This window comes from Thioalkalivibrio sp. ALE16 (assembly GCF_000381305.1).
In the GTDB taxonomy this organism is placed as follows: Bacteria; Pseudomonadota; Gammaproteobacteria; order Ectothiorhodospirales; family Ectothiorhodospiraceae; genus Thioalkalivibrio.
In genome coordinates this window covers 246,141-358,967 of the sequence record NZ_KB906354.1, presented here as the reverse complement: position 1 = coordinate 358,967, position 112,827 = coordinate 246,141, and the positions used below count along the sequence as shown (strand labels likewise).

At 66.7% G+C, this 112,827-nt stretch carries 107 protein-coding genes, 1 tRNA gene and 1 pseudogene (2 of these 109 running past the window's edge); 43 read left to right on the top strand and 66 right to left on the bottom strand.

Annotation, left to right across the window (positions count from 1 at the left end; genetic code table 11):
- The 5 genes from F627_RS0101735 to gatC all read right to left on the bottom strand — a co-directional run.
- A protein-coding gene (locus F627_RS0101735) for a hypothetical protein (protein ID WP_018865856.1) crosses the window boundary here: on the bottom strand, positions 1–104 show its 5' end (the start). The gene continues 313 nt to the left of window position 1, outside the view; 104 of the gene's 417 nt are visible here — the first part of the coding sequence; the start codon lies at positions 102–104; its stop codon lies off the left edge, out of view.
- A gap of 147 nt (positions 105–251) precedes the next feature.
- Positions 252–1,148: an Hsp33 family molecular chaperone HslO gene (hslO, locus tag F627_RS0101730; protein ID WP_019583088.1), complete on the bottom strand. Its 897-nt coding sequence runs from the start codon at positions 1,146–1,148 to the stop codon at positions 252–254.
- A gap of 18 nt (positions 1,149–1,166) precedes the next feature.
- Positions 1,167–2,600 carry an Asp-tRNA(Asn)/Glu-tRNA(Gln) amidotransferase subunit GatB gene (gatB, locus tag F627_RS0101725; RefSeq protein ID WP_019583087.1) on the bottom strand — a complete coding sequence of 478 codons (1,434 nt, stop codon included), beginning with the start codon at positions 2,598–2,600 and terminating at the stop codon, positions 1,167–1,169.
- 11 nt (positions 2,601–2,611) lie between these two features.
- Positions 2,612–4,066, bottom strand: a complete 1,455-nt coding sequence (gene gatA / locus F627_RS0101720) for an Asp-tRNA(Asn)/Glu-tRNA(Gln) amidotransferase subunit GatA (RefSeq protein ID WP_019583086.1) — start codon at positions 4,064–4,066, stop codon at positions 2,612–2,614.
- An 81-nt stretch (positions 4,067–4,147) separates the two neighbouring features.
- Positions 4,148–4,435, bottom strand: a complete 288-nt coding sequence (gatC, locus tag F627_RS0101715) for an Asp-tRNA(Asn)/Glu-tRNA(Gln) amidotransferase subunit GatC (RefSeq protein ID WP_018865860.1) — start codon at positions 4,433–4,435, stop codon at positions 4,148–4,150.
- 410 nt (positions 4,436–4,845) lie between these two features.
- Here gatC and F627_RS0101710 point away from each other — a divergent pair, with 410 nt between their 5' ends.
- The 5 genes from F627_RS0101710 (at position 4,846) to rnd (ending at position 8,996) form a co-directional block, all read left to right on the top strand.
- Positions 4,846–5,892: a rod shape-determining protein gene (locus F627_RS0101710; protein WP_018865861.1), complete on the top strand. Its 1,047-nt coding sequence runs from the start codon at positions 4,846–4,848 to the stop codon at positions 5,890–5,892.
- A 222-nt stretch (positions 5,893–6,114) separates the two neighbouring features.
- Entirely contained in the window at positions 6,115–6,966 is an 852-nt protein-coding gene (gene mreC, locus F627_RS0101705) for a rod shape-determining protein MreC (RefSeq protein WP_018865862.1), read from the top strand.
- On the top strand, positions 6,963–7,454 hold the full coding sequence (gene mreD / locus F627_RS0101700) for a rod shape-determining protein MreD (RefSeq protein WP_018865863.1): 492 nt from the start codon (positions 6,963–6,965) through the stop codon (positions 7,452–7,454). The genes mreC and mreD overlap by 4 nt, the downstream gene beginning before the upstream one ends.
- A gap of 98 nt (positions 7,455–7,552) precedes the next feature.
- On the top strand, positions 7,553–7,855 hold the full coding sequence (locus F627_RS0101695; protein ID WP_018865864.1) for a DUF1244 domain-containing protein: 303 nt from the start codon (positions 7,553–7,555) through the stop codon (positions 7,853–7,855).
- Positions 7,848–8,996 (top strand): ribonuclease D, encoded by a 1,149-nt coding sequence (gene rnd / locus F627_RS0101690; RefSeq protein WP_019583085.1) that lies wholly within the window; start codon positions 7,848–7,850, stop codon positions 8,994–8,996. Before F627_RS0101695 ends, rnd begins: the two co-directional genes overlap by 8 nt.
- A 28-nt stretch (positions 8,997–9,024) precedes the next feature.
- Here rnd and F627_RS0101685 read toward each other — a convergent pair whose 3' ends face one another.
- The gene (locus tag F627_RS0101685; protein ID WP_019583084.1) at positions 9,025–9,471 is read right to left on the bottom strand and encodes a hypothetical protein; all 447 of its coding nucleotides are present in this window, start codon (positions 9,469–9,471) and stop codon (positions 9,025–9,027) included.
- A 380-nt stretch (positions 9,472–9,851) separates the two neighbouring features.
- On the opposite strand from F627_RS0101685, the gene F627_RS16130 reads away from it, so the two are divergent.
- Entirely contained in the window at positions 9,852–10,415 is a 564-nt protein-coding gene (locus tag F627_RS16130) for a SprT-like domain-containing protein (protein WP_231370125.1), read from the top strand.
- Between the two features lie 76 nt (positions 10,416–10,491).
- On the opposite strand, the gene F627_RS0101675 is transcribed toward F627_RS16130, so the two are convergent.
- Positions 10,492–11,751, bottom strand: a complete 1,260-nt coding sequence (locus F627_RS0101675) for a 3-deoxy-D-manno-octulosonic acid transferase (RefSeq protein ID WP_019583082.1) — start codon at positions 11,749–11,751, stop codon at positions 10,492–10,494.
- A gap of 20 nt (positions 11,752–11,771) precedes the next feature.
- Between F627_RS0101675 and lpxL the strand changes: the two genes are divergently transcribed.
- Complete coding sequence (lpxL, locus tag F627_RS0101670) at positions 11,772–12,701, top strand: LpxL/LpxP family Kdo(2)-lipid IV(A) lauroyl/palmitoleoyl acyltransferase (RefSeq protein WP_255349507.1); 930 nt, start codon at positions 11,772–11,774, stop codon at positions 12,699–12,701.
- A 13-nt stretch (positions 12,702–12,714) separates the two neighbouring features.
- On the opposite strand, the gene F627_RS0101665 is transcribed toward lpxL, so the two are convergent.
- From F627_RS0101665 to F627_RS0101655, 3 genes are all read right to left on the bottom strand, one after another.
- Positions 12,715–13,677 carry a mitochondrial fission ELM1 family protein gene (locus tag F627_RS0101665; protein ID WP_026331995.1) on the bottom strand — a complete coding sequence of 321 codons (963 nt, stop codon included), beginning with the start codon at positions 13,675–13,677 and terminating at the stop codon, positions 12,715–12,717.
- Between the two features lie 144 nt (positions 13,678–13,821).
- Positions 13,822–14,904: a glycosyltransferase gene (locus tag F627_RS0101660; RefSeq protein ID WP_231370124.1), complete on the bottom strand. Its 1,083-nt coding sequence runs from the start codon at positions 14,902–14,904 to the stop codon at positions 13,822–13,824.
- Positions 14,905–14,976: 72 nt separating this feature from the next.
- Positions 14,977–15,648 carry a 2OG-Fe(II) oxygenase gene (locus F627_RS0101655; protein WP_019583079.1) on the bottom strand — a complete coding sequence of 224 codons (672 nt, stop codon included), beginning with the start codon at positions 15,646–15,648 and terminating at the stop codon, positions 14,977–14,979.
- A gap of 115 nt (positions 15,649–15,763) precedes the next feature.
- Here F627_RS0101655 and F627_RS0101650 point away from each other — a divergent pair, with 115 nt between their 5' ends.
- Complete coding sequence (locus F627_RS0101650; RefSeq protein ID WP_019583078.1) at positions 15,764–16,873, top strand: glycosyltransferase family 4 protein; 1,110 nt, start codon at positions 15,764–15,766, stop codon at positions 16,871–16,873.
- Here the strand turns inward: F627_RS0101650 and F627_RS0101645 are convergent.
- A complete protein-coding gene (locus tag F627_RS0101645) occupies positions 16,849–18,141 on the bottom strand; it encodes an O-antigen ligase (RefSeq protein ID WP_026331994.1) in 1,293 nt (430 codons plus the stop codon). The genes F627_RS0101650 and F627_RS0101645 overlap by 25 nt on opposite strands.
- 198 nt (positions 18,142–18,339) lie before the next feature.
- Here F627_RS0101645 and F627_RS0101640 point away from each other — a divergent pair, with 198 nt between their 5' ends.
- Positions 18,340–19,164 carry a hypothetical protein gene (locus tag F627_RS0101640; protein WP_231370123.1) on the top strand — a complete coding sequence of 275 codons (825 nt, stop codon included), beginning with the start codon at positions 18,340–18,342 and terminating at the stop codon, positions 19,162–19,164.
- A 48-nt stretch (positions 19,165–19,212) separates the two neighbouring features.
- Here the strand turns inward: F627_RS0101640 and F627_RS0101635 are convergent, their stop codons facing one another.
- Genes F627_RS0101635 through glnE form a run of 3 tightly spaced genes read right to left on the bottom strand, consistent with a single transcriptional unit; the run spans position 19,213 to position 23,334 of the window.
- A complete protein-coding gene (locus tag F627_RS0101635; RefSeq protein ID WP_019583075.1) occupies positions 19,213–19,434 on the bottom strand; it encodes a zinc-finger domain-containing protein in 222 nt (73 codons plus the stop codon).
- A 39-nt stretch (positions 19,435–19,473) separates the two neighbouring features.
- Complete coding sequence (locus F627_RS0101630; protein WP_018881686.1) at positions 19,474–20,394, bottom strand: branched-chain amino acid transaminase; 921 nt, start codon at positions 20,392–20,394, stop codon at positions 19,474–19,476.
- A 12-nt stretch (positions 20,395–20,406) separates the two neighbouring features.
- Entirely contained in the window at positions 20,407–23,334 is a 2,928-nt protein-coding gene (glnE, locus tag F627_RS0101625) for a bifunctional [glutamate--ammonia ligase]-adenylyl-L-tyrosine phosphorylase/[glutamate--ammonia-ligase] adenylyltransferase (RefSeq protein ID WP_019583074.1), read from the bottom strand.
- A gap of 152 nt (positions 23,335–23,486) precedes the next feature.
- On the opposite strand from glnE, the gene F627_RS0101620 reads away from it, so the two are divergent.
- The 5 genes from F627_RS0101620 to F627_RS0101595 all read left to right on the top strand — a co-directional run bounded on the left by F627_RS0101620 (position 23,487) and on the right by F627_RS0101595 (position 33,630).
- A complete protein-coding gene (locus tag F627_RS0101620) occupies positions 23,487–24,524 on the top strand; it encodes a Fe(3+) ABC transporter substrate-binding protein (RefSeq protein ID WP_019583073.1) in 1,038 nt (345 codons plus the stop codon).
- A 184-nt stretch (positions 24,525–24,708) separates the two neighbouring features.
- The gene (locus F627_RS0101610) at positions 24,709–26,475 is read left to right on the top strand and encodes an iron ABC transporter permease (protein ID WP_038032636.1); all 1,767 of its coding nucleotides are present in this window, start codon (positions 24,709–24,711) and stop codon (positions 26,473–26,475) included.
- Positions 26,476–26,486: 11 nt separating this feature from the next.
- A complete protein-coding gene (locus F627_RS0101605) occupies positions 26,487–27,596 on the top strand; it encodes an ABC transporter ATP-binding protein (RefSeq protein ID WP_042835143.1) in 1,110 nt (369 codons plus the stop codon).
- Positions 27,597–27,658: 62 nt separating this feature from the next.
- Complete coding sequence (locus tag F627_RS0101600) at positions 27,659–29,482, top strand: autotransporter assembly complex family protein (RefSeq protein ID WP_042835142.1); 1,824 nt, start codon at positions 27,659–27,661, stop codon at positions 29,480–29,482.
- An 8-nt stretch (positions 29,483–29,490) separates the two neighbouring features.
- The gene (locus F627_RS0101595) at positions 29,491–33,630 is read left to right on the top strand and encodes a translocation/assembly module TamB domain-containing protein (protein WP_026331993.1); all 4,140 of its coding nucleotides are present in this window, start codon (positions 29,491–29,493) and stop codon (positions 33,628–33,630) included.
- Positions 33,631–34,256: 626 nt separating this feature from the next.
- Here F627_RS0101595 and F627_RS0101590 read toward each other — a convergent pair.
- The 5 genes from F627_RS0101590 to F627_RS0101570 all read right to left on the bottom strand — a co-directional run bounded on the left by F627_RS0101590 (position 34,257) and on the right by F627_RS0101570 (position 38,674).
- On the bottom strand, positions 34,257–34,757 hold the full coding sequence (locus F627_RS0101590) for a thioredoxin fold domain-containing protein (protein ID WP_018876009.1): 501 nt from the start codon (positions 34,755–34,757) through the stop codon (positions 34,257–34,259).
- Between the two features lie 209 nt (positions 34,758–34,966).
- The gene (locus F627_RS0101585; protein WP_018865885.1) at positions 34,967–35,608 is read right to left on the bottom strand and encodes an OmpA family protein; all 642 of its coding nucleotides are present in this window, start codon (positions 35,606–35,608) and stop codon (positions 34,967–34,969) included.
- Positions 35,609–36,035: 427 nt separating this feature from the next.
- Positions 36,036–37,700 (bottom strand): chaperonin GroEL, encoded by a 1,665-nt coding sequence (gene groL / locus F627_RS0101580; RefSeq protein WP_018865886.1) that lies wholly within the window; start codon positions 37,698–37,700, stop codon positions 36,036–36,038.
- 50 nt (positions 37,701–37,750) lie between these two features.
- The gene (groES, locus tag F627_RS0101575; RefSeq protein ID WP_017942807.1) at positions 37,751–38,041 is read right to left on the bottom strand and encodes a co-chaperone GroES; all 291 of its coding nucleotides are present in this window, start codon (positions 38,039–38,041) and stop codon (positions 37,751–37,753) included.
- A 150-nt stretch (positions 38,042–38,191) separates the two neighbouring features.
- Positions 38,192–38,674 (bottom strand): FxsA family protein, encoded by a 483-nt coding sequence (locus tag F627_RS0101570; protein WP_018865887.1) that lies wholly within the window; start codon positions 38,672–38,674, stop codon positions 38,192–38,194.
- Positions 38,675–38,891: 217 nt separating this feature from the next.
- Here F627_RS0101570 and F627_RS0101565 point away from each other — a divergent pair, with 217 nt between their 5' ends.
- The 7 genes from F627_RS0101565 to ubiA all read left to right on the top strand — a co-directional run bounded on the left by F627_RS0101565 (position 38,892) and on the right by ubiA (position 46,134).
- Complete coding sequence (locus F627_RS0101565; protein WP_018865888.1) at positions 38,892–39,431, top strand: thioredoxin family protein; 540 nt, start codon at positions 38,892–38,894, stop codon at positions 39,429–39,431.
- Between the two features lie 35 nt (positions 39,432–39,466).
- On the top strand, positions 39,467–40,843 hold the full coding sequence (locus F627_RS0101560) for a TolC family protein (protein WP_019558432.1): 1,377 nt from the start codon (positions 39,467–39,469) through the stop codon (positions 40,841–40,843).
- A 38-nt stretch (positions 40,844–40,881) separates the two neighbouring features.
- The gene (locus F627_RS0101555; protein WP_018876007.1) at positions 40,882–41,679 is read left to right on the top strand and encodes an efflux RND transporter periplasmic adaptor subunit; all 798 of its coding nucleotides are present in this window, start codon (positions 40,882–40,884) and stop codon (positions 41,677–41,679) included.
- A 3-nt stretch (positions 41,680–41,682) separates the two neighbouring features.
- Positions 41,683–42,024 carry a divalent-cation tolerance protein CutA gene (cutA, locus tag F627_RS0101550; protein WP_018876006.1) on the top strand — a complete coding sequence of 114 codons (342 nt, stop codon included), beginning with the start codon at positions 41,683–41,685 and terminating at the stop codon, positions 42,022–42,024.
- Positions 42,012–44,345, top strand: coding sequence for a protein-disulfide reductase DsbD (gene dsbD, locus F627_RS0101545; RefSeq protein WP_019583069.1), 2,334 nt, complete (start codon positions 42,012–42,014; stop codon positions 44,343–44,345). Before cutA ends, dsbD begins: the two co-directional genes overlap by 13 nt.
- On the top strand, positions 44,342–44,908 hold the full coding sequence (locus F627_RS0101540) for a peroxiredoxin (protein WP_026331992.1): 567 nt from the start codon (positions 44,342–44,344) through the stop codon (positions 44,906–44,908). Before dsbD ends, F627_RS0101540 begins: the two co-directional genes overlap by 4 nt.
- 356 nt (positions 44,909–45,264) lie before the next feature.
- Positions 45,265–46,134, top strand: a complete 870-nt coding sequence (gene ubiA / locus F627_RS0101535) for a 4-hydroxybenzoate octaprenyltransferase (protein WP_018865894.1) — start codon at positions 45,265–45,267, stop codon at positions 46,132–46,134.
- Positions 46,135–46,161: 27 nt separating this feature from the next.
- Here the strand turns inward: ubiA and F627_RS0101530 are convergent, their stop codons facing one another.
- A complete protein-coding gene (locus F627_RS0101530) occupies positions 46,162–46,722 on the bottom strand; it encodes a ComF family protein (RefSeq protein WP_019583067.1) in 561 nt (186 codons plus the stop codon).
- A gap of 246 nt (positions 46,723–46,968) precedes the next feature.
- On the opposite strand from F627_RS0101530, the gene F627_RS0101525 reads away from it, so the two are divergent.
- The 5 genes from F627_RS0101525 (at position 46,969) to F627_RS0101505 (ending at position 51,088) form a co-directional block, all read left to right on the top strand.
- Positions 46,969–47,427 (top strand): hypothetical protein, encoded by a 459-nt coding sequence (locus tag F627_RS0101525; RefSeq protein WP_026279170.1) that lies wholly within the window; start codon positions 46,969–46,971, stop codon positions 47,425–47,427.
- A complete protein-coding gene (gene bioB, locus F627_RS0101520; protein ID WP_018865897.1) occupies positions 47,424–48,419 on the top strand; it encodes a biotin synthase BioB in 996 nt (331 codons plus the stop codon). The genes F627_RS0101525 and bioB overlap by 4 nt, the downstream gene beginning before the upstream one ends.
- A gap of 24 nt (positions 48,420–48,443) precedes the next feature.
- The gene (locus F627_RS0101515; protein ID WP_018877245.1) at positions 48,444–49,196 is read left to right on the top strand and encodes a methyltransferase domain-containing protein; all 753 of its coding nucleotides are present in this window, start codon (positions 48,444–48,446) and stop codon (positions 49,194–49,196) included.
- A 10-nt stretch (positions 49,197–49,206) separates the two neighbouring features.
- Entirely contained in the window at positions 49,207–50,388 is a 1,182-nt protein-coding gene (bioF, locus tag F627_RS0101510) for an 8-amino-7-oxononanoate synthase (protein WP_019583066.1), read from the top strand.
- A 121-nt stretch (positions 50,389–50,509) separates the two neighbouring features.
- The gene (locus F627_RS0101505; protein ID WP_018865900.1) at positions 50,510–51,088 is read left to right on the top strand and encodes a glycine zipper domain-containing protein; all 579 of its coding nucleotides are present in this window, start codon (positions 50,510–50,512) and stop codon (positions 51,086–51,088) included.
- Positions 51,089–51,115: 27 nt separating this feature from the next.
- On the opposite strand, the gene radC is transcribed toward F627_RS0101505, so the two are convergent.
- Together radC and ilvD are read right to left on the bottom strand one after the other, a co-directional pair.
- On the bottom strand, positions 51,116–51,787 hold the full coding sequence (gene radC, locus F627_RS0101500) for a DNA repair protein RadC (protein ID WP_018865901.1): 672 nt from the start codon (positions 51,785–51,787) through the stop codon (positions 51,116–51,118).
- Positions 51,788–51,872: 85 nt separating this feature from the next.
- Positions 51,873–53,726, bottom strand: a complete 1,854-nt coding sequence (ilvD, locus tag F627_RS0101495) for a dihydroxy-acid dehydratase (RefSeq protein WP_018865902.1) — start codon at positions 53,724–53,726, stop codon at positions 51,873–51,875.
- Between the two features lie 82 nt (positions 53,727–53,808).
- Between ilvD and F627_RS0101490 the strand changes: the two genes are divergently transcribed.
- The 3 genes from F627_RS0101490 to argA all read left to right on the top strand — a co-directional run bounded on the left by F627_RS0101490 (position 53,809) and on the right by argA (position 56,026).
- Positions 53,809–54,081, top strand: coding sequence for a heavy-metal-associated domain-containing protein (locus tag F627_RS0101490; RefSeq protein WP_018865903.1), 273 nt, complete (start codon positions 53,809–53,811; stop codon positions 54,079–54,081).
- 3 nt (positions 54,082–54,084) lie between these two features.
- Positions 54,085–54,558 (top strand): DUF192 domain-containing protein, encoded by a 474-nt coding sequence (locus F627_RS0101485; protein WP_018865904.1) that lies wholly within the window; start codon positions 54,085–54,087, stop codon positions 54,556–54,558.
- Positions 54,559–54,658: 100 nt separating this feature from the next.
- Positions 54,659–56,026: an amino-acid N-acetyltransferase gene (argA, locus tag F627_RS0101480; RefSeq protein WP_081630699.1), complete on the top strand. Its 1,368-nt coding sequence runs from the start codon at positions 54,659–54,661 to the stop codon at positions 56,024–56,026.
- A gap of 7 nt (positions 56,027–56,033) precedes the next feature.
- Here argA and dksA read toward each other — a convergent pair whose 3' ends face one another.
- Complete coding sequence (gene dksA / locus F627_RS0101475) at positions 56,034–56,459, bottom strand: RNA polymerase-binding protein DksA (protein ID WP_018865906.1); 426 nt, start codon at positions 56,457–56,459, stop codon at positions 56,034–56,036.
- Positions 56,460–56,620: 161 nt separating this feature from the next.
- Between dksA and F627_RS0101470 the strand changes: the two genes are divergently transcribed.
- From F627_RS0101470 to murU, 3 genes are read left to right on the top strand one after another with little or no spacing between them, the layout of a single operon-like run.
- Positions 56,621–57,391: a phosphodiesterase gene (locus tag F627_RS0101470; RefSeq protein ID WP_019583064.1), complete on the top strand. Its 771-nt coding sequence runs from the start codon at positions 56,621–56,623 to the stop codon at positions 57,389–57,391.
- Positions 57,388–58,383: an aminoglycoside phosphotransferase family protein gene (locus F627_RS0101465; RefSeq protein ID WP_019583063.1), complete on the top strand. Its 996-nt coding sequence runs from the start codon at positions 57,388–57,390 to the stop codon at positions 58,381–58,383. The genes F627_RS0101470 and F627_RS0101465 overlap by 4 nt, the downstream gene beginning before the upstream one ends.
- Before the next feature lie 21 nt (positions 58,384–58,404).
- Positions 58,405–59,079 carry an N-acetylmuramate alpha-1-phosphate uridylyltransferase MurU gene (gene murU, locus F627_RS0101460; RefSeq protein ID WP_019583062.1) on the top strand — a complete coding sequence of 225 codons (675 nt, stop codon included), beginning with the start codon at positions 58,405–58,407 and terminating at the stop codon, positions 59,077–59,079.
- A 45-nt stretch (positions 59,080–59,124) separates the two neighbouring features.
- Here murU and F627_RS0101455 read toward each other — a convergent pair whose 3' ends face one another.
- From F627_RS0101455 to F627_RS0101445, 3 genes are read right to left on the bottom strand one after another with little or no spacing between them, the layout of a single operon-like run.
- The gene (locus tag F627_RS0101455; protein ID WP_019583061.1) at positions 59,125–59,613 is read right to left on the bottom strand and encodes a DsrE family protein; all 489 of its coding nucleotides are present in this window, start codon (positions 59,611–59,613) and stop codon (positions 59,125–59,127) included.
- Positions 59,614–59,635: 22 nt separating this feature from the next.
- Entirely contained in the window at positions 59,636–60,460 is an 825-nt protein-coding gene (locus F627_RS0101450; RefSeq protein WP_018875993.1) for a hypothetical protein, read from the bottom strand.
- On the bottom strand, positions 60,450–61,013 hold the full coding sequence (locus F627_RS0101445; protein ID WP_017942834.1) for an RNA polymerase sigma factor: 564 nt from the start codon (positions 61,011–61,013) through the stop codon (positions 60,450–60,452). Before F627_RS0101445 ends, F627_RS0101450 begins: the two co-directional genes overlap by 11 nt.
- 148 nt (positions 61,014–61,161) lie before the next feature.
- Here F627_RS0101445 and F627_RS0101440 point away from each other — a divergent pair, with 148 nt between their 5' ends.
- The 3 genes from F627_RS0101440 to F627_RS0101430 are packed head-to-tail and all read left to right on the top strand — an operon-like array spanning position 61,162 to position 64,082.
- Positions 61,162–61,620, top strand: coding sequence for a hypothetical protein (locus tag F627_RS0101440; RefSeq protein ID WP_018875992.1), 459 nt, complete (start codon positions 61,162–61,164; stop codon positions 61,618–61,620).
- 3 nt (positions 61,621–61,623) lie between these two features.
- Positions 61,624–63,060, top strand: coding sequence for a glutamate-cysteine ligase family protein (locus tag F627_RS0101435; protein WP_019583060.1), 1,437 nt, complete (start codon positions 61,624–61,626; stop codon positions 63,058–63,060).
- Between the two features lie 8 nt (positions 63,061–63,068).
- Positions 63,069–64,082, top strand: a complete 1,014-nt coding sequence (locus tag F627_RS0101430) for a M14 family metallopeptidase (RefSeq protein WP_019583059.1) — start codon at positions 63,069–63,071, stop codon at positions 64,080–64,082.
- Between the two features lie 36 nt (positions 64,083–64,118).
- Here the strand turns inward: F627_RS0101430 and F627_RS0101425 are convergent, their stop codons facing one another.
- The 8 genes and pseudogenes from F627_RS0101425 to yjjJ form a co-directional block, all read right to left on the bottom strand.
- On the bottom strand, positions 64,119–66,368 hold the full coding sequence (locus tag F627_RS0101425; RefSeq protein ID WP_018865915.1) for a hypothetical protein: 2,250 nt from the start codon (positions 66,366–66,368) through the stop codon (positions 64,119–64,121).
- 211 nt (positions 66,369–66,579) lie between these two features.
- Positions 66,580–66,789, bottom strand: coding sequence for a hypothetical protein (locus F627_RS0101420; protein ID WP_018865916.1), 210 nt, complete (start codon positions 66,787–66,789; stop codon positions 66,580–66,582).
- A 589-nt stretch (positions 66,790–67,378) separates the two neighbouring features.
- On the bottom strand, positions 67,379–68,293 hold the full coding sequence (locus tag F627_RS0101415) for a nucleotidyl transferase AbiEii/AbiGii toxin family protein (protein ID WP_019583058.1): 915 nt from the start codon (positions 68,291–68,293) through the stop codon (positions 67,379–67,381).
- Positions 68,290–69,060 carry a type IV toxin-antitoxin system AbiEi family antitoxin domain-containing protein gene (locus F627_RS0101410; protein ID WP_231366578.1) on the bottom strand — a complete coding sequence of 257 codons (771 nt, stop codon included), beginning with the start codon at positions 69,058–69,060 and terminating at the stop codon, positions 68,290–68,292. Before F627_RS0101410 ends, F627_RS0101415 begins: the two co-directional genes overlap by 4 nt.
- Before the next feature lie 121 nt (positions 69,061–69,181).
- Positions 69,182–70,316, bottom strand: a pseudogene (locus tag F627_RS15505) (Fic family protein).
- A 634-nt stretch (positions 70,317–70,950) separates the two neighbouring features.
- Entirely contained in the window at positions 70,951–71,205 is a 255-nt protein-coding gene (locus tag F627_RS0101400) for a type II toxin-antitoxin system RelE/ParE family toxin (RefSeq protein WP_026280270.1), read from the bottom strand.
- A 26-nt stretch (positions 71,206–71,231) separates the two neighbouring features.
- Positions 71,232–71,504, bottom strand: a complete 273-nt coding sequence (locus F627_RS0101395; protein ID WP_018875986.1) for a CopG family ribbon-helix-helix protein — start codon at positions 71,502–71,504, stop codon at positions 71,232–71,234.
- Positions 71,505–71,680: 176 nt separating this feature from the next.
- A complete protein-coding gene (gene yjjJ / locus F627_RS15500; RefSeq protein ID WP_019583057.1) occupies positions 71,681–73,075 on the bottom strand; it encodes a type II toxin-antitoxin system HipA family toxin YjjJ in 1,395 nt (464 codons plus the stop codon).
- A gap of 220 nt (positions 73,076–73,295) precedes the next feature.
- Here yjjJ and F627_RS0101385 point away from each other — a divergent pair, with 220 nt between their 5' ends.
- Positions 73,296–74,057 carry a SprT-like domain-containing protein gene (locus F627_RS0101385; protein ID WP_019583056.1) on the top strand — a complete coding sequence of 254 codons (762 nt, stop codon included), beginning with the start codon at positions 73,296–73,298 and terminating at the stop codon, positions 74,055–74,057.
- 16 nt (positions 74,058–74,073) lie between these two features.
- Here the strand turns inward: F627_RS0101385 and F627_RS0101380 are convergent, their stop codons facing one another.
- From F627_RS0101380 to F627_RS0101365, 4 genes are all read right to left on the bottom strand, one after another.
- Positions 74,074–77,340 (bottom strand): helicase-related protein, encoded by a 3,267-nt coding sequence (locus F627_RS0101380; protein ID WP_026331990.1) that lies wholly within the window; start codon positions 77,338–77,340, stop codon positions 74,074–74,076.
- A 276-nt stretch (positions 77,341–77,616) separates the two neighbouring features.
- The gene (locus F627_RS0101375) at positions 77,617–78,777 is read right to left on the bottom strand and encodes a Fic family protein (protein WP_018875982.1); all 1,161 of its coding nucleotides are present in this window, start codon (positions 78,775–78,777) and stop codon (positions 77,617–77,619) included.
- Between the two features lie 1,091 nt (positions 78,778–79,868).
- On the bottom strand, positions 79,869–80,117 hold the full coding sequence (locus F627_RS0101370; RefSeq protein ID WP_018158318.1) for a DUF4282 domain-containing protein: 249 nt from the start codon (positions 80,115–80,117) through the stop codon (positions 79,869–79,871).
- A 169-nt stretch (positions 80,118–80,286) separates the two neighbouring features.
- On the bottom strand, positions 80,287–80,517 hold the full coding sequence (locus F627_RS0101365) for an EexN family lipoprotein (protein WP_019583054.1): 231 nt from the start codon (positions 80,515–80,517) through the stop codon (positions 80,287–80,289).
- A 247-nt stretch (positions 80,518–80,764) separates the two neighbouring features.
- Between F627_RS0101365 and F627_RS0101360 the strand changes: the two genes are divergently transcribed.
- Positions 80,765–81,496 carry a metallophosphoesterase gene (locus tag F627_RS0101360; RefSeq protein ID WP_019583053.1) on the top strand — a complete coding sequence of 244 codons (732 nt, stop codon included), beginning with the start codon at positions 80,765–80,767 and terminating at the stop codon, positions 81,494–81,496.
- 238 nt (positions 81,497–81,734) lie between these two features.
- On the opposite strand, the gene F627_RS0101355 is transcribed toward F627_RS0101360, so the two are convergent.
- The 7 genes from F627_RS0101355 to F627_RS0101325 form a co-directional block, all read right to left on the bottom strand.
- Positions 81,735–82,994 (bottom strand): hypothetical protein, encoded by a 1,260-nt coding sequence (locus F627_RS0101355; RefSeq protein ID WP_018158286.1) that lies wholly within the window; start codon positions 82,992–82,994, stop codon positions 81,735–81,737.
- Positions 82,995–83,250: 256 nt separating this feature from the next.
- The gene (locus F627_RS0101350; protein WP_018158287.1) at positions 83,251–83,601 is read right to left on the bottom strand and encodes a hypothetical protein; all 351 of its coding nucleotides are present in this window, start codon (positions 83,599–83,601) and stop codon (positions 83,251–83,253) included.
- A 169-nt stretch (positions 83,602–83,770) separates the two neighbouring features.
- On the bottom strand, positions 83,771–84,769 hold the full coding sequence (locus tag F627_RS0101345; RefSeq protein WP_019583052.1) for an SPFH domain-containing protein: 999 nt from the start codon (positions 84,767–84,769) through the stop codon (positions 83,771–83,773).
- An 18-nt stretch (positions 84,770–84,787) separates the two neighbouring features.
- Positions 84,788–85,276, bottom strand: a complete 489-nt coding sequence (locus F627_RS0101340) for an NfeD family protein (protein ID WP_018875977.1) — start codon at positions 85,274–85,276, stop codon at positions 84,788–84,790.
- 389 nt (positions 85,277–85,665) lie between these two features.
- Positions 85,666–85,742 (bottom strand) — tRNA-Met (locus F627_RS0101335).
- A gap of 65 nt (positions 85,743–85,807) precedes the next feature.
- Positions 85,808–86,113 carry a ferredoxin gene (locus F627_RS0101330; protein WP_018865917.1) on the bottom strand — a complete coding sequence of 102 codons (306 nt, stop codon included), beginning with the start codon at positions 86,111–86,113 and terminating at the stop codon, positions 85,808–85,810.
- Positions 86,114–86,210: 97 nt separating this feature from the next.
- The gene (locus F627_RS0101325) at positions 86,211–86,948 is read right to left on the bottom strand and encodes a YdiY family protein (protein ID WP_018875976.1); all 738 of its coding nucleotides are present in this window, start codon (positions 86,946–86,948) and stop codon (positions 86,211–86,213) included.
- Here F627_RS0101325 and F627_RS0101320 point away from each other — a divergent pair.
- Together F627_RS0101320 and coq7 are read left to right on the top strand one after the other, a co-directional pair.
- The gene (locus tag F627_RS0101320; protein WP_081630698.1) at positions 86,947–88,245 is read left to right on the top strand and encodes a (Fe-S)-binding protein; all 1,299 of its coding nucleotides are present in this window, start codon (positions 86,947–86,949) and stop codon (positions 88,243–88,245) included. The genes F627_RS0101325 and F627_RS0101320 overlap by 2 nt on opposite strands.
- A gap of 63 nt (positions 88,246–88,308) precedes the next feature.
- On the top strand, positions 88,309–88,950 hold the full coding sequence (gene coq7, locus F627_RS0101315; protein ID WP_019583050.1) for a 2-polyprenyl-3-methyl-6-methoxy-1,4-benzoquinone monooxygenase: 642 nt from the start codon (positions 88,309–88,311) through the stop codon (positions 88,948–88,950).
- 57 nt (positions 88,951–89,007) lie between these two features.
- Here the strand turns inward: coq7 and speD are convergent, their stop codons facing one another.
- Both speD and F627_RS0101305 read right to left on the bottom strand, forming a co-directional pair.
- Entirely contained in the window at positions 89,008–89,817 is an 810-nt protein-coding gene (gene speD, locus F627_RS0101310; protein ID WP_017942843.1) for an adenosylmethionine decarboxylase, read from the bottom strand.
- Positions 89,818–89,903: 86 nt separating this feature from the next.
- Positions 89,904–90,332, bottom strand: a complete 429-nt coding sequence (locus tag F627_RS0101305) for an OsmC family protein (RefSeq protein WP_018865921.1) — start codon at positions 90,330–90,332, stop codon at positions 89,904–89,906.
- A 233-nt stretch (positions 90,333–90,565) separates the two neighbouring features.
- Between F627_RS0101305 and crp the strand changes: the two genes are divergently transcribed.
- A complete protein-coding gene (gene crp, locus F627_RS0101300) occupies positions 90,566–91,213 on the top strand; it encodes a cAMP-activated global transcriptional regulator CRP (protein ID WP_018865922.1) in 648 nt (215 codons plus the stop codon).
- A 93-nt stretch (positions 91,214–91,306) separates the two neighbouring features.
- Here the strand turns inward: crp and trpC are convergent, their stop codons facing one another.
- The 13 genes from trpC to purE all read right to left on the bottom strand — a co-directional run bounded on the left by trpC (position 91,307) and on the right by purE (position 102,549).
- Positions 91,307–92,122, bottom strand: coding sequence for an indole-3-glycerol phosphate synthase TrpC (gene trpC, locus F627_RS0101295; protein WP_019583049.1), 816 nt, complete (start codon positions 92,120–92,122; stop codon positions 91,307–91,309).
- Positions 92,119–93,153: an anthranilate phosphoribosyltransferase gene (gene trpD / locus F627_RS0101290; RefSeq protein ID WP_018865924.1), complete on the bottom strand. Its 1,035-nt coding sequence runs from the start codon at positions 93,151–93,153 to the stop codon at positions 92,119–92,121. The genes trpC and trpD overlap by 4 nt, the downstream gene beginning before the upstream one ends.
- A 30-nt stretch (positions 93,154–93,183) precedes the next feature.
- Entirely contained in the window at positions 93,184–94,362 is a 1,179-nt protein-coding gene (locus F627_RS0101285) for a multidrug effflux MFS transporter (RefSeq protein WP_017942848.1), read from the bottom strand.
- 32 nt (positions 94,363–94,394) lie between these two features.
- Positions 94,395–94,988 (bottom strand): aminodeoxychorismate/anthranilate synthase component II, encoded by a 594-nt coding sequence (locus F627_RS0101280; RefSeq protein WP_017942849.1) that lies wholly within the window; start codon positions 94,986–94,988, stop codon positions 94,395–94,397.
- Positions 94,989–95,130: 142 nt separating this feature from the next.
- Positions 95,131–95,931, bottom strand: coding sequence for a triacylglycerol lipase (locus F627_RS0101275; RefSeq protein ID WP_019583048.1), 801 nt, complete (start codon positions 95,929–95,931; stop codon positions 95,131–95,133).
- Positions 95,932–95,941: 10 nt separating this feature from the next.
- Entirely contained in the window at positions 95,942–97,429 is a 1,488-nt protein-coding gene (trpE, locus tag F627_RS0101270; RefSeq protein WP_018865928.1) for an anthranilate synthase component I, read from the bottom strand.
- A gap of 102 nt (positions 97,430–97,531) precedes the next feature.
- On the bottom strand, positions 97,532–98,215 hold the full coding sequence (locus F627_RS0101265) for a phosphoglycolate phosphatase (protein ID WP_018865929.1): 684 nt from the start codon (positions 98,213–98,215) through the stop codon (positions 97,532–97,534).
- Positions 98,216–98,238: 23 nt separating this feature from the next.
- The gene (gene rpe / locus F627_RS0101260) at positions 98,239–98,928 is read right to left on the bottom strand and encodes a ribulose-phosphate 3-epimerase (RefSeq protein WP_018865930.1); all 690 of its coding nucleotides are present in this window, start codon (positions 98,926–98,928) and stop codon (positions 98,239–98,241) included.
- Positions 98,929–99,118: 190 nt separating this feature from the next.
- Positions 99,119–99,442, bottom strand: coding sequence for a c-type cytochrome (locus F627_RS0101255; protein WP_026279172.1), 324 nt, complete (start codon positions 99,440–99,442; stop codon positions 99,119–99,121).
- A 143-nt stretch (positions 99,443–99,585) separates the two neighbouring features.
- Entirely contained in the window at positions 99,586–100,251 is a 666-nt protein-coding gene (locus tag F627_RS0101250) for an energy-coupling factor ABC transporter permease (protein ID WP_019583047.1), read from the bottom strand.
- Positions 100,252–100,253: 2 nt separating this feature from the next.
- Positions 100,254–100,871 (bottom strand): class I SAM-dependent methyltransferase, encoded by a 618-nt coding sequence (locus F627_RS0101245; protein WP_019583046.1) that lies wholly within the window; start codon positions 100,869–100,871, stop codon positions 100,254–100,256.
- On the bottom strand, positions 100,868–102,037 hold the full coding sequence (locus F627_RS0101240) for a 5-(carboxyamino)imidazole ribonucleotide synthase (RefSeq protein ID WP_019583045.1): 1,170 nt from the start codon (positions 102,035–102,037) through the stop codon (positions 100,868–100,870). The genes F627_RS0101245 and F627_RS0101240 overlap by 4 nt, the downstream gene beginning before the upstream one ends.
- Positions 102,034–102,549, bottom strand: coding sequence for a 5-(carboxyamino)imidazole ribonucleotide mutase (gene purE / locus F627_RS0101235; RefSeq protein ID WP_026329809.1), 516 nt, complete (start codon positions 102,547–102,549; stop codon positions 102,034–102,036). The genes F627_RS0101240 and purE overlap by 4 nt, the downstream gene beginning before the upstream one ends.
- 266 nt (positions 102,550–102,815) lie before the next feature.
- On the opposite strand from purE, the gene F627_RS0101230 reads away from it, so the two are divergent.
- Positions 102,816–103,712, top strand: coding sequence for a phosphoribosylaminoimidazolesuccinocarboxamide synthase (locus F627_RS0101230; protein WP_019583044.1), 897 nt, complete (start codon positions 102,816–102,818; stop codon positions 103,710–103,712).
- Positions 103,709–104,413 (top strand): dethiobiotin synthase, encoded by a 705-nt coding sequence (gene bioD / locus F627_RS0101225; protein ID WP_019583043.1) that lies wholly within the window; start codon positions 103,709–103,711, stop codon positions 104,411–104,413. The genes F627_RS0101230 and bioD overlap by 4 nt, the downstream gene beginning before the upstream one ends.
- Here the strand turns inward: bioD and F627_RS0101220 are convergent.
- The 6 genes from F627_RS0101220 to tkt all read right to left on the bottom strand — a co-directional run bounded on the left by F627_RS0101220 (position 104,353) and on the right by tkt (position 112,201).
- The gene (locus tag F627_RS0101220) at positions 104,353–105,129 is read right to left on the bottom strand and encodes a lipid-binding SYLF domain-containing protein (protein ID WP_018865938.1); all 777 of its coding nucleotides are present in this window, start codon (positions 105,127–105,129) and stop codon (positions 104,353–104,355) included. The genes bioD and F627_RS0101220 overlap by 61 nt on opposite strands.
- 104 nt (positions 105,130–105,233) lie before the next feature.
- Positions 105,234–106,298: a class II fructose-bisphosphate aldolase gene (gene fba / locus F627_RS0101215; protein WP_019583042.1), complete on the bottom strand. Its 1,065-nt coding sequence runs from the start codon at positions 106,296–106,298 to the stop codon at positions 105,234–105,236.
- Between the two features lie 76 nt (positions 106,299–106,374).
- Entirely contained in the window at positions 106,375–107,805 is a 1,431-nt protein-coding gene (gene pyk / locus F627_RS0101210) for a pyruvate kinase (protein WP_018865940.1), read from the bottom strand.
- A 38-nt stretch (positions 107,806–107,843) separates the two neighbouring features.
- Positions 107,844–109,022: a phosphoglycerate kinase gene (locus tag F627_RS0101205; RefSeq protein WP_018865941.1), complete on the bottom strand. Its 1,179-nt coding sequence runs from the start codon at positions 109,020–109,022 to the stop codon at positions 107,844–107,846.
- Positions 109,023–109,160: 138 nt separating this feature from the next.
- Entirely contained in the window at positions 109,161–110,159 is a 999-nt protein-coding gene (gap, locus tag F627_RS0101200) for a type I glyceraldehyde-3-phosphate dehydrogenase (RefSeq protein WP_018865942.1), read from the bottom strand.
- Positions 110,160–110,200: 41 nt separating this feature from the next.
- On the bottom strand, positions 110,201–112,201 hold the full coding sequence (gene tkt / locus F627_RS0101195) for a transketolase (RefSeq protein WP_019583041.1): 2,001 nt from the start codon (positions 112,199–112,201) through the stop codon (positions 110,201–110,203).
- Between the two features lie 405 nt (positions 112,202–112,606).
- Here tkt and metK point away from each other — a divergent pair, with 405 nt between their 5' ends.
- Positions 112,607–112,827, top strand: partial view of a methionine adenosyltransferase gene (gene metK / locus F627_RS0101190; protein WP_019583040.1) — the 5' end (the start) only. It continues 952 nt past the right edge of the window; 221 of the gene's 1,173 nt are visible here — the first part of the coding sequence; the start codon lies at positions 112,607–112,609; its stop codon lies off the right edge, out of view.

Below are 112,827 nucleotides of genomic sequence, written 5' to 3'. Positions count from 1 at the left end.
CCCAGACGGGCCAGGGCACGCCGCACCTGGTTGAAGTAACGCGCCTCCACCAGCCAGCCGGGGCGGACATCCAGGGTCGGGATTTCGGTATGCCGGGAATACATTGCGCCCCCGTCTGCGAACGCTGCTAGATCAGTCCTGCTTCTATAGCAAGACCACGGGCGCTCGGGGGCTCGGCCCGCGCCCGGCCGGCGACCGGGGGTCACGGCGGGCTAACGAGAGAGTGCGGCGGGAGGGCCGCAAAGGGCTGACTACTGACGGGTGTCCGGGGTCGGAGGCTGGGTACCCTCGGCGGCGCAGAGGGCCTCGGCATCGACCGGGTCGAAGTGGTAGTGGGCGTTGCAGAATTCGCAGGTCACATCCACCGCGCCCTGCTCCTCGATGATGCCGCGGATCTCGTCACGGCCGAGGCTGCGCAGGGTCTCGCCGATACGCTCGCGGGAACACGGGCAGTGAAAGCTGACGCCCGTGCCGTCGAACAGGCGCACGCGCTCTTCGGCGAACAGCCGGCCCAGCAGCGTGCCGGCATCCAGCTCCAGCAGCTCGTCGGCGGTGGTGGTCTCGGCCAGGATCGTCGCGCGGCTCCATTCCTCCGAGTCCCGGGTCACCGCATCGCCACCCTCGCCCGGGAGCGCCTGCAGCAGCATGCCGGCCGCGGACTGCGCCCCACTGGCCAGCCACAGCCGGGTCGGCAGCTGCTCGGAACGCTCGAAGTAGACGTTCATCGCGTCCGCGAGGGTCTCGCCCTCCAGCTCGACCACGCCCTGATAGCGCTCGCCGCCATCCCCCGGGTCCAGGGTCAGCATCAGCCGTGCGTCCTCGCCGGCGCACTCGGCCAGGGTGGCGCCCTCGGGCGGCGTCTCGCGAAAGCGGGCCAGCCCGCGCAGCCGCCCCTGGCCGTCGGCCTGGGCCACGATCATGTGCACGGGGCCGGGACCGGTGACCTGCAGGATCAACGAGCCATTGAACTTGAGCGTGGCCGCGGTCAGGGCCACGGCCGCATAGGCCTGGCCCAGCAGATCGCGCACCACGGGCGGGTACTCGTGGCGCTGCAGCAGGGCCTGCCAGGCGGCGTCGAGGTGCACCCATTCACCACGCACCCCGGCCTCCTCCAGCATGAAGCGATGCAGGGTGTCGGCCTCACGCATGGGATTGCGGTCCGCGCATCAACCGTCCAGCTTCGCCTTCAGGCGCTCGTTCACCTGGGCGGGGTTGGCCTTGCCCTGGGTGGCCTTCATCACCTGGCCAACGAAGAAGCCGAACAGCTTGTCCTTGCCGCCCCGGTACTGCTCGAGCTGCTGCGGGTTGCTGGCCATCACCTCGTCGATGATGGCGTCGATCGCGCCGGTATCGGTGATCTGCTTGAGGCCCTTGGCCTCGATCACCGCATCGGCGTCGCCCTCGCCGTTCCACATCGCCTCGAAGACCTCCTTGGCGATCTTGCCGGAGATGGTCTCGTCCTGGATGCGCGCGAGCAGGCCGGCCAGCGCCTCGGCGTTCACCGGGGCATCCTCCAGTTCCACCTCGGACCGGTTGAGCGCGGCGGAGAACTCGCCCATGACCCAGTTGGCGGCCAGCTTGGGGGCATCGCAGCCGGCGGCCACGGCCTCGTAGAAGTCGCCCATCTCGCGGGTCGCGGTGAGCACACCGGCATCGTAATCGGACAGGCCGTACTGCTCGACGAAGCGGGCGCGCTTGGCGTCCGGCAGCTCCGGCAGCTTTTCGCGCACGGAGTCGATGAAGGCACCGTCCACGACCAGCGGCAGCAGGTCCGGATCCGGGAAATAGCGGTAGTCGTTCGCCTCTTCCTTGCTGCGCATGGAGCGCGTCTCGTCGCGGTCCGGATCGTACAGGCGGGTCTCCTGCACCACGCTGCCGCCGCCCTCGATCAGGTCGATCTGGCGTTCGACCTCGAAGTTGATCGCGCGCTCGACGAAGCGGAAGGAGTTCAGGTTCTTCAGCTCCGCGCGGGTGCCGAACTCGGTCTGCCCCTTCGGCCGGATCGAGACGTTTGCGTCACAGCGGAAGCTGCCCTCCTGCATGTTGCCGTCGCAGATATCGAGATAGCGCACCAGGGAATGCAGCTTCTTCATGTAGGCGACGGCCTCCTTCGCGGAGCGCAGCTCCGGCTCGGAGACGATCTCGATCAGCGGGGTTCCGGCGCGGTTGAGGTCGATGCCGGTCATCGCCTCGAAGCCCTCGTGCAGGCTCTTGCCGGCGTCCTCCTCGAGGTGCGCGCGGGTCACGCCGATACGCTTGGTCGTGCCATGTTCCAGCTCGATATCCAGATGGCCCAGGCCCACGATCGGCAGTTCGAACTGCGAGATCTGGTAGCCCTTGGGGAGGTCCGGATAGAAGTAGTTCTTGCGCGCGAATACCGAGCGCGGGGTGATCTCGGCATTGATCGCCAGGCCCAGCATCACGGCCCGCTCCACCGCGCCCTGGTTCAGCACCGGCAGCACGCCGGGCATGCCCAGGTCCACCGGGCAGGCCTGGCGGTTGGGCTCGGCGCCGTAGGCGGTGGGCGCCCCGGAAAAGATCTTGGAGACGGTATTGAGCTGGGCGTGAATCTCCAGCCCGATGACGGTTTCCCATTCCATGTTCAGGGCCCTCAGGCGAAGGCCGCCGGCACGCGGGCGTGCCAGTCGGTCTCTTGCTGATACTGGTGGGCGACGCCCAGCAGGCGCGCTTCGTCGAAATAGTTGCCGATCAGCTGCAGGCCCACCGGCAGGCCATCGATCTCGCCGGCCGGCAGGGACATCGCCGGCAGCCCGGCGAGGTTCGCGGCGATGGTGTAGATGTCCGACAGGTACATGCTGACCGGGTCGGCCTTGGCACCCAGGGCGAACGGCAGTTCCGGGGTGGTCGGGGCCAGCAGCACGTCCACGTCCGCAAACGCGCGGCGGAAGTCATCGGCGATGATACGGCGGACCTTCTGCGCCTTCAGGTAGTAGGCGTCGTAGTAGCCGGCGGACAGCACGTAGGTGCCGACCATGATGCGGCGCTTCACTTCGTCGCCGAAGCCCTCCCCGCGCGAGCGGGTGTAGAGGTCCATCAGGTCCTCGGGGTTCTCGCAGCGATAGCCATAGCGCACGCCGTCGAAACGCGCGAGGTTGGAGGAGCATTCGGCCGGGGCGACCACGTAATAGGCCGGCACCGACAGGTGGCTGTTGGGCAGGCCGACCTCGCGCACCTCGGCACCGCGGCCCTTGAGCACCTCGATGGCCGCGTCGATCACGCCGCGCACGCGCTCGTCGAGGCCCGCCTCGCCGAAGAACTCGGTCGGCAGCCCGATGCGCAGGCCCTTGAGGTCCTGGTTCAGACCGGCGGTGAAGTCCTCGGCCGGGCGTTTGACGCTGGTGGAGTCGCGCTCGTCGAAGCCCGCCATCGCGTTCAGCATCCGGCCGCAGTCCTCGGCGGTCGCGGCCATCGGCCCGCCCTGGTCGAGACTGGAGGCGAAGGCGATCATCCCGTAGCGCGAGACGCGGCCGTAGGTCGGCTTGAGCCCGGTAATGCCGCAGAACGCGGCCGGCTGGCGGATCGAGCCGCCGGTGTCGGTGCCGGTGGCCCCCGGCACCAGGCGCGCGCCCACCGCGGCGGCGGAGCCACCGGAGGAGCCACCCGGGACCCTCTCGGTATCCCAGGGATTGCGCACGGGCCCGTAGAAACTGGTCTCGTTGGAGGAGCCCATCGCGAACTCGTCCATGTTGGTCTTGCCCAGCATCACCGCCCCGGCGGCGTTCATGCGCTCAACCACGGTGGCGTTATAGGGCGAGACGAACGGATCCAGCATGCGCGAGCCGCAGGAGGTGCGCACGCCCTCGGTGCAGAAGATGTCCTTCTGCGCGATCGGCACCCCCAGCAACGGCGCTTGCTCGCCCTGGGCCAGACGCGCATCGGCGGCGTCGGCCTGCGCCAGCGCCTGCTCGGCGGTCACGGTGATAAAGCTGTTCAGTTCCGGATCGAGGCGCTCGATCCGGTCCAGATACAGCTGGGTCAGTTCGCGCGAACTGATCTCGCGGGCCTGGAGCTTGCGCACCCAGCCGGACAGGGTTTCCTGGGCCATGGTTTCGGGGACTCTTGCTGGCTAGAAGCGTGACGGATTCAACAGAACGGTGACAACGTGGAGTGGATCACGCGCGGGGGATCACTCGATCACGCGCGGGACCAGATACAGTCCGCCCTCGACGGCCGGGGCGATCGCCTGGTAGGCCTCGCGCCGGTCCGGCTCGGTGACCGCATCCGGACGCAGACGCTGCTCGGCATCCAGCGGGTGGGCCATCGGCTCGACACCCTCGATGGCCGCCCCATCCAGTTGTTCGACAAAGGCAAAGATATCGCTCAGCCCTCCCGCGAAATCCCGGGCCTGATCGTCGTTCATGGCCAGACGGGAGAGATGGGCGATGCGCCGGACTTCGGAGGTATCGACGGACATGGCGGGAAGGGTCCTGTTGCGTTCAGATTTTAGGGGAACACTGATCAATGAACACGCTCGCGCTCGAGTCGCTTTTGTGTGCGAACAAGGCGCGGCGACTGCCGTGCAGTCATTCTGCACAAGGGAACCGCAACGCCGTTCCCGCGCAAAAGCGGCCGAGCCCCTCGGGGTTGGCACCCCAGGTTCCCCGATCCGGCGTTGCGCCGCTTGCGGGTAGAACCACTACCCGCTGCGCGCCGCGCCTGGTCTCGGAAAACCTGGGGTGCCAACGCGAGCGTGTTCATTAATCAGTGTTCCCCTGAGGGCAAAACGGAGCGCAAACTTACCACAAAGCCGTTGTTGCCCAAACCCCGGGCGCTTGCTAGAGTCGACGGCTTTCCCGCCCGCCCACTCAAGCAGGTTTCTTCTTCATGTTCAAACGCCTCCTGGGGTTGTTCTCCAACGACATCTCCATCGATCTCGGCACCGCCAACACCCTTATCTATATGCGCGGCCAGGGCATCGTCCTGAACGAACCCTCCGTGGTCGCCATTCGTCAGGACCGCGGCCCGGGCGGCCCGCGCTCCATCGAGGCCGTGGGGATCGAGGCGAAGAAGATGCTCGGCCGCACGCCGGAGCACGTGGTAACGGTGCGCCCGATGAAGGACGGCGTGATCGCCGACTTCACCACCACTGAGAAGATGCTGCAGTACTTCATCAAGAAGGTGCACGAACGCCGGATCTTCCGGCCCAGCCCGCGCGTGCTGGTCTGCGTGCCCTGCGGGGCCACCCAGGTGGAACGCCGCGCGATCCGCGAATCGGCCTTCGGCGCCGGGGCGCGCAAGGTCTACCTGCTGCAGGAACCGGTGGCCGCGGCCATTGGCGCCGGCATCCCGCTGGACGAAGCGGTCGGTTCGATGGTGCTGGACATCGGCGGCGGCACCTCCGAGGTGGCCGTGCTGTCGATGAACGGCATCGTCTACTCCGAATCCGTGCGCATCGGCGGTGACACCTTCGACGAGGCCATCATGGCCTATGTGCGCCGCAACTACGGCGTGCTGATCGGCGAGGCCACGGCCGAACGCATCAAGCACGCGGTGGGCTCCGCCTATCCGGGCAAGGAGCTGCTGGAGATCGAGGTCAAGGGCCGCAACCTGGCCGAGGGCGTGCCGCGCTCGTTCACCCTGAACTCCAACGAGATCCTCGAGGCCCTGCAGGACCCGCTGTACGGCATCGTCTCCGCCGTGCGTACCGCGCTGGAGCAGACCCCGCCGGAACTGGGCGCGGACGTTGCCGAGCGCGGCATCGTGCTGACCGGCGGCTCCGCCCTGCTGCAGCAGCTGGACCGCCTGCTGATGGAGGAAACCGGCATTCCGGTGGTCATCGCCGACGACCCGCTGACCTGCGTCGCCCGCGGCGGCGGCCGCGTGCTCGAGATGCTCGACGAAAAGCGGGTCGACTTCCTGGCAATGGAATAACCCCCACTCCGGCCACGGGAGCCCTGGCTCTCCCGCGGCCGGTGACTCGGGTTACACTCCGGACCGCAACTGGTCGGCAGGATCGCGGGTACAACACCCCGCAACCCTGCCTCGTCGACGCGATCCGCAACCGGAGGTCACGCCATCAGCAAGCCGCTGTTCAGACTGGGTGTCTCGCCCACTCTGCGCCTGCTCGCGGTCATCCTGCTGGGCCTGGCGCTGATGGCGCTGGACCACCGCGTCAATGAACTGCAGTTTGTCCGCAGCACCCTGGCCACCGTGACCTACCCGCTGCAAGTCGCAGTGGACACACCGGTCCGTGCGGTCAGCCGGGTGTTCGAGTCGTTCACCCGCCGCGAGGACCTGATCACCGAGAACCGCATCCTGCGCAGCGAGAACGCGGAACTGCGCGCCCGCCAGCTGCGTTTCGAGGCCCTACAGCAGGAGAACGACCGCCTGCGGGCCCTGCTCAATACCGCGCAGCAGGCCGAGGAACGCGTCGAGATCGCCAAGCTGCTGGCCGTGGACCTGGACCCCTTCCGCCAGCAGATCGTGCTCAACAAGGGGCGCGCGGACGACGTCTACGCGGGCCAGCCGGTCATCAATGCCGACGGCGTGATCGGGCAGGTCCTGTCCACCCGCCTGACCAGTTCCGTGGCCCTGCTGATCTCCGATCCCAGCCATGCCCTGCCGGTGCTCAGCGCGCGCACGGGCCTGCGGGGGCTGGTGGTCGGGACCGGCAACCCGCAGCGCCTCGAGATGCGCCACGTCCCGCTGCAGGAAGACGTCGAACCCGGCGACCTGCTGCTGACCTCCGGGCTGGGCGGCCGTTTCCCGGCCGACTATCCAGTCGCCCGGGTCACCTCCGTCGAGCGCCCGCAGGGCCAGCCCTTTCTGAGCATCCAGGCCGAGCCGCTGGCGGCGCTGGACCGTTCCCGCGAGGTCCTGCTGCTGTGGACCGAGGGCATCATGCCGGGCATCGCCCCCCTTGAACTGGATGAGGATGCGGAGGCAAGGCCGGGCGCATTCACGCCGGAACCCGAGCCGGACGACAACGCGCCGGCAACGCCATGACCCGCGCCATCGGCATCCCCTGGCCGGTGGCGCTGACCCTGCTGGCGGCCCTGGCCCTGGCCATCGTGCCAATCCCCGAGACCCTGCGCCCCGCGCGGCCGGAGTGGCTGGCACTGGTCCTGATCTACTGGGCCATGGCGTTTCCGACCCGCGTGGGCATCCTGACCGCCTTTGTCGCCGGCTTGCTGCTGGATACCCTGATGGGGCAACTGCTGGGGCAGAATGCCATCGCCCTGGCGGTGATCATCTACATCGTGCTGCAGATCCATCCGCGCCTGCGGGTGTACCCGGTCTGGCAGCAGATGATGGTGGTCGCGATCCTGATCGCCCTGTACAAGCTGCTGGCCCTGTGGCCCCAGGGGATTACCGGTTTTCCACCGGACCGGATTACGTACTGGGCCCCGGTGATCACCAGCGCCTTGCTCTGGCCGCTGATCTTTTTCCTGCTGCGCGACGTGCGCCGGCGCTGGCTCCTGCACCTGACCTGAGGGAGGCGGCGATTCGTGCACATACCCGCGCCCGGCTCGAAGCAGCGTGAACGGTCACGCATACTGTGCCCCGCCAACCCGAAACAAGGAGCCCTGCCATGGACACGAACAAGCAAACCGAGATCGAGGCCGCCGTATTCCGCCGCCTGCTGCAGCATCTGGACGAGCGCAAGGACGTGCAGAACATCGACTTGATGAACCTGGCCGGCTTCTGCCGCAACTGCCTGTCCAAATGGTACGTGGCCGCCGCCGAGGAACGCGGCGAGTCGATCGACTACGAAGGGGCGCGCGAGATCGTCTACGGCATGCCCTACAGCGAATGGAAGGCGCGCTACCAGCAAGAAGCGACCCCCGAGCAGAAGGCGGCATTCGAGGCCAGCCAGAAATCGCACGATGCATGATCATGGCCTGATCGAGACCCCGGAGGCCCTGCAGGGCTTTCTCGACACCATTGCCGGGACCGACTGGATCGCGCTGGACACCGAGTTCATGCGCGAGAAGACCTACTACCCGCGCCTGTGCCTGATCCAGCTGGCCACCCTCGACCAGATCGCCTGTGTCGACCCGCTGCGGCTGGATATGGGCCTGCTTGAGCCCCTGCTGTTCGATGCCGGCGTGACCAAGGTCTTCCATTCGGCATCACAGGATCTCGAGGTCCTGTATCGCGAGCTCGGGCGCGTCCCCGCCCCGGTATTCGATACCCAGATCGCCGCCAGCATGCTCGGCTACGGCGAGCAGATCGGCTATGCCAACCTGGTCAAGGCGATCCTCGACCGCGACCTCGACAAGAGCCAGACCCGCACCGACTGGTCACGCCGCCCGCTAAGCGAACAGCAGATCCACTACGCCGCGGACGACGTGCGCTTTCTGGCCACGGTATTCATGCGCCTGCTGCATGAACTGGAGAGCCACGACCGCATGCACTGGCTGCGCCCGGAGATGGAGGCGCTGAGAAACCCAGCCCTCTACGAGCCGGACCCCGAAGGTGCCTGGCAGCGCGTCTCCGGCGTCAAGCGGCTCAAGCCGCGTGAGCGCGGCGTGCTGAAGACCGTAGCGGCCTGGCGCGAACGCGCGGCACAGGTAAGCGACCGCCCGCGACGCTGGATCCTGGCCGACGACATCCTGATCGACATCGCCCGACGCACCCCAGAGGACGTGGACGCCCTGCACCAGCTGCGCGGCTTCCCCGACGGCATGAAGCCGCCGCGTCAGGAAGAACTGCTGGAGGCGATCCGCGAGGGCCAGGCCCTGCCGCGTGAGGAATGGCCACAGCTCCCGGAGAAGGCGAAGCTCACCGAGGCCGAGGAGGTCCTGGCCGACATCGGCATGGCCCTGCTGCGCGAATGCGCGCGGCGCAACCAGATCACCGCCGCCGCCATCGCCCAGCGCAAGGATGTCATCGAGCTGCTGAAAGGAGACGGCACAACCGGCCGCCTGGGCAGCGGCTGGCGCCACGAGATCGCCGGAAAGACCATCGCCCGCTGGTTTGCGGGCGATGGCGAACTGGCACGTACGGAGGAGGGCTTGCAGATCCGCCCGTGAGCATCGAACGGGCGGATCTGCGGGGCGGTCAGGCCGCCTTGTAGATCCCGCGACGCGGCGAGCTCAGCCGGCCCTGGCGCTTCAGGTAGGCCAGGGTCTGGCTGATGTTCTTGGTATCCAGGCCGATCTTCTCGGCCTCGGCCTTGATCTCCTTGATACCCATCTCCGGCTTTTTCGCGACAATCTCGCACAGCTTCTGGCTGATCGACTCGCCTCCGGCGCGCCGCCCGCGACGACCAACGCCGGTGCTGGCGGCTCGGCCCACACGGCCGCCCAGTTCGCGGATCTGGCGCTCCAGCTCGTTGAGCTCCTTGCGGTGGCGCGCCAGCATCTCCTTGCGCTTTTCCATCAGCTTCTCGCGCTTCTGGCGGCGCTCGGCCTCCTTGCGCTCGGCCTCTTCCTTTTCCCGCTGGCGCGCGAGGGCGTAGAGTTCTTCGGCTGAAAGATCGGAGGCCTTCTTGTTATCCATGCTCATGCAACACTCCCGGATTCTGAAAATCGATTCAATGACAGGTCTGGGCCACAGGGGGTTCATAACCCCGCCCCATTCTCTAAAACTAGGGAAACACTGGTTAATGTACACGCTCACGTTGGCTCCCCAGGTTTTCCGAGCCAAGGCGCGGTGTGCAGCCGGTAGTGGTTCTACCGGAAAGGGCGGCAACGCAGGATTGGGGAACCTGGGGTGCCAACCCCGAAGGGGCTCGGCCGCTTTTGTGCGTGAACGGCGTTGCGGCTCCCTTGTGCAGAATGACTGCACGGCAGTCACCGCGCCTTGTTCGCACACAAAAGCGACTCGAGCGTGAGCGTGTACATTAACCAGTGTTTCCCTTGGCCACGGCAGAATAATACGAACCCATGGAACGATGCCAGAAAGATTATAAGAATACGCAGGAAATACAAGCGTCCGCTCGCACTCTTTCTCCTGAAAAGAGAAAGCAGATATGTGACGAGGTGGCACGGCTGTATCATTTGATCGAAGGCACACCGGGCAAAGACCTCCCGGCCATTCGATTTGATCTGAAAGGCCGGGCAGCCGGGCAATGGCGCCTGAGCAAGAATGCGGAAACCCTGCGCTTCAATCCGGAAGCCTTCAGCCTGGAATGGGATCAGCATTTTCCCGAGACGGTGGCGCACGAGGTGGCCCACTCGCTGGTCTACCGCGCCCACGGCATACGAAGGGTTCGGCCCCATGGCCCCGAATGGAAAGGGCTGATGCGGGCGCTGGGTTTCCCCAATCCGAGTGTCACGCATGCGACGGCGCTGACCACTCGCACGATGCGCCAGTACGACTATGTATGCGGATGCGGTCCCCAGCCCCTGAGCGCTCGCCGACACTTTCTCATTAGCAAGCGCGGCTATCGGTACCAATGCCGCCAATGCGGCCAGTGGCTGCGACGCTCCGGCAGCGGTTGCAGCTGATACCGCGCGCACCCCCGATCAAGCACACGCATCCGGGCGCGCCGGGATCATATGAAAACCCGGCACCCCGCCGTCATCATCCCGGGAAGGAATGTCGGTTCAGATACTCCAGTAAACGCGCCGTTGCACCCTGATTCTCTGCAATAAAAGCGGCTGCGCGCTGCCGGATAATCTCGCGTCGGGACTCATCCTCCCCCAGCCACGCAGCCATCCGCGCGACCGCCTCCTCGGCATTCCTTGAACGCCATAGCAGATCCGCGGCCTCCATGCGTTCCACCAGAAGTTCAAAGTTGTCGACATGCGGCCCCATGACGACCGGACAATTCCACAATGCGGCCTCCAGCGGGTTGTGGCCGCCAACGGAGACCAGTGAACCCCCGACAAAGGCGACATCGGCCAGGCCAAAGAAACGTTTCAACTCCCCCAGCGTGTCCAGCAGCCAGAAATGCGTGGCGGCATCCGGCACCCCTTCGCTGCGGCGAACGAAGCTTTGCCCGGAACGTTCCAGCAAGTCTGCCACTTCGGGAAACCGCTGCGGATGGCGTGGTGCCACGATCACCAGAAGGCGTGGATACTCGTCGCGCAAGGCGTTCAGCCCCGGCAGCAATTGGGCCTCTTCGTCGGCATGGGTACTGGCGAGAATCACCACCGGGCGCCCGTCAACCACCGGACGCAGAGACCGGACCTCCTGGCGATCGTCCTCCTCGATGTGGATGTCGAACTTGATATCGCCATTGACCGTCACGCGATCGGGCACGGCCCCAAGGGCGACGAAGCGCTCCCGGTCCAGCGCATTGCGACAGGCAATCCAGTCAAATCCGCTCATGGCCGGCGCGATCAGCCGCGGGATCCGGGCATAGCGTCGGGCCGAACGTCCGGACATCCGGGCGTTCGCCAGCACGACCGGCACCCCGGCACGCCGCGCCTCCGCCAGCATGTTCGGCCAGATCTCGGTCTCCATGACCACGATGGCGCGCGGTCGCACGGCACGCAGGAATCGGCGCTGCAGCCAGGGCAGGTCCAGTGGCAGGAACCGATGTATGACCTGACCGCCGAGCCGCTCCGCCAGCATGGCGGCACCGGTCGGCGTCGTGGTCGTAACCAGGATGCGCCGCGAACCGGCGTCCAGCAGCCGGCGAATCAGGGGTTCCGCCGCCAGCACCTCGCCCACCGATACCGCATGAATCCAGATCTCGGCCGGCTCCGGCGCGCGCGCCCAGCCCATGACCTCGCCCAGCCGGACACGCACCGAAGCCCGACGGCTGCGCAAGCCATGGCGGATCAGCAACAAGGGGGTCAGCAACGCAAGCAGCGCCGTGTAGACTACGCGGGTCATTCGCAGGGAGACTCCGATCCGTGACGGCACGGCCCGAACCATCGAGCGCGACCGAGCGCCCACCCCGCGGTCCCGCCACCTGGCCCATGTGGGCGGTCATCGGCCTGGCACGGCTGGTCATCCAGCTGCCCATCCGCTGGCAGCAGGCGCTCGGCCGCGGCATCGGGCGACTGTTCTACCGTTTCGGCCGCGAGCGCCGTGCGATCGCCCGCACCAACCTCGAACTGTGCTTTCCCGACCAGTCCGGCGAACAGCGCGAACAGTGGCTGCGCGAGCACTTCGAGGCGGCCGGCATGGGGATCCTGGAGATGGCCATGGCCTGGTGGGGACGCGACACGCAACTCAAGGGGCATTACACAATCCACGGACTGGAGCATCTGGACAAGGCGCTGGAACAGGGCAAGGGTGCCCTGCTGGTGAGCGCCCATTTCACCACACTCGAGCTTTGCGGGCGCCTGCTGGGCCTGCACCGCCGCTTTGCCGCGATGTACCGGCCCAGCGAACGCCCGCTGATCAACCACCTTTTCAAGGTGAATCGCGACCGCCACACGGCAGGCGTGATCGCACGCGACGACGTCAAGGGACTGCTACGCACCCTGCGCAACAACATGCCCGTGTGGTACGCGCCCGACCAGGCCACCAGCGGGCGCCAGACCGAACTGGTCCCGTTCTTCGGCGAACCCGCCAACACGCAAACGGCCACCCATCGCATCGCCCGGGTCAGCGGCGCCCCGGTCCTGCCCTTTTTCGGCTACCGCCGGGAAGACGGCCACTATGTCGTGACCATCCACCCCCCGGTGGAAGACTTCCCCACCGAGGACGCCTACGCCGACACCCTGCGCATCAACCACATCATCGAAGAAGCCGTGATGGACGCCCCGGGCCAGTACTTCTGGACCCACAAGCGCTTCAAGAAGCGCGCGGGCATGCCCGATCCTTACGCGGGCTGAGGCTCGCGCGCGATCAGTCTTCCAGATCCAATTCGCGGCGGATATGCGCAGCCACTTTCGGCGTGTCATTCACCGGCGCGTAGGACCACTGATCGAGCGCCCCGGTAAACGGTCGGGTCACGCCTTCCGCCTCCAGGGCAGAGTGAAAGGCCTGCAGGCGACGGCCGAGCGGCCCCAGGGCCACCGTGTATACGGGGACACCGGTCGCCGCCGCCTCCGAGACCATGGACACGGAATCGGCACTGACCACGATATGGTCGGCTGTTGCCAGCATTGCCATAAAGGGGTTCTCGCCCTGCCCGTCCCAGACAAACCCGGGAACATCCGCCAACCCCTCGACCAGTCGTCGCGTGCTGGCCGCGCCCGTCCGCCGCGAGGGCGTGACCAGCACACTTCCCCCGGAGGCTTCTGCGGCCGAACGCAGGTCACGGATCAGGGCATCCAGTCGTTCCTGCCCCAGATCACCGCGCTGGGTAGCACCCCCGATCAGCACCGCGACCCAGGGCCGGGGAAACGCCGCCCAGGCGCCCCCCAGATCCGCGCGCGCCGACTCCAGCCGCTCGATCGTCACCCGGTGCAGGGCGCCACGCGTCGCAATCACGTTGGGGCCGGCCAGCCCATCGTGACGCGGCGGCACCACCCAGTCGAAATGGCGCGGAGAGATCTGCGGGTCCTGCACATGCACAGTCATGATGGCGCCACGACTGGCGCGCTTGAGGGCGACGGCAACCGTGGCGCTCCGCCGCCCGCAAGAGATCAGCAGGCGCGGCCAGGGTGGCGCCAGGGAATCGCTATCGGCAGTCAATCCTCGCAACACGCCGGGGGCAAAGGAGCCGCGCATCCAGCGCCAGGGCGCGCGCAGCCCCACCGTCTTGTGTTCATAGGGCAGCCCAACAGCCTCGGCCAGCCCACGGACCTGACTGGTCATCCCGGCCTCGCCGGTCGTCAGAGTCCAGCAATGCGGCACGTCAGTCATAGCGTAAGACTCTGAAGCGAATCAGGCAGCATCGATCCCTCTTTTGGCACTCATCCCTTGATCCCGCCTTCGGCTTTCCCAAGTCAGCCTCCCAACGCGGGCAAGAACCGCTATCGCCGCGCGACCCCGCAAGCCGAATACGCTTCAAGGACTCGAGAGCTCTTCGCCACCATCCTGCCCAACACTCGCAGCCGCCAGCATATCGGCGTACAGATCGACAACTCGCGGCAGCACGACCCCCTCGAAATAGCTCTCGCGGTACCGGACCAGTGCAGACTGGGCACGTTCCCTGGAGTCAGCCGGCGACCCAGCTGCACTACGCATTGCCCGCAACAGATCTTCCATGCTGTCGACTTCACACATAAAGGCATACGGTTCACCGAGAATCTCGAGCGGCCCCTTCGTTTTCGTCGAGACGATCGGGACACCGCATGCCATAGCCTCCAGGATGGCAATGCCGAATGGCTCATCACGAGATGGCAGTACGAAGACATCCGCCTGTTCAAGAAAGCCCCTGATGTCTGTCACCCACCCCGGGAACTCGACAGACCCTTCGATACCCAGATCCAGAGCCAGCGCTTTGAGCCGTTCTGCCTCTTCGCCGTCTCCAGCCAGCACTAATCGTGCGTCGGGATACTCGGTGAGCAAACAGGCAAAGGCCCGCAATAGCAGGTCAAACCCCTTTTTGTGTACAAAACGCCCAAAACTTGCCCAAACCTTTAGCCGAGAATCCGTCTTACCTTCTACACAATCCTTTGGTGGAAACGACGAGAAGTTCGGAATCACCCGAATGCGGTCCGGTTCGATCCCATGGCTCAGGAGGTAGTCACGCTGGCTGCAGGTGGTCACGTTGAACCAGTCGATGTGTCGGTAATACTTGAGTTTTACATAGTTGTGAAGCTTCGTGACGACAGGAAGGCCCAGCTCCCGTGCCGCATTTCCGCCCAGCCAGGCACCCCGAGCCATATGGGTATGCACCAGATCCGGCCCGAAGCGGCCGACCACCCGCCGAATCACTCGCCGGGCCAGTGGGTCCCAGGCTCCCAGAACACGAACGGGTTCGGCGGCGATAGCCGCGTGCTTCGTCAATTCGCCATGGGCGACCGATCCGTGCCTGCAGACAGCCAGCACGGAATAGCCGCGATCGGCGAAAGCGCGGCAAAGGTCCACGTAGTAGCGTTCCGCTCCACCGAACCCCTGACTCAGCATAATCTGAGCGATCTTCATCGGCGCCCCCAACAAGACAGGCGTCGACGTAGAAGAAATCGCCGCCTTGAGCCATCCAGTCTTAAAAAGCGATCAAGCTGGTACACCCCGCTGAACGGGAGTATCCGGCGAAGCCAGTTCGTGGCGGTTGCGCCACTCTGCGGTCACGTAGTTGATGATCAGAGAGCGGCGCACGCCTTTCAGGGGACGAAGGTGGTAGCCGTGCCAGGTGTTGTCCGCCGGCACGAATACCAATGCACTGTTGTACGTGCCGGGCGCCGTCTCGTAGTGCGTGTCCGCGTCCACATAAACGTCCGTGCCCCAGGCCTCGTAACCAGGATCGGTGGACAGGTACAGCAGCATGGTGAATTTCTTTACACCCAGGTCCGTGTGCGGTGCCAGCCAGAAACCCTCGGTATCCAGGCAGTGCTCGATGCGCAGGTAATTGCCGCTCACGTCCACGCCGCACACATCAAAGATCGCATCCAGCACCTGCGGACTCTCGAAGGCCGCCGCAACGCTCTCGCAGACCTCGAAGGCCTTCCGATTCTCGGCGTCGAAGAAGCGGCGGGAGCTGTTGTGCGTCTCGCGCTTGCCCTCGGTATCGCCGATCGCCGGCGCTTCGAACGGCAGTGCCTCCACCGCTCGCGCCGCCGCCTCGGGCAGCACCGCCTGCGGATACCACCGCCGATACGGATACCCCTCGGACGGCGCCCCGCGCAACGACGCTTCAACCTGCTCTGCCACTTCGACCGCTGAAATCATTCAAGACACCTGAGGTTCCACTGGGATCATTGTATGCCCTTCGGAAGAGACGCCCAACCGCACCCATCCCTCGGCCGCCTGATAGACTCACGGTTTTTCTCCACCCGCGTGCGCCATGGCTACCGTCCTTCAGATCGTGCCCGCCCTGGAATCCGGCGGCGTGGAACGCGGCACCCTCGAGGTCGCGCAGGCCCTGGTCGAAAACGGGCATCGCTCTCTGGTGATCTCGGCAGGCGGCCGCATGGTGACCGAACTCGAGTCCCGCGGCAGCGAGCACTTCGCCTGGTCAATCGGGGAGAAGTCCCCCTGGACCTTCCGGCTGGTGCGCCCACTACGCCGTTTTCTGCAACAACAACGCGTGGACGTGATTGATGTTCGCTCGCGCATGCCGGCCTGGGTCGTCTGGCGGGCCTGGTCGCGGATGCCCGCAGTCACCCGCCCCCGGCTGGTGACTTCGGTGCACGGATTCAATTCCGTTAACCGCTACAGCGAGATCCTCACCCGGGGCGAACGGGTCGTGACAGTATCCGAGACCCTCAGAGAATTTTTGATCGCTCAATATCCACGGCTTGATCATGAGCGCATTGAAGTGATCCATCGCGGAATCGACACACGCGACTATAAACCCGATTTCCAGCCCTCAACTTCCTGGGTCACCCAGTGGCAAACCGCCTTCCCGCAGCTTCAGGGGCGGTACATCCTCACGCTTCCGGGCCGCATTACCCGACTGAAGGGGCACTTCGACGCCCTGGACATACTGCAGGGCCTGCTACAGCTGGGTATCCCTGCACACTTGCTGATGGTAGGCGGCACCGATCCGCGCAAGCAGACCTATCATCGCGAACTGGAAGGCCGCATCTCGCAACTCGGACTTGAGCCCCGTGTGACCTTCACGGGCCAGCGTTCCGATCTACGCGAAATCCTGGCGGTTTCGGATGTGGTGTTATCACTCTCCACCCAACCCGAGTCTTTCGGGCGCACCACCCTGGAGGCGCTCAGCCTGGGGCGCCCTGTGCTCGGTTATGATCACGGCGGCGTTGGCGAACAACTCACAGAACTGCTGCCCGAAGGGCGCATACCCCCTGGACAAACCTCGACCGCGATTGAGCGTCTTGCCGACTGGGCGGGAGGAGATGCCCCGACACCTCGATGGCCCCACGCGTGGGACCTGGACACCATGCGCCGCCGGACGATCGATCTCTACGAGGCACTCGCCGGCCGCTGACCGGCTGGTCGGCCCTGGCGGGCCGCCGCCTCCCCTCGCACCAGAGGCGCCAGCGCGAGCGCGACCACCAGCCACAACACCGCTGTCGTGTAGGAACTGTAGATCGTCCAGTGGACATTGACTGGATTCAGTGCCACGAAGATCGCCACGCCTCCAACGACGTAGAGTGGAAGAAGGTCTCGCTCGCTTCTCCTCGCGCGTCGCCACAATGCCAGGAGGATCGCCAGCAACATCCCCATGTAGGCCACCAGCCCGACGATCCCGGTCGAAACTAACACATCGAGGAAATACAAATGGATGTGGGCAAAGGCCATATCCGTATAGCCGCGGGCTTCGGCCACAGGCTCAACACCGCGCACCCCCACACCCAGGATCGGCTCGTCCATCGCCACGCGCCAGGAAGCAAGCCAGATCGTCCCGCGCTTCGCCGTCGCCTCATCGATGGCTTCGATGCTGAGCTCAGAGGCCTTCGAGACGACCGCCAGACGATCCCGAGTCTCGGGCGACGCCCACAGCGCCACGACAATCCCCAGTACGAGGATGCTCAGGAACGCGCTCACCGTACGCATACGCAGCTGGTAATACCCGACGAGGAAGAGACCGTAGACGAACAATACGATCAAGGTCGCCATCATGGCCGCCCGGGAACCCGAGAGGAGTATCGCGACGATCACGATCAGAGGCAGCAGGGCCGCCAGCCGATTGGTATAGGTCAGGCGCCGCGACGCCTCCAGAACAAACGGCAGGAAATGCGCCAGCACGATGCCTAACCGCATGTTCGGATGAAACAGCCCGTCAATACGGCGTCCGTTGTACGGGTACCCCAATACGTTCGCGCCGGTGACAAACTGAAAGATCCCGTCCAGCGACCAGAAAACGGCCAGCGCGAGGACTCCATAGAGCAACGGCGTCGCTACATCGCGATGCCGGGCGAACCAGAGCAAGGGAAGTATTGCCGCCGTAAAGAGCGGGTAGGTCAGGGCTGTACGCAGAGCGCGATCAAAGTCCACCGCCACGATCAACGCCAGTAACTGGGGAAGCCATAATGCGAGCAAGAGCAACAATACCCACCTGATCCAGACCTCGGACCACAGCGCAGGCAAGCGAAAGGCCACAAGAGCGAGCCCCCCCAGGGCAAGCAGCGCCAGAGGAAGAAAAACCCCTGTGCCAAACGGCAGCACAAACAAGGCGAGCGCGGCCATCCCCATCACCAGCCAGTAGCCCTGGTGGCCGACAGATCTCCCTCTGACACCCCCGTTCGGAACCATCCTCAACTCCGACAATCGTCCAATCAGCGCGGAATATTACCGGACCGAGGCGACCTGCGGGGTGAGCTGCGTCGGATTCGACCTGACAGCAGCCCTACTTTGGGCGACAATCCAGCCGCCCAACAGTGGTCGTTGCAGGCACTCCGGAAGGTCAGGCTGGCCCTGGCTCTTCAACGCAATCGAAGAGGAAGAACCGCCATGGAACAGAGCGCGCAAACACCTGCCCACGGAGTCCGCCGCAAACAAGTTATCTGCATGAAATGGGGTTCGCTTTACGGTCCGGAGTACGTGAACCGGCTGTACGCTGCCGTTCGACGCCAAACATCGGGGCCTCTTCGGTTCGTATGCCTCACGGACGACGCGACGGGCCTGCGACCGGAAATCGAATCGCATCCCTGTCCGGAGATCGATCTTCCGGAACCCTGGTGCAACACCGGCTGGCGCAAGATGACGCTCTACCTCGATCCAGCCTCGCTCTCCGGGCTGGAGGGCGACTGGCTCTTCCTGGATCTGGACGTGGTCGTCACGGACTGCCTGGACTCATTCTTCGAGTTCGAACCCGAGCATCCCTTCGTCGTCATGCAGAACTGGACCCAACCCGGGAAAGGAATCGGCAACACCTCCGTGTTTCGATTCCGCATGGGCGTGCACGGCTACCTGCTGGAACGCCTGCTCGGCGACTTCGACCACTTCCGCGAGCAATACCGCAACGAGCAAACCTTCATCAGCCGCGAGATCGACTCATTGCGATTCTGGCCGGATGAGTGGTGCGCACTGTTCAAAGTGCATTGCGTTCCAGCCTGGCCCGCCCGTCTCTGGCGTACGCCGACAATACCCGAGGGCGCCCGCGTGGTCGCATTCCCGGGCTCACCCAACCCACCGGATGCCCTCGAAGGAAAATGGCCGGAGAAACGCTGGCGCAAAAGGCTGTATAAGCAGATTCGCCCCGCACCCTGGATTGAAACCTACTGGGCGCGGGCCGAAGAAGCCCTCGCGGAGGAGGAGGCCGAAGCCACGAACTAGGCCCAACCGATTACCCGCCGCCACCGGCGAGCGGCGTCGGCCCGCTCGTCACTCGTCCTTGAGGATGAACTGGGTGCCGCAGTAGGGGCACTGGTAGCGGCCGTCCGGGGTCTCGTCGATCGGGAGGAAGACACGCGGGTGCGAGGCCCACAGGGCCATCTTGGGCGTGGGGCAGTGCAGCGGCAGGTCCTTGCGCGTGACCGTGATCTCGGTCTGCGCGTTCGGTGTCTGGTACTGGTCCTGATGGTGGGCGGTATCGGGATTCACCATGATTCTTCTCGCTTCCGGTTGACGGAAAATTCGGGCGCCTCAGACGAAGGTCAGCCAGCCCTCGTGGCGGCTGTCGCGCCCCTGCACCACGTCGAAGTAGCGTGACTGCAGGCGCTGGGTGATCGGGCCGCGGGTGCCGGTGCCGATCGGGCGATCGTCGACCTCGCGGATCGGGGTCACCTCGGCGGCGGTGCCAGTGAAGAAGGCCTCGTCGGCAATGTACACCTCGTCGCGGGTGATGCGCTTCTCAATGACCTCCAACCCCTCCTCACGCGCCAGTTCGATCACCGTGCGGCGGGTGATGCCGTCCAGCGCGGAGGTCAGGTCCGGGGTAAACAGCACGCCGTCGTGCACGATGAAGATGTTCTCGCCACTGCCCTCGGCCACGAAGCCCTCGGTATCCAGCAGCATGGCCTCGTCGTAGCCGCAGCGGGTGGCCTCCTGCAGGGCCATCATGGAGTTCATGTAATTGCCGTTGGCCTTGGCCTTGCACATGGTCACGTTCACGTGGTGGCGGCTGTAGGAAGAGGTGCGGATGCGGATTCCCTTCTCGATCCCCTCGTCGCCCAGGTAGCTGCCCCAGTGCCAGGCCGCGACCATCGCGTGCACCAGCAGGTTGTCGGCGCGCAGCCCCATGCCCTCGGAGCCGAGAAAACACATCGGCCGCAGGTAGGCGCTTTCCAGCCCGTTGTCCCGCACGGACGCGATCTGCGCCTCGTTCAGCGCCTCGGCGGTGTAGGGGATGGTCATCCCGACGATCTTGGCCGAGTTAAACAGCCGTCGGGTGTGATCCTGCAGGCGGAAGATCGCCGGGCCCCGCGCAGTCTTGTAGGCGCGCACGCCCTCGAACACCCCCATGCCGTAGTGCAGGGTGTGGGTCAGTACGTGGGTCTGCGCCTCGCGCCAGGGCACCATCTGCCCGTCCAGCCAGATCACCCCGTCGCGGTCGGCCATCGACATTATCTTGTTCCTCTATGCGTTCTGGTTCGCGGCCGCTTGCGGCTCGCCGAACAGGTCATTCCAGGCTTCGATCACGCGATCGCGCACGGCGCAGAGCGCGTCGTCGGGCGCCTCGACTCGGGCATCCGACCCCGCCAGCGTGAGGCGGTGGATGCGATTGCGCAGATCCCGGTAGGCATCCGCCAGCGCCGCGCTCAGGCTCGCGTCGATCACACCCTCGCGCCCGAGCGCCTCCAGCGTGCGGATCTTGTCCGGCCAGTCGCAGACGGCGGGGTGCTCGTGCGCGGATACCAAAACCCAGTATTGAACCATGAATTCAATATCAGTGATACCGCCACGGTCGCGCTTGAGATGGAAGCCCTGGCCCTTCTTCGAGGCGTGTTCCGCCAGCATGCGATCGCGCATCTCGACGACCTCGGCCCGCAGCGCCCCGGCGTCGCGCTCGCGGGTCAGGACCTCGCGGCGCAGGGCGTGAAAGCGCTCGCCCAGCTCGGCATCCCCGGTCACGAAGCGGGCCCGCACCAGCGCCTGGTGTTCCCAGGTCCAGGCGGACTCGTCCTGGTAGCGCCGGAACGCCTGCAGGCCACTGACCAGCAACCCCGCCGTGCCACTGGGCCGCAGCCGGGTATCCACCTCGTACAGGCGGCCCGCCGGGGTAAAGGCCCCCAGCAGGTGCACCACCCGCTGGGCCACCCGCGCGAAGAACTCGGTGTTGTCGATCACCTTCGGGCCCGCCGTCTGCGCTTCGTCCCCTTCACTGTCGTGCAGGAACACCACGTCCAGATCCGAACCATAGCCCAGCTCGAAGCCGCCCAGCTTGCCGTAGCCGATCACCGCGAAGCGCGCCACCCGCCGCGCGTCCGACGCCCCGCACTGCGGCTCGCCGTGGCGCTCGACCATCTTCTCCCACGCCAGTTGCAGCACCCGCTCCAGCAGGACCTCGGCAAGCCAGGTCAGGTGATCGGAGACCTTCATCAGCGGCAGGAAGCCCATGATGTCGGCGGCCGCCACGCGCAGCGTCTGCACCTGCTTGAACTGCCGCAGGCGGTCCAGCATCTGTTCGTGGTCCTGCTCGGGAAACTGCGCCAGTTCGGCCTCCAGCTCCTCGCGCAGCCCGTCGCGATCCGGCGGTGCGTAGAGCGCACGCGGATCCAGCAGCTCGTCCAGCAGCACTGGATGCCGGGTCAGCTGTTCGTTGATCCACGGGCTGGCGGCCACCAGCTTCACCAGCTGGGACAGCGCCAGCGGGTTTTCCACCAGCAGCGACAGGTAGACCGAACGCCGGGCGATGGTGCGCACCATCTGCAGGGCCCGGGGCAGCACCGCATCCGGGGCCTCCATCTCCGCGATGGCCCCGATCAGCAGCGGCATCAGGCGGTCCAGCCGCTGGCGCCCGGTCACGCTCATCGCACGCACGCCCGGGCTCTCGCGTAGATCGGCGATGCCGCGCAGGGCCTCGTCCGCATGCTGGAAGTCCATCGCCTCCAGTACCGCGCGGGCATCATCCTCCGGGAGCGCCCCCTGCCAGAGACGATTCAGCTGCTGCTCGCGATCCGCCTCCGGCGAGGCCTCCATGGCCGCCCCGTCCGCGCGCTGCGGGGCGCTGAAGACCTGCTCGAAGTGGGCATGCACCCGCCGCTGCTCGCGCAGCAGCGCCATCTCGAACGCGGCCTCGTCGTCGAAACCCAGCGACAGCGCCAGGCGGTGGCGGTCATCCCCGTTGGAGGGCAGGCGGTGCGTCTGCTGATCATTCAGCATCTGCAGGCGATTCTCCACGCGGCGCAGGAAGCGATAGGAACGCTCCAGCTGCTCGACCGCGTAGGCCGGCAGGAGCTCGCGCTCGCGCAGCACCCCCATCACGCCCAGCAGGTCGCGACGCTGCAGCGCCTGGTCGCGTCCGCCCCGGATCAGCTGGAACGACTGCGCGATGAACTCGATCTCGCGAATCCCGCCCTCGCCGTGCTTCACATCCTCGAACCGGCCGCGCCGCGCCGACTCGTCGTTGATCATCTGCTTCAGCTCGCGCAGGTTGGCGAGGGTGCCGTAGTCCAGATAACGCCGATAGATGAACGGGCGCAGCCGCCGCATCAGCCGCGCGCCGGCCTCGGGGTCGCCCGCCAGCGGGCTCGCCTTGATCAGGGCATAGCGCTCCCACTCGCGTCCGTGCGCCTGGTAGTAGTCCTCCATGGCGTCGAAGTGCATCACCAGCGGGCCGGAATCGCCGAAGGGGCGCAGGCGCATGTCCACGCGATAGCAGAAGCCATCCGCGGTCACATCCGACAGCACCGCGATCAACTGCCGCCCCAAGCGCTGGAAAAACGCCTGGTTCTCGATCACCCGTTCGCCATCGGTCTCGCCCGCCTCCTCGAAGGCGAAGATCAGATCGATGTCGGAGGAGAAATTGAGCTCGCCGCCCCCCAGCTTGCCCAGCCCCAGGACCACCATGGACTGGGCCTCGCCCGCCGGCCCGCGGGGCTGGCCGTAACGCTCCTGCAAGTGCCGGTCCAGCCACTGCAGCCCGCCCTCGATCAGGGATCGGGCCAGCCGGCTCAGGTCGCGCATCACCTCGTCGAGGTCTGCCTGGCCCGACAGATCGCGCCAGGCCACGCGGATCATCTCGCGATGCCGGGTCTCGCGCAGCACATGCCGCAGCGCGGCCTCGTCGGTGGCACCTTCCAGTCGCGCCTGGAGGGTGCGTTCGAAAGCGGCATCGTCGCAGGCCGCCACCCGGCCCTCCGGGTCCAGGGCCTCGAGCAGGTATTCCGGGTGCTGGCGCACCGTCTGCGCCAGGTAATGGCTGAAGGCCAGCGCCACGGGCGTCGCCGCGAGGAAGGTATCCGGCCAGGCGCATTTCTCATCCAGCTCGGCCAGCAGGTCGCGAACCTCCTGCTGCAACGACACGGGCAGGGACGCGGGGGATTCGGGCAGAGGCTTGTCCATGTGCCAAGCCTATCAGCGTTGCACCCGATTGGGTGCCCGGCCCAGCGCGCCGCCGACCCAATGGGTATTGACACGGGATGAGAACACAAATAACAATCGTTCTCGTCTACTAGATACCAACACCTGACCATTCTTCAATGAGGAACCGCACCATGACGCTTCGTCCACTTGCCTGGCTGATCGGCACCGCCGCGGCCATCGCCGTCAGCATGCCGCTGGTCGGCTGCAGCCCCGCCGATCAGGACGAGGTCAACCTCTATTCGGCGCGCCAGGAAAACCTGATCAAGCCACTGCTCGACGACTTCACCGATCAGACGGGCATTCAGGTCAACCTGGTGACCGGCGGTGCGGACAGCCTGCTGCAGCGCCTGCGCCACGAGGGCCGCAACTCCCCGGCCGATCTCTTCATCACCGTAGATGCGGCGCGCCTGCATCAGGCCCGCGAGGCCGGCGTGCTGCAGGGAATCGAGTCCGAGGTGCTGCACGAGAACATCCCCGAACGTTATCGCGACCCCGACGGGCTGTGGTTCGGCCTGTCCTCGCGGGCCCGCCCGATCCTTTATCACAAGGATCGCGTCGACCCGTCCGAGCTGTCGACCTACGAGGCCCTGACCGATAGCCAATGGGAAGGCCGCATCTGCATCCGTTCCTCCAGCAACGTCTACAACCAGTCGCTGGTGGCCGCGATGATCGCGACCGAGGGCACCGACGCCGCCCAGGAGTGGGCCAACGGAATCGTCGCCAACATGGCGCGCCAGCCGCAGGGCGGGGATCGCGACCAGATCCGCGCGGTGGCCGACGGGGTCTGCGACATCGCGATCGCCAACACCTACTACCTGGGCCTGATGCTGGACGGCGAAGGGCGTGACCGCGAAGTCGCCGAACAGATCGGCGTCTTCTGGCCCAACCAGGACGGCCGCGGCACGCACGTCAACATCAGCGGCGCCGGTGTCACCGCGCACGCCCCGAACCGGGACAACGCGATCCGCCTGCTGGAGTTCCTCTCCGCCACCGAGGCCCAGGAGTGGTACGCCGAGGTCAACCAGGAGTACCCGATCCGCGACGACGTCCCGGCGAGCGAGATCCTTCAGGGATTCGGCGACTTCAAGGCCGACAACATCGAGCTCTACCGGCTGGGCAACCACAACGCCGAGGCCGTGCGCGTGATGGATCGGGCCCGCTGGCGCTGAGCCTGAACCATCACACCATGCACCCCACTCGCCCCCGGCCCTCCGGGGGCGTTTTGTTTGCACCACGGAGCGCGCACACAGAACCCCCGGATGAAGGGAACCCGCCATCGCGCCGGCGTCAATCCGCTAGTCCTGAAGCGGCCATAGTGGTATTCGAAACAAGAACCTTTACTATTCGCACTCCATGAGCGCACAGACGACCAGCACGGCCGCCCCAGCGGCACCCCACGCGACCCGCCGGCGCCTGCCGTCGAGCCCGTGGACGGCGATCGCCCTCGTCGTGGCGCTGACCCTCGCCCTGCCGATCCTGGTCATCTTCGGGCACGTATTCATCCCCGCCGGGGAGGTCTGGACCCATCTGCGCGAGACCGTCCTCGCGGATTACGTGTTCAATTCCCTGGCGCTGCTGATCGGGGTTGGCATCGGGGTCCTGCTGATCGGGGTGCCGGTGGCCTGGCTGGTCAGCGTCTGCGACTTCCCCGGGCGCGGTATCTTCCAGTGGGCGCTGATGCTGCCGCTGGCCATGCCGGCCTACATCATTGCCTATACCTATACCGGCATGCTGGATTTCAGCGGCCCGGTCCAGGTGCTGATCCGCGACCTGACCGGCCTGGGCTACGGCGAATACTGGTTCCCCGAGATTCGCTCGCTCGGCGGCGCCATGGCCATGCTCACACTGGTGCTGTACCCCTATGTCTACCTGCTCAGCCGGGCCGCCTTCCTGGAACAGTCGGTGTGCGTGCTGGAGGTCTCCCGCACCCTGGGCGCCGGCCCGTTCGGCGGTTTTCGCCGGGTCGCCCTGCCGCTCGCGCGCCCGGCCATCATCGCCGGACTGACCCTCGCCCTGATGGAGGTCCTGGCCGACTACGGCACGGTCGCCTACTTCGGCGTCAGCACCTTCACCACCGGGATCTTCCGCACCTGGTACGGCCTGGGCGACCCGGCCGCCGCCGCCCAGCTGTCGGCCGTGCTGCTGACCTTCGTCTTCGTCCTGATCGTACTGGAACGCTGGTCCCGGGCCCGGGCACGCTTCCATCACACCAGCCGCCGCTATTCCACCCTGCCGCGCTATCAACTGCGCGGCTGGAAGGGCGCCGCGGCCTTCGTCGGCTGCCTGCTGCCGGTGCTGCTGGGCTTCCTGCTGCCGGCCCTCCAGCTCGGCCTGTGGACCGTGCAGACCACCGATCACTGGATGAACCCGGCCTTCGGGCGCCTGGTGTTCAACAGCTTCTGGCTGGCGATCGCGGCTGCCGTGATCGCCGTCGCCCTGGCCCTGCTCCTTGCCTATGCCCGGCGCATGGAAGGCGGTCGTTTCACGAACGCCGCCGTACGCGTCGCCGGGATGGGCTATGCGGTGCCCGGCATCGTGATCGCGATCGGGGTGATGATCCCGTTCGCCGCGTTCGACAACGCCCTGGACGGCTTCATGCGCGACACCTTCGGGCTGTCCACCGGATTGCTGCTGTCGGGTACCGTCTTCGCCCTGCTGTTCGCCTACACCGTGCGCTTCCTGGCGGTCTCGCTGCAGACGGTCGAGGCGGGGCTGGGCAAGATCCAGCCGAGCATGGATGACGCCGCCCGCTCGCTCGGGATGCGCCCCCTGCAGACCCTGACGCGGGTGCACCTGCCGATCATGCGCGGCACCCTGCTGACCGCGCTGCTGCTGGTGTTCGTCGACGTGCTCAAGGAGCTGCCCGCCACGCTGATCCTGCGCCCGTTCGACTTCAACACCCTCGCGGTGCGCGCCTTCGAGCTGGCCGGCGACGAACGCCTGGCCGAATCCTCCTCCGCCGCACTGGCGATCGTGCTGGTGGGCCTGGTTCCCGTTATCCTGCTGTCCGTGACCATCGGCCGCTCGCGCCCCGGCCAGCAGGGCCCGACCCGCGCGGCGGACGAACAGCCGCCGCAGAAACCCCTCGCCATGCCCGCAGGCACGACGAATTCCCCATGACCCAGCCCGCCATGACCCAGCCCATCGACACCAGCCTGCAGGTGCCTCACACGCCGCTGATCGCCCTCGATCAGGTCGACATCGGCTACGACGGCACCGCCGTGGTCCACCAGGTATCGCTGGCCCTGTCCAAGGGCCAGATCGGCTGCCTGCTGGGCCCCTCCGGCTGCGGCAAGACCACGCTCCTGCGCGCCATCGCCGGGTTCGAGCCGCTGATGGCCGGCAGCATCCAGCTGGACGGGCGCAGCGTCAGCGACGCCCGGGGCACGGTGCCGCCGGAGAAGCGCGGGGTCGGCATGGTGTTCCAGGACTTCGCCCTGTTCCCGCACTTGAGCGTGGCCGACAACATCGCCTTCGGCATTCGCCACTGGGGCCGCGAGGATCGCGACGAGCGCATCCGCTCGCTGCTCAAGCTGGTGGGCCTGTCGGGCTATGGCGAGTCCTTCCCGCATGCCCTGTCCGGCGGCCAGCAGCAGCGCATCGCGCTGGCCCGGGCCCTGGCCCCGCGGCCCAAACTGCTGTTGCTGGACGAGCCCTTCTCCAGCATGGACGTGGAGCTGCGCGGCGAGCTCGCACGCGAAGTGCGGCGTATCCTGCGCGCGGAGAACACCACCGCCATCCTGGTCACCCATGACCAGCACGAGGCCTTCGCCTTCGCCGACCGCATCGCGGTCATCCACCAGGGCCGCGTGGCCCAGTGGGATACCGCCTACAACCTCTACCACCGCCCGGCGGATCGCTTCGTCGCCGACTTCGTCGGCGAGGGCACGCTGATCCCCGGCATGGTCTGCGCCGAGCATGTGGTGGATACCGCCTTCGGCGAGATCGAGGGCACCCTATCGGAGCAACTGCCGCCCGGCACGGCCGTGGATGTCCTGGTCCGCCCGGACGACATCGCGATCGACAACGAGGCCGGCACCATCCGCACCGAGATCCTCGACAAGGCCTTCCGCGGAGCGGACTTCCTCTACACCCTGCGCCTCCCGGACGGGCTCAGCGTGCTGTGCATGGCCCCGTCCCACGACAACTTCGTGATCGGCGAACACGTACGCCTGCGTCTCGATTTCACCCACCTGGTGGTGTTCTCGCGGGGCAGCGGGGTGGACTGCCCGGCGACCTGATCCGCCGCCGGCGTAATGCAACGGCCGGTCGGGCGGGAACTCGCGTGAGTTGGCGCGTTCCGATCCTCACACGCGCCCCGCTTCGCAACCGCTATCATCGTTCCATGACCCGTCTCCGCGCCCTGTTCATTCGCCGGTTAGCCCTGTCGCGCGTCGGCGGGGTCGCACTGGTAATGCTGGCGCTTGCGGGTCTGACAAGCCCGGCCGGCGCCGAGAACGGCGCCACCCCGGGTCTGCAGATCGAGGGCGGAACCGACGCCCAGCGCGAGAACATCCGCAACAGCATCAACCTGGCGCGGCACCCCTGCGACCTGCCGGGGTTTCGCGAACGCCGGGTCCTGCGCGACACCGAGGAACGCGCCCGCAACGCCCTGCGCGCCATCGGCTTCTACGACGCCGAGCTGGAGCTGGACTTCGAGCGCGGCGAGGACTGCTGGGACGTCCGTATCACCCTGGACCCCGGGCCACCCACCACGGTCGAGCGGATCGATATCCAGATCACTGGCGAGGGGGCCGACGACCTGGGCTTCGAGGCCGTGCGCAGCCAGACCGAGATCCGCGTGGGTGACACCCTGCGCCACGACCGCTACGAGGCCCTGCGTAACCGCATGACGCGGATCGCCGCCGATCGCGGCTACTTCGACGCCGATCTCCACACCCGGCGCCTCGAGGTAGACCGCGACGCGCGCGCCGCCACCATCCGCCTGCACATGGAGACCGGGGATCGCTACCGCATGGGCCAGGTCCGTATCGACCAGGACATCCTCGCCGACGACTTCGTCCAGCGCATGGTGCCCTTCGAGGCCGGCGACCCGTACAGCTCGGCGCAGATCATCGCACTGCAACGCAACCTGAACGACAGCGGCTACTTCGGCGGCGTCCGCGTGCGCCCGCAGCGCGATGCGGCGGACGGGCTGGAAGTCCCGATCCTCGCGGAGCTGGAACCACGCAAACGCCACAGCTACGAGGCCGGCATCGGCTACTCCACCGATATCGGACCGCGCATCCGCCTGCGCTACGAACATCGCTACGCCAACACCCGGGGCCACCGCTACCAGGCCGAGATCGAGGCGTCCCCGGTGCGATCCGGCATCGGCTACAACTACGAGATCCCGCTGCGCGACCCGCTGCGTGAACGCCTGAACCTGTTCACCACCTACCGCACGGAAAAGACGGACACCCAGGAATCCGACCGCTTCCAGATCGGGGCCAACCGTATCCTGCAGCGCCGCAGTGGCTGGCAGACCACCGAGGGGCTGCGCTACGAATACGAGGACTACACCGCCGGCGAGGACGACAGCGGCCGCAGCCAGCTGCTGATCCCGTCCTACCGCATCAGCCGCATGGATGCGGACGATCCGATGACCCCGCGGCGCGGCTACCGCTTCGAGGCCACCGTGCAGGGCGCGCGCGAGGAGATCCTGTCCAGTACCTCGTTTGCGCAGGTACTGGCCAGCGGCAAGATCGTGCGCGGCCTCGGCCCCGGACGGGTACTGGCGCGCGCGGACGCCGGTTTCACCGAGGTCGACGCGGTGCAGGAGCTCCCCAGCTCCCTGCGCTTCTACGCCGGCGGTGACGCCAGCATCCGCGGCTACGGCTACCAGCGCGTGGGCCCGCGCAACGAGGACGGCGATGTGATCGGCGGGCGCCACAAGGTGGTTGGAAGCCTGGAGTACGACTACCCGGTCGTCGGCAACTGGAGCGCCGCGGCCTTCGTGGACGCCGGCAACGTGGTCAACGAGTGGGACGAATTCGACCCGGTCTACGGGGTCGGGATCGGCGTGCGCTGGCGCTCCCCGGTCGGTCCCATCCGCGTGGACCTGGCCCACGGCCCGGATTCGGAAGACGACTTCCGCATCCACTTCTCCATGGGGCCGGACCTGTGAAGCCCGTTCTGCGCGCCAGCCTGTGGGGGCTGTCCACGCTCCTGACCCTGGTGATCATCCTGCTGGGGACCCTCGGCGCCCTGCTCGCCACCGAATCCGGTACCCGCTGGCTGGCCGCCCAGGGCGAGCGCCTGGTCCCGGTCGAGCTGCGCATCGACCGGGTCGAGGGAACGCTGTTTACCGAACTGCGGCTGCACGGCCTGTACCTGGCGCTCCCCGATGGCCCGGAGATCGATCTGCCCGCGGGCCGCATCGGCGTCAGTGCCCGCAGCCTCCTGCTCGGGGAACTGAACATCCGGGTGCTGGCCGCCACGGGCATGCGCGTCGATCTCCCGCCGCCCGACCCCGAGGCGGCCTCCGACGATGAACCCTTCGCGCTGCCCGAATCCATCCGGCTGCCGCTGGCCGTGCGCCTGGGCCAGCTGCGCGTCGAGGATCTGGAGATCCTTCAGGCCGGCGAACCACTGGCCACCATCACCCGCCTGACCGGCGGCGCCCTGGCGCGCGATTCGCGGATCGAGCTGCAGGCGCTGGAACTGGACATGCCGGAGATCCGTGCCCGGCTGACCGGGCAGATCGAGACCGACGGGGATTATCCACTGGAGCTACGCGGCCAGTGGCAGGCGCCGCTACCCGCGGACGTCGCCGAGGGCCTGGGAACCGACGAGGCACACGGCGAGCTGCGGGTCACCGGGGCCCTGCGGGAACGCGTACAGGTGGACCATGACCTGCGCGCCGGCATCGAGCTGAGCCTGCATGCCAGCGCCCGCGAACTGTTCGCCACGCCAGAGCTGGAACTGACCGCGCAGTGGCAGCCCTTCGCCTACCACATCGATCCGGAACAGCACGTCGACATGGAGGCCGGGCGCCTTGAGGTGCACGGCACACCGGAGGCCTGGGCCCTGGAGATCGACACGGCCGCCACCCTCGCACCCTGGCCGCGCATCGCCGTGAGCACCCGTGCACGGGGAGACCTCGAATCGCTGCAGCTTGAAGGTCTCGAGATCGCTTCCGAAGCCGGTCGGATCGCCCTGTCCGGCCCGGTCCGCTTCGACGACGCCCTGGACTGGGATCTGGCCCTGGAGGCCCGTCAACTGACGCCGGCGCCGCTGGGCCTGGAAGTGGATGCCGGGATCGAGCATCTCAAGGCGCAGCTGCAGGGTCACCTGCCGCTGGGGACCAACGCCCCGCCCCTGGCCGCCCTCGAGGCACGCGCGAGCGTCACCGAACTGGAAGGACATTTCGAGGATCACCCGATCAGCGGGCGCCTGAACGCGTGGGTGGCCGACGGCGAGGCCGGCATCGAGGACACCCGCCTGGCCATCCGCGACCTCGCGCGGCTGGATCTGGCGGGTGCGGCCACGGGCCTGGCCGGCGACCTGACCGATCCCGATCACCGCATCGCCTTCGACCTCGGGCTGGACCTCGCGGCCCCGGAACTGGCACGCCTGCACCCGGAGCTGGACGGCCGCATCGAACAACTGCGCGTGGCACTGGACGGCGACTACGTCCCCGCCAGCGGCGGGCTGGCCGCGCAGCTCGAGCTGGCCCCGCTGCAGGCCGGCCTGCGCGGGATCGACATCACGGGTGACGCCCGGGTCGCGCTGAGCGAGACCGGCGGCCAGATCGAACGACTGCAGCTCGCTGCCGACACAGGTGCCCGGCTGGCCCTGAGCGGCGACCTCGACTGGTCCGAAGGCCTGGCGTGGGATCTCGCGCTGGACGGCGAGGGGCTGGACCCGTCGCTGGTGGCCGCCGAACTCCCCGGTCAGCTCGCGCTGGCCCTGACCAGCAAGGGACACCTGGACGCCGACGGCCGCCCGCGCCTCCAGGCCCGACTGCAGCGCCTGGAGGGCCGCCTGCGCGAACAGCCCGTTTCCGGTCAGGCGGACCTCGCGCTGGAGGGCGAACACCTGCGCGTGGACCGCCTGGACCTGGCACTGGGGCGCAACACGCTGAGCGCCCGCGGCGAGTGGACCGACGCCCTCGACTTCGAACTGCAACTGGATGCACCGGAGCTGGACCGGGCCTGGCCCGACCTTGGCGGCCGACTGGAACTGGATGCGCACATCACGGGGGACCCCGAGCGTCCGCGCGTCGCGGCGCGCGGCAGCGGCGCCGGCCTGCGACTGGCGGACATCACCCTGGAACGGCTGGAATTGCAGGCCGATGCGGGCCTCGAGGTGGCCGCACCCGCCGAGATCGAGCTGCGCCTCAGCGGGCTCGAACCGGGCGACGGTACGCGGGTGGAGTCTTTGCGGCTGGACGCCTCCGGCCGCGTGGATGAACACCGCGTCACCCTCGCCGCAGATGCGGCAGACCTGGGTTCGCTGGAACTGGCGCTGCGCGGCGGCCTGGACCCCGAGACCCTGCACTGGCGCGGACAGCTCGCACGACTGGACCTGGACCAGCCCGCCGCCGGGGCCTGGCACCTGGCCGAGCCGGTCGCGCTGGAGGGCGGGCCCGAGCAGGCGCGGCTGGGGCGCCTGTGCCTGGCTCGGGACGACGCACGCCTGTGTACCGAGGCCCGCTGGAGCGCCACCGCAGGGGCGGAATTCGATGCCGACATCCGGGCCCTGGACCTGGCGTGGCTGGAACCCTTCCTGCCGCCGGAACTGGCCATCGCCGGCGAGTTGAACGCCGACGCCAGCGGCCGCCTCGACCCCGACGGCACCCTGGCGGCCGACCTGGCCGTGACCCCGACCGACGGCCACCTGATCGTGCGGGACGAGGACGGGGATCTCGAAGAGGTCCCCTATCGCGATGGGCGCCTGACCGCCCGGATACGCGACCGCGACGTGGACGCCGCCCTGCGCCTCGACTTCCTGGAGGGCGGAACCGCCCGCAGCGACATCCGCCTGCGCCCGGACGGCGAGGACCTGCGCCTGGACGGTGACTTTGTCGCGCGGCTCGAGGACCTGGCCTGGCTGGCCGCCCTGAGCCCCGAGATCCAGCGCCTGAGAGGGTCGCTGGACGCCCGCCTGGACTTTGGTGGCCGCCTCGACGCACCGCTGGTGGAGGGTGAGGTGGCCTTCCGCGACGGGGGCGTGCTGATCCCGGAGGCGGGTATCGACGTCGTGATCCCCGAGATCACAGCCCGCGTGGTGTCGGCCGAGGAGCTGACGCTCGCCGGGCGGCTGGAGTCGGGCGATGGCGGCATCGACCTCGACGGCCGGGTCGATCTCGGGGGCGACGGCCCGCGCGCCGAACTGAATCTGGCCGGCACGGACTTCCTGGTGGTCAATCGGGTGGACGCGGAGGCCCGCATCACACCGGACCTGCAGCTGGTCTTCACCCCCGCCGACGGCATTCGCGTGCGCGGCGAGGTGTTCCTGCCCTGGGCGCGCATCCGCCCGCCGGACCTGCCGCCGGGCGCGATCCGGGTCTCCGGCGACGAGATCATCCTCGGCGAGGAGATCCAGGAGGCCCAGGGGCTGAAGACCGACATCCGGATCCGGATCCGGCTGGGCGACGACGTGCGCTTCGACGGCTTCGGCCTGACCGCGCGCTTCGCCGGCGAGGTGGATGTCGAGGAGATCACCGGGCAGCCCACCCAGCTCTTCGGCGAGATCACCATCCCCGAGGGCCAGTACAGCGACTACGGCCAGGACCTGCGGGTGGAACGCGGCAGCCTCGTCTTCCAGGGGCCGGCGGAGAACCCGGAACTGGACCTGCGCGCGATGCGCACCGTGCGCGAGTACAACGTGACGGTCGGCCTGGAGGTCCGGGGTACGCCGGACAACCTGCGCTCGCGGGTCATCTCCGACCCACCGATGGACGAGACCGAGGCGATGGCGTTCCTGCTGACCGGGCGGCCCCTGTCGGGCGCGTCACAATCGGACGGCAACATGATCGCCGCCGCCGCGGCGGCCTACGGCCTGGAACAGGGCGCGGTGATCACCGAGCGCATCGGCCGCGAACTGGGCCTGGACGAGGTGGAACTGGATACCGAGGGCGGGCTGGACGAGAGCGCGCTGACGCTGGGTCTGTACCTCTCGCCAAGGCTCCTGCTGCGCTACTCCATCGGGTTGTTCGACAACACCTCGAAGGTCCTGCTGCGCTATGAACTGACCCGCAACCTGAGCGTGGAAACCGCCTCCGGCACCACGGAACAGTCCGTCGACCTGATCTACCGCATCGAACGCTAGGAGACGCTGCGGCCTGTAAACCCGTTTTTTCACCACGAAGCGCACGAAGGGACGAAGAAGACCGTTTTCCGGTTGCAACACGCGGCCAAGGAGAGCTTCCGGGGGATGGGCCTCGCGCAGGGGATGAACGAGGCGAGAATATAACGCCACCCTGATGCCGTGCGACGGCACCATCTCAACCGCCGGTCATCGCGAGGAGCGCAGCGACGTGGCGATCGGTCCGGCTCTTACCTGAGCGAGGCCAACGCGGCGATGTCGATCGGTACGTTCGGTGGGCGACTTTCGCAGCGGGCATCACAACCGCGCGCTGCTAGGGAAACACTGATCAATGTACACACTCGCGCTCGAGTCGCTTTTGCGTGCGAACAAGGCGCGGTGACTGCCGTTCAGTCATTCTGCACAAGGGAGCCGCAACGCTGTGCGCGCGCCCGTTTTTGATGAACAACGGGCGGCCGAGCCCCTGCTTTCAATAGCTTGTGGGGTTGGTGCCCCCTGTTCCCCGATCCTGCGTTGCGCCACTTGCGGGTAGAACCACTACCCGCTACACGACGCGCCTTGTCTCGGAGCGCTTTGTTTCGAAAAACTGGGGGGCACCAACGCGGACGCGCGATTAAATCAGCGTCTCCCTAGCTCGAGGCGTCGCGGGCCCCGTTGCGGGCGGCCTCGATGCGGGTGCGGATCTGGCTGCGGTACAGCTGCTCGTTGGGGATGCCCACCAGCGGCGTGCCGGCCGGACGACCCTCGGCATCGAAGGCCATGATGGTCGGCACGACGCGCACCCCGTAGTTCCGGCCGAGGCGATTCCCGGGCAGCGTCTCGCCATCAAAGTCGCGGACCTCGTCCCGGTCCAGCATCACCTTACGGATATGCACTCCGGCAAAGGCCGGATCCTCGGCCATCGGGCCCAAGTGCTGTTGTTCCGCCCGGTCACAGTAGGGGCAGCTACTGGAGGCGAACATGATCACGGTCGGCCGACCATCACCGTTACCGGCCAGGGCCCGCAGATCGGTCGCGCGTTCCACGCCGCCGGCGGCCGCGGGGGTCGTCAGCAGCAAGCCCGCCATCAGGGTAACGCCCCCCAGCAGGGCCGCGAACGGATTGCGTCTCGGGATTCGATGGATCGTCATGATGATCGGCCTCTCCAGATATCTGGTCCCAGTCTAGGGGCACAAGATTAACGCAGACTGAAGGGGGTTTCGCGCCAACCCGGCCAGCCCGGGAGCGGAGAGGGGTTCATCGGCGACCTGGCGGGGAAACTCGCACAAAAAAGCCCCGCTGGAGCGGGGCCTTGCACCGGCTCGCCGGCGAACCGGCGACCGGGGTGTTGCGAGCGACCTTAGTTGGCGCGCTGGCGCACGTCGGAGGTCACTTCCACGCGGCGGTTGGCCTCACGACCAGCCTGGGTGGAGTTGTCGGCGGTCGGGCGGTCTTCGCCGTAGCCGACGGTGCGGATGTCGCTTTCACGCACGCCTTCGCTGGCCAGGAAGTCGGCGACGGCCTGGGCACGACGCTCGGACAGACCCTGGTTGTAGTCGGCCGGGCCGATGGTGCAGGTGTGACCTTCGACCAGCACCGAGCTGTACTCGGCGTCGTCGGCGGTCAGGCTGCGGGCCAGGTCACGCAGGGCGGAACGGCCTTCGGAGCGCAGCTCGGCGCTGTCGAAGTCGAACAGCGCCTGGGCGCTCAGCGTGGTAGTGGTGAATTCCGGCTCCGGCTCCGGCTGCGGGGCAGCGGCGGGCTCGGGCTCGGGGGCTTCGGCGGTTTCCTGGATGTAGCCCGCGCACTGTTCGAACTTCACGTTTTCCGGGGCCCAGGAACGCGTGCGCACGCACTCGCCAGAGCGATCGACCACGACCTTGCCGCTGCGGTCAGTGACGTTCGCGGCCGGCGGTTCCTGCGCAACGACCTGCCCGGCGGCGCCCAGCACCAGCGAAGCCACGGACGCGGCCAGAAGATTCTTAACGAGCTTATGATTCATTGCATAGCCTCCTTGTAAAAACAATCGACGTCGGACCCCGTTTGCGGTCGTGCGGAAATCAGTGGTCGCACGCGCATCCGCAATCCAAAGCAGCGAGCTCCTTGCGCCAAGCCCTCTACAGTACCCTGATACTGGCACACAAGTTCGGGTTTTGCACGCAACGAGACGCAATTTTTGTGTCGGCATCACAACGCCGTCACATTCCGCAAACTGGCCGGGATCCAGCCACTTTCGGCCGAACTGTCACGTCATTGCAACAGCCCCTGCGGGGATCCCGCGTATCTCAAGGGACACACAGCCGCATTAAGGGTTCCCTGACGCGGCGCCGACCCACGAGACCACACTGGGGCCGATCGTCTCGCCAGACAAAAAGACCCCGCCGAAGCGGGGTCCCGGGTACATCGGCGATGTACGGAGAAGGCGCGGCTTACATCATGCCGCCCATGCCTCCCATACCGCCCATGCCACCCATGCCGCCCATGTCGTCGCCACCGGCGCCGCCACCGTCATCCTTCTTCGGGATGTCGGCGATCATGGCCTCGGTGGTGATCAGCAGGGCTGCCACGGACGCGGCGTTCTGCAGTGCGGAACGGGTCACCTTGGTCGGATCCAGGATGCCCATGTCGATCATGTCGCCGAACTCGCCAGTGGCGGCGTTGTAGCCGTAGTTGCCCTTGCCTTCGAGGACCTGGTTCAGGACCACGGACGGCTCGTCACCGGAGTTGTAGACGATCTGGCGCAGCGGCTCTTCCATCGCACGGCGGCAGATGTTGATACCCGCGGTCTGCTCTTCGTTGTCGCCCTTGAGCTTGGTGATCGCGGCGCAGGCACGCAGCAGGGCCACGCCACCGCCAGGGACCACGCCTTCTTCCACCGCCGCACGCGTGGCGTGCAGGGCGTCTTCGACGCGGGCCTTCTTCTCTTTCATCTCGACCTCGGTGGCGGCGCCGACCTTGATCACCGCAACACCGCCGGCCAGCTTGGCCACGCGTTCCTGCAGCTTTTCCTTGTCGTAGTCGGAGGTCGCTTCCTCGATCTGCGCACGGATCTGGTCAACACGGCCCTTGATGTCCTTGTTGGTGCCCATGCCGTCGATGATGGTGGTGTTTTCCTTGGTCACCTGCACCTTCTTGGCGCGACCCAGGTCTTCCACCGTGGTCTTCTCCAGCGACAGGCCGACCTCTTCCGAGATCACCTGGCCGCCCGTCAGCACGGCGATGTCCTGCAGCATGGCCTTGCGGCGATCGCCGAAGCCCGGGGCCTTCACGGCGGCGACCTTCACGATGCCGCGCATGGAGTTCACCACCAGCGTGGCCAGGGCCTCGCCCTCGATGTCCTCGGCGATAATCAGCAGCGGCTTGTTGGCCTTGGCGACGCCTTCCAGGATCGGCAGCAGATCACGGATGTTCGAGATCTTCTTGTCGAACAGCAGGATGTAGGCATCCTCCAGCTCGGCGCTCATGTTCTGCTGGTTGTTGATGAAGTAGGGCGACAGGTAGCCGCGATCGAACTGCATGCCTTCCACGACATCCAGCTCGTTTTCCAGCGAGGAACCTTCCTCGACGGTGATCACGCCTTCCTTGCCGACCTTGTCCATCGCATCGGCAATGATCTCGCCGATGGCGGTATCGGAGTTCGCGGAGATCGAACCGACCTGCGCGATCGCCTTGTGCTCGGTGCACGGCTTGGACAGCTTCTTCAGCTCTTCGGTCGCGGACTTCACGGCCTTGTCGATACCGCGCTTGAGGTCCATCGGGTTCATGCCGGCGGTGACCGCCTTCATGCCTTCGCGGACGATGGACTGGGCCAGCACGGTCGCGGTGGTGGTGCCGTCACCGGCGGCGTCGGAGGTCTGCGAGGAGACTTCCTTGACCAGCTGCGCGCCCATGTTCTCGAACTTGTCTTCCAGTTCGATCTCCTTGGCCACGGACACACCGTCCTTGGTCACGGTCGGGGCGCCGAAGGCCTTGTCCAGGACCACGTTGCGGCCCTTGGGACCGAGGGTGACCTTCACGGCGTTGGCCAGGGTGTTCACGCCCTTGGCCATGCGGGTACGGGCGTCGGTACCAAAGCGTACTTCTTTAGCGCTCATGATTCGTTCTACTCCTGAAAATTCGTGTTAGACGGACGCGGGACGGGGGCTCAGCCCTCGATGACGGCCATGATGTCGTCTTCGCGCATCACCAGGACGTCTTCGCCCTCGACCTTGACCTCGGTGCCGGAATACTTGCCAAACAGGACCTTGTCACCGGCCTTCACGTCCAGCGGACGAGACTCGCCGTTATCCAGGATCTTGCCGTTGCCCACCGCCAGGACCTCGCCGCGGATCGGCTTTTCGGCCGCGGAATCCGGGATCACGATGCCGCCGGGGGTGGTGCGCTCTTCTTCCATACGCTTCACGATGACTCGATCGTGCAAAGGCCGCAGGTTCATGGTGCGAACTCCTTATAAAGTGTCTGCAACAGGAAAGTTGGGGTGTCGGACGGGCACCCTGTTAGCACCCGCCCCTGACGAGTGCTAATAATAGGGGCACACAAAGGCGAGTCAAGGGCGCGCGTTACAAATCCGGAGACCGCGGGGAGATCAGCGACGGTCGTCGTGATCGAGCCGGTCGTCAGGCGGCTCGCCACCGTCCTCGTGACGGCGGAACTCGCCCTCGATGGTGTCGCTGCCCTGTGCGCCGCCAGGGCCAGCCCCACGCGCGCGGACCATGCCGCGACGCAGGATGCCGTCCGCCGCCCAGCGCCGCAGCGGCGGGATCAACAGCACGAAGCCGGCGGCATCGGTGAAAAAACCCGGCAGCAACAGCAACACGGCGGCGCTCATCAGCAGCCAGCCTTCGACCAGACCCCGCGCCGGCACCTCCCCGCGCGCCAGGCTCTGCTGCAGACGGCGCCAGTGGTAGAAACCCTGCAACCGGAACAGCAGCAGCCCGGCCGCGGCCGTGATAATCACCAGCGCCACCGTCATCAGGGCGCCCACGGCGTCACCTACCCAGGCAAAGCCGAAGATCTCGAGCAGTACCAGACCAAGAAAGACAAACAGGGGAAAGAGGGGGTTGCGCATCGAGGGGGTTCCGCAGATCAGGCCCGATTATTGGAACATGCCCCCCGGGTGCTGTCGATTGGAACCCCGGTGCGACGCGGATACTCCAAAAACCATTGACACCGGAACGCGCTGGCCGCGACCCGTTTTGTCCTTGCAAGGGGAAGGGAATTAAGCCAGTCTTCCGCACGTCTTTGGTGCATACGCCTGACGAGATATTCCGGAGAGCAAACGAACCATGCTGCGCACACCGATCCTGATGCTGGCCCTGCTGGCCTTCCTCGTCCCGGCCCTGACGACCGCCGCCGTGGAAGACCCGCGCGATCCGGAACACCACTTCTTCGACCCGACCTTCGGCGAGTTCCCCGAGGAGCTGGAGGAGGCGCGCGCGGCCGGCAAGAAGGGCATCCTGATCTTCTTCGAGATGGCCGACTGCCCGTTCTGCCACCGCATGAAGAACCAGGTGCTGAACCAGCCCGAGGTTCAGGAATACTTCAGCGAGCACTTTCTCGTATTCAGCGTCGACGTCGAGGGCGCCATCGAGATCGTCACCTTCGAGGGCGAGACCAAGACCCAAATGGACTGGGCCACCCGTGACTACCGGGTGCGCGCCACGCCCGTGTTCCAGTTCTTCAACCTCGAGGGCGAACCCATCGCCCGGTTCACCGGGGCCACGCGCGACGTCCGCGAGTTCCTCCAGCTGGGCGAGTTCGTAGCCGAGGGGCATTACAAGGACCAGAACTTCACGCGCTTCAAGCGCGAACAAGACGGCCGCTGAGCCCCATCCGCTCAACCCGCGAGGATCGACGCCTGATGTCGCCGATGCACCCCCGCTCGTCCGGCCCCCACCACCGGCGCCGACTGGCCCGCCTGCTGCTGGCCGGCCTGCTCCTGTGGCCGCTGGCCGGAGCGGTAATGGCACAGGACAGCGTCGGCGCGGCCGATGCCGGGCCCTTGCCCAACCCCATGCGGGTCGGTGACGCACTGGAACGCGTCGACGCCCTGCACCCACGGGTGCGCGCAGCACGCGCCGAACGCGAGCAGGCCCGCGCGGAGCTGGAAGCGACCCGTGCCGAACGCGACGTCAGCGTAAACGCCCGGCTCGAGGCCCGCTGGATCGAACCCAACGACCAGATCGAGGACCGCAGCCGCAACGACTCACGCGCCGCCATCGTGGCGCGCAAGCTGCTGAGCGACTTCGGCCAGTCCCACGCGCGCGAATCGGCCAGCGAGCAGCGTCTGGTTGCCGCCCGCCAGCACGAGGAACTGGCCCACGCCCGCCACCGCATCCACGTCCTCGAGCGCTACTTCGATGTGCTGCTGGCCGATCTGGCCTTTGCCCGCGACACCGAGGCAATGGCCGCGGCCTACGTCTCCAAGGAACGCGCCGAGGAGCGCAACCAGCGCGGTCAGGTGTCGGATATCGAGGTCTTTCGCCTTGAATCCGAATATCAGACCCTGCGCGTTCAGCGCACCCGCGCCCTGCAGAACCAGGCCCGCACCCGCGCCGCCCTGGCCGAGGCCCTGAACCGCCCGGACCGGCGTGTGCGCACCGTGCTCGCTCCCATGCTGCCGCTGGACCTGCCGGAACTGCCGGATCTGGACACCCTGCTGGCCGAGCTCGACAACACCAGCCCGCGCCTGCTGGCCGAACGCCGCCAGGTCGAGGCCGCCAGCCGCGAGGTGGCCGCCTCGCGCGCCCAGCGCCGTCCGCGCCTGTATGCGGAGGCCGAATCCGGCTGGTGGAACCGCGACCTCGGCGGCGGCGACCGCAACCCGTTCGCCGCCGGCCTGGTGCTGGAGATCCCGCTGTACGAAGGCCGTCGCCACGACAGCCGCATCGGCCAGGCCGTCGCCGCCCGTCACCGCGCCGAGGCCGAACTGGGCCAGGCACGCATCGAGGCCCGCAACCGCCTGCGCGAACTGCACGACGAGATCCGCGCCCTGCGCACCCAGCGCGACGAGGCCGCCTGGCGCATGGACTACCGCGAGCTCTACATCGACCGCGCGCGCTACCTCTACGACATCGAGGACCAGGCCGATCTGGGCGACTCGATGGTGCAGCAAAGCGCCGCGGCGCATTTCAATGCCAGCACCGAATACCAACTGGCCCTGGCCTACGAGCGCCTGGCCCTGCTAAGCGGCCGTGACGAGTTGAGCCCGTTCCGCGCCACCCAGGAAACCCCTTGAGCCGCCGGCCCACTGGCGACCGGACGGGAGAACTGCCCATGTCCCGCGTATTCACGAGCCCATCCCTGCTGACCACGGCCAGCCTGCTGGCCCTGCTCGCCGTCACCCCGGCGCCCGTGCTGGCCGAGGACGGCTTCGCGGCCCAGCTCGACTGGGGCGAGCGCTACCGCATCACCGCCCCGGTTGCCGGCCGCATCGAATCCATCGAGGCGAGCGCCGGCGATCGGGTCGAGGCCGATGCCGTCCTGTTCCGCCTGGACACTCGACGCACCGATGCCGACCTGCGGGCCGCCCGGGCCACGCTGGAGCGCCTGCAGATGGAACTGGACGAGGCCGAACGCGAACGCGACAAGGCCGAGGACCTCTACGACCAGACCCTGATCGCCGCGCGCGAGCTGGAACTGGCCCGCATCGACTACGCGACGGTCGCCGCGCGCCTGGCCGAGGCCCGCGCCCAGCGTGACCGCATCCGCGCCGATCTTGACGACGCCACCATCCGCGCCCCGGCCAGCGGGCGCCTGGTGCGCGTCGAGGCCAACCCCGGCCAGTACGTGAACCCGGCCCTGCTGCCGCCGGTGCTCGCGATCCTCGGCACCACCGACCCGATGCGTGCCACGGCGACCGTCCCGGCCGACACGGCCACGACCCTGGAACCCGGGACCGCGGTTACGGTCGTAGTCGGCGACCAGCGCCTGCCCGGCACCATCGCGCGCGTGGGCTGGGAGCCGACCGGCGAGGAGCCCGAACGCGGCTACCGCGTCGAGGTCGAGTTCTCCCCGGCGGACGGTGTGCCGCTGCGGCCGGGCCAGACAGCGCGCATCGAACGGGATTCCTGAACCATGACTACCACCCGGCAAGCCACCGAAGCCCGCGCCTGGCTGGTGATCACCACCCTGGATGACCCGGCCGCGGCCGACACCCTGGCCGGCACCCTGGTGGAACAGGGCCTGGCGGCCTGCGTGCACATCCTGCCGCCCGGACGCTCGGTCTACCTGTGGAAAGGGAATATCGAGATCGACGCGGAAGTCACTCTACTGATCAAGACCTCGCCCGCACGTCTGGACGAACTCCAGACGCGCCTGGCGGACCAACACCCCTACGAGACACCCGAGATCATCGCCCTGCCGATCGAACACGGGCTGCCCGATTACCTGGACTGGATTACACAATGCACCTCCTGAACCCGCGCACCTGGCTGGCGAGCCTGCTCCTCGCCCTGACGCTGCTGCCCGCCCTGGCCCAGGCCGTCTTCGAGGACGACCTGCTGGACCCGGACGACGCCTTCGCCCTCAGTGCCGAAGCGATCGACGCCGACACTGTGCGCCTCACCTGGGACATCGCGGACGAATACTACATGTACCGCGAGCAATTCGAGTTCACGCCGGAGAGCGATGGACTCGAACTGGGCGAAGCCCGGATCCCGGACGGCGAGGTCAAGGAAGACGAGTTCTTCGGCCGGGTCGAGACCTATCGTGGCCAGGTGCAGGTCGAGCTGCCTATCGTGGCGGCCGAGAGCACAACCATCGAACTGACCGCGCGCTCGCAGGGCTGCGCGGATCTCGGCGTGTGCTATCCGCCGCATTTCCAGACCGTCTCCATCGAGCTGCCCGGCCTGCCGGGCGGGAACGGGGAGGCCGCCGCGGATGAAGAACCCCGCGACGAGCCCGAACAGGAGGAAGGCAGCGCGCTGGGTGATCTCGGCCAGCTATCCGGCGATCTCGGCGCCGCTGACGACCTGCTGGAACCGGAAAAGGCCTTTGCCGCGTCGCTGGAGGCCATCAGCCAGAACGCGGTGATCCTGCGCTTCGATATCGCCGAGGGCTACTACCTCTACCGCGAACAGCTGGATGTGCGCATCGCCGAGGGCGACGGCATCGAACTGGGCCCGGTCAACCCGCCGGACGGCGAGCTGCAGGAAGACGAATTCTTCGGCGAGAGCCAGGTGTTCCGCGATCAGGTTGAGATCCTCGTCCCGGTGCTGCGCGACGCGGACGACGTCGCCGACATCACCCTGGCGATCGATTATCAGGGCTGCGCCGACGCCGGCGTGTGCTATCCGCCGCTGACCCAGGAAGTGTCGGTCACCTTCGCCTCCGACCTGGCCGCCGAGGCCGACACCGATGCCCTGCCGGAGACCGGCGACGAGCCGCGCGAGGACGACGAGGCCGCCGCGCCCGTCACCCAGCAGGACCGCATCGCGGCCCAGCTGGCCGACGGCCAGATCTGGCTGGTGGCGCTGGCGTTCTTCGGCTTCGGGCTGCTGCTGACGTTCACGCCCTGCGTGTTCCCGATGATCCCGATCCTGTCGAACATCATCATCGGACAGAAGAACCTGACCACGCGCAAGGCGTTCCTGATCTCGCTGGTGTTCGTGCTGGCGATGGCGGTGACCTACACCGTGGCCGGGGTGTTCGCGGGCCTGGCGGGTGCCAACCTGCAGGCCGCGTTCCAGAACCCCTGGATCATCGGCACCTTCGTCGCCATCTTCATCGCGCTGGCGATGTCGATGTTCGGCTTCTACGACCTGCAGATGCCGGCCGGGGTACAGAGCAAGCTGTCGCAGATCAGCAACAAGCAGGAAGGCGGCACCTACGTCGGCGCCGGGATCATGGGCTTTCTCTCCGCCCTGATCGTCGGCCCCTGCGTGACCGCGCCGCTGATCGGGGCCCTGCTCTATATCAGCCACACCGGTGACGCGGTGCTGGGCGGTATCGCCCTGTTCTCGCTGAGCATGGGCATGGGCGCCCCGCTGCTGGCCATCGGCACCTCCGCCGGACGCCTGCTGCCAAAGGCCGGCCCGTGGATGGACACCATCAAGGCGGCCTTCGGGGTCGGCCTGCTGGCCATCGGCATCTGGCTGCTCGAACGGGTCATCCCGGGCGAGATCGCGATGTTCCTGTGGGCCATCCTGCTGATCGTGACCGCGGTCTATATGGGTGCACTCAAGACCCTGCCGGAGGGCACCTCCGGCTGGCACACCCTGTGGAAAGGCCTGGGCGTGGTGCTCCTGATCTACGGCGTGCTGCTGATGCTGGGCGCGGCCACCGGCGGCAAGGACATCTTCCGCCCGCTGGCCACGCTCAATCAGCCCGCGGTGACCGCCAGCGGCGAACAGGCCGGGCCGACGGAGATGCAGTTCACCTACATCGACAGCCTCGAAGATCTCGAACGCGAGCTGGAGCAGGCACAGGGCAATAACCAGCCGGTGTTTCTGGACTTCTACGCCGACTGGTGCGTGGACTGCGTGCGCCTGGACCGCACCACCTTCCAGGACCAGCGCGTCATCAACGCGATGGCGGACGTGCACCTGCTCAAGGCCGATGTCACCGACAACACCTCGGAGCACCGCAACCTGATGCGCGAGTTCAACCTGTTCGGGCCCCCGGCCATGATCTTCTGGGACGCCGACGGCAATGAACTGCGCAACTACCGCAACGTCGGGTACCTGAATGCCGACCGTTTCCTGGCGCATGTGGAAAGCGCCATCGGGGTGACGCCATGAGGCCTCACTCGCACGCGCTCACCGGGCTGGCAGTCGCCACGGCCGGCGCCTTCCTTCTGGCCGCCTGCGGCGATCCGGAGCCGGAGATGGATACCGCGGGCGCCACCGCCGACGCAGCCCCCGAGGTCGCGGCCGAGGCGGCCTCGGGCAACCAGCGCATCGACTTCACCCTGCCCGATCTCGCGGGGGACGAACGCCAGCTCAGCGAATGGGACGGCGACCTGATCGTGCTGAACTTCTGGGCCACCTGGTGTCCGCCCTGCAAGAAGGAAATGCCACTGTTCCAGGACACCTACGAGGCCCACCGGGACGACGGCTTCACCATCGTCGCGGTGGCGGTGGACGAACAGACAGCCACCCAGCACTTCGTGGACGACTTCGGCATCGAATTCCCGGTCCTGATCGGCCAGGACGAGGCGGTCGCCGTGGGCCGCGAATACGGCAACCGCATTGGCGCCCTGCCCTACACCGTGCTGATCGCCCGCGATGGCACCATCCTCGACACCCATCGCGGCGAGGTGGAACCGGCCGACCTGGACGGATGGCTGGAGGCGCACCTGTAGCATCCCCAAGTGCCGGAGTGGCGCGCCCGGCGCCCTTGCGCCACAAGGCTGGTAAGTTAGGGAGACACTGATTGGATTGCACGCTCGCGTTGGTACCCCCTGTTTCTCGAGACAAGGCGCGGTGCGCAGCCGGTAGTGGTTCTACCGGCAAGGGCCGCAACGCAGGATCGGGGAACAGGGGGTGCCACCCCCACAATTTATTTCACGAAGGGGCTCGGCCGCTTTTGCGTGGGAACGGCGTTACGGTTCCCTTGTGCAGAATGACTGCACGGCAGTCACCGTGCCTTGTTCGCACGCAAAAGCGACTCGAGCGCGAGCGCGAGCGTGCAATCCAATCAGTGTCTCCCTAAGCCGCCATGACCGAGCGCGAACGCCTGTGGGAACTCGCCCGCCTGATCCGACTGGATCGCCCGGTGGGCATCTACCTGCTGCTATGGCCCACCTTCTGGGCCCTGTGGGTAGCGGCCGACGGCTGGCCGCCCGCCTATCTGATCTTCATCTTCACCGCCGGCGTGGTCCTGATGCGCTCGGCCGGCTGCGCGATCAACGACTACGCCGACCGTGACTTCGACGCCCACGTGGCCCGTACCCGCGACCGTCCGCTGGCGATCGGCACGATCACCCCGCGCGAGGCCCTGGGCACCTTCGTGGCGCTCAGCGTGGTCGCCTTCGTGCTGGTGCTGTTCACCAATGTGCTGACCATCCTGTATTCCCTGGTGGCCGTTGCGCTGGCCGGCACCTATCCGTTCTCCAAGCGCTTCCACCACTTCCCGCAGGTCCATCTGGGCGCGGCCTTTGCCTGGGCCGTGCCAATGGCCTTCACCGCGGTCACCGGCGAGCATCCACCGCCCGTCGCCTGGCTGCTGTTCGTGACGGTTCTGGCCTGGACCGTGGTGTACGACACCTTCTACGGCATGGTGGATCGCGAGGACGATCTGAAGATCGGCGTGAAGTCCACCGCGATCGCCTTCGGCGAGCTGGACCGCCTGATCACCGCCGGGCTGCAGGTCCTGGTCTGGTACGGGCTCTACCTGGTCGGCCAGCACGCCGGGTTCGGGGGCTACTACACGGCCGGGCTGGTGATCGTGGCGATGCTGATGTTCTACCAGCAGTTCCTGATCTTCGAGCGCGAGCCTGCCGACTGCCTGCGGGCCTTCAAAAACAACCACTACCTGGGCGCCGTGGTCCTGCTGGCGATGATCGCCGACCATCACCTCGGCGCCTGACCCGCCCCCACGCGCCCCCGGGGCGGCTCAGGCACGCGCCAGTACCAGCCCCTCCACCCGCTCGGCACCCGCCCGCCGCAGCACGCCGGCCAGCGCCGACAGCGTCGCCCCGGTGGTGGCCACATCATCCACCAGCAGCACATTCCGCCCCGCGAGATCGTCGCCGCGCCAGGCAAAGGCCCCCTTCACATTGCTCCGGCGGGCCTTGCGGCCCAGCGCCTGTTGCGACGCAGTGGCCCGAATACGCCGCAACGCCCGGGTCTCCAGCGCCGCCCCCAGTTCCGCCGCCACGCGCCGGGCCAGGACATCCGACTGATTGAAACCGCGCTCGCGCAGCCGCCGCCCGTGCAGCGGCACCGGCAGCACCATATCGGGCGAGGACCGACGTCCCTGGCCGCCACCGTCAAAGGCCACCCGGGCGACATGGCCCGCCAGCGCCGCCAGGGCCCGCTCGGCCCGAACATTGCCGCCATGCTTGTAGGCGAGGATCAACTGGTCCAGCGGCCAGGCATAGGCCCATCCGGCGTGCAGCGCGTCCAGCGCCGGGGGCTGGCGCACGCAGGCCGGGCACACCCCGGCCGTCGGCAAGGGGAGCGCACAGGTGGGACACGGGCGCTCCAGTGGTGGCAGATCGCCCCGGCAGCCCGTGCAGACCGCCGGTCCGGGCGCCAGGCACAGGCCGCAATGGGACGGGTACAGGGCCTCCGCCAGCCACTCGGCGCAGGCAGCGGACCAGGCCGTCCAGCGCGCGGCCACGGCATGCACAGGGCCCGGTTGCGATGAAGGGGTCAGGGGCATGATGGTATGCTCTGCGTTTTGCATGCAGGGTAGACCATGGCCACCAGGACCGTCTCCGGGCGCAGCTCTCGGCGCGCCGCGTCGATGTTCGACATCGGCAACCTGATCAGCGTGTCGATCGCCGGCATCCCGCTGTTCGTGGTCAGCAGCGAGGGCGTCGGGGTCGGTTTCATCATCGCCGCGATCATGGGGATCGTCCCGCTGGTCCTGTGGTTCGGCGGCTCCATGCTGGTCTACGCCCTGAACAAACACCACCCCGATCCGCGCGTCGGCCATCACACCCAGTGGGCCGCGTACCGCTACTACGCCCTGATGGGCGCGCTGATCGTGGTCGCCACCTTCTTCCCCCCGGATCTCGACTACTACCGCGCCTACTGGGCGATCGCCGCGGCCATCCTGCTGCCCTGGACGATCTACGCGCTGTTCACCATCTACCGCGAGCCCTGGGCGGATGTCGAGATCCCCGCCGAATCCGACGAGGACCACCACCTATGAGCACGCCCCGCCACGACTGGAATACCGACGAGGTCGAGGCCCTGCTCGACCTGCCGCTGAACGACCTGATCTTTCGCGCGCAGACGGTGCATCGGGAGCACTTCGACCCCAATGCGGTGCAGGTGAGCACGCTGCTGTCGATCAAGACCGGGGCCTGCCCGGAGGACTGCGCCTACTGCCCGCAGAGCGCGCACCACGACGTGGAGCTGGAGCGCGAGCGCCTGCTGCCGCTGGAGGAAGTGCTCGAGGCCGCGCGCAATGCCCGCGCCCAGGGCGCGACCCGCTTCTGCATGGGGGCCGCCTGGCGCAACCCCACCGACAAGAACCTGGAGCGCGTGATCGAGATGGTGCGCGCCGTCAAGGACGAGGGGCTGGAGACCTGCATGACCCTCGGCATGCTGAAGGCCGAGCAGGCGAAACGCCTGTCCGAGGCGGGGCTGGACTACTACAACCACAACCTCGACACCTCGCCGGAGTTCTACGGGCACATCATCTCCACGCGCACCTACGAGGACCGCCTGGAGACCCTGGAGCATGTGCGCGAGGCCGGCATGAACGTCTGTTGCGGCGGCATCCTCGGCATGGGCGAGTCGCGGCGCGACCGCGCGCGCCTGCTGCAGCAGATGGCCAACCTGCCGAAGCACCCGGAATCGGTCCCCATCAATCAGCTGATCCAGGTCGAGGGCACGCCGCTGCACGGGATCGAGGACCTCGACCCGCTGGAGTTCGTGCGCACCATCGCCGCGACCCGCATCCTGATGCCGGCCTCCTACGTGCGCCTGTCCGCCGGGCGCACCGAGATGTCCGACGAGATGCAGGCCCTGTGCTTCCTGGCCGGCGCCAACTCGCTGTTCTACGGCGACACCCTGCTGACCACACCAAACCCCGGCGAGAACCACGACCTCGCGCTGTTCGAACGCCTGGGCCTGCGCCCGGAGACCGGACCAGAGGCCCCTGCGGAATCGGATCGGCCCGCCTCCGCATCGGCCTGAGCCAGACGAGCGGAGGGCACAACAGTGGGCGGCGGATTCCCCGATCATTTTTCCGCCGTGGCGGGGGACTATGCCCGCCACCGTCCGGACTACCCCGCCGAGCTGTTTGACTGGCTGGCCGCGCACACCCCGCGCCACGAACGGGCCTGGGACTGCGCCAGCGGCAACGGCCAGGCCGCGCAGGGCCTGCAGCCGCACTTCCCGCAGGTCGTGGCGACGGATGCCGCCCCGGCCCTGCTGGCCGCCCTGCCGGCGACCACCGGCATCGACCGCATCGCCTGCGCCGCCGAGGCCTGCGCGCTGGCCGACGCCTCGATAGATCTCGCCTGTGTCGCCCAGGCCGCGCACTGGTTCCGCCATGCCGACTTCCATCACGAGGTTGCACGCGTCCTGCGCCCGGGCGGCCTGCTGGCGATCTGGGGCTACGGCATCCTGCGCGCCGAGGACCCGGCGCTGGACCGCCTGCTGACCGACTTCCACGACACCACCCTGGCGCCCTGGTGGCCGGAAGAGCGCAGCCACATCCGCAGCCACTACAGCGACCTGCCGTTCCCCTGGCCGGAGATCGAAACGCCCGAGTTTCGGATCGACCGCGACTGGGACCGCGACACCCTGCTCGGCTACCTCGGCACCTGGTCGGCCATCCGCCGCGCGCAGGCCGTCGGGCAGGATCCACTGGCCGCACTGGAGCCGGCCCTGCGCGCGCTGTGGCCGAATACGGACATCACCGCCCGCGTGCACTGGCCGATCTTCCTGCGCGCCGGGCTGCGGCCGTGAGCGATTCACCATGAGCGAGTCGCTGCAGGCCTTTCTGCAGGCCCGCCTCGACCGCGTGCGCACGGACGGTCGCTGGCGCCGTCTGCGCACGCTGGACGGGCCGCAGCAGCCGGAGCAGGTCATCGACGGTAAATCTATCGTCGCCTTTTGCTCCAACGACTACCTGGGTCTGGCGGCCGATCCGGCCGTCGCCGCCGCCGCCCGCGAGGCCCTCGACCGCTACGGGGTCGGGGCCGGGGCCGCCCACCTGATCAACGGCCACACCCGCGCCCATGTGGAACTGGAGCAGGCGCTGGCGCGCTTCACCGGGCGCGAGCGCGCGCTGCTGTTCTCGACCGGCTACATGGCCAACCTGGCGCTGGTACAGACGCTGGCCGGCCGCCACGACACGGTATTCGAGGACCGCTGGAACCATGCCTCGCTGATCGATGCCGTGCGCCTGGCCGGCGCGCGCAGCCAGCGCTATCGTCATGCCGATCCCGGGCACCTGCGCGATCGCCTGGAGCGAGCTCCCGATCGCGGGCATCGGCTGATCGTCACCGACGGGGTGTTCTCCATGGACGGGGATATCGCACCCCTGCCGGAGCTGGCCGCGCTGGCGCGCGAGTTCGATGCCTGGCTGATGGTGGATGACGCCCACGGCCTGTCGGTGCTGGGCGCGACCGGTGGCGGCAGCTGCCAACACCACGGCCTCGGCGCGGACGAGGTGCCGATCCTGATGGGCACGCTGGGCAAGGGCTTCGGCACCGCCGGGGCCTTCGTCGCCGGCTCCAAGGCCCTGATCGAGGCCCTGATCCAGACCGCGCGCCCCTACATCTACACCACCGCGATGCCGGCCGCCCTGGCCGCCGCCACGCTCGCCTCCGTGCGCATTGCCGAGGCCGCCGAGGATCGCCGTGCGCACCTGCAGGGCCTGCTGCAACGCCTGGGGGAAGGCCTGGACCGGCTCGGCCTGCAGCACCCGCCGCCCCTGACCCCGATCCAGCCGGTCCACATCGGTGACGCCCGCCGCGCCAGTGCCGTAGCCGAGAGACTGCTGGCCGCCGGCTTCCTGGTCCCGGCCATCCGCCCGCCGACGGTCCCCGAGGGCCAGGCGCGGCTGCGCATCACGCTGTCCGCCAGCCACACCGAGTCTCAAGTGGATACGCTGCTACGGGCGCTGGAGCACGCGCTCGCCGCCACCACCACGTGAAACCGCGCACAGTCCCGACACGCAGCCGTTCACGCTTCCGCAAAACACCCCGCCACGTTAAACAACCGTTCAGCGAAACAACGCCAAGCTGGGCCCGTATCCGATCAAAAGGAGACGGACCATGGCACGGAAACGCACCCAATCCCGTCGCGGCCTGCCCGCGCACCTGAAGGTACTGGCCGCCGCACTGCTGTTCGGATTTGCCGCCGATACCCTGGCCTCGCCACCGCCCTGGGCACCGGCCCACGGCTGGCGCGCGCAGAACGACCCGGGCTATCACGGCTACCACGGTCACAGTTATGACCGCTGGGAGCGGGATTACGGCGTGATGGACGGGCGCTGCAACCGCGACGCGATCGGGGCCGCGATCGGTGGCGGCGCGGGGGCTGTGATCGGCCATCGGGTTGGCGATGGCGACCCGGTCGCGATCCTGATTGGCGCGGCCGGCGGCGCGGTGCTGGGCGGCATGATCGGCCGCCAGATGGATCGCAACGACCAGGCCTGCATGGGACACGCCCTGGAACTGGCCGAGACCGGCCAGACCGTGCACTGGCGCAATGCCCATGACCAGCCGGTACAGCTGACCCCGCGCCGCAACCGCGACAGTGGCTGCCGCGACTTCGAGATGACCATCGACGGCCAGCGTCACACCGGCACCGCCTGTCCGTCGGAGCCCGGGCACTGGGAGATCCGCGGCTGACCGGCGGGGCCCGCCAGGGACAAGGCGCTACAACTCGCCGCGCTCGGCCAGGGACACGCTCTCGTCGGCGACGATCAGATGATCGAGGACCCGGACGTCCACGAGCCCAAGGGCATCGGCCAGGCGGCGGGTGATGGCGACATCCGAGCGCGACGGCTCGGCCACGCCCGAGGGGTGGTTGTGCGCCAGGATCACCGCCGCCGCGTTGTGCCGCAGGGCACGCCGCACCACCTCGCGCGGGTGTACGGAGGCGCCGTCGATGGTGCCGCGAAAGAGCTCCTCGAAGGCGATCACCCGATGGCGGTTGTCCAGGAACAGGACCGCAAAGACCTCGAAGGGATAGTCGCGCAGGCGCGCCGCGAGGAACTGGCGGGTCGCGGTTGGCGAGGTCAGTGCATCGCCACGCTCCAGGTCGGCGGCCAGGTGCCGCCGCCCCATCTCGAGTACCGCCTGGAGCTGGGCGTACTTGGCATCGCCCAGCCCCGGCGCCGCGCAGAACCCCGCCTGATCGGCCTGCAGCAGCGGCCGCAGCCCGCCGAAACGGTTAAGCAAATCGCGGGCGACATCGACCGCGCTCTTGCCGGCCACGCCGGTGCGCAGAAAGATCGCCAGCAGCTCCGCATCGGAAAGCGCGGCCGCGCCGCGCTCGATCAGCTTCTCCCGCGGACGCTCGGCCGCGGGCCAGTCGGTAATCGCCATCCCCACCTCCCTGTGGTTCGGTCGTTTGGTTTTTCGGTCCAGGGCGCCGCTCAAGACATCCTGCAAGCCCGCCTGTTGCCCTCGGTCAGTCCTCGAAGCGGGAGATGTCGCGCACCGCGCCGAAGGCGGCGGAGGTCGTCATCAGGGCGTAGGCGCGCAGGGCCTGGGTGACCGGACGGGTCCGCGACTCGGGCTTCCAGGCCTTCGCGCCGCGGGCCTCCATCGCCTCGCGCCGGGCCGCCAGGATGGCGTCGTCGACGTCGATGCGGATCTCGCGCCCGGGGATGTCGATCACGATGGTGTCGCCCTCCTCGATCAGGCCGATCGCGCCGCCCTGCGCGGCCTCCGGCGAGACGTGGCCGATGGACAGCCCGGAGGTGCCGCCGGAGAAGCGCCCGTCGGTGATCAGCGCGCATTCCTTGCCCAGCCCCTTGGACTTCAGATACGACGTCGGGTAGAGCATCTCCTGCATGCCGGGGCCGCCCTTCGGGCCCTCGTAGCGGATGATCACGACGTCACCCGCCTGGATGCGGTCGCCGAGGATTGCCTCGACGGCCGCGTCCTGGCTCTCGAATACCCGCGCGGGACCCGAGAATTTCAGGATGCTCTCGTCGACGCCTGCGGTCTTCACGATGCAGCCGTCCGGGGCCATGTTGCCGTAGAGCACGGCTAGGCCGCCGTCGGTCGAGTAGGCATGTTCGATATCGCGGATACAGCCGTTCTCGCGGTCGATATCCAGGCTGTCCCAGGTCTTGTCCTGGCTGAACGCGACTTGGGTGGGCACGCCGCCCGGCGCGGCCTTGTACAGAGTCTCGGATTCGGCGGCGTGGCGCATCACGTCCCACTGTTCCAGGGCCTGGCCCATGGTGTCGGCGTGGACCGTCGGGATGTCGCGGTGGATCAGCCCGCCACGATCCAGCTCGGCGAGGATGCCGACCACGCCACCGGCGCGATGCACGTCCTCCATGTGGTAGAGCTGGGTGGCCGGGGCCACCTTGCACAGGTTCGGGACCTTGCGCGAAAGGCGGTCGATGTCGGCCATGGTGAAGTCGACCTCGCCCTCGCGCGCGGCCGCCAGCAGATGGAGCACGGTGTTGGTGGAGCCGCCCATGGCGATGTCCAGGCTCATCGCATTCTCGAAGGCCTCGAAGGTAGCGATCGAACGCGGCAGCACGGATGCGTCGTCCTGCTCGTAATAGCGCTTCGCAAGCTCGACCACGCGCCGGCCGGCCTGTTCGAACAGCGACTTGCGGCCGGCATGGGTGGCCAGCAGCGAGCCGTTGCCCGGCAGCGACAGGCCCAGGGCCTCGGTCAGGCAGTTCATCGAGTTGGCGGTGAACATGCCGGAGCAGGAGCCGCAGGTCGGGCAGGCGGAGCGCTCGATGGACTCCACCTCCTCGTCGCTGGCGCTGGAGTCGGCGGCCTTGACCATCGCGTCCACCAGGTCCAGATGGATGACCTTGTCGCTACCCGGGGCCTGCACCTTGCCGGCCTCCATCGGGCCGCCGGAGACGAACACCACCGGGATGTTCAGGCGCATCGCGGCCATCAGCATCCCGGGGGTGATCTTGTCGCAGTTGGAGATGCACACCAGCGCGTCGGCGCAGTGGGCATTGACCATGTACTCGACCGAGTCGGCGATGATCTCGCGCGAGGGCAGCGAATAGAGCATCCCGCCGTGACCCATCGCGATGCCGTCATCCACCGCAATGGTGTTGAACTCCTTGGCCACACCACCGGCCTTCTCCACCTCGCCGGCGACCAGCTGGCCCAGATCCTTCAGGTGCACGTGCCCGGGCACGAACTGGGTGAAGGAGTTGGCAATGGCGATGATCGGCTTGCCGAAGTCGCCATCCTTCATGCCGGTGGCGCGCCACAGGGCGCGGGCACCGGCCATGTTGCGGCCGTGGGTGGTGGTGCGGGAGCGATAGGCGGGCATGGTCGGGTCTCGTGAACGTTTACGCAGAAGCGGAATCGTACATAATGAGTCGTACAAACCCCAGTATCCCGAGGTCCCGGCAATGAAAATCGAGGTCGAGAACATCAAGTGCGGCGGCTGCGCCAGCTCCATCCGCAAGGGCCTGCTGCAGGTCGAAGGCGTCACTGAGGCCGAGGTCGACGTGGAAGGCGGCGCCGTCGAGGTCCAGGCCCCGGACAGCGCCCGCGAAGCGGTCGCCGCCAAGCTCGCCAGCATGGGCTACCCCGAGGTGGGATCGGTCTCCGGCTGGCGTTCCACCAGTGCCAAGGCCAAGTCCTTCGCCAGCTGCGCTGTGGGGCGCATGAGCGGCGATTAGGCCGTGCCACTCCGATCGCCGGGCCGGGCCTGGGCCGGGCTGGCCTGGCTGATCCTGTTCGTCGGCTTTGGCGCGGGGTGCGCGCAGGCCGAAAACGGGCTCCCGACGGCCGACCTGGACATCGGTGAACAGACCCTTACCGTCGAGATCGCCGCGACGGACCGCGCCCGCCGGATCGGCCTGATGCACCGCGACCACCTGCCGGACGACCACGGCATGCTGTTCATATGGCCGCGTCCGGCGCAGTACGGCATGTGGATGCATAACACCCGCATCCCGCTGGATGTGGCCTTTATCGATGCCGATTTCACCATCACCAACATCGCATCCATGACACCCCACTCCACCCGCATCCATGAGGCGAAACGCCCCGTGCGCTACGCGCTGGAGGTCAATGCCGGCTGGTTCGAGCGGCACGGCGTCGCGGCCGGCGATCGCGTACCCGACCTGGAGCGAATCGTCGGCGGGAACGACTGACACCTTTCCAGCACAACGCGGCCCGGGCTGCCGACGCGCAAATTGATCCGTGTTTCCCTAGACTGTCGGCTCAGGACATCCGAAGGAAACGGAACGCGCCGTGGCTACCGCCCCCCCAACACCCGCAGGCCAGCACACACCGTCGCGGCGAGCCCCGCAGCCCGGGGAACTCGCGTGGTTCCGCGATGCCGTGCCGTATATCGCGGCCCACCGCGGACGCACCATGGTGATCGCGCTGGCGGGCGAGGCCGCCCAGGCGCCGGAATTCCCGGCGCTGATGCGCGACATCGCCAAGCTCAATGCCCTCGGCATCCGGGTGGTGCTGGTCTACGGCGCCCGGCCGCAGATCGAGGCCCGCATGGGCGAGCGCGGGCTGACCCCGGCCTATGCCAATGGCCTGCGCGTGACCGACGCCCCGGCGCTGGAGGCCGTGCTGGATGCGGTCGGCCGACTGCGCCTGCAGATCGAGGGGCTGCTGTCCCGCAGCCTGGGCCAGCCGGGTACCGGCAACGCGCGGCTGCGTGTGGCCAGCGGCAACTTCGTCACCGCCCGCCCGCTGGGCGTGCGCGACGGGGTGGACTTCCATTACACCGGCGAGGTCCGCGGGGTGGACACCAACGCGCTCGCGGCCTTGCTGGAGCGCGAGCAGGTCGCCCTGGTGTCACCGCTGGGCTACTCCCCCACCGGCGAGGTCTTCAATCTCTCCGGGGAAGACGTCGCCACCCAGGTGGCGATCGCGCTGAATGCCGACAAGCTGATCTTCCTGACCGAGGCCGGCGTGCTGCGTGACCCGGAACACGGCGTGCTCGACCAGCTCACCGTACCGGCCGCGCAGGAGTTGCTGGAGACCAGCCCCGACCTGCCGGAGGAACTGGCGAACCACCTGAGAAGCGCGATCGATGCCTGCCATCAGCGCGCGATGCGGGTGCACCTGGTGGATCGGCACGACGACGGCGGGCTGCTGACCGAACTCTTTACCCGTCAGGGGATCGGGACCCTGGTCTCGCGCGAGCCGCTGGAACGCCTGCGCCCGGCGACGCTCGACGACGTGGGTGGCATCCACGCGCTGCTGGAACCGCTGGAGGCCGAAGGCATCCTGGTGCATCGCGCGCGTGAACACCTAGAGCTGGAGATCGACCGCTTTCAGGTGCTGGAGGCGGACGGCCTGATCATTGGCACGGCCGCGCTGTATCCGTTCGAGGCGGATGCGGCGGAGATCGCCTGCCTGGCCCTTCACGGCGACTACCGCGGCAGCGGCCGCGGCGACCGCCTGCTGCAGGCGATGGAACAGCTGGCGCGGGAGCAGGGGATCCGGCGGGTGTTCGTGCTGACTACGCGCACCGCGCAGTGGTTCCAGGAGCGTGGCTACACCCCGGGCCAGGTGGATGATCTCCCCGCGAGCCGCCAGACCCGGTACAACCAGGCGCGCAACTCGCGGGTCTTCACCCGCAGTCTGACCGAAGCATAGCCAGGGACTACTGCGCGTAGCGGGCCTCGTCGCGCTCGTGGGCCTCCTGGGCGGCAACGCTCAGGGTGGCGATGGGCCGCGCCTCCAGTCGGGCAATCCCGATCGGCTCGCCGGTCTCCTCGCAGTAGCCGTATTCGCCGCGGTCGATGCGCGCCAGCGCCGCGTCGATCTTGTTCAGCAGCTTGCGGTAGCGATCCCGCGTGCGCAGCTCCAAGCCGGCATCCGTTTCGTGACTCGCCCGGTCGTTGGGGTCGGGCTCCTGCCAGCTCTCGCTGCGCAGGTGCTCCAGGGTCTGTTCCGATTCCTCGATCAGCTCGGCACGCCAGGCCTCGAGCTTGGCGCGAAAGTAGTCCAGCTGACGCGGATTCATGTAGGGTTCGTCCTCGGACGGGCGGTACCCGGAATCCGGGCGGGTCTTGGCATCTTGGCTCATCTCGGGCCCCTCGCCAGGCCCCTTTCCGCCCCATGCGGAAAGGCCCCGGCGCGATACGCGGTACACCCGATCGAGTATAGGGCAATCCCCCCGTCGGGCGGCAAACAGAAAAACCCGCCCCGATGCACATCCCTGGAACCACGGACACCGACACAGCCCGCATGCAGCGCATCCTCCAGATCAGCGACACCCACCTGGGACGGGAGCCAGGCCCGATCCGGGCCGGCTACCCCGACAGCGACCGCCAGCTCGCACGGGTCCTCGAGGCACTGGCCCGGAACGAGGATCGCCCGGGCCTGCTCTGGCTGACCGGCGACCTGGCCGAGGATCCGGCGCCGGCCGCCTATGCGCGTCTGCTGCACCTGCTCGACCAGCACGTAAAGGGCTGGCCCGTCGCCGGGCTGGCCGGCAATCACGACGACTGGCACACCCTGCACCGCGCGTTCGACGCGGCCGGGTACCCCCTGGACGGCCATCGCATACTGGGCGGCTGGCTCCTGATCGGCGTCAATTCGGCGGTCGCGGGCCAGGCGGCCGGCCATATCGAACCCGCCGAGCTGGATCGACTGGATCAGGTACTGACCACCCATCCGGACCACTGGGGCCTGATCGCGATTCATCACCCGGTCGTCCCGATTGGCAGCGCATGGATGGACCGGATCGGCCTGTCGAATCCGGACGACCTGTTCGCGGTGCTGGATCGCCACCCGCGTGTGCGCGCCTGCCTGTTCGGCCACATCCACCAGGACTTCCGCGGCAAACGCCAGGGCATCGAGCTGCTCGGCTGCCCCTCCACCTGTATCCAGTTCGCCCCCGAATCCGAACGCTTCGCGCTGGATACCGAGGCCGCCGGCTATCGGGTGCTGGACCTGCACCCGGACGGGCGGATCGACACCCGCATCCAGCGCGTGAGCGAGGAGGCTCGCACATGATCTCGGATGACGCCCGCAGCCATCAGCTCCAGGCCTGGCTCGCGCGCCAGCCAGGCGATTTCACGGACCTTGCCCTGTTGCGTGCGGATGCCAGTTTCCGCCGTTATTTCCGCCTGCACCGCGATGGCGAGCCGGTGGTGCTGATGGACGCCCCGCCGGAGCGCGAGGCCACCGAACCGTTCGTGCAGATCGCGGGGCTGCTGGAGTCGCTGGGTCTGCGCCCGCCGCGCGTGCTGACGCACGACCCGGCAGCCGGATTCGTCCTGCTCGAGGATCTGGGTGACCGGACCTTTACCCGGGCACTGGCCGAGGGGTCCGCAGAAGGCCCGCTGTACGACCGCGCCATCGACACCCTGCTCCAGCTCCACAGCGCCTGGCCGGCCAGGGCCGCGACGGCCCCGGCCCTGCCCGCCTACGACATGCCGCGTCTGCTCGACGAGGTCGCCCTGTTTGTCGACTGGTACTGGCCGGAACAGCGGGGAGCGCCGCTGGCGACGGCCCGGCGCGACGCCTTCCTGCAGGCCTGGCGATCGGCGCTGGACGGGCGCCCGAGCCTGGACGGGACCCTGGTCCTGCGCGATTTCCACGTCGACAACCTGATGCTGCCCCCCGGCGAGGACCGGGCCTGCGCCGTGCTGGATTTTCAGGACGCAGTCATCGGCAGCCCGGCCTACGATGTCGTCTCGCTGCTGGAGGATGCCCGCCGCGAGCCGTCCCCGGACACCGTGGCGCAGGGCCTGGAGCGCTACCTCGCGGCTGCATCCTGGGACCGCGCGGCATTCATGCACCACTACCGGGTCCTCGGCGTCCAGCGCACCACCAAGATCCTCGGGATCTTCGTGCGCCTCGCGCGGCGCGATGCCAAGCCCCGCTACCTGGAGCACCTGCCCCGCCTGCACCGCTTGCTGGCGCAGGGGCTGATGCATCCGGAGCTGGAGCCGGTCGCTGCCTGGTTCCGTACCGACATGCCCGAACGCTTGCAGGACAACTAGACCATGGGGACACACGGATCCATGCGCGCGATGATCCTGGCCGCCGGCCGCGGCGAACGCATGCGCCCGCTGACCGACCACTGCCCGAAACCCCTGCTGCCAGTCGGCGGGCGCCCACTGATCACCTACACCCTGGACCGCCTGGCGGCCGCGGGCTACCGCGAGGTGGTGATCAACCTGGCGCACCTGGGCGAGCAGATCCGCACGACGCTGGGCGCGCAGCACGCCGGTCTGGCGATCCACTACTCACCAGAGCCCGAGGAGGCCCTGGAGACCGCGGGCGGCATCCGCAAGGCGCTGCCGCTGCTGGGCGACGCGCCGTTCCTGGTCGTCAACGGCGATGTCTGGTGCGACCATCCGCTGACCCCGCCGGAGACCCTGCGCCGGTCCACCAACCGGCCCCTCGCGCACCTTGTGCTGGTGGACAACCCGGAGCATCACCCGCGGGGCGACTTCACCCTGAAGGACGCACAGATCGGACTCGACGACGGCGAGGCCCTGACCTTCAGCGGCATCGGCTGGTACGACCCGACCCTGTTCCGCGATCTGCCGCCCGGCCGCCATGCGCTCGCCCCCCTGCTGCGCCCGGCCATCGCCGCCGGCCGTGTCACCGGGGAGCACCACACCGGAGACTGGCGCGACATCGGTACCCCGGAGCGCCTGGCGGCACTGGACGCCGAGCTGGGGAAACGCTGAGCGCCCGCCGTCACGAAGTGAACGGCACCCGCGCCATCGCCCCGATCAGGGCTTGATGTAGGTATACCCGGCACGCTGCAACCGGGTCAGTTCCACGATGCCGCTGGGCACCACATCCTGCTCCGCCACCTCGTGCAGATCCTCGCGCTCCAGCCCGCGCGAGGCCATCGTGTTGCCGCACACCAGGAAGCGGACATCCTGCAGTTTCAGGGTATTCACCGTACTGCGCAGATCCGGATCGCTGCGCGCGTGCTGCAGCAGGCTGATGCCACTGCCATGCATCAGCACCTTGATCTCCAGCGGTGAGCCATCAGGGCTGCCATCGATGTGATTCTGCAGATTACGCAGGGCGTTCAGGTGGAGCTCCGGGTCATCGGAATTGATGTGATAAACCACCCGGAGCGGCTCGTCGGCGGCCGGGGCGTCGGCGACCGTGCCAAACAACAATGCCGTCGCGCCGCCCGCGGTCAGCATCAACAGAAACGCCCCGGCCAGAAACCAGCCGGGGCGTCTTGTGCGGTTCGCGGGCGACATGCGGGGTGCCGGCAAGGCCGGATCAGACCTTGATGTAGATCCAGCCCTCGGCCTGACGGCGGGCCGCCTCGGCGACGCCGGAATCGATCAGCTCGGCCTGCGGCAGGATGTCGACCGTCTTGCCCTCCTCGCGCGCCAGCCGGTTCAGGGTCTGGGCACAGGCGGTGAAGCGCAGCGTGGGGTAATCCTGCGCCATGCTGGCAACCCGCTCCGGATACGGGGCGCTGTCGGTACGCAGCAGGTCCATCGCATTGTTGTGCACCACGACCTGCACGTTCAGATCGCGCCCGACGGTGGCCGCCTCGCGGTACATGCTCTCGATGTCATCCAGGAGCTCCGCCATCGCGCGGCGATCGGCTTCATTGATATGCAGCAGGATCTGGTCGGTCTCGGTGGCGGAAAACACCTGCTGTGGCGCCGCCGCGCCGCCCGCGACGTCATCGCTGGCGGCCATCTGCGCCATGGCCCCGGCGTCCTGATCGATCGCGGCCGACGGCTCGCCGCCGAAGAAACCAGCATCCCGGGTGATCTCGTAGCCGCCCAGCGAACCCACGACCAGCGCGAGCACTCCGGCGGCGACCGAAGGGAACCAGGCCGAACGACCGCCGCGCGACAACCGGCAGCGCCCGCCGGGGGCCCCGGTGCGACCAGCCGGCACATCCTCGTACGCCATGTTCACCAGCTCCTTGAGCTGGTGCATGTCGCAGACTTCGCGGCTCAGGTGCTCGCTGGAGGCAATCGTCTTCAGGGTGTGGAGACGATCCTCGGGAGAAAACTCGCCATCCACGAAGGCGTTGAGGATCTCCTCGCTGGGGCGGTTCCTTGCACTCAGTCGTTCATTCGACATGCCGATTCCTCACTACCTTGAGATAGGGTGTATCGGCCGCTTTCCCCGTGTCGGCCTGCTGCTCCAGCAGCACCTTCTTCAACTGTGCCCGAGCCCGGCTCAGGCGACTCATCACGGTGCCGATGGGTACATCCAGCACCTCCGAGACCTCGGAGTAGGCAAAGCCTTCGAGGTCCACCAGCGCGACCACCTGCCGGTGATCGGTGCTCAGTTCGGCCATCGCCCGGTGAACGTCCGCCACCATGCGGTTGCGTTCGGTCTGCTGCTCCGGGCAGTCCTCGCAGGGCAGCTCCATGCTGTCCACGTCCACCGTGTCCTTCTGCCGCCGTCCCCAGTCGCGGTAGCAGTTGGTCATGATCCGGAACACCCACGCCTTCAGGGCGCTCTCGTCCTGCAGCGACTTCAGCCGGGTCAGGGCCTTCATCATCGCCTCCTGCACCAGGTCATCCGCCAGCGCGGCATCGTGACACCACGCAAAGGCCATGCGGTACATCTGGGGCCGCAGGTCGCATACCTTCTGGCGCAGCCTGCGCTGCGCGAACCAGGTTGCCATGTTGTGTTTCCTCCATCCGCAGGCCGTACATGCGGCCTTGCTTGTTCTTGTACCCTGTAGGACGCTACCGGGCGCGGGGCTATTCCGATACTCCGGCCTTGCGACCGCACAAATCGCGCATCCCCGATTCCGTCGATCAGGATACCCAATGCCATTCGATCCGCAACAACTGGAGCGCGCGTTCGCGTTCGACCCCGACACCGTGCAGGACCTGCGCGAGCGCTGGTCACGGCTGATCACCGACGCGGTCTGGGGCGAACTCAAGACCGGCACCATCGGGGCCGTCCCGCGCCTGCGCAAGCGCCTGCTGGAGCTGGGCGAGAACCTGCGCTCCATGCTGTCGGACCGCGCCTGGATCCCGCACGAACGCGAACGCGTGAAGGGCGCGATGGCCGCCAGCCTCAACCTGCGCGACAGCCTGCAGCAGACCGACCGCGCCGCCAAGCTGCTGAACGGTGGTGCCGATTTCGAGACCTTCGAGGCCGACTACCTCGCCTTCCGCAAGCACCTGCTGGCCTTCATCGAGCACCACGAACAGATCTGGGGCGACCTCCTGGAGAGCCTCTACGACGAGGCCCCGGACACCGACGACCGGGACGAGGACTAGATCTTGGGCCGGGAAATCCGCGAAGAGCACTTCGGCGCGGCGGATTTCGACCGTTTTCACCAGGCTCTGGCCGACGAGACGGCCCGGCTGCTGGACTGGCTGCGCACACAGGCGGCCGCCGACCCCGCGCCGCCGCGACTCGGCTTCGAGATCGAGGCCTGGCTGTGCGACGCACAAGGGCGCCCGCTGCCGGTCAACGAGGCCTTTCTCGCGGCGATGGACAGCCCGCTGGCCACCCGGGAGCTGGCCCAGTTCAATGTCGAACTGAACAGCAGCGTCTTCCGCGCCGGCCCCGGCTGCTTCGGCGCGATCCTCGAGGAGCTGCGCGAGACCCTGCGCCAGGCACGGCGAGCCGCCCGTCATGCCGGAGCCGACCTGCTGATGGCCGGGAGCCTGCCGACCCTGGAGCCAGCCGATCTCGGGCTCCACCACATGTCCCGGCAGGCCCGCTACCGGGCGCTGAACAGCGCCATCCTGGAACAGCGCGCCCAGCGCCCGCTGGAGGTGGATATCGTCGGCCACGAACACCTGCAGCACCGCCACGCGGATGTGATGCTGGAGGCGGCGGCGACCTCCTTCCAGGTGCATATCGAGACCCGGCCCGATCGCGCCCATCGGGCCTACAACGCCTCGCTGGTGGCGGCCGCTCCGGTCCTCGCCGCCGCCGGGAACACGCCCTACATCTTCGGCCACGACCTGTGGGCCGAGAGCCGCATCCCGCTGTTCGAGCAGTCCGTGGAGGTAGGCGGATTCGCCAACTCGGCACGCGGCCCGATCCGGCGCGTGACCTTCGGCACCGGCTATCTGCATGACTCGATCGGCGAGCTGTTCACCGAGAACCTGGAGCACTTTCCGGTCCTGTTGCCGGTGGCACTGGACGAACCGGCCGACCAGCTGGCTCACCTCGCCTTCCACAACGGGACCATCTGGCGCTGGAACCGCCCCATCGTCGGCTGCGATGCCGATGGCCACCGCAGTCTGCGCCTGGAGTTCCGCTGCCTGCCCGCAGGCCCCTCACTGATCGACATGCTGGCCAACACGGCCTTCGCCCTGGGCCTGATCGAGCACCTGGTCGCCGAATCGCCGGACGGCACGCTGGAGACCCCGTTTTCCGAGGCCCGCGACAACTTCTACAATGCAGCCCGGCACGGACTGGACGCTCGCCTGCGCTGGGGCCACCGCGAACCGGCCCCGGCGCCCCGCCTGATCACCCGCGACCTGCTGCCCCGAGCAGCCGAAGGCCTGGAGCGCCTGGGCATCGAGCGCAGCGAACGCGACGCCCTGCTCGGGATCATCGCCGCGCGCGTGGCCAGCCGCCAGACCGGCGCACGCTGGCAGCGGGACTGGGTCGCACGCCACGGGCGCGACTGGCCCGGGCTGGTTCGCGCCTATCGTGGCTGGCAGAACACCGGCGCGCCGGTCCACACCTGGGGACTCTGAGGAAACCCGTGACGCAATCCATCATCGAACACTTCGAACTACCCGACGGCTTCCTCGAAGCCACGCCCGAGACGTTGCACCAGTGCGTGCCCGGCCCGGCCCTGATCCACCTGGAAGGCCAGCGCGAACCCGCGGTGGCCGTGGTCCTGTTGCTGCACGGCAACGAACCGGTGGGCCTGCACGCGGTACAGCAGCTCCTGCGTCATTACACCGGGCGGCCGCTGCCACGCGCCCTGACGCTGATCGTGGGCAACCCGCGGGCGGCGGCCGTCAATCAGCGCCACCTGGACGACCAGCCGGACTTCAATCGCATCTGGCCGGGCACCGAACAGGCCGGTTCGCGCGAGGCCGATGTCTTTGCCGAGCTCTGCCGCCGCCTGGAGGGACGCGGCCTGTTCGCCGCGATCGACCTGCACAACAACACCGGGCGCAACCCCCATTACGCCTGCATCAATCGCCTGGAGTCCCCGTTTCTGAACCTGGCCGCGCTGTTCGGGCGCACCGTGGTCTACTTCACCCGGCCGCGCGGGGTTGCCTCCATGGCCCTGGCACGCATCGCGCCGGCCGTCACTCTGGAGTGCGGCCACCCCGGTGACGCCGCCGGCGTGGACCACGCCCGGGAGATGATCGACGCGGTGCTGCACCTGGACCACTTCGTGCCCGAGCCGCCACGCGAGGGCGCCATCGAGCTCTTCCACACCGTCGCGCAGGTCCGGGTGCGCCCCGGCTTGCAGGCCGGGCTGGAGGCACAGCACGACGTGCGCCTGGAACCCGATCTCGACGGCCTGAACTTCCAGCTGCTGCCCGCCGGTTCCCGTCTGGTACAGGTGCACGAAGATGCCGACGAGCCGCTGGTCGCGATCGCCGAGGACGGCTCCGAGGTCACCGGGGATTATCTGGAGCGCGCCGGCCAGGAGATCCGGCTCAAGCGCCCGGCCATGCCGTCCATGCTCACACTGGACACCCGGGTCATCGCCCAGGACTGCCTGTGCTACCTGATGGAGCCGCTGTCCCTTCCCTGACGCGCCCCAGCGGCTGCCGTTGCGGCGGCCGCCACCCTACTTCTTGCTGCTGGCGCGGCGCTTCGACGCCGCCGTAGCCGCCTTGCCGCCGTCGTTCAGGCTGATGATCTGCGTCTTGCTCGTGCGGTGACGGTAGATCTCGCGCAGGTAACGGATCGCCTGCTTGACGTTCTCGCGGCTCAGACGGATGTCGTTGATCGAGACAAAGCTCTTCTCGTTGCTGCACATCTCGCGGTATTTCTTCTCGTACATCGGCTTGATCGCGTACCAGTTGGTATCGAGGATGCGCGTGGGGTTCTCGTGTTCGTTCAGCATCTCGTCGATGCGCGCCTCGTCGAACTCCTCGGCCCGGATGAGATCCAGCACCGCATGGTCCAGGGTGTCGTCGAAGCGCGTCTTGTCGTTGGCAAAGCAGCGCTTGATGTAGGCGACGAACAGGGTCAGGAAGTCGTCCGACAGGCACGGGCTCTTCACCACCAGGGTGGTCAGCGACAGATTGGCCGAGGCGCCAATAACCAGGGCGTAGCGCTTGAGTGTGGTATTCGGGAACAGGCCGTTCAGGTGGGACTTCAGGCGATTCAGGTCCATGTAGGACAGCTTGTAGTCCTTCGGCAGGGACAGAATCGTGACAATGGACGAGCAGTTCTTGAAGAAATGCAGATCGCGCAGGTGCGTCGCGTCCATGTCCGATTCCTTGTACCCCTTCAGTGCCTCGCGGTAGCGCGGGGCGTCGATCGGCAGCAGGCTGATCCCTTCGATGGCCTCGGTCTGCTTGTTGAAGTGGGGCAGGTCGATCGAGCGGAAGAACAAGTCGTCGATATCCAGCGCAGAGCTCTTGGAGGAAGCCTCCTCGCCAGTAGTCACCTCCGATTCCGCGTAGGCGACCGCAACCGGACCGGCCAGACTCATGAACAGGTCGTTGGCATCCAGGCGAATGGTTTCGCCGATATCCACCCCGGCACGCCGGAAGTAGTCCTCGTCGTAGTCGGTGGTCACCGCCTGCGCGGTCAGGATGTTGAAGATCTGCTGGGAGATGTACTGGTTGGCGTAACGCTCCATCGCGTTCACGTCGACGTGGCGGATGTTGCCGTCGTCGGTCTCCTCCGCGTAGCGCATGATGTCGTTGGATATCAGCATCATCGCGTTCCACGGCCGGATGCGATGCATCATGTCCTCGTCACGCGTCTCTTCGGCCTCGAAGTTGTAGGAGAAGTCCCATTCCTCCGCCAGGTACTTGCACAGCAGACGCCCCGCGTTGATGTGCAGCGCCTCGGACATCTCGACGCGGTTGTCCTGGATGTTCGGCAGGATGCAGATCCCCGCCGCGAAGATCGGCTCGAACACGAAGGAATGGTCGCGATTCGCGGCCTCGCGCTTCTCCAGCTTGGGATCGAAGGTCTTGCGCATATAGGAGTACTGCTGCGCGAGGCCGAATTCGGAGGCCATCCCGGAGCCGGTGCCGCCGCCGGCACTGAAGATATAGAAGTACAGTCGTGACTGATTCGCCTTGATACCGCAGGAATCGATCAGATAGGAATGGATGAACTTCCAGTCCTCGTTGGCGAACTGGTCGGTGTCCTTGTTCAGAATGATGCGCGCAAGGTACTGGCCCAGGATGGGGGCATTGCCCGCGCCACCCGCGTGCACCTCGGACAGGTCCATGATCTTCATCTTGTTGTAGTTGTCGATGAAGTTGTTCTGCCCCGCCCGGTTGGAGAAGCGGATGCGGCCCTCGATGTCCTTGTCGAGGTCGCCCAGCATCACCATCGGCTCGATCAGGAAGACGGGCTTCACCGCGTTGGCTGGCGGCAGATTCAGGCTCTTGCGAATCCAGCGCAGCGGACGGCCTTCCTTCTCGCGCCCACCGGCCTCCTCGTTATCCAGTTCGCGCAGATAGTTGGAGCGCGCACTGTGCACCAGCGCCGCCACGTCCAGCGCGATGTTCGAACCGCAGCGGCCAACGCCAATAAGACACACCGACGGGAAGAACTGCTGCTTTTGTTCCTCGGTCGGGCTGCCCTTGGTCAGGCGCGGGAAGACCGAATTGCGCAGGTGGTCCAGATTCTCGAGGATCCGGTCCAGATCGCGTTCGGTGAAGTAGTGGGGCTCGCCGCCGCGCTCGACCTGACCCTCCAGGACATTCGACCGCGCCGCGTTGCGCGGCTGGGTCGCCCGGGCCGCCCGCGATGGATTGCGGATCGAGGTCTCGGTATCGGCAGTCCGGGGCGACTCCGGCTCGGTCTGCACTGCGTGGTCCATGTTCTCGTTGGTGTCTTCTGTCGGCATGGTCAACGACTCCTGCAGTCCGAGCGGCCGGAATAGGCCCCAAAAATGTGATGCAATTCCGTTTGTGCCCCGCACTAAAGCACGCAGGGGGGCATGTTTCAACCACGAGGAGACACAAAGATGCGAAGGGCGCCGTTCGCGGCATCCAGTCGGTCAGGATGACGTGATCATGCGAGCGCCGGCCGGGCGACCGGCGGAAAGACGGAGGCGGTCAGGCGTCGCGTTCGACGCGCTCGAGGACCTGGGCGACGTGATCACCCTTGCGGTAGTTGGGGAGGTCGCGCTGCATGTCGGCCAGCGCCTTCTCGCGCGCCTGTTCGCTGTCGTACCAGCGATAGGATTCCCAGTCCGGCCCCAGCAGGTGCGGCATGGCCATGGTGCTGCCTTCCGGCAGGCGGATGCGGATTCCGTAGCGTTTCATGGATTCGTCCGAGGTTGCTCCCTTGAGGGGCCGCCCGCGCGCAGGCACGCGACCCGGCGCGCAGTCTATCCGAGCCCCTGCATACCGGCAATACAACACCGCCCCACCCGGGGCCCCAAACAAAACAGGGGCTGCCATATCGCTGACAGCCCCTGTCCGGGATTCGATGGTGGCTACGCCCTGATTCGAACAGGGGACCCCATCATTATGAGTGCGCACCCTCAGATGGTTTCCCAACACCCTGGATCGGCCTTAAACGGCTCTATGAAGCGATTCCAAAGGGCCGCAACCCCATCCACCAAAAAACCAATTCGCGCCGATTGCGCCCTCCAAGCGCGCATAAAACTGTACCGCGGTGGCACAGAATGTGTGCCAGCCTGACCATCAGATGATCTTCCACATTGAGCTCGATGAACTCTCCAAGCCGGGCCCCAACCGTCGTTTCGCGGGCGCGAAACGGGCGCCAATGAAGCCGTCAGCGCGTGCCTGACGAGCCCCGCTCATGACATTCAACACTCGGCATCCGGGACAAAGATGGCTCCCCGATGTCTGTTCCAGCATCGTGGGGAAACAGCGACCCTAGGCACCCTCAAAGGTTGAGGAGTTGCCGCAGCGCGTCGGCCTGCTCGACAAATTGCTGCGGGCTGTTCTCCCGGAGGCGACCCAGGTTCTGAAGCTTCCAGCGGATGGCCGGCAACTGCTCGACATGCGCGATATCCATGAGGCTCCAGTCGGGCGCTCCCTCGACCAGAGAGAGTAGAAACCTTCGCTCGCGGTCTTCCAGCCCTTGGTGGAGACCCTGGATAAGTCGATCGCGTGTCGTCAGCAAGTCGCTTATTGGCACCGGCTCGGCTGTCATGCCTTGGAAGTTATGCCGGTAGTCCCGCTCAATGTTCCGTAGCGCCGGAGACAGCACTTCATGTACGGGGCGATTATGGCTGGCTAGGTAAACGACAGCGGCTTGGCGAATGCCCGGTGTAATCCCCTCATGCTCAAAGAGCTGCATGACGTCGAAGAGATCCCGTGGGTGCTGCCGGTCTAGGGCCGCAACAAGCTTGCCGCCATAGAGGTCCTCGAGTGACACCACTGGAATGTCGAGGTCGGCCATAAGGATGTCGCGGGCTAGAGGGCTCAACGAAGCCGAACGGACCGGCTGAACGGTACCGCGCAGGACGTAGTTCGCTTCGATCTTGACCTCGACATGACCGCGCCGAACCAGAAGCTTGGTGGCTCCGGCTTCGGTTGTGGGGGCAAACGTCTGGAAGCCACGCTCGGCCAACTGCCTCCCCATACGCTCAATGGCGGCGTTGATGCGAGCCAGTGCTTCGTCTCGCGATGCCGCGTGATCGGGAAACACCAGATCGAGATCCACGGACAACCGCGGCATGTCGCGGACGAAGAGGTTGATGGCCGTTCCACCTTTCAACGCGAAGGTATCGTCCGCGAACACGAAGGGAGCGACCTGCGTCAGCAGGCGCGCCGTTTCAAGGTAGGCCGAGTTCATGGCTTGAGGACCAGCAGATCATCGCCGGTGCCGGATACCCAGGGCCGGTCACTGCCGGTTGGGAGCTCGACGGGATCCAATTGAGCCGCCCAGGGGAGCGAGAACTCGCGTCCCAACTGCAGAGCCAGACGAACAGTCTTGATGCTCTTCGTCTTGCACAGGAGCTCGCGAAGGACATTGGCTCGCAGACTGTAGGTCCCTTGGACGATCTCGCGTACCTCCTGCAACGGTTGCCGTACACCCACTTCACTGAGGAGCTCAAGGAGCGCCCGTTCCGGCGCCGCAACATCAGGTGCCCCCGCCTGATGTTCGAAGGGGCCGACATGCAGCATGGCCTCCGGCGTCTCGTTGAATAGGCGCTTGCGATGATATTCGGCCGGAAACCGCTCGAAAAACCAGCCCGGAAGCCGCCCAGAGGCCCAGCCATACAACTGCAGCGTGGGTTGGCGCATGACGTAGTGCCGAATGCCGTACCACTCCAGGGCTGACTTGCCCCCCACGTGCATGCCCGGAAACTTTCGCTGCAACATGACAAGACTGGGCTCCAACCCCAGATCCTCACCCGGGCGGCAATAGACACCCCGCGCGAGGCGTTCCAGCCACCCCGACCGGACGTAATAGACCGCCAGGTCGGCCGAAATGCCCAGCTCATTGAGGTCGGCCGTGGTCAGCGGCGTTCCCGGAGGCACTCTGGTATAGAGCGCCTTTAGATTGGATCTCGTTATCGTAGCCACACTACGAATAAACCACACAATTTCGCCCAACATCAACCAAGACGACTGGTTTAACCAGTAGCCTGACTACGATTACAGCGAATATCTCAAATACTCTCGATCGCTCCGCGACTCGAAATTCGTAGACGGCAGCACGTATGGCACGAGAAACCGCTCATGTAGATTCAAACGAGAAGAAACCGCGCGTGTCCGGCAAGGAATAGCTCGTACTGCGTCCACCGCCCGGGTTCTTTTTCAATGCACCTCGATCCACCAGGTCCGCAATGTCACGCTGCGCCGTGTCCTGCGAACACTTGGCCATCCGGGCCCAACGCGAAGAGGTCATCCGACCCTCGAAGGCGTCCAGCAGACGATTGAGCACCTTGATCTGTCGGGCATTGAGCGGCTCCGTGGCGAACCGCTCCCAGAATTGCGCCTTGAACGGCACGTGCTCGAGTGCATCCTGAGCGCTGGCCAGCGAACGCTGCAGGCAGCCCAGGAACCATTCCAGCCACAGGGTGATGTCCAGCCCCCCCCTGGTTTTGGGTCCGCTCCAGGATCGCGTAATAGTCGCTGCGTTCCCGAAGGATCTGCCCGGACATGCTGTAGAAACGTTCCGCCGAACCATCCGCTCGTGCCAGCGCCATATCGGCGATCGCCCGCGCGATACGCCCGTTTCCATCCGCGAAGGGGTGAATCGTCACGAACCAGAGATGAGCCAGCCCCGCCACCAATAGCGGATCCAGCGGGCCGGGTGTCTTAAACCAGGCGAAGAAAGCGTCGACCTCCCCCGGGATTCGTTCGGCCGGTGGCGCGGAGAAGTGCACCGTCTCCCGGCCAACGGGACCCGACACCACACCCATCGGCCCTTCTTCGGCATCCCGCCAGCGCGCGACCGGAATCCACGTCATTCCGCTACGCCCCGTCGGAAACAGGGCCGCATGCCAGTCGAACAGCCGATCCACTGTCAGCTCACGATCAAAGGCCTTCGTGGCATCCAGCATCAGTTCGACCATGCCGTCGACATCTCGCCCTGAAGCGACCGGTCCCCCGGCCTCCAGGCCGAGGCGACGTGCCAGGGAAGAGCGCACCTGATCCATGGGGAGACGTTCGCCCTCGATCGCGCCGGAGTCCACGATATCCTCCGACAGCACCCGCAGCGACGCTTCCTCGCGCAACGCGAAACCCAACCCCTGCATCCGCCCGAGCAGCCTGCCCTGCTCGCGCGCGGCCGCGGCCAGCATCGGCGCGATATGTTCCGCGTCCCACTGCCAGTGGGGCCAGCCGGTCAGTTCCCAGATATATCGCACGCCAATCTCCGCATTTCCAATGCGTAGACGGGTTCTACCCCACTTCAATCATGCATGGGCGATAAACGAAAAAACCAAGGAGATCGCAATGATTCCCGTGTTGCAAAGCCGATTCGTCGGCCCTCTGGGAAGAGTCACCGGATCATGCACCTGGATGCGGGACGAAACCCGCGGATGGAGTTTCCTCGTGGACTGAGGCATGCAGCAAGGCGGACTCACCACTTATCAGTGGAGTGCCGGTGTGAAGTGGTCCAATGACAGCGGACACCCCAGTTAAGCCACACGGATGGGTACCTGGAGATGAATGTGAGCAAGCAGAGACGGCAGCACGTGTAGCAGGAACAACCGCACATGCAGGCTAAGACGGCCAAAACGGTCGGAGCGGTTCCACCGTCTTCAATCAGGCCGATGCGGGCTCGCCTATCGGAGGAAGGGCAGCACCAGCGCCCGATTGGCACAGCACGACCAGCGATCAGGGTGCGACGAGTGCCTGGCGACTTTGCTACAAGCTGAAAGGTGTCCGCAGAAGCGGTTCAATGCCACCCCAGCCATGCGCTGCATTCCTGAAACGAAGCACTCTGATCGAAGTTCCGTGGTACGGAGCCGTCCCGACAACCGGTGCGTGCGGTCCTTATCAGTAGCCCGCCTCTTTCTGATGTCGGAAGGCCAGCACGTAAACCGTGTCCTCGGCCGGATCGTGTCGATAGAGGGCTACGAATCCGGAATCACCGAAATCGATCAGCAACTCGCGCAGTTCGGGTACTTCGGCATCGGGGCGCCCCATATGCGGTGACGTTTCCAGCAGCAGGAGCTGCCGTTCGATCACCTGGGCTGCTCGCCGGGCGGCATCCGGCGATTTGGTGGAAAGAAAACGCCGGCATCGGTCCAGACCATCCAGCGCTCCTTCGGTGACGATTACTTGTGGCACTCCGGAGCAGCCTTTTCCTCATCCGTGCCCCAGGTGTTCAACCAGGCGCGTGCTTCCTGCCCGGTCACGTGTCGGCCGGTTTCCTGATAAGCAGCCCAGCTCGCGAGGGCTTCCTGCCTGAAGCCCTCGCGAGCTTCTTCGCGCTCGACATATTGCCGAATCGCTTCGAGCATGATCCAGTGAGACGAGCGCCGACGCTGGCTGGCGAGATGCTGGACCCGACTTTTCAACACGTCGTCAATCTTCAGGGAGGTTGCCATAGCGGCCTCTTATCACATGGTAATACCTTTCGATACTCTATCGTCTCTTTCCCCTGCGAGTCCACTATCAGATCTCTGTATACACAGGCTGTATACAGGCTTGCGACTCAACCGGGCTGAAACCAACCCGAAGCAGGGTAGACGCCAGCGGTCGGTTGGCACAGCACGACCGGCGATCAGGGCGCAACAAGTGCCAGGCGCCTTTGCATTTCGAGGGCGTTTTCGGATGCAATCCTGCGAAACGTGGAACTGACGCGGGTGTCATCCGCCACGGTTTGCCAGTAGCCGATCGCGGCGTGACAAGTGGTGACCCACACGCCATGTTCACGAGGCAATGGTAGGGCAGGCTCAAACGTCACGCGCGGCAGTTCCCCACCCGGGAGCGGCGCGTACGCCATCGGGAGCATGTCGTAGACCGGGCACAGGAGGAGCCGGCCGCCCTCCGGTCGAAAGGCGAGGTTGCCCGGGTGCATGTCGCTGTTGGCAATCAGTCTTCCGAACCAGGTGATGTGGCGGATGGCTGCAACCGCCTCCGGCGCCAGCAGACGCTTGTCGGCGAGCCCCTGGGCGAGGGCGTCCCATGCCGAAGGCGCATGACCGAGCAAGGCCGCGTTCACGGTCTCCAGCGTCACCACCGCGCTGCGGCCGAACAGTCCGTGGCGATCGAAGCGCTCGATCTCCAGGAACGTGCGGCCCTGTTGCTGGAGGATTCGGCTGGGCGGACTCTGCACACCGGGCAGCCCTGCGACCGCCTCCAGTGCCAGATGCTCCGCCACCAGCAGATCGGACCAGCGCTGCACGGTCGCGGACTCGTCCGCACCCGAAAACTTCACGATGACGTGCGGACTATGACTGCCCTGCAGGTCCCGAAGGGCGGTGAACTTCGGGAACTCACCCGCGGCACTGGAGCCCGCAAGGCCCAGCGAGATGGCCTCCTCCGCTGCCTTCACATACATCCCTTCGAGTTCATCCGCCCCGAGAATCGGAGGGGGATCCAGGCGGGCCTTCTGCCAGCCCTTGAATGCGGCATCACCAACGACCAGGTTGCCCGGGAGATCGAAGCCCACACGACTCAGAACCCACAGAATATCGTCGTCACTCCAGGCCTCTGGATTAGGTGACACCTGGAGCGTGTCTTGCAAGCGATGCGCCAGCTGGCGCCCGAGGTAGCCCTGGGGGCGCATATCGTACAAAGGGTATGGCAGACCGGCCCACCATCCTTCGGGGTTCTCGTCGTCATCCTCCAAAGGCCAATCCGAGCCACCGAAGTCGGCATGGCAGCCCTGCGGCTGGATGGGCGAGAGCTCCGTGAACTCGTGCGGCTGGCCGGCTTCATCAATCACACGGATGGGAGTGGGCGCGAAGTCGCCTCGCAGCGCTCTGCGCAGAGCGTAGCGAGTGCGCCGGGCCCGCCCGGCCGCAAGCACGGGCTCGGGCGTCTCCTGCAGCAGTCGGTGAAGGGTGGGGACCGACAGCCCCAGTTCGCGGGCAAGATCGGCTGCGCGCGCCGGGGCGAGCCTGGCAAGCGCCTGGCCGAGCCGCTGATGCGCTGCCTCTCGCTTGCTCCTCATCCGAACCTGCCTATTGAAATGATTATTGAGAAGATACTACCTCATTAAGGGTTTGATATATAACCCTTCAATTTCTCTCCAAGCATTTAGTGAAACGATCCTATGGACGACCTCGATCCTGGACGGGACAGGTCTCGGCTCGCCAGGTTTGTGACCGGATTTGTGACAAAAACGGGGCGATACAATCTCGGGACTCAAGACTCGATGCCGGAAACGCACCATGACCGACTCCCCCACCCTGTCGATGTACTCCGCCCTGCAGCGGGCCTTCGATCATTTCAACGAACGGCTGTTCGACAACGAATTGCCTCCCTGTCTGATCACGCTGCGCAGCTCCCGCCGGCAGCGAGGTTACCACCACGCCGAACGCTTCATCTCCTCGGATGGCACGATCGTCCATGAGCTGGGTGTTCATCCGGGGTACTTCACCCTGAATCCGCTGGAGGTCGCGCTGTCCACGCTGGTACACGAGATGGTGCATCACTGGCAGGAGTGCTTCGGCCGGCCGAGCCGATCAAACCACCATAACCGGGAGTGGGTCGGCAAGATGGAAGCAATCGGTCTGGTGCCGAGCGATACCGGCCTGCCGGATGGCAAACAGACCGGACGCCGGGTCACGCACTACATCCAGCCCGACGGTCCGTTCGCCCGGGCCTGCTCGGACCTGCTGGCCACCGGGTTCGAACTGCCCTGGTTCGACCGGCATGCCCCCACCGATCCCGAATCGGTTGCCCAGGTGCAGGAGGCCCTGGCCGAACAGGGTCTGGCCGTCGCCAGCGCCCCCGCACCGGCCGAGACGATCGCGATACCCGACGATACCGAAAAACCGGCGGTGTTCGCGCCGCCCGCGCCACGCCCGGATCCCCGTGTGCGCATGAACTGCCCGACCTGCGAGGCGCGGGTCTGGGCCCGACCGGAAACCGAGGTTATCTGTGGATCGTGCATGGAGCCGATGAGCCATCTCTCCGACGAAGCAGGCTGACCTGGCCGGCGCCGGATCAACGAACGGGCATGCCGAGAATGGCCGCGACTACTCGCTCCTCCGCCGAGCTGTGAAGCGGGAGGGTGGCAAACGCTTCCAGCACCTCGGGTCCCAGTTCGGCCTCCGCCTCAATGAGCTCCTTGCGCAGGTCCCGCAGGCGCAGAAAACCCCTGCGCTGCTGGGTCAGGCGGCGATACCAGTAGGGACGGATAAGCTCCAGCCAGCGATTGGCGATTGCCTCCCAATCCGGCTCGCCGGCCGTCAACGCCTCCGACTTTCGCGCCAGCAGATTGCGCAGATCGAGATAGGCGTCGAGTCGTGTCTGCTCCCTCTGGCGAGCCGCCTCCTCGGAAAAACCCTTGAGGACCTCGGCCATCTCCTGCAGGGCACGTTGCTTGCGCAGCGGCAACTGCGCCCGCTCGGCCTCCGGGAGGCGCTCGGAAAAGTGCGCCAGCCATCTCGCGGCCGGCTCGTCGATTTCACCGTTGGGCGGATCCGAAGCCAGTCGCTCGCGAAGGGCGGCGGCCACCTTGTCCAGTGAAGTCGTGACTTCGGCATCCGGGCCGGAGAAGAAAAACCAGCGCGGCGCGCGGTCCGCACTGCCGGCCAGGCAGAAGAAGGCCCAGACGGTGTCGCTGGCCACCACGCTGACTCTTGAGAGCACTCGCACGGAGCGCTGACGGTAATACTCATAAATGTCGGGCTCGACCAGCGCACCCGCGCCTTCCACCAGTCCGCGCACTGCGGCAAAGGCATCATGCGGTTCGGCTTCCTCGATGGAGCGAGCGGTACGCTCGTATTCGCGGATCAGGGTGTCAGCGTCAACGCTATCCCGTGACCGCTGCTGCAGGTCTTCCGGCAACGGGAGATTGGTCCCGAGAAGCTCCGTCACCGCATCGGCCCGGTCCAGGAAGCGAGCATCGGCGCTGAGAGCGAACTCCTCGGCATCCCGAGGCCACCAGACCTCGACCTCGGCATGGGGGCTGTCGAGACGATCGACGCGTCCGGTTCGCTGTTCGGCCACGCGTATCACCGAGGGCATGTCGAGATGGACCAGCGCCGAGGCCGCCTGCAGGTTCACCCCCTCGGACAGACTGTCCGAACACAGCGCCACGCCGGCCTGCTCGCCGTCGCCCGGCCGAAATGCGCGGAGTACCGCCTGGCGGCTTCGCTCGTCGCTGCCCGTGGCCTGCCAGATCTCGACGCCCGGCAGCCGCTCTTCGAGCTGCGCGCTCAGGGCCGCGATGGTAATCAGACGGCTGTCGAAAGCCAGCACCCGTTCGTGGCGCGCCGCCAGTCTAGCCAGATGGGCGACCTTGGCGTGCTCCCGCGCCGGACTCATGGCGCGCACCTCGTCCAGGACCTGCGAGAGGATCCGGTGATCGTGCGCGTGGGCTGATGCCCAGGCGTCCGCATCGGTAAGCCACGCAGGCAAGGGCACGCCCAGCCGGTTCTCGGGCACACGCCCGGGTTGCTTGAGCTTGCCCAAGACATCTCCTGTGTCGGCGGACTTGGCGTAATGCTCCAACCCGAACTCGGCCCGAGCCACCGCCGTTCCGCACAGGTGCTCAACCAATGCCGCACGCGAAGACCGCAGGGCCGCCATGACCCGGTAGCGGACCAGCTTGTGCGCCCCGAGCAGCAGGTTGTCGCGATACTGGTCCTCGGTGAGCCCCTGCTGCCTTTGTACGGCGCTCAGTTCCAGGACCACCGGAATCTGGACCACACCGTAGAGTTCGTCCAGGAGCCCCCGGATTCGGCTGGCGCGTTCACGGTCGGCAGCCGGTTCCCCCAGGGAATAGCTGTACGAGCGGTGCTCCGGATACCGGCAGGGCCGTCCCGAGTGATCCCGATAGGCTTCGGGCTCGCGATCAATCAGGGCATTGAACATGCGCTTGGTACGGCGAATCGTAAATGTGCGGATCTCGTCCCGCAGCCGGGCGGCCTCATCGTCGCCCAGTCCGTGCCAACGACCGGGGCGATTGACCCGCTCCAGGGCCTTCAGCGTGCTCGGCTGCAGGTTGTCGGCGCCGAGGAGATCCGCGATCCGGACTAGGTCATCGACATTCCGGTTGATCGGCGTAGCGGTAAACAGCAGCACGTCATCGGCAAGATGGTTGGTAAACAGTCGGCGTGTCCGGCGCGAGCGGCGATTGTGGAAGTTGTGGCACTCGTCCACGGCGAGCAGGCGCGCCCGCCTCAGGGCATCATCCAGCTGCCATGCCTTGCGGCTGCCGTGACTGAGCAGGCCAACCGAAAAGACATCCAGCGCGGTGTCGGCCCGGGAGGCCTCCCGCTCCCACTCCTCCACGACCGTCGAGGGTGCAATCATGACCGAGCGGGGCATCCCGCCTGCCCCCTGGATACGCGCCTGCTGCGCCCGCAGGAGATGCGCACCCATGCGCGTCTTGCCGGAACCCGTCGCATCTGCAATCAGCACCGCCCCCTGACGATCCAGCAGATACAGCGCCTGTGCGATCCCCTGACGCTGGGCCGGCCACAGCGCACGGAAAGCCTCGCGGTCGACCTGCTGCAGAAAACCCTTCGCCCAGTCACCCTCCAGCAGCTCCCCGCAGGCGCGGGCCAGCGCATCGCGCCACCCGACGACATGCAGCAGACGCTCGAGCAGCGCGAGCAACGCATCGGTGTAGTCATGCCCAAGCGACCAGAACTGCTCGGCCAGCGCCGCCGCCTCGCGGTAACGCCTCGGTTCACCCGTTGCAGTGAACCGCGCATTCGCCTCATGCTGACGCTCCAGCCCATTCTTGCTGAAATTGCTCGAACCGAGCGTTACAGCCCCCTCCCCGAGATAGATCTTGGCGTGCAGTGGCCGCTGCGTGTCGGGCCAGTACCGCGCCTCGACGGCGCCCTCCCGGAGTCGCTCCCGAAAATGAATCAGCCGGGCCGACAGACGCAGGGAGATCCCTCGATCCAGCCAGTACTGCTCGACCTCTTCGGGAAAACTCGACGCCTTCAGACTGCGGTGACCGCCCTCCCCCGCACTCGGCTCGTTACCAAAGAGAACGCGAAGCGGCCGAACCTCCCCCAGATCCGCCTCCAGACGAATGAGCTCTTCCAGCGCCCCGTAGCCTGTCACCACCAACGGCGAGTCCGCAGACACCAGGTCCGCAATCACCCGCTCGCGCACCGTCCGCCCGTCGACGTTTAGCGGGAAACGATCCGGCGGTGGCCAAACACCCTGCCCCTCGCACGACTCTTCCGGGAAGTCGCTAAAGAGATCAGCAGTGTGCGCCGTATCCGGGAAGGGATCTTCTTGACTCATGAGGCCACCCGACGACCCAAAACAGGTATTTGACCGACACAGTGCCGGATCTGCGGATGGGAAGGCCACACGCAATGCCTCCCTCCCGTCCATTCGGTCAATGTAGACGCCCACCGAATTCGGAAAGCACACAGATCACTGTGAGGATTCGAATGCCGGTCCAAGATTGGGCGCTACATCCGGAAACCTCCAGTGATGCGTGGACCTAATCGGGGGAAGTGGACAAGTCGGTAACGTTTCCTAATGAGGCAACACAGCCGGCCAGAGTAATGGTCGCTAGATATCGGTTCCTTGCCGCAAGTGCGCAAGGTAGTCCTCGAACAGGACGGCCCTATTTTTCTTGCGCTCGTCGAGCGCGTGTACGATTTCCGCCGCCTCAAGGACGCGCATGGCCTTGGCCGCCGCAGGCCGCGAGCAGTCGAGGAGCTCCATGGCCCGGTTCACCGTGAGAATTGGGTGGTCTGGAAGTAGTTCGAACAAACGGAGGCTCAACACAGTCGCGTCGTCGCGGGCGAGGAGGCGATTTCGGTTCTCGCCAATGATGACGTGAAGCCGGCGCGCGGTGGCGACGGCCTCGTCAGCGACCTCCGCCACGCCTTCCAGGAAGAACGACAGCCACCCCTCCCAGTCGCCCTCGTCACGTATCGCTCTGAGCCGCCGGTAATATTCCTGACGCTGCCTTTTGAGGAACAGGCTCAGATAGAGAAGAGGCCGGGTGAGTAGATCCCAGTGCCGCAGTAGTAGCGTGATGAGCAGGCGTCCGATGCGGCCGTTGCCGTCGAGATACGGATGCAGCGTCTCGAGCTGCGCATGGAGGAGTCCTACCCGGATGAGTGGCGGAAGCTCACTCTCGTCGTGGATTGCCCGCTCGAACTCGCTGAGCAGCGCGCCGAGTCGATGCGGGGGTGGAGGCACGAACGCAGCGTTGCCCGGGCGTGTCCCGCCGATCCAGTTCTGCGAGCGCCGTACTTCGCCCGGCTGTTTTTGCGCGCCGCGCGCACCACTAAGCAGCCGTGCGTGCGCCTGCGACAGGAGGCGCATCGAGAGGGGCAGGCCGTCTGCTCGCCCGACCTCGTCCCAGGTGAAGTTGAGCGCATCGACGTAACCGCAGACCTCCTCAACGTCTGCGTCGGCCGGCGCCTCCCCGGAGGCCTCGATCTCGAGCAGATCCATCAGCGTTGCCTGCGTCCCTTCGATCTGCGCCGAGAGCACCGCTTCCTTACGAACGAACGCGTATACGAACCACTCGACCGACGGGATCAGGTCGCCCGCCAATTCGAGCAACCGCAGACTCTCGTTCGCCAGGCCGAGCAGCGAACTGAGCTCGCCGCCGAGGTCAAGAGGGGGATCCTTGGGCGGCAGCGGATGGGGAATGAAGGCCTCGACTGACTCCCCAGCCACGGTGCTGCGCTCAAAGGTGCCGGTTACGCGTTTCATGGGTCCTCAAAAATAAGCGATCGCTTCCTCTGAAAGGGACACGCTAAACGATCGCTTATTCTTGGTCAACGCGACAATGCGAGAGTTTCTTTTTCAGCACAGGGAAGCGGCCCGCCGCTCTAACCGAAGGTCCAGGTGTGGAGATTCTCGGGTTTCTGTGGGCGATGACGGGTTGGATGCGGGGTAAGGCACAGATGGAATAACCCGAAACGAGTTCCTCAACGAAATGGGCGCAGCGATCTCTGGCGCAATTGACGAGCTTTTAGAGGAGCTCGAGGGATACTAATGGTCAACGGTCTGTATTTATCGACCCAACAGCAAGAAGGGGTGGCCCCACACGTAGGCTCCACCCCTCCTTTGCCCGTTAATTGTCGGCTACGAGCCTCGCCCCCGTCCACTCATCAGTAGCGTGTCGCGCCTGAGAAGAAACCTGATGTCGCAGGCGGATCCTCATAACGTTACCCGCACCCCCAGACATCTCAGAACTCCATCCCCACTCCGTGGGGCCGAACAGTTCCAACGCATCACGATACTCTCCAGACATGCTGCTCAGGCTTTCCCCGAAAATCGCTGCGTTGAGCGTGAAGTGATCGTCTCGATTCGGAAGGCGCCAGTTCTGTTTGCCGCACAGACCATCCTCGTTAACTGTTGGGTAACGGATGATTCTATACCGCACGAGAAGACACCCCTATTTCGTCCGGTCTCGATCGTACTGCGCCTGGTCTGGGGCTGGAGCTGGGCTTGGGAAGCCTTGCGCACATCCGCGTACTGGCGCGCACCAATTTCACTCGATAGGCCGATGAATGCGGTAGAGAAACCGATCGCAAAGCAGGTCACCACTCACCGACCGGCCATGCGAGTGCCAACCCGACAGAGTAGATGACGCCAGACACGCACGGATCTCTAGCGAGAGGGCATTTACCGCGGACGGTCCATAGAGGTTAGAGCTGCGTGACCGAGGATCGGGATAGGCAAGTCTGCCCAGCGGCTTTAAGCAGATGACGCCGGTCAAAGGTTCCCGGATCCCTCGGCCAGCGCAACGATTTCGATGCGGGTCGAGGGGTCCGGGACTACCGTCGCAAGAAGCCTGATCAGGCCTTGTCAGCCATCTTCTTTGTGTTCTCGTTGATCTTGAAAATCACGATCAGAAGCTCGGACCAGACCCGGGCACCAATCGCTCCGAACACGAGAATCGCGAGCCCAATGAGGAGGCCCATAAGCCCGCTCCCGGAGAACATCGCGCCCAGACCACTCACCACCACCACAAGCAGCAATAGCCAGTAGACGATGGTGATGATCTTCGGGGTAAGCATCGTGTCAAAGAACAGAAAATCGCGCATAGATACATCCTTGTTATTAGAGGACGAGGCCAAATGACCTCGGAGGGGGTGGTACAGCCACGGCAAACCATGACCAGCGCGCCCGAAAACCGGAAATCATGGAAGATGCGTACGCAAGGAACAGAGGGCACCGCACCTTGGCAGACGATTCGCCGGTGTATTTGAGGAATTAAAGCTGATCCAGAAGGCCCCGCATGACATTTTCGCCCATACGGCTTTGCGCTTCGGCCGCGTTGTTGCAGGCCGCAGTATCAACGTCCTTGCCCTGCGCCATCATTTCCATGCATTCGACAGTAACCTGCTGAAGCTTCTCGGGGTTTTCCATCAGATGCTCCACCGAAGGGGCACCGCAGGCGCCGAGGAAGAAAGCAAGCGGGGCGGCGAATAGCAGTTTTTTCATGGTGTACGTCCTTGTGCGAAGTTTGACCGAATAGATCCTTTCCTGGAGCCACTCGCTGCGCTGGTGGCCGGTCGAGCATAAACACCCCACTTCGGATAGGTCAATCGATCAGAGACCCGTGTAGCGAACGTTCCGGACGCGCGGCCCACCCCAAGTTACCGGCAAGGCTCGGTTACCCCAATGTGGAGTGGCTCCATAAAGCCAACATCAGCGACAATCTCCGCCGGCACCCCCCGGAGTACCACGCGTGCGAAATCGAGACTTCCTTTTTGTCGGCGATCCCCATGGCCGTCTTCCGGAAATCCTGGCCTATATCGCACGTGAGCATGCCGACGCCGGGGTGGTGGTCCTGCTAGGGGACCTGGATCTCGCCGGGCCTTTTGACACCGCGATCCAGACACTCCCGGACTCCATGGAAGTCGCGTACATCCCCGGCAATCACGACTACGACCAGACCCGGTTCTACGATCACCTGCTGGGCTCTCCTGGGCGGGCCATCAATCTCGACGGCCGCACCCACACCCTCCAGGGGGTTCGTGTCGGCGGGCTCGGGGGGCATTTCCGGAAGAAAGTGTGGATGCCGCCCGCGCCCGCCAAGTTCAATTCGAGGATCGAGTACGAACGTGTGCTGGCCTCACAGAAGAAATCCGGCATCCCGCAGGATTGGCGACAAGGCATGCCCCGGCATGCACTGGCCGCGATCTGGCCAGAGGATATCGAACAGCTAAAGACGCTGGGCGCCGACCTGCTCATCACGCACGAGGCACCCTCGACCCACCGGCACGGGTTCCCGGTTCTGGACGAGATCGCCAGAACCATGGGTGCCACGATGATCGTCCACGGTCACCACCACGAGCGGTACGATAGCCGGCTCGAGTGCGGCACTCAGGTGCTGGGCGTAGGCGAAGCAGGCGTCGTCCGCTGGAACGAAAAGGACGGAGTACTGGACGAAGCCAGCCTTCTGAAAGGACACATCTAGCAACGATCCCAGCCCGGCGTGTTACTGCACCCACTCTGCGGGAACTGCGGACTTCGCATCCCTGAAAAGCCCCTGAAATCCTGCAACAGGTCCAAGTAATGCGAGCCCGGCGTATCGGCGAGGATTACTACGTTGACGTCGAAAAACATGCCCCGGCTGTTCTGCGAATGCTCGATCACAGGATCACGGTGGACTCGGGTGTTACCTGCGAACCACTGCCGCAGCCCACCCGGCTCGCTCACGACCTGGAGCGGTCCCTGGGTTGCTCATCCCAGCCCAGCGCACCCACAACCCCATCGATCATCACCTTGCCCTGACGGGCCGAGCCGTCGGCCTGGCGGGTGCGCACAACACACCGGCGCCGCGGGACCACGCACCAAAGTAACTCCGGTGGCACATTCAGTCCGGCTGAGACGGCGTCGACCGCCTCGCGGTCGTAGTCCCCCAGCAGTACGTGTGCCCCGAGCGTTGCACGCAACTCGTCGCCCAGCATGGGGTGGGGGTCATAGGCAGACATCAACACCTCCAAGCCGACCGCAGGCCCGAAACGCATCATGGCCTCAACGGCTCCCCGGCGGGTATAGAGATGTTCTTCAACACCGTCCAGGACCACTAGCGTGCGCCGGTCATTCGCTGCATGCGCTTCGGCCTCCAAAAGAATATCCCGCAAGCAACACTGAACCAGAACGGCGCGTTCCGGGCGCCCGAGAGCCGACACGTCATAGCGCCGCACTACGGCATCAGGATCCCACCGCGGCGAATCACCAACCAACATGGATGACGAGCAGACAGGATCCAGTTGCTCGATCAACCCTTCCAGAAGGGAAACCGGGAACACCTGATGATCCGGCCCCTGCAAGGGATCCACTGCAAGGCTCCGGAGATACTCGCTGTACGCCCCAATAGCATTGGGATCCATGCCCATAGTTCCAGCAAGGTCCGGGCCACCGTCCACACCGGCGATCTCGCGCACCGCTGCAAGATCCACCGCATCCCAACGCTGCTCCGCAGCGCGCACTTTCTTGTCGCGGCTGGCGCGCAGCCGAGCCAATGCCAGCTGCCGCACACCCTCCAGTGTCGGCGCATCCTCAGCCGCAACGGACCCATGGGGACGCGACTCCCGAATCGGGCGATCCGGAAGCAATCCTCTTTCCGCATAGGCTTCGCGCAGCAGAGCCCGCAAAGCCGCGCCCAAACGCGCCCGAAACGCCCCGTAACCCACACTCAATGCCCGCGCCACAAACTCCGCTCGATCCGCCGGAGTCGACTCCGGATGTTCCGCGGAAAGCTGCAACGGGTTGTAGCCCCAAGGCCCACCCCCACCCACCGGGAAAGTCTGGTCCGCCAGATCCTCGTGGGCTCCGTCGGAATCCAGGATGTAGATTCGTCGGGATGGCCCATCTTTCTCGACCGGCCGAGCCAGCTCCGCTCGCACAAGCCGCTGGATCATCCAGGTCTTTCCCGAATACCGGATGCCCTGAACCATGACGTGCGCCATACCCAACCCCCTCTGCACCGCTGTTCGACCGCGCTGCGCCGCGCGATGCGCCACGTCTGCTCCCACACTGTGTAATGCACAACCCGAGGAGAACACGGGTTAGCACACGAGATCACAGTCGAATCGTTTTCGCGTGCGACCAGGGAACGGTGCCTGCCTGACCAACGCCAGGAGAAGTGGATTAAGGCCGCAGCTTCAAGTCCATCCCGCCCGGAAGTGCAGGTCGGTTCGATAGGACACAAGCGCCGGCCGCTACTCAGTGGCGAGACGCATCAGACCCCTGCCCCAGATCGGTCGAAAAGGCCCCTTCCGCGTCTGCGACACCCATCCAGCAGAGGAAGTCCTGCACATCCACCCACGTGTCGTTTTCATTGACGTTTTCAAGTGTAACGACGCGAGGTTTCTCGCCGAACGCCATGGCAAGGAGATGGGCCAGGGCATCGACTTCTTTCACGGACAGAATGCACGCACCACAGGAGTCCGGACGATCCTCAGTTCCGGGTTCAATTCCGTCGGAGTAAGCAATCATGACTCCCCGCACCAAAACAGCCGCAAGTTCGGGTGAGCCAGGCTGCGACTGTATCAACGTAACGATCGGTGTAGACATCAAGCCTCCATGCCGCCAACCACAAAATTCACTATGAGCCCGGAAATTCGCTTTGAGACATCTTCACCACAACCCGGAAACGCACTTTGAGACCCCCTCATCATAACCCGGCACAAGAAAACCCACCCGAATCGGAACCCGGGCGGGCTTTCTCGGACGAGATGGGCGGTTAGCTCTGGCCTGATCCAGTCGCCGTTGGGGCCGAACCACCAACGGCGTCCACCGCCCCCATCGCACCGGGCCCGAACAGATCGCGCATGCCACCCAGGCTCGACAGCAGGGCGGTGCCCTCCATCGGCACGAACACGCGGTCGCCATCCTTCGCCAGCTCCGGCAGCATGCCGATGTAGCGCTGGGCGATCAGGTAGTTCACGCCGGCCTTGGCGCCTTCGGGGTGGTCGCGCAGGCTGCCCACGATGAGTTCGATGGCCTCGCGTTCACCCTGGGCACGCAGCACGGCCTCCTGCTTGTCACCCTCGGCGCGCGCGATGGCAGCATCACGGTCGCCTTCGGCGCGACGGATTTCCGCCTCCTTGTAGCCCTCGGCCTCGCGCACGGTGGCGCGACGGGTGCGTTCCGCGACCATCTGCTGGTTCATCGCCTGCACGATGTCCTCCGGCATGGAGATGTCGCGGATCTCGACCCGGTTCACCTTGAGGCCCCACTTCTGTCCGGCCTCGTCCATCACCGCCTCCATCTGCTTGTTGATGGTCTCGCGGTTCTCGAAGATGTCGTCCAGCTCCATCTTGCCGATCTCCGAGCGCAGGGTGGTCTGGGCTAGGGTCTGGATCGCGAGGACAAGGTTCTCGGCGCCGTACACTGCCGATTGCGGATCCATGATCTGGTAGTAGATCACGCCGTCGATGGTCACGCCGACGTTGTCCTTGGTAACCACCGCCTGCTGCGGGAAGTCGAGCAGGATCTCGCGCATGTCGATCTTGGTCTCGGTGCGCACCAGCTTATCCGCCCCCTTGAACTGGAGGATGGTGATCGGCCGCGGCTGATCGATGAACGGGATGATCAGGTTCAGGCCCGGGTTCAGCACTCGGTGAAACTTGCCCAGGCGCTCGATCACCATCGCCCGGCGCTGCGGGATCATGGTGATCCCCATACTGAGGAATACGCCGACCAGAACGGCCAGCACGAGAAACATCACAAGTCCTTCCATTGTTGCCTTCCTTTGCGGTTATGCGTGGTCTTGTGCTTCAGGGCTCACGATCGCCGTGACCCCTTCGAAACGAACGAGGTGCACGCGCTCACCTTCGCTCAAGGCGTAGTCCGCCGACTCGGGGCGCGCAGGATAGAAATCCCCGAGCAGGGTCACGCCCAGTCGCCCGTCGCGATCCTCGACCTGCAGGATCTCGCGACCGGCACGAATGTCCTGCCCGGCCAGGTTGCGGTCATCCCCGCGCACCCACCGCCTGCCGATCCAGAAGACGAAAATCCCCATTACGATCATGCCGGCGATCCCGCCGAGGATCTGGCCCGCCATATCGGCTCCGAAGGCGGCCGGGATGATCGCCCCGAAGGCACCACCGGCCAGGATCAGCGTAACCCCGCCCCCGCCGGACATCAGGCCGCCGAACAAGAGCAGATCCAGCACGAGAATGGTGACGGCCAGGACCAGCCAGTACTGCCAGGGGTCCAGTGAGAGAATCCAGGGGGTTGCTTCCATAGCATCAGTCTCCTTGAGGCGCGCCGTTCAAGGCCCGTCCAGCGACCCGGGCGTGATCGACCCTGCAGTTTTCGCGCTCACCCTCTCACATTCCGCCCCGCTGCAATACCCGACAAGGCAACGCGCCCAACTCCATTGGAGAGGCGAACACGGGAACCGAACAACGCAAAAAAGCCAGGACCTGGTAGAACGCCGAGACCAGGAAATGGGCCCGGCAAGGGATACGCCGTGGCAACAGAGAGTGCTGACCAGAAAGACGACTGATGGGACAAGGGAAACCGGGCGGCTTCACCGAGAATGGGGACTTCGAGAAATGGTCCCCGCTTGGTCCCCATGTGGTCCCCAGGGACCAAGGGCACAACCAAGCGGGGCCTGAGTACTGGAATTGGTGGTGGCTACGCCCTGATTCGAACAGGGGACCCCATCATTATGAGTGATGTGCTCTAACCAGCTGAGCTACGTAGCCACGCGGGCTGCGAATTCTCCGGAGGCGGGCGCATAAAGTCAAGCCAGCGGGGCACGGGGCAGGGTTCAGATCTGCAGGCGCTCGACCACGCGTCCGTTCTTGAGGTGCTCTTCCAGGATCTCGTCGATGTCGCGCTCGTCCTGGTAGGTGTACCAGACGCCCTCCGGGTAGACCACCGCGACCGGACCCTCGTTGCAGCGATCCAGGCAACCGGCGGTGTTCACGCGTACCTGGCCCTTGCCGTGGATGCCCATGGCCTTGGCCTGGGTCTTGGCGTAGGCGCGCATCTCGGTCGCCCCGTGGTCCTCGCAGCAGTTGCCGTCCTCGCGGCAGTTGGTGCAGAAGAAGATATGGCGCTGGTAGTAGCCCATGGAAGTCTCCAGTGATCCCTGCGGCTCATGATAACCCTGCCGCCCGCAACACGACGGATGGCAACGTTCGCGTCGGTGCCTTCAGCGCGTCGGCGCTTCAGCGAAAGCGATAGACCAGACTGACGTCCGTGATGGTGTCGGTATTTTCCACGCCGGGCTCGACGTCGGTGTTGTGCTTGACGGTAAAGCTGGTGCGCAGGGACATCCGACTGGTGACGTCAGCGGTCAGGGCGAGGATGTTCTCGATCTCGGTGTTGTCGCTGCCGGTCAGGACCAGCAGCTCGTCGGTAAGACGGGCGTTCTCGCTGATCTCCCAGCGGAAATTGCCGGCCAGGCGACCGACCGGCTCGCTCTCGGTCTCGCCGGTGGTGCGGATGCGCACCTGGCGCATACCGGCACCGATCTCGCCGTCCAGCCGCACGCGTTCGCCGTCGATCAGGCGACGACCGTAACCGGCCGTGGCCGAGCCCTGGTAGTCGTAGTTGCTGAAGCGATCCCGCTCGTAGCGCAGCGCCCCGAACAGATAGTCGTGTTCGCCCAGCTTGCGGTCCGCCTGGTAGCCGGCGACGTAACGCTCGCCGGTAGTCTCGTCATCCTCCTCGTGGAAGTAGGCATCCAGCCGGATGCGATTCCGCCAGTCGATGGTGGTGTGCTCCGCGCGGAAGCGCCCCGAGGCCGTGGTGGATTCGGTATTCCCGGTGGTCATGGAAGCCCCCAGCTCGATCGTCGACTGCCAGCCTTCGGCCTCCCAGGCCAGGCCCTGCGAGACTGGTATGCTCAGCAGGATGAGCGAGGCAAACGCAGACCCGACGGGCCGAAACGAACGCACGAGCATGGGAAACCTCCCGGAATCAAATGAAGGCGAAACCCTAGCAAAGCCGCTGGGGGCATCGGACCAGCCCCTGAGATTCTCGGGGCTTTCCGCCGCCGACCAGTGCGTACACTGCGGGCTGTGCCTGCCGCACTGCCCGACCTATGGCTGGCACGGCGTCGAGGGCGACTCTCCGCGTGGACGACTGACCCTGATGCAGGGTCTGGCGCAGGGCCGGCTTGCGCCCGAATCCGAGCGCCTGCGCGGGCACCTCGAGGGGTGCCTGGGCTGTCGTTCCTGCGAGGCAGTGTGCCCGGCACGGGTGCCCTTCGGGGCGCTGATCGATCGCGCCCGCGAGATCCTCGACGAGCACCCGGCCGCCCCGTCGCGGGCGGACCGCTGGCGGCACAGCGTCCAGCATCGGGCGCTGCTGCATCCAACCCTGCGCAGCCTTGGGGGACTGGTCGCGCGGACCGGTGCACGCCTGGGGGCAGAGCGCCTGCTCCCGCGCGGCGGCTGGGAACGCAGCCTCGCCCATACCCGGGACTCCCTGGTCCCCGCCCCCCGGCTGCGCCCAACCGCGAGGCCGGACGAGGCCGACGTCCTGCTGTTCACCGGCTGTATGGACCGCTTCTTTACCGGGCCCGACCTGGACGCGGCGCTGCACGTCCTCGAGGCCCTCGGTCTGCGCGTGGCGATCCCGCAACGGCAGGTCTGCTGCGGCGCGCTGGACCAGCACACCGGCCATCGCGCGGCCGCGCAGGCCCTGCAGACACGAAACCTCGAGGCCTTCGGCGACGGGGATCAGCCAGTCATCGCCCTCGACAGTGGCTGCGAGGCCACGCTGCGCGAATACCCCGAGGGCACCCTGGGCCGGCGCAGCCTGAGCCTCACGCGCTTCCTGGCGCAGCACCTGGAAGCGGGCACCACCGCGGACCTCTGGGATGACACCCCCGTCCGGATCGCGCTGCATCTGCCCTGCACCCAGCGCAACGTCACCCGCGAGGCGCGCGAACTGCCCGCTTTGCTGGAGCGCCTGCCCGGGGTCTCCCTGACGCCTGTGGCCGGCGCACCGAATTGCTGCGGCGCGGGTGGCACTGCGATGCTGACCCAGCCGGCCATGGCGGACGGCCTGGGCACCGAGACGCTGCAGGCGCTCTGCGATGGCACGCCGGACGTGATCATCAGTCCAAATGTCGGGTGCAGCGTGCACCTGCGCGCCCTGGCCGGCGACCAGGCGGATATGCCGGCCATCCTGTCACCCGCGCGATTCCTGGCGCGGCGGCTGAAAAACCCTGCCCACGACCCCGCTGGGCGCTGATCCCGGGCCCCGCTTGCGGTACTCTTGAGGGGTACGCCTTGATGCCCCAACCGGACCGGAACCATGCGCCGACTCTCCCCGCTGGATCACCTGATCAACCAGGCCGATGCCTTCGTCAAGGTCATCTCCGGCCAGGCCCGTTCCACCGGCCGCCCGTCGCCGGGCGGGGACGATATCGGCCCGCATCTGGAGCATCATGAGCGCGACCTGTCCACCCGTCTGATGCGCGTGAACCACGCCGGGGAAGTCGCGGCGCAGGGGCTTTACCAGGGCCAGATGCTGACCGCCCGCACCCCCGCGATCCGCGACCACCTGGACCAGGCCTCGCGCGAGGAGGGCGACCACCTGCACTGGTGTGCGCGTCGGGTGCACGACCTGGGCGGGCGCACCAGCCTGCTGGGGCCGTTCTGGTATGTCGGCTCGTTCGGGATGGGTGCCCTGGCCGGCCTGACCGGCGACGCCTACAGCCTGGGCTTTATCGACGAGACCGAGCGCCAGGTGGAACGCCATCTGGACCGCCACCTGGAGCGGCTGCCGGCCCAGGACGAGGTCTCGGCGCGCATCCTGGCGCAGATGAAGCAGGACGAGGTGGAACACGGCGCGCATGCCATGGCGCTGGGCGGCAAGGCGCCACCGTGGCCGGTGCGCAATCTGCTGATGCCCCTGACCTCCAGCGTGATGACGCGCACCGCCTACTGGATCTGACTCGCCAGGCGAGAGGACGGGCGTCAGGTGCCGCGCGCAACGCGCGGCGCATGCCGCTCAGCTCGGGCGGCTCATGTTCTTGCCGTAGAAGATCTCCATCATCTCGTGCTTGAGCAGCTTGGAGATGCGCTTGGCCTCCTTGGCCGAGTAGTCATCCTTGCCCAGCCCGAACAGGTAGCTGTCGAGGTCAAAGTCCTTCAGCACCATCTTGGTGTGGAACAGGTACTCCTGGTACACGTTCACGTCCACCATCTGGTACTTCTCCTTGGTATCGCGCGAGAGGAAGTCCTGGATGGAATTGATCTTGTGATCGATGAAGTGCTTCTTGCCGCGCACGTCGCGGGTAAAACCGCGCACGCGGTAGTCCATGATCACGATGTCCGATTCGAAGCTGTGGATCAGGTAGTTCAGGGCGCGCAGCGGCGAGATGCGCCCACAGGTGGACACATCGATATCGGCACGGAAGGTTGCAATCCCGCCCTCCGGGTGCGCCTCCGGATAGGTATGCACGGTGATGTGGCTCTTGTCGAGGTGACCGACCACCGTCTCCGGCAGCGGGCCGGGGCCCTCGGTGTAGCCGATCTTCTCGGTGGCCACCGGCTCCTCCGAGATCAGCATGGTCACCGACGCGCCCTGCGGATCGTAGTCCTGGCGCGAGATATCGAGGATATTGGCCCCGATCAGATGGGCCACATCGGAGAGGATCTGCGTCAGCCGCTGGGCGTTGTACGCCTCGTCGATGTACGCGATGTATTCGTCGCGATGCCGGTCACCCGAGGCATAGCAGATATCGTAGATGTTGAAGCTCAGGCTCTTGGTCAGGTTGTTGAAACCGTGGAGCTTGATCTGCTTCTTGTGACGAGGCATGGCGTGTCCTCTTGCCCGGGCCGCAGCGAGCGGCGAATTGTAGACGCCTCGGCCTCCGAGTCCAAGGAAAGAACCCGGGTTCCCGTTCAGCGCGGGGCCGGCCCCTCGACGATCTCGAAGTCGTGGGTCACCTTCGCCGAGGCCCCCAGCATCAGCGAAGCCGAGCAGTACTTCTCGGCCGAGAGCCCGACCGCGCGCCCCACCTGCTTCTCCGACAGGTCATGGCCGTACACCCGAAAATGCACGTGGATATCGGTAAAGACCTTGGGCACGGTCTCCGCCCGGGTGCCTGCGACCGTCACCTCGCAGTCCAGCACCTGCTGGCGCGCCTTCTTCAGCATCGCAATCACGTCGAAGCTGGTACAACCGCCCATCCCCAGCAGCAGCATCTCCATCGGCCGCGCCCCCAGGTTGCGGCCGCCCGCGTCCGGCGCGCCGTCCATCACCACCGCATGACCGCTGTCGGTCTCGCCGACAAAGGCCACCTGGTCCAGCCATTTCACTTTCACCTGCATCGCGCTCGTCCTTTAAAGAGGTGCCGATCAATGAACCAGTGCCCCCTTCCTGCTGTTGGATGAAGGGATCCATGCCTATACTTCAGAGGGACTCTACTCAGGGCGGACCTGCTGCACAAAATCAGTGGCCTGTCGGCGGATTTTGTGAACGGTTCCAGCCACCCCGGCGTGCGGGGGCCAGATGCTGCATTACACTGGCGCACATCCACAGGAAGCTGCTATCGGACGTGACCATGGAAGCCTTGAACAACCCGTTCGTCTACCGCCCGGCCCAGCCGTCGCCCGCGCTGGAGCGTTTTCTCGGCTACTGCCACCGCCGCCAGTACCGCAAGCGCACCACCATCATCCATTCGGGCACGGTTCCCGACACGCTGTACTACGTCGTCAGCGGGTCGGTCTCGGTACTGGGCGAGAACAACGGGCACGAGCTGGTGCTGGCCTATCTGAACAAGGGTGAGTTCTTCGGTGAGCTGGGCATGTTCGAGGACGACCCGCGCAGCGCGACCGTCACCACCCGCGAGGACACCGAGACCGCGGAGATCCCCTACACCCAGTTCCGCGAGATCGTCCAGCGCGACCCCGAGATCCTGATGCTGCTGACCAGCCAGATCGCCACCCGCCTGCGTCAGACCTCGCGCAAGGTGATGGACCTCGCGTTCGTCGACGTCACCGGCCGTATCGCCCACACCCTGCTGGATCTCGCCCGCCAGCCCGACGCGATGACCCACCCGGACGGCATGCAGCTGCGCATCACCCGCCAGGAGATCGCGCGCATCGTCGGCTGCTCGCGCGAGATGGCCGGTCGCGTGCTGAAGGATCTGGAAGAGCGCGGCCTGATCACCGCGCACGGCAAGACCATCGTGGTGTTCGGCACGCGCTGACGCCGTGCCGCCGCCCCGGGCCCTGCGGCCGGAAAGGGCGTAGTACCTGGCCACCGCCTCCAGCCTGAAGGCACGACGCCCCGCTGGAGGCGGTTACGATTCGCCGCGGAACAACTGCCCCAGGGCCTTGCCCGGATCCTCGGTCCGCATAAAGGCCTCGCCCACCAGGAAGGCATGGATCCCGGCGGCCTGCATGCGCGCGACGTCCTCGCGGGTGTGGATGCCGCTCTCGGTTACCAGCAGCGCGCCCTCGGGCGCCTGATCCTTCAGCTCCAGCGTGGTTTCCAGCCGGGTCTCGAAGCTGTGCAGGTCGCGGTTGTTGATGCCGATCAGGTCCGCGCCAATCTTCTTCGCCCGTTCCAGCTCCTCGGCATCATGCACCTCCACCAGGGCATCCATGCCCAGCTCGCGGGTCAGGAAGTACAGCTCGTGCAGGGCCGTGTCGTCCAGCGCCGCGGCGATCAGCAGCACGCAGTCCGCCCCCAGCACCCGCGCCTCGTAGACCTGATAGAGGTCGATCACGAAGTCCTTGCGCAGGATCGGCAGCTGGCAGGCCACGCGCGCATCGCGCAGGTCGCCATCGCGCCCCTTGAAGAAGTCCACGTCGGTCAGCACCGACAGGCAGGTGGCCCCGTGTTCCTCGTAGCTGCGGGCGAAGGCCTCCGGGTTGAAGTTGGGGCTGATCTGGCCCTGACTCGGGCTGGCCTTCTTGATCTCCGCGATCACCGCGGCGCGGCCGGCGTCGATGTCGCGCTGCAATGCCGCGCGGAACCCCCGCGGCGCAGGCGCCGAGCCCATCCAGCCGCGCAGCTCGCGCAGCGGCCAGAACGCCTCGCGCTCCTTCAGCTCCTCGCGCTTGCGCTCCAGGATGCGCTGCAGGATATCGGGTACTGCGTTGGCTTCGGTCATTGTGCTTCCTTGTTTGCCAGTCGTGCGCTGGTCGCCTGCAGGCGCTCCAGCCGTTCGCGGGCCGCGCCGGAGTCGATGGCCCGGGCGGCGGCCTCGACGCCCGCGGCCAGCGTGTCCGCGCCACCGCCGGCGTAGATCGCCGCCCCGGCGTTCAGCAGCACGATGTCACGCGCCGCGCCCACCTGACCGTCCAGCACGCCGCGCAGCATGTCGGCCGAGGCCTCCACGCTGTCGACGCGCACGGCATCCAGTGCGGTGGTCGCCAGCCCGAAGTCCTCCGGACGGATGGTGTATTCCCGGATCTCGCCGTCCCTGAGCTCGGCCACCCGGGTGGGCGACGCGATGCTGATCTCGTCCAGGCCGTCCTCGGCATGCACCACCAGCACATGCTCGCTGCCCAGGCCCTTCAGGGCCTCGGCCAGCGGCCGCACCCAGGCATCCGAGAACACGCCGAGCACCTGGTTCGGCGCCCCGGCCGGGTTGGTCAGAGGCCCCAGCACATTGAACAGCGTGCGCACGCCGAGCTCCTTGCGCGGCCCGATCGCGTGTTTCATCGCGCCATGATGGGCCGGGGCAAACAGGAAGCCGACGCCGACCTCCTCGATGCAGGACCCGACCGCCTCCGGCGACAGCCCGAGATGGATCCCCAGGTGCTCCAGAACATCGGCGGAGCCGGATTTCGACGACACCGAACGGTTGCCGTGCTTGGCCACCCGCACCCCGCCGGCCGCCGCCACCAGGGCGGAGGCGGTGGAGATGTTGAAGGTTCCGGAGGCGTCGCCGCCGGTCCCGCAGGTATCCACCAGCCCGGTGCGCGGCACGTCCACGCGGGTGGCCAGCGAACGCATCACCCCGGCCGCCGCACGGATCTCCTCGATGGTCTCGCCCTTCATGCGCAGGGCCACCAGGAATCCGCCGATCTGGGCATCGGTGGCCTCGCCGGTCATCACCGCCTGCATCACGGCGGTCATGGTGGCCGCATCCAGGTCCTGGCGCTCGATGAGGGCCGCTATCGCTTGTTGCACGGTCACGGGATCGCTCCTGCGGGAAAATCGAAGCGGCTAGTGTAACGCCCGCGCCGGGGTGCGACGACCGCGCGCCTCCGGCCCGGTCCACCACAACAGGGCCGCGGCGGCCCAGATCACCAGCGAACCGCCGATCAGCCACGGCAGATGGTCGTCCAGGCGATCCACCAGAAACAGTGCCAGCAGGGCGCTGAAGCCCAGTTGCAGGAAGGCCTGCATGGCCGAGGCCATGCCCCGGGCGCCCGGATAGCAGTCCAGGGCCAACAGATTCAGCGAGGGCACGGCCGTGGCCAGCGCAAAGCTGTACAGCGCGAACGGCAGGGTGACCGCGACCACGGGCCCGTCGGTCACGATCCCCAGCGCCACCAGCGCCAGGGAGATCCCGGCCAGCCCCACGCCGATACTGATCGCCAGCGGCGGGCTCAGCAGGCTGGCGGTGCGCCCCGCGATGAAACCGCCCACCACCAGACCGCCCACCAGCGGCAGGAACAGCCACCAGAAATCCTGTTCCTGCCCGCCCAGATGGACATAGATCACCGTCGGGGAGGCCGCGACGAACAGGAACATCGCCCCGAACAGACCGGCATGTACCAGGGCCGGGCGCAGAAACGGCGGATTGCCGAGGGTCCCGAGATACCCCCGCAGGATCAGGGCCGGCTTGCCGGAGGCCCGCCCGACCGGCGGCAGGGTCTCCGGCAGCCAGGTCCGGATCGCCAGCAACAGGATTGCGCCATACAGGGTCAGGAACAGGAACACCGACCGCCAGCCGAACCCCGCCTGCAGATACCCCCCCACAATCGGGGCAGCCGCCGGACCAATCGCGAACATCATGGTAATCAGCGCCAGCACGCGGCGGGCATCGATGGCCTCGAAGCGGTCGCGCACCACCGCGCGCCCGACCACAATCCCGGCCGCCGCGGACAGACCCTGTCCAACCCGCAACCCCATCACCTGCCAGTACTCGACCGCCAGCACCAGTAGCAGGGAGCTGATCACGTAGCCGACCAGCGCCCACAAAACCACCGGGCGCCGGCCAAAGGTATCCGACAGCGGGCCGGCCACCAGGGTCGCGAGCGCGAATGCGACCAGATAGGCCGACAGGGTCGCCTGCATCGCGCCGGAGTCCACCCGCAGGGCCTCCGCCATCGCCGGGAACGAAGGCAGATAGGTGTCCAGCGAGAATGGCGCCAGCATCGACAGCGGCGCCACCAGCAACGCAAAGCGCCACCGGGTGCGTCGAGTCTGGGTCACGCCGGCTGGGGCAGTCGGCGGAGGAAGTTGTCGAGGAGTTCGTGGCCCTGGCGGGTCAGGATGGATTCCGGGTGGAACTGCACGCCCTCGACATCCAGCTCGCGGTGGCGCAGGCCCATGATCTCGTCCCGCGAGCCATCCTCGCGCTCGGTCCAGGCGGTGACCTCCAGGCAATCCGGCAGGCTCGCGGCCTCGACCACCAGGGAGTGGTAACGCGTCGCCTCCAGCGGATTCTCGAGCCCGGCGAACACCCCGACGCCGGTGTGGTGCACCGGCGAGGTCTTGCCATGCATGATCTCGCGCGCCCGCACTACGCGACCGCCGAAGACCTGGCCGATCGCCTGGTGTCCGAGGCAGACGCCGAGGATCGGGATCTCGCCGGCAAAGCGCCGGATCACCTCCAGCGATACCCCGGCCTCATTCGGCGTGCAGGGGCCGGGCGAGATCACGATCCCCTCGGGGGCCAGATCCGCGATCTGCTCCGGGGTGATGCAGTCGTTGCGGTGCACCACCACCTCTGCCCCCAGCTCGCCCAGGTACTGGACCAGGTTGAAGGTGAAGGAGTCGTAGTTGTCGAGCATCAGGATCATGACGAACGTCCCTGGAGAACAGAGGAAACAGGACCGCCGCGCGAATCGATGTTCACGCGCGTGGAGCGGACAGGGCCCAGCATAACCCGGCCCCGGGGCCGCCGACCCGCAACCGGATGCGCGCTGGCGAAACCGGGCACCCTCATCGCGGCAACAGCAGCGCCGCCAGCAGGGTGCCGTCGGCGGCCTCCAGCCGGTGCCCGCCGGGGCTCGGGAGGGTATGCGCCCGGCCGCGCAGGGCCGGGAGACGGTTCATATCCTGACTGGCAGCATCCACCCAGGGGTCGGCCAGGCGGACCACCGACACGTAGCGGATGGGCGGGTGTTCCCGCGTATTCAGCCACTCGAGGTGGGCCGCATCCGGCGAGGTGCCCTCCGGCCCCCAGAGGCCCTCGCGCCGGTGCATGCCCTCGAGCCCGATGAACGGGGCGTACAGCCCCAGGGCCGAGTCGGCCAGCGCATCCGTCACCGAACGCGCCAGGGCGGACCAGCCGCCCCCCGCATGCGGAGCGGAAAACGTCACCAGGGTGGAGATGGCCGGGTGCGGCTGGCGCACCAGCAACTCGCGCGCCACGACGCCGCCACTGGAATGCCCGACCAGCACCAGTTCCTGCCCCGGATGGCGCCGCGTCAGGGCCTCGACGACCTGACCCAGCGCCCGCGCGCGTTCGGGGGGCACCCCGCCCGCCGGCAGGTCCACGGTGTAGAACTGGCGCGGCGCCGAATCCGGCGCACGATCGAACCAGGGGGCCTCCGGCCGGGCCCGGGCCCGGCCGCCATCGGCATATCCGGCGGCATTCAGGGCTGCGGTGACTCCGGCATGGCGAAAGCCGTCGCCGCGATCCCAGCCCCCGGGGACCAGCACCACGATCTGCGCCGCCGCCAGCCCCGGCAGCAGCCACACCACCAGCGCCAGCAACAGGATGCGAAGGCCGCCGCGCATGGCCACCCCCTCAGTCGCGGTGGCGGCGCGGCCCCAGGCCGCCCAGGGCGGTCTCGGCCGCGCGCACCACCGCCCGCCCCTTGTTCAGGGTCTCCTGCCATTCGCTTTCCGGGACCGAGTCGTGGACCACACCCGCCCCGGCCTGGATATGCAGCTCGCCGTCATGCAGCACGGCCGTTCGGATCGCGATCGCGGTATCCATGTTGCCCGACCAGGACAAATAGCCCACGGCACCGGAATACGGCCCACGCTTCACCGGCTCCAGCTCGTCAATGATCTCCAGCGCGCGGATCTTGGGCGCGCCGGAGACGGTCCCGGCGGGGAAGGTCGCGCGCAGCACATCCATCGGCGAGTGCCCCGGGGCCAGTCGGCCCTCCACGTTGGAGACGATGTGCATCACGTGCGAATAGCGCTCGATGCTCATGGTGTCGGTCACCTCCACCGAGCCGATCTCGCAGACCCGGCCGACGTCGTTGCGCCCGAGGTCGATCAGCATCAGGTGCTCGGCGCGCTCCTTCGGGTCCGCCAGCAGTTCGGCCTCCAGCGCGCGGTCTTCCTCCTCGGTGCGCCCGCGCGGGCGGGTCCCGGCGATCGGGCGCACGGTCACGCGGTCGTCCTCCAGGCGCACCAGGATCTCCGGCGAGGCCCCGACCACGTGGTGGTCGTCGAGGTCCAGGTAGTACATGTACGGCGAGGGGTTCAGCGCGCGCAGGGCGCGGTACAGGTCCAGCGGCGGCGCGGAGAATGGCACGCTCATGCGCTGCGCCAGCACCACCTGCATCACGTCGCCGTCCATGATGTATTCCTGCGCCCGCGCGACCGCGGTCTGGAAGCCCTCGGCCGACCAGCCCGGCACGTACTCCGGCACCGCATGCGGATGCGGCGGATCCTCCGGGGGCACCAGGGGCTCGCCCAGACGGGTCTCCAGCTCATCCAAACGCGTGGCCGCCACGGCCTGGCCATCGGCCTGGGTCGCATCGGCGTGCACCACCAGGTACAGCCGGCCGGAGAGGTTGTCGTAGACCACGACCTCCTCCGAGACCATCAGCAGGATGTCCGGCAGCCCCAGGGCATCGGGCTTTTCCGGGCCTTCCAGGCGCGGCTCGATCAGGCGCACGGTCTCGAACCCGAAATAGCCGACCAGACCACCGGTGAAGCGCGGCAGGCCCGGCAGTTCGGCCACCTTGAAGCGCGCCTGGTAGGCCTCGACCCAGGCCAGCGGGTCGGTCTCCGTGGTCTGTTCGACCACCTCGCCATCGGTCTCCACCGTGATGTCATGGCCGTGCACCCGCACGCGGGTGCGTGCCGGCAGCCCGATAAAGGAATACCGACCCCAGCGCTCCCCGCCCTGCACCGACTCGAACAGGTAGGAGTACGGCCGGTTGGCCAGCTTCAGGAAGATGGACAGCGGGGTTTCGAGATCCGCCAGGACCTCGCGCACCAGCGGGATGCGGTTATAGCCCTCGCGGGCCAGCTGATCGAACTGTTCGGGGGTCATCACAACGGTTCCTGACAAGGGGGACGGACGGCGCGGCGGATCATTCGCCGTCTCGCCATCGCTCCGTTGTCCGGTCCGTTGCAATCATGGGTCCGTGTTTCCCTAGGCCGCCCGAGCGGGCAGCAGTCCGGGCAGCTCGTCCAGCCGGTCGAGAACCGCGTCCGGGTTCTCGTCGCGGATGTCGTCGCCGTGATTGTAGCCGTAGGTCATGCAGACGATCTGGAAGCCGGCCGCGCGTGCCGCCTTCACGTCGCTCTTCGAGTCCCCGACCATCAGCGCCTCGGAGGGGTCTACACCCAACTCCTTCGCCGCATGCAGCAGCGGCGCCGGGTCCGGTTTCTTCTGCGGCAGGGCGTCGCCGGCGACCACGATCTCGAAGTCGTCGAGGATGCCCTTCTCGCGCAGCAGCGGCACCGTGAAGCGCTCGGCCTTGTTGGTCACGCAGCCCAGTCGGAAGCCCGCGGCCTTCAGCTGGTCCAGCCCCTCGCGCACGCCCGGGTACAGTGGCGAGCGCCCGGCGGTGTTCTCCTGGTAGATGCGCATGAAGACGGGCAATGCCCGCTCGAAGGCCTCCGGGTCCGGCTCGCCCTCGAGGTCGTTCACCAACGCCCGCTTGACCAACCGTTCCACCCCGTTGCCGACCCAGTTGCGCACGGCCGGCTCGCCGCGTTCGGGCAGCCCCAGCTCGCGCATCATCGCGTCCACGCTGTAGGCCAGGTCCGGCACGCTGTCGATCAGCGTGCCGTCCAGGTCGATCAGGATCATGCGGGGGCGTTTCAGGGACATCCCGGTCTCCAGTGGCCGTCGATTCAGGCCTTGGCCAGCTCGTCGCGCATCTGCTGGATGATGCTGTCGTAGCGGTTCGGATCGGAGTCGCTGCCGGCACCGAAGATCGCGGACCCGGCGACGAAGGTGTCGGCCCCGGCGGCCTTGATCTCGCGGATGTTGTCGGCCTTCACGCCGCCGTCGATCTCGAGGCGGATGTCACGCCCGGAGTCGTCGATCATCTTGCGCGCGGCGCGCAGCTTGTCGAGGGTGTTCGGGATGAACTTCTGGCCACCAAAGCCCGGGTTCACCGACATCAGCAGGATCATGTCGACCTTGTCCATCACGTATTCGAGATAGGACAGCGGCGTGGCCGGGTTGAACACCAGTCCGGCCTTGCAGCCCTCGGAGTGGATCAGCTGCAGGGTGCGGTCGATGTGGTCGGACGCCTCCGGGTGGAAGGTGATGTAGCTGGCACCGGCCTGGGCGAAGTCCGGGATGATGCGATCCACCGGCTTGACCATCAGGTGCACGTCAATCGGCGCGGTCACGCCGTGCTTGCGCAGGGCATCGCAGACCAGCGGGCCAATGGTCAGGTTCGGCACGTAGTGGTTGTCCATCACGTCGAAGTGGACGGTATCGGCACCGGCGGCCAGGACGTTGTCGACTTCCTCGCCCAGACGGGCGAAATCGGCGGACAGGATGGACGGGGCGATGAAATCGGGTTGTGCCATGGAAAGCCTCGCAGGGATCTCTGGGATAGCGGGGCCGACCATCGGCCACGCTCTCGGAACCGCGAAACTTTACCGGATGCCGCCATGCCAGGCAAAAGGCGACGCATGTGACGCGCCCTCCAACGCAAACGGGCCGGGGGAACCCCCCCGGCCCGTCGCGGTCTCGCCTGCCAGCGGCAGTGCGCCCGGATCAGTTGAACTCGGCCGCCATGTAGCTGGACAGATTGGCGATGTCGTCATCGCTCAACCCCTGGGCCTGAGGACGCATCAGGGCCGTGTGGTCACCCACCTCCTCGCCGGCGCGATAGCGCTCCAGCTTGTCGGTCAGGTAGTCGGCGTCCTTGCCGGCCAGCGCCGGGAAGATCGCCTGGCCCTGACCCTGCGCGCCGTGGCAGCTGGCGCAGGTGTTCTGGTACTTGGACTGACCGGCCTGGATGTCGGCGGCCTGCGCCATGGTGGACAGCATCAGGACACTGCCGGCGATACCGGCCAGCACGAACAGCTTGGTTTTCATTGTTGTGGTCTCCTCGTTCACGATCCTGGACAGGGTCATCGCCCTGTCTTGAAGCGAACGGTAGCAGGGTGTTCCTGAATGCTGCATTAACACAGAATCAAACAGGGGCATCCCTGCAGCGCGGCACCAGGCCATTCTCGGCCTCAGCGCCCGTGGATGTAGCGCTCGTCCGACCAGGTCGCCAGCCACTCGGGGCGCACCATCACCAGCCCGGTAATCACGATCCCGTTGACCACCGCCTCGGGCAGCACCAGCAATGCCAGGTAGCGCAGATAATCGCGATAGATGTCGACCCAGGCCAGCTCGGTAAACAGCCCGTAGATCACCGCCGACGCCAGCACGGTGGCCACCACCGACAGCGCCCCGCCGAGGAAGCCAACCGCGTAGAGATAGATGAACATGTGCGCGGGCAGGTAGGCCTCGGACAGCCGCAGCAATCCCCAGGTAACCGCGACCGGAAGGATGCCGGCCAGCAGTACCGTCAACGGAAAGGCGGCCAGCGGCAGGGCGCCGAACAGACCGAGGGTCGCCACCACCAGAAAGACCATCAGGATCGCCAGCTGCCAGCCGAACATCAGGGTCACGGTGGTCATGCCAAGGAAATGCAGGGCCAGGCCATCCAGGGTCTGGGCCCGCAGGCTCCAGATCAGCAGCAAGCAGAGCGTGGCGATCACGAACAACTGCGCGCGGCCGGGCACGAAGAAGGCCTCCCAGGGCATGCGCCGGAGCATTACCACCATGCCAATGCCCAACAGCACGGCAGACAGCACGCGGAGCGCGACCGGCAGTTCGCCCGCCCCCTCGACCATGCTCAGTCGGGCTCGCGCACGGCGGCCGCGACGGTGTACTCGCGGCCCTGCTTGACCTTGTCGTAGTTGCCGAACACGTCCTTGAACCCCTTCTCGATGAACCGCCGCAACCCGGTAATGGTTACGACATAGATGCGCCCGCCGGGGTTCATCTGCTCGTGGGCGTCCAGCAGATAGGTTTGCAGCATCTCGCGCCCGACCTTGGCCGGAAGGTTGGAGGTAACCAGATCGAACCGCCGATCGCGGATGCGCGAGAAGCCGTTGCTGGTCAGACACTCCGCATTGGCGATGCCGTTGAGCTCGGCGTTGCGCTGGCTGTACTCCACCGCCAGGTAGTTGGTGTCCACCAGGGTGGTCAGGCCCTGCGGCGCCTTGCGCGCGAGCGTCAGGCCGATCGGCCCGTAGCCGCAACCAAGGTCCAGGCAGGCGTCCGCCGGATTCACCTCGATGCGTTCCAGCAGCAGGCGGGTGCCGTCGTCGATCCGCCGCGGGGAGAACAGCCCCCAGGTGGTGCGAAAACGCAAATGCTCGCCCGCCAGGGTGTCCTCGAACTCAAGGTCGCGCTTGAGCTCCGCCTGTCGGGCGCGCCGCGCCTGGGTGTTGGGGAATGCCTCGGTCATGCCGCGCCCTCCCCGCCGGCAGTGGCCAGGCCCTGCCACAGGGTCTCGGCAGTGGAGGCCACGGCGGCGGCATCATCCTCGCCCGGCAGGCCGAGTACGTTCACATGCCCCATCTTGCGCCCCGGGCGCGCCTCGGCCTTGCCGTACAGGTGCAGTCGCGCCCGGCCGGCCGCCAGCACGCCCCGCCAGTCGGGCGCGCCGCCCGCGGGCCACAGGTCGCCCAGCAGATTCACCATCGCCACCGGCGCGGTCAGCAGGGCCGGCGCCAGCCCCAGCCCACAGACTGCGCGCACCTGCTGTTCGAACTGGCTGACGGTACAGGCATCCAGGCTGTAATGCCCGGAATTGTGGGGACGCGGCGCGATCTCGTTGACCAGCAGTTCGCCGTCCGCCGTGAGGAAGAACTCGACCGCCAGCACCCCCTGGTAGTCGAGCCGCTCGGCGACGTGCCGGGCGATGGCCGTGGCGCGCTCGCGCACCTCGTCCCCGGCCCGTGCCGGGACGCGCGTCAGGTGCAGGATGCCGTCGCGATGGGTGTTCTCCGCGACCGGAAAGGCCTCGGTGGCGCCATCGGCGGTACGCGCAACCAGCACCGACAGCTCGCGCTCCAGCTCCACCCGGGACTCCAGCACGCAGTCCACCTGGCCCAGCTCGGCATGCGCTGCCGGCAGTTCGCCGGCCGCGGCCAGCCGCACCTGCCCCTTGCCGTCATAACCCAGGCGCGCGGTCTTCAGGATTGCCGGGAAACCCGGGGCTCCGGCATCGGTTTGCACCTCGGGCGTCAGACCCGCCGGCACCGCCTGCCACGGGGCCACCGCCACGCCGATCTCGCCGAGAAAGGCCTTCTCCTCGAGGCGGTCCTGGGCAACCGTCAGGGCGCGTGGCCCGGGGCGCAGACAGGCGTGGGCATCCAGCCACTCCACCGCGGCGCGCGGGATGTTCTCGAACTCGGTGGTAATCACCTCGCAGGCCCCGGCCAGCGCCTGCAGGGCATCGGGGTCGTCAAAGGCCTGGCACAAGTGGCGCGCCGCCACCCGCCCGGCCGGGCTGGCCGGGTCCGGGTCGAGCACCCAGACGGCATAACCCATGCCCTGCGCGGCCTCCACGAAATAGCGGCCGAGCTGCCCGCCACCGAGCAGCCCGAGAGTCGCGGGAGGCTGGATCATGACGGGTCCGGCGGCAGGGTCTGCCCGAGCACGGCCTGGCTCTGGGACTGGCGGAAGTCATCCAGACGCTCGCGCAGTTCGGGATCGGAATTGGCCAGCATCGCGGCGGCAAAGAGCGCCGCGTTGGCGGCCCCCGCCTCGCCAATCGCGAAGGTCGCCACCGGGATCCCGCGCGGCATCTGGACGATGGAGAGCAGCGAGTCCTGGCCCTTCAGGTGACGCGAGGCCACCGGTACGCCCAGCACCGGTACCGGGGTCTTGGAGGCGAGCATTCCCGGCAGGTGCGCGGCCCCGCCCGCGCCGGCGATGATCGCCTGCAGCCCTCGCCCGCGCGCCTGTTCGGCGTACTCGAACAGCAGATCCGGCGTGCGATGGGCGGAGACCACCCGGGCCTCGAACGGAATACCGAGTTCATCCAGCACATCCACCGCCCGCTCCATCGTGGCCCAGTCGGAGGTGCTCCCCATTACCACGCCCACGCGCGGCGCCCTATTGCCAGCCGTCTCAGTCATGGCCCGAACGATAGCGACCCCGGCCCCACCCGACAAGCCGTGTTCACCACGAAGCACACGAAGGCACGAAGAAAACCCCGGTCGGAGCTACAGAGACATGATGCGATTCGCTTTGCTCTGCACATCTCTGCACATCCTGCCGCCCCCGATACCATTACGGCCTTCTCTGTGCTCTCTGTGTCCTCCGTAGTGCAACCGCCGTTGACCTTCTTCGTGTCTTCGTGAGCTTCGTGGTGCATCAAGCCCGCGCCCGGTAGAATCGCCGCATGACCGATACCCTGCTCGAAAGCCATATCCCCGACCTGGAACTCGTCCATCGCGGCAAGGTGCGCGACCTTTACGCGGTGGATGCCGACCACTGGCTGATGGTCACCACCGATCGCCTGTCCGCGTTCGACGTGATCCTGCCGACCGGCGTGCCCGGCAAGGGCCGGGTGCTGACCGAGATCACCCGGTTCTGGATGGACAAGATCCAGCGCGAGCTGGGCATCCCCAACCAGCTGACCGATATCCCGCTGGAGCAGGTCATCCCGGACCCGGCGATTCGTGCCCCACTGGAAGGACGCAGCCTGGTGATCCGCCGGCTGGAGGCCCTGCCGGTGGAGGCCGTGGTGCGCGGGTACCTGATCGGCTCCGGCTGGAAGGACTACCAGGCGAGCGGCGCGGTCTGCGGCATTCCGCTGCCGGACGGGCTGGAACTCGCCTCGCAGCTCCCGGAGGCGATCTTCACGCCCAGCACCAAGGCGGACGTCGGTGACCACGACGCCAATATCGACTTCGATGCGGTGGTCGCCACCATCGGCGCGGAGCGGGCCCGCCAGGTCCGCGATGCGGCGCTGGCGATCTACGCGATGGCACGGGACTACGCGGCCGGGCGCGGGATCATCATCGCCGACACCAAATTCGAGTTCGGCGTCGACGCCAACGGCACGCTGCACCTGATCGACGAAGTGCTGACCCCGGACTCCTCGCGCTTCTGGCCGGCCGACCAGTACGCGCCGGGGCGCAGCCCCGAGTCCTTCGACAAGCAGTACGTGCGCGACTACCTCGAGACCCTGGACTGGGACAAGCAGCCGCCGGGCCCCGAACTGCCCGCGACGGTGGTGGAACAAACCGCCGCGCGCTACCGCGAGGCCCTGGAGCGCCTGACCCGCGCCGCATGAGCGAGACCCTGCAGGGCCTGTTCGTCACCGGCACCGACACCGGGGTCGGCAAGACCTTCGTCGGCTGCGCGCTGCTGGAGTGCTGGCGGCAGCAGGGCCTGGCGCCGCAGCCGCGCAAACCGGTGGAGTCGGGCTGCCCGCCGGGCCCCGACGGCCTGCTGCCCGAGGACGGGCTGAACCTGACCCGCGCGGCCGGCCTGCCGGACGCCGCGATCGCACAGGTCACCCCCTGGCGCTTCCCCGATGCCATCGCCCCCGACCAGGCCGCCGCGAACCAGGGCGTGCACTTGACGCTCGCGGAACTGGCCGCGGCCTGCGCCGGCGAAGGCACGGGGCCACGACTGGTGGAGGGCGCGGGGGGCTTCTACTCGCCGCTTTGTGCCGACGGCCTGAACGCGGACCTCGCCGAGCACCTCGGGTTGCCGGTGCTGCTGGTCGCGGAGGACCGCCTGGGCACGCTGAATACCTGCCTGCTGACCCTGGAGGCGCTCGAACGGCGCGGCCTGTGTCTGGCCGGGATTGTGCTCAACCGCCGCCGGGCGGACTGCGACCCGCGGCTCGACAACGCCACGGCCCTGCGTGCCCGGACCCGCGCCCCGGTCATCACGTCACCGGAAGGCATCACCCGCGCGGCGCTGGTTCAGAAGCTCTCGACCTCGAAGTTGTCCGGGCGCACCCCGCCGGAGGACTCGCGCTCCTGACCACGGGCTTCGGAGTCGGCCGGTGCCGGCTCCTCGTCGGCGGCATCGGCACGGAAACCGGCCAGCGTCTCGCGCAGGGCGCGGGTCCCTTCGCGGTCGACCCGGCGGGTCTCGATGATATGCACCGGGCGCTGCGATTCGCCGTAGTAGGCCTCGTTGAAGTCGTCACGCACGGTCATGCGTGAACCGGAAAGACTCATCCCCAGGTAGGCGCCGCGTGCGCGGGAATAGGAAAGGAAGTCGGCCGTGGGGGTGGCGCTGCGGCCGGCCCCTACCGGGCCCGCGGCGACCGACGCATCGGCCCCGAGCCGGATCGCGGAGCCGAACATGGAGTCGACCGCATCCTGGGTGCGCGCGACCATCACCACTTCGGCGGCATCGCCGCCGAACTGCATGCCGAAGCTGACCGAGCCGAGCGAGTAGAAGGCCACCGGGGAATAGTCGCCGCGCTCGTCGTCCCACGCGAGGAACACCCCGATTCCGCCAGACCCCCCGATCAGGAAGGCACCGCGTGCCACGCGCGGGAAAATAACCACGCCGCGCGCGTCGCGCAGGTCCTCCTTCAGGGACTCGTACTCGGGATGGGTGGCCATGTTCTCCACCGTCGCCTGGGCGCGGTCGATGATGTCCTGCGGATCGATCTCGCGGCTGAACGGGTTGGCCTGAGCCGCTCCGGCGAACGCCACGAACAGCAGAAGAGCAAGAATCTGGGGCATCCTTCGGTGCATCGAGGAATCCTCCATAACGGTGTTCCGATGGCGGCATCATGGCACAAAAAAAGGGGGCCGAAGCCCCCTTTTTCGTGCTGCAATCCGCAGGATCAGTTGACCTTGGGATCCAGCTCGCCGGACAGGTAGCGCTTGACCATGTCGTCCAGGGAGATCGGCTTGATCTTGGACGCCATGCCGGCGCAGCCGAAGGCCTCGTAGCGGGCCTGGCACAGATCCTTCATCGCGGCGGTCGAGGCCTTCAGGAACTTGCGCGGATCGAATTCCTTCGGGTTCTCGGCCAGGAACTTGCGCACCGCGCCGGTGGAGGCCATACGCAGGTCGGTGTCGATGTTGACCTTGCGCACGCCGTGCTTGATGCCTTCCTGGATCTCTTCGACCGGCACGCCGTAGGTCTCGCCCATGTCGCCGCCGTACTTGTTGATGATGTCCAGCCACTCCTGCGGAACGGAGGAGGAGCCGTGCATGACCAGATGGGTATCCGGGATGCGGGCGTGGATCTCCTTCACGCGCTGGATGGCCAGGATGTCACCGGTCGGCGGACGGGTGAACTTGTAGGCGCCGTGGGAGGTACCGATAGCGATCGCCAGGGCGTCGCACTTGGTGTTCTTCACGAAGTCGGCCGCCTCGTCCGGGTCGGTCAGCAGCTGGTCGTGGGACAGGGTGCCCTCGGCCCCGGAGCCATCTTCCTCGCCGGCCTGGCCGGTTTCCAGGGAGCCCAGGCAACCCAGCTCGCCTTCCACGGAGACACCGCAGGAGTGCGCCATCTCGGAGACCTTGGCGGTCACGTCACGGTTGTACTCGTAGGTGGCCGGGGTCTTCATGTCGGGCATCAGGGAGCCGTCCATCATCACCGAGCTGAAACCGGACTGGATGGAACGCAGGCAGACCGCCGGCTCGGAGCCGTGGTCCTGGTGCAGCACGACCGGGATGTCCGGGTACTGCTCGATCGCGGCGATGATGTTGTGACGCAGGAAGGGCTCGCCGGCGTACTTGCGGGCTCCGGCGGAGGCCTGAATGATCACCGGGGAGTCGACCGCAGCGGCCGCTTCCATGATCGAGTGGACCTGTTCCATGTTGTTGGCGTTATACGCCGGCATGCCATAGCCATGCTCGGCGGCATGGTCCAGAAGCTGGCGAAGTGAGATCAGTGCCATGGATTCCTCCTTACGGGATTCGGACTGAGGTAGTAGAAAAGTCGATTCTTGTTTGCGCGGCCAGGCGGTGCGCGGGTCAGGCCAGTTCGCCGACGCGCACGATCTTCATGGCGTTGGTACCGCCATGCTCGCCCTGCAGGTCGCCCTTCGTAATGATAACCAGCCCGCCATCCTGCACGACGCCCTCGGCCTTGAGCAAGTTCACCGCTTCACGGTTCACACTTTCGTGGCTCTCGGGGATCGGGTTCAGGGTCACCGGGTAGACGCCGCGATATAGCGTCATGCGGCGGCTGGTGGACTCGTGCTGGGTGAGCGCGTAGATCGGGATGCCCGAACTGATGCGCGACATCCACAGTGCGGTGGAGCCGGACTCGGTCAGCGCGGCGATCGCGGCGACATCCAGATGGTTCGCCGTGTACATGGTGGCCATCGCGATGGCCTCGTCGACCCGGCCGAAGGTCGAATCCATGCGATGGTCGGACTGACGCGCGGCGCGCTGACGCTCCGCGGCCTCGCAGATCCGGTCCATGCTGGTGACCACGCGCGCCGGGTAGCGCCCGGTGGCGGTCTCGCCGGAGAGCATCACCGCGTCGGTGCCGTCGAGCACCGCATTCGCCACGTCGAACACCTCGGCGCGGGTCGGGATCGGGTTCTGGATCATGGTCTCCATCATCTGGGTCGCGGTGATGACCAGACGATTGAGGGTCCGTGCCCGGGTGATCAGGGTCTTCTGCACGCCCGGCAGCTCGGCGTCACCAATCTCCACACCCAGATCGCCGCGCGCGATCATGATCACCTCGGAGGCGGCGATGATCTCGTCGATCACCTCCAGGGCCTCGGAGCGCTCGATCTTGGCGCAGATCCCGGCCTCCCAGCCGGCATCCTTAAGCAGGCTGCGCGCCAGGTGCAGGTCCTGCGCGGAACGCGGGAAGGACACGGCGAGGTAGTCCACCTGCAGCTCGGCAGCCAGGCGGATGTCCTCGCGGTCCTTGTCCGTGATCGCCGGAGCGGAGAGTCCGCCGCCCTGGCGATTGATACCCTTGTTGTTGGACAGCTCCCCGCCGACCTGCACCGTGGTCTCGATCCGGCTGCCCTTCACTGCCTTGACCTTCAGCACGATGCGGCCGTCGTCCAGCAGCAGGATATCCTCCGGCACCACATCGGCCGGCAGGTCCTTGTAGGTCAGCCCCACCTGGGTGGCATCCCCGGCATCCCGATGCAGCTCGGCATCCAGCGCGAAGGGCGCGCCCTCTTCCAGATGCACCTTGCCCTGCTGGAACCGGTCGATCCGGATCTTCGGCCCCTGCAGGTCACCGAGGACCCCGACACAGCGTCCGGCGCGCTCGGAGGCCGCGCGCAACCGAGCCAGGCGCTGACGATGGTCGTCCGGGTCGCCATGCGAAAAGTTCAGCCGGACCACATCCACACCCGCCCGGATGATGGCCTCCATGGCATCGTCGCTGTCCGTGGCCGGCCCGAGGGTGGCCACGATCTTGGTACGTCTCATCCGCGTCGATCTCCGTCAGCGGTGGACGCGCCCGGGCGTCAGCCCTTGGCGCGTTCTTCCAGGATGGCGACGGCCGGCAGGGTCTTGCCTTCCAGGAACTCGAGGAAGGCGCCACCGCCAGTGGAGATATAGCTGATGCGATCGGCCAGGTTGTACTTGTCGATCGCGGCCAGGGTGTCGCCCCCACCGGCGATGGAGAACGCGTTGCTCTCGGCTATGGCCTCGCCCAGGGCCTTGGTGCCACCGGCGAACTGGTCGAACTCGAACACACCCACCGGGCCGTTCCAGACGATGGTGCCGGCGTTGCGCAGGGCCTCGGCGTAGGTCGCCGCGGTCTCGGGGCCGACGTCGAAGATCATGTCGTCATCGGCCACCGCGTCGACCGACTTGGTCTCGGCCGGGGTCGATTCGGAGAATTCCTTGCCCACGGTCACGTCGGTGGGGACCGGGATCTCGCCACCCTTCGCCCGGGCCGCCTCCATCAGGCGCTTGGACTCGTCCACCAGGTCGGCTTCAAACAGCGACTTGCCCACGCTGTGGCCCTGGGCGGCGATGAAGGTGTTGGCGATCCCGCCGCCGACGATCAGCTGATCCACCACGTTGGACAGCGACTCCAGCACGGTCAGCTTGGTCGAGACCTTGGAGCCGCCGACGATGGCCACCAGCGGGCGCTTCGGGGTCTCCAGGGCATGGCCGAGGGCCTCCAGCTCCTTGGCCAGCAGCGGGCCGGCACAGGCCTGCGGGGCGAACTTCGCCACGCCGTGGGTCGAGGCCTGGGCGCGGTGGGCGGTGCCGAAGGCGTCCATCACGAACACGTCGCACAGGGCCGCGTACTTCTTCGCCAGGGCCTCGTCGTCCTTTTTCTCGCCGGCGTTGAAACGCACGTTCTCAAGCAGGATCACCTCGCCCGGCTGGGCGTCCACACCGTCGAGGTAATCGCGCACCAGACGCACCTCTCGGCCCAGCAGACCGGCCATGTGCTCGGCGACCGGGGCCAGGGAATCCTCCTCGGAGAACTCACCCTCGGTGGGGCGGCCCAGGTGCGACATCAGCATCACGGCGGCGCCGCCGTCCAGCGCCTTCTGCACGGTCTCGAGGCTCGCACGGATGCGGGCGTCGGAGGTGACCTTGCCGTCCTTCACCGGGACGTTCAGATCCTGACGCACCAGTACGCGGCGACCCTGCAGGTCGAGATCGGTCATCTTGATGACAGACATGGGAGTACCTCTCGAAATACGGTTGAAAAGAAAGAAAAGGAAAAAGGCTTCGGGCTAGTCCCCGAAGGGACTGGCCCCAGGCCTCTGGACCCGGGAAGAGAAACGGCCGGACCCCGGAGAGGGCCCGGCCATCCGCCATTACTTGGCGACGTGCTCCACCATGCGCAGCATGTTGCAGGTGTAGCCGTACTCGTTGTCGTACCAGGCGACGACCTTCACGAAGGTCGGGTCCAGCTGGATGCCGGCGCCGGCATCGAATACGGACGGGGCGGTGTAGCCACGGAAGTCCGTGGAGACCACCAGCTCGTCGGTGTATCCCAGCACGCCCTTCAGCTCGCCTTCGGCCGCCTTCTTCATGGCCGCGCAGACGTCGTCGTACTTGGCGTCGCCGTTCAGTTCCACGGTCAGGTCGACCACGGAGACGTCGGAGGTCGGCACACGGAAGGCCATGCCGGTCAGCTTGCCGTTCAGTTCCGGCAGCACCTTGCCCACAGCCTTGGCCGCACCGGTGGAGGACGGAATGATGTTCTCCAGGATGCCGCGGCCGCCGCGCCAGTCCTTCATGGACGGGCCGTCGACGGTCTTCTGGGTCGCGGTGGCGGCGTGCACGGTGGTCATCAGGCCACGCTTGATGCCCCAGGTGTCGTTCAGCACCTTGGCCACCGGGGCCAGGGCGTTGGTGGTGCAGGAGGCGGCGGAGACCATGTTCTGGCCCGCGTAGTCACCGTGGTTCACGCCGTAGACGAACATCGGAGTGTCGTCCTTGGACGGCGCGGACATCACCACCTTCTTGGCGCCGGCGTCCAGGTGCTTCTGCGCGGTCTCGGCGGTCAGGAACAGGCCGGTGGACTCGATCACGATGTCGGCGTTGATGTCGCCCCACTTCAGCGCGGCCGGATCCTTCTCGGCGGTCAGGCGGATGCGGTTGCCGTTCACGACCAGGTGGTCGCCGTCGACGCTGATGTCGCCGTCGAAGCGGCCATGCACGGAGTCGTAGCGCAGCATGTAGGCCAGGTATTCCGGGTCCAGCAGGTCGTTGATACCGACCACCTGCAGGTTCGGGAAATCCTTGGCGATGGCGCGGAAGGCCATGCGACCGATACGACCGAAGCCGTTGATACCAACCTTGATAGACATGGGAGTCTCCTCTCTATTGCTTATGCGAAATCGTTACGGACTCAGCCGTTCAGCACGTCACGCGCGACCTGGGCGACGTTCGCCGGCTTGAAGCCGAAGTAGTCGAACAGGGCGCCCCCCGGCGCGGACTCGCCGAAGCGGTCCAGCCCGAACACCGCGCCGTCGAGGCCGGTGAACTTGTACCAGGTGGTCGTTGCGCCGGCCTCAATGGCGACCCGCGGACGCACCGCGTTCGGCAGCACGGCCTCGCGGTAGGCCGGGTCCTGCTGTTCAAACAACTCGACGCAGGGCATGGAGACCACGCGCACCTTCTTGCCCTCGCCGGCCAGTTCGTCGGCGGCCTGGACGGCCAGCTCGACCTCGGAACCGGTGGCGATGAAGATCAGGTCGGGGGTGCCGTCGCAGTCCTTCAGCACGTAGCCGCCGCGGGCGATGTTGGCGAGCTGCTCGCCATCACGTTCCATGTGCGGCAGGCCCTGACGCGACAGGATGAAGGCGGACGGGCCGTCGGTGCGTTCGATCCCGGCCTTCCAGGCCACCGCGGTCTCGACCGCGTCGCAGGGACGCCACACATTGAGGTTCGGGATCAGGCGCAGGCTCGGGGTCTGCTCGACCGGCTGGTGGGTCGGGCCGTCTTCGCCGAGACCGATGGAGTCATGGGTCAGCACGTACATCACGCGCTGCTTCATCAGCGCGGACATGCGGATGCCGTTGCGGGCGTAGTCGGAGAAGATCAGGAAGGTGCCGCCGTACGGGATGAAGCCGCCGTGCAGGGCGATGCCGTTCATGATCGCGGCCATGCCGAACTCGCGCACGCCGTAGAACACGTAGTTGCCGGCGGCGTCGTCCTTACTGACGCCCTTGGAACCGCTGTACATGGTCAGGTTGGACCCGGCCAGGTCGGCGGAGCCGCCCAGCAGTTCCGGCAGCGCCGGGGCGTAACCGCCGATGGTGTTCTGCGAGGCCTTGCGCGAGGCAACCTTCTCGGCCTTCTCGACGGTCTCCTTGATGAAGGCACTGGCCTTCTCGCTCCAGTCGGCGGGCAGATCACCGGCGATGCGGCGTTCGAACTCGGCGGCCAGTTCCGGGTGCGCCTGCTTGTACGCGGCAAAGCGCTCCTTCCACTCGGACTCGGCCTTGGCACCCTTGTCCTTCGCGCTCCAGCCGGCGTAGATATCGTCCGGAATCTCGAACGGGCCGTGGTTCCAGCCCAGCTCCTTGCGGGTCAGGGCCACTTCGTCGTCGCCGAGGGCGGCGCCGTGGCACTCTTCCTTGCCGGACTTGTTCGGCGAACCGAAGCCGATCACGGTGCGGCAGCAGATCAGGCTCGGCTTGTCGCTGTGCTTGCGGGCCTCTTCGATCGCGGCCTTGACCGCATCGGCGTCGTGGCCGTCCACGCCGCGCACCACGTGCCAGCCGTAGGCCTCGAAGCGGCCCGGGGTGTCGTCGGTGAACCAGCCCTCGACTTCGCCGTCGATGGAGATGCCGTTGTCATCCCAGAAGGCGATCAGCTTGCCCAGGCCCAGGGTGCCGGCCAGCGCGCAGGTCTCGTGGGAGATCCCTTCCATCATGCAGCCGTCGCCGAGGAAGGCGTAGGTGTTGTGGTCGACGATGTTGTGCCCGGGCTGGTTAAAGTGGGCGGCCATCATCTTCTCGGCCAGCGCCATGCCCACCGCGTTGGAGATCCCCTGGCCCAGCGGCCCGGTGGTGGTCTCGACGCCGGCGGTGTAACCGTATTCGGGGTGACCCGGGGTCTTGGAGTGCAGCTGACGGAACTGCTTGATCTCGTCCATCGGCAGGTCGTAGCCGGTCAGGTGCAGCAGGGAGTAGACCAGCATGGAGCCGTGGCCGTTGGACATCACGAAGCGGTCGCGATCCGGCCAGCTCGGGTTCGCCGGGTTATGCTGCATGTAGTCGTTCCACAGCACCTCGGCGATGTCTGCCATCCCCATCGGCGCACCCGGGTGACCGGAATTGGCCTTCTGAACCGCGTCCATCGACAGGGCGCGGATGGCGTTGGCAAGCTCTCTACGGGTCGGCATGCTGATCTCCTGCTCTAAAGTAGTGTTGGGTTTGGCTGATGGCGGGCGGCGGCGCGAGGCGACAGCGGCGACCGACCCGGACGAGTCGGCCGAACGAGGGGCTCACGGTTATCGGCCGGCGCTTCGGCGCGCGGCGGCCCGAGCAGCCTGCGGGAGCAGGTACCACCCGACGGCGCAGCCAGCGCGGCGGGCAGCTCTCCCCATCAAACGCGGTGTATTTTGGCCACTTTCGCGCACCGGGGCAAGTCGCCCCCAGGGCGCGCCACGCTGCGCCCTCGCCACCGACCAGGGGGGCACATGCCCCTACCCTCGCCGGGGAGGGGCTTAGAAAAATCCCGCGAGTCGCGTTACACTAGCGGTCGTTTTGCGCAAAACTAAATCGAAACGACCACAAAGGAACGCTTAATGTCCAACGATTACATCTTTACTTCCGAATCGGTCTCTGCGGGTCACCCCGACAAGATGGCCGACCTGGTCTCCGACACCATCGTCGACGCCATCATCGAGCAGGATCCGCACGCCCGTATCGCCTGCGAAACCGCCACCAAGACCGGCATGGTCATGCTGCTGGGCGAGATCACCACCGGCGCGCAGATCGACTATGAGAAGCTGGTGCGCGAGACGGT

Excerpts from the sequence above, each read along its gene's own strand:
- hslO (WP_019583088.1), bottom strand. The coding sequence starts at position 1,148 with ATGCGTGAGGCCGACACCCTGCATCGCTTCATGCTGGAGGAGGCCGGG.
- gatB (WP_019583087.1), bottom strand. The coding sequence starts at position 2,600 with ATGGAATGGGAAACCGTCATCGGGCTGGAGATTCACGCCCAGCTCAAT.
- gatA (WP_019583086.1), bottom strand. The coding sequence starts at position 4,066 with ATGGCCCAGGAAACCCTGTCCGGCTGGGTGCGCAAGCTCCAGGCCCGC.
- gatC (WP_018865860.1), bottom strand. The coding sequence starts at position 4,435 with ATGTCCGTCGATACCTCCGAAGTCCGGCGCATCGCCCATCTCTCCCGT.
- F627_RS0101710 (WP_018865861.1), top strand. The coding sequence starts at position 4,846 with ATGTTCAAACGCCTCCTGGGGTTGTTCTCCAACGACATCTCCATCGAT.
- mreC (WP_018865862.1), top strand. The coding sequence starts at position 6,115 with ATGGCGCTGGACCACCGCGTCAATGAACTGCAGTTTGTCCGCAGCACC.
- mreD (WP_018865863.1), top strand. The coding sequence starts at position 6,963 with ATGACCCGCGCCATCGGCATCCCCTGGCCGGTGGCGCTGACCCTGCTG.
- F627_RS0101695 (WP_018865864.1), top strand. The coding sequence starts at position 7,553 with ATGGACACGAACAAGCAAACCGAGATCGAGGCCGCCGTATTCCGCCGC.
- rnd (WP_019583085.1), top strand. The coding sequence starts at position 7,848 with ATGCATGATCATGGCCTGATCGAGACCCCGGAGGCCCTGCAGGGCTTT.
- F627_RS0101685 (WP_019583084.1), bottom strand. The coding sequence starts at position 9,471 with ATGAGCATGGATAACAAGAAGGCCTCCGATCTTTCAGCCGAAGAACTC.
- F627_RS16130 (WP_231370125.1), top strand. The coding sequence starts at position 9,852 with ATGGAACGATGCCAGAAAGATTATAAGAATACGCAGGAAATACAAGCG.
- F627_RS0101675 (WP_019583082.1), bottom strand. The coding sequence starts at position 11,751 with ATGACCCGCGTAGTCTACACGGCGCTGCTTGCGTTGCTGACCCCCTTG.
- F627_RS0101665 (WP_026331995.1), bottom strand. The coding sequence starts at position 13,677 with ATGACTGACGTGCCGCATTGCTGGACTCTGACGACCGGCGAGGCCGGG.
- F627_RS0101660 (WP_231370124.1), bottom strand. The coding sequence starts at position 14,904 with ATGAAGATCGCTCAGATTATGCTGAGTCAGGGGTTCGGTGGAGCGGAA.
- F627_RS0101655 (WP_019583079.1), bottom strand. The coding sequence starts at position 15,648 with ATGATTTCAGCGGTCGAAGTGGCAGAGCAGGTTGAAGCGTCGTTGCGC.
- F627_RS0101650 (WP_019583078.1), top strand. The coding sequence starts at position 15,764 with ATGGCTACCGTCCTTCAGATCGTGCCCGCCCTGGAATCCGGCGGCGTG.
- F627_RS0101645 (WP_026331994.1), bottom strand. The coding sequence starts at position 18,141 with ATGGTTCCGAACGGGGGTGTCAGAGGGAGATCTGTCGGCCACCAGGGC.
- F627_RS0101640 (WP_231370123.1), top strand. The coding sequence starts at position 18,340 with ATGGAACAGAGCGCGCAAACACCTGCCCACGGAGTCCGCCGCAAACAA.
- F627_RS0101635 (WP_019583075.1), bottom strand. The coding sequence starts at position 19,434 with ATGGTGAATCCCGATACCGCCCACCATCAGGACCAGTACCAGACACCG.
- F627_RS0101630 (WP_018881686.1), bottom strand. The coding sequence starts at position 20,394 with ATGTCGATGGCCGACCGCGACGGGGTGATCTGGCTGGACGGGCAGATG.
- glnE (WP_019583074.1), bottom strand. The coding sequence starts at position 23,334 with ATGGACAAGCCTCTGCCCGAATCCCCCGCGTCCCTGCCCGTGTCGTTG.
- F627_RS0101620 (WP_019583073.1), top strand. The coding sequence starts at position 23,487 with ATGACGCTTCGTCCACTTGCCTGGCTGATCGGCACCGCCGCGGCCATC.
- F627_RS0101610 (WP_038032636.1), top strand. The coding sequence starts at position 24,709 with ATGAGCGCACAGACGACCAGCACGGCCGCCCCAGCGGCACCCCACGCG.
- F627_RS0101605 (WP_042835143.1), top strand. The coding sequence starts at position 26,487 with ATGACCCAGCCCATCGACACCAGCCTGCAGGTGCCTCACACGCCGCTG.
- F627_RS0101590 (WP_018876009.1), bottom strand. The coding sequence starts at position 34,757 with ATGACGATCCATCGAATCCCGAGACGCAATCCGTTCGCGGCCCTGCTG.
- F627_RS0101585 (WP_018865885.1), bottom strand. The coding sequence starts at position 35,608 with ATGAATCATAAGCTCGTTAAGAATCTTCTGGCCGCGTCCGTGGCTTCG.
- groL (WP_018865886.1), bottom strand. The coding sequence starts at position 37,700 with ATGAGCGCTAAAGAAGTACGCTTTGGTACCGACGCCCGTACCCGCATG.
- groES (WP_017942807.1), bottom strand. The coding sequence starts at position 38,041 with ATGAACCTGCGGCCTTTGCACGATCGAGTCATCGTGAAGCGTATGGAA.
- F627_RS0101570 (WP_018865887.1), bottom strand. The coding sequence starts at position 38,674 with ATGCGCAACCCCCTCTTTCCCCTGTTTGTCTTTCTTGGTCTGGTACTG.
- F627_RS0101565 (WP_018865888.1), top strand. The coding sequence starts at position 38,892 with ATGCTGCGCACACCGATCCTGATGCTGGCCCTGCTGGCCTTCCTCGTC.
- F627_RS0101560 (WP_019558432.1), top strand. The coding sequence starts at position 39,467 with ATGTCGCCGATGCACCCCCGCTCGTCCGGCCCCCACCACCGGCGCCGA.
- F627_RS0101555 (WP_018876007.1), top strand. The coding sequence starts at position 40,882 with ATGTCCCGCGTATTCACGAGCCCATCCCTGCTGACCACGGCCAGCCTG.
- cutA (WP_018876006.1), top strand. The coding sequence starts at position 41,683 with ATGACTACCACCCGGCAAGCCACCGAAGCCCGCGCCTGGCTGGTGATC.
- dsbD (WP_019583069.1), top strand. The coding sequence starts at position 42,012 with ATGCACCTCCTGAACCCGCGCACCTGGCTGGCGAGCCTGCTCCTCGCC.
- F627_RS0101540 (WP_026331992.1), top strand. The coding sequence starts at position 44,342 with ATGAGGCCTCACTCGCACGCGCTCACCGGGCTGGCAGTCGCCACGGCC.
- ubiA (WP_018865894.1), top strand. The coding sequence starts at position 45,265 with ATGACCGAGCGCGAACGCCTGTGGGAACTCGCCCGCCTGATCCGACTG.
- F627_RS0101525 (WP_026279170.1), top strand. The coding sequence starts at position 46,969 with ATGGCCACCAGGACCGTCTCCGGGCGCAGCTCTCGGCGCGCCGCGTCG.
- bioB (WP_018865897.1), top strand. The coding sequence starts at position 47,424 with ATGAGCACGCCCCGCCACGACTGGAATACCGACGAGGTCGAGGCCCTG.
- bioF (WP_019583066.1), top strand. The coding sequence starts at position 49,207 with ATGAGCGAGTCGCTGCAGGCCTTTCTGCAGGCCCGCCTCGACCGCGTG.
- F627_RS0101505 (WP_018865900.1), top strand. The coding sequence starts at position 50,510 with ATGGCACGGAAACGCACCCAATCCCGTCGCGGCCTGCCCGCGCACCTG.
- radC (WP_018865901.1), bottom strand. The coding sequence starts at position 51,787 with ATGGCGATTACCGACTGGCCCGCGGCCGAGCGTCCGCGGGAGAAGCTG.
- ilvD (WP_018865902.1), bottom strand. The coding sequence starts at position 53,726 with ATGCCCGCCTATCGCTCCCGCACCACCACCCACGGCCGCAACATGGCC.
- F627_RS0101490 (WP_018865903.1), top strand. The coding sequence starts at position 53,809 with ATGAAAATCGAGGTCGAGAACATCAAGTGCGGCGGCTGCGCCAGCTCC.
- dksA (WP_018865906.1), bottom strand. The coding sequence starts at position 56,459 with ATGAGCCAAGATGCCAAGACCCGCCCGGATTCCGGGTACCGCCCGTCC.
- F627_RS0101470 (WP_019583064.1), top strand. The coding sequence starts at position 56,621 with ATGCAGCGCATCCTCCAGATCAGCGACACCCACCTGGGACGGGAGCCA.
- F627_RS0101465 (WP_019583063.1), top strand. The coding sequence starts at position 57,388 with ATGATCTCGGATGACGCCCGCAGCCATCAGCTCCAGGCCTGGCTCGCG.
- murU (WP_019583062.1), top strand. The coding sequence starts at position 58,405 with ATGCGCGCGATGATCCTGGCCGCCGGCCGCGGCGAACGCATGCGCCCG.
- F627_RS0101455 (WP_019583061.1), bottom strand. The coding sequence starts at position 59,613 with ATGTCGCCCGCGAACCGCACAAGACGCCCCGGCTGGTTTCTGGCCGGG.
- F627_RS0101450 (WP_018875993.1), bottom strand. The coding sequence starts at position 60,460 with ATGTCGAATGAACGACTGAGTGCAAGGAACCGCCCCAGCGAGGAGATC.
- F627_RS0101445 (WP_017942834.1), bottom strand. The coding sequence starts at position 61,013 with ATGGCAACCTGGTTCGCGCAGCGCAGGCTGCGCCAGAAGGTATGCGAC.
- F627_RS0101440 (WP_018875992.1), top strand. The coding sequence starts at position 61,162 with ATGCCATTCGATCCGCAACAACTGGAGCGCGCGTTCGCGTTCGACCCC.
- F627_RS0101425 (WP_018865915.1), bottom strand. The coding sequence starts at position 66,368 with ATGCCGACAGAAGACACCAACGAGAACATGGACCACGCAGTGCAGACC.
- F627_RS0101420 (WP_018865916.1), bottom strand. The coding sequence starts at position 66,789 with ATGAAACGCTACGGAATCCGCATCCGCCTGCCGGAAGGCAGCACCATG.
- F627_RS0101415 (WP_019583058.1), bottom strand. The coding sequence starts at position 68,293 with ATGAACTCGGCCTACCTTGAAACGGCGCGCCTGCTGACGCAGGTCGCT.
- F627_RS0101410 (WP_231366578.1), bottom strand. The coding sequence starts at position 69,060 with ATGTTGGGCGAAATTGTGTGGTTTATTCGTAGTGTGGCTACGATAACG.
- F627_RS0101395 (WP_018875986.1), bottom strand. The coding sequence starts at position 71,504 with ATGGCAACCTCCCTGAAGATTGACGACGTGTTGAAAAGTCGGGTCCAG.
- yjjJ (WP_019583057.1), bottom strand. The coding sequence starts at position 73,075 with ATGAGGAGCAAGCGAGAGGCAGCGCATCAGCGGCTCGGCCAGGCGCTT.
- F627_RS0101385 (WP_019583056.1), top strand. The coding sequence starts at position 73,296 with ATGACCGACTCCCCCACCCTGTCGATGTACTCCGCCCTGCAGCGGGCC.
- F627_RS0101380 (WP_026331990.1), bottom strand. The coding sequence starts at position 77,340 with ATGAGTCAAGAAGATCCCTTCCCGGATACGGCGCACACTGCTGATCTC.
- F627_RS0101375 (WP_018875982.1), bottom strand. The coding sequence starts at position 78,777 with ATGAAACGCGTAACCGGCACCTTTGAGCGCAGCACCGTGGCTGGGGAG.
- F627_RS0101370 (WP_018158318.1), bottom strand. The coding sequence starts at position 80,117 with ATGCGCGATTTTCTGTTCTTTGACACGATGCTTACCCCGAAGATCATC.
- F627_RS0101365 (WP_019583054.1), bottom strand. The coding sequence starts at position 80,517 with ATGAAAAAACTGCTATTCGCCGCCCCGCTTGCTTTCTTCCTCGGCGCC.
- F627_RS0101355 (WP_018158286.1), bottom strand. The coding sequence starts at position 82,994 with ATGGCGCACGTCATGGTTCAGGGCATCCGGTATTCGGGAAAGACCTGG.
- F627_RS0101350 (WP_018158287.1), bottom strand. The coding sequence starts at position 83,601 with ATGTCTACACCGATCGTTACGTTGATACAGTCGCAGCCTGGCTCACCC.
- F627_RS0101345 (WP_019583052.1), bottom strand. The coding sequence starts at position 84,769 with ATGGAAGGACTTGTGATGTTTCTCGTGCTGGCCGTTCTGGTCGGCGTA.
- F627_RS0101340 (WP_018875977.1), bottom strand. The coding sequence starts at position 85,276 with ATGGAAGCAACCCCCTGGATTCTCTCACTGGACCCCTGGCAGTACTGG.
- F627_RS0101330 (WP_018865917.1), bottom strand. The coding sequence starts at position 86,113 with ATGGGCTACTACCAGCGCCATATCTTCTTCTGCACCAACTGCCGCGAG.
- F627_RS0101320 (WP_081630698.1), top strand. The coding sequence starts at position 86,947 with ATGGGAAACCTCCCGGAATCAAATGAAGGCGAAACCCTAGCAAAGCCG.
- F627_RS0101325 (WP_018875976.1), bottom strand. The coding sequence starts at position 86,948 with ATGCTCGTGCGTTCGTTTCGGCCCGTCGGGTCTGCGTTTGCCTCGCTC.
- coq7 (WP_019583050.1), top strand. The coding sequence starts at position 88,309 with ATGCGCCGACTCTCCCCGCTGGATCACCTGATCAACCAGGCCGATGCC.
- speD (WP_017942843.1), bottom strand. The coding sequence starts at position 89,817 with ATGCCTCGTCACAAGAAGCAGATCAAGCTCCACGGTTTCAACAACCTG.
- F627_RS0101305 (WP_018865921.1), bottom strand. The coding sequence starts at position 90,332 with ATGCAGGTGAAAGTGAAATGGCTGGACCAGGTGGCCTTTGTCGGCGAG.
- crp (WP_018865922.1), top strand. The coding sequence starts at position 90,566 with ATGGAAGCCTTGAACAACCCGTTCGTCTACCGCCCGGCCCAGCCGTCG.
- trpC (WP_019583049.1), bottom strand. The coding sequence starts at position 92,122 with ATGACCGAAGCCAACGCAGTACCCGATATCCTGCAGCGCATCCTGGAG.
- F627_RS0101280 (WP_017942849.1), bottom strand. The coding sequence starts at position 94,988 with ATGATCCTGATGCTCGACAACTACGACTCCTTCACCTTCAACCTGGTC.
- F627_RS0101275 (WP_019583048.1), bottom strand. The coding sequence starts at position 95,931 with ATGCGCGGCGGCCTTCGCATCCTGTTGCTGGCGCTGGTGGTGTGGCTG.
- trpE (WP_018865928.1), bottom strand. The coding sequence starts at position 97,429 with ATGACCCCCGAACAGTTCGATCAGCTGGCCCGCGAGGGCTATAACCGC.
- F627_RS0101265 (WP_018865929.1), bottom strand. The coding sequence starts at position 98,215 with ATGTCCCTGAAACGCCCCCGCATGATCCTGATCGACCTGGACGGCACG.
- rpe (WP_018865930.1), bottom strand. The coding sequence starts at position 98,928 with ATGGCACAACCCGATTTCATCGCCCCGTCCATCCTGTCCGCCGATTTC.
- F627_RS0101255 (WP_026279172.1), bottom strand. The coding sequence starts at position 99,442 with ATGAAAACCAAGCTGTTCGTGCTGGCCGGTATCGCCGGCAGTGTCCTG.
- F627_RS0101250 (WP_019583047.1), bottom strand. The coding sequence starts at position 100,251 with ATGGTCGAGGGGGCGGGCGAACTGCCGGTCGCGCTCCGCGTGCTGTCT.
- F627_RS0101245 (WP_019583046.1), bottom strand. The coding sequence starts at position 100,871 with ATGACCGAGGCATTCCCCAACACCCAGGCGCGGCGCGCCCGACAGGCG.
- F627_RS0101240 (WP_019583045.1), bottom strand. The coding sequence starts at position 102,037 with ATGATCCAGCCTCCCGCGACTCTCGGGCTGCTCGGTGGCGGGCAGCTC.
- purE (WP_026329809.1), bottom strand. The coding sequence starts at position 102,549 with ATGACTGAGACGGCTGGCAATAGGGCGCCGCGCGTGGGCGTGGTAATG.
- F627_RS0101230 (WP_019583044.1), top strand. The coding sequence starts at position 102,816 with ATGACCGATACCCTGCTCGAAAGCCATATCCCCGACCTGGAACTCGTC.
- bioD (WP_019583043.1), top strand. The coding sequence starts at position 103,709 with ATGAGCGAGACCCTGCAGGGCCTGTTCGTCACCGGCACCGACACCGGG.
- F627_RS0101220 (WP_018865938.1), bottom strand. The coding sequence starts at position 105,129 with ATGCCCCAGATTCTTGCTCTTCTGCTGTTCGTGGCGTTCGCCGGAGCG.
- fba (WP_019583042.1), bottom strand. The coding sequence starts at position 106,298 with ATGGCACTGATCTCACTTCGCCAGCTTCTGGACCATGCCGCCGAGCAT.
- pyk (WP_018865940.1), bottom strand. The coding sequence starts at position 107,805 with ATGAGACGTACCAAGATCGTGGCCACCCTCGGGCCGGCCACGGACAGC.
- F627_RS0101205 (WP_018865941.1), bottom strand. The coding sequence starts at position 109,022 with ATGTCTGTCATCAAGATGACCGATCTCGACCTGCAGGGTCGCCGCGTA.
- gap (WP_018865942.1), bottom strand. The coding sequence starts at position 110,159 with ATGTCTATCAAGGTTGGTATCAACGGCTTCGGTCGTATCGGTCGCATG.
- tkt (WP_019583041.1), bottom strand. The coding sequence starts at position 112,201 with ATGCCGACCCGTAGAGAGCTTGCCAACGCCATCCGCGCCCTGTCGATG.